The organism is Pseudomonas sp. JL27(2026) (assembly GCF_056933555.1).
This window is the reverse complement of sequence record NZ_CM167794.1, coordinates 2,852,555-2,967,897: the sequence shown is the minus strand read 5'-3', so window position 1 is coordinate 2,967,897 and position 115,343 is coordinate 2,852,555. Positions and strand designations below refer to the sequence as shown.

The window sequence follows — 115,343 nt, the reverse complement described above, 5'->3', positions numbered from 1 at the left end:
CCATGCGTCGCAGCGCTGTGACCGACAGCGGCAAACCGTCTTGCCATGCGCTTGCCGCCCGGCTTCTTGCCTGAACGTGAGCGTGCCAGTTCAGATACCGCCTGCGCTACACCTAGCGATGCATTCCAGACAAGTTGGTAGCTCTTGTTCATATGTAACTTCCTAATGGTAAAGAGTTGGTTCCATTCGTTTGCACAGATTGCGCATGCACGAAATACATAATGCCAATCCATAGCAAAGCCAGCCCCCATGCCCTTGGCGCACTCGGAAATATGCTGCTGACGTTAAACTTTGCGCCCGCACTCACAGCCTTCCTTATCATTCTTGCGATGAAAGAAAGACTGCTGTAGCGGTTGTTTTTAGAGAGAGCCTGTAGTGTTTGTGTATGCGCTCACGAAAGGTACACTTTCCTTCCGACTTTCTTATAAGCTTTCAAGTGAACTTGGCTTATCCCGATTATAAATTCCAATCAGGCTGGTGTTTTGGCAACGACACTAAAGTAAGTAACGCACTTGCACCCAGCATCAAAAAGCGTAAAGGCGATAACTATTTTGAAATGCTCACCGTTTGATCCCGCACATCACTGCATATGCACATAAGTTATCAGCCTTATGACGTATCTTTATATCGATAACTTCTAATGACAGGGATAGCCAAATGCTATTGACGTAATCAAGGAGTCTCCGAACAAATTCTCAGATATGCTGAAATGCGCGCCCACCACCGGGTCCGAGCCTCGTATGAGCCTGCTTTGCCGTGGTCTCCAACGTACAACCCAGCAGGTTATGCCAAGGCGCGGCGTCGTGGTGCTGGCCCGGTATTTCAGCAAAAGTGGGAGACGGGTGCAGTTCGAACTGTTCGATGCACAGCATAAGAGCATCCCGTTCGGCACAGCGTTTGAAGATTCGGCAGGAAAGTAATTGGTGATCTCTGACCCCGGCGGCAAAATCCTGCTCTCGTCGAAGAGGCCCCTGCCACTCTCTTGATTACATGGCAACCTGGGTTGCTATCGTATCTTTCGAGAGTTTGTGATCAGACATTCTCGCGCCAACGCCGGGCCTGAACGATCAAGGCTGGCGCAAAGTGCAACACGACCATCCGCACCAGATGATGGGACAGGATGAACACTACGTTCAGCCCGCCACTGAACGCGACGATAGCAATCGTCTCGATCGCGCCAGGCATGTATGCCATCCACAACGACAAGGGATCGTGGCCGAGGACGCGTCCGGCCACCCCGGCAAACGCTGCGGCAACCAGCAACATCAGTGATACGGACATCAGCCCGGCCCGTCCATGGCGAACAAGCTCGGAGAGGGAAATGTCCTTGAATTTCGAACCGATCAGCATGCCGAGGATGACTGCGGCGCCATCGACACTCCACTGCGGCATGTGGAACGCCTGGAGATAGCCCATCTTGATGTAAACACCGGTGGCAACGATGGCGGTGAGCATGAACGGCGCTGGAACGCCAATAGCCAACAGCAAGCGACCGAGAAAAATGCACAAGACAATCAGCGACAGCAGTGTCAGCGAGGTGCCCATGGTCAGTGGACTGCTCTGGACAAGCGCAACATCGGCAGGCCCGGGAATGCAAAAGCTGACCAGTAAAGTGATCGATAGCAGTCGGACCAGGTGCACGACAATCACCTTGCTGGACGCTCGCTCGGATTCCAGCAAATCGAACACCGCTGCAAGAGCACCCGGGTAGACCGCCAACAGGGAGTCTTTCTGGTTCCAACCCGTGACTCTGAACAGCCATGCACCAGCCACGGCAATCTGGGCTGACAGGCACAGTAGCAGGAAGCCCAGGCTGGGTAACAACGTGACCACTGTCTGGTTGTCCCACGACTCGAACATCAGGCCTGTTGCGATCCCCAATACAATTTGCACGTAACCAAGGCCAAAGCGCAGCGTGGGAGAAAAACGCACGTTACTGACAATCATCGCGGTCGCGAGTATCGAGCCAAGCAACAGGCCGTGAGGGATGCCGGCATACTGCAGCGCAGCGCCGACGCCGGTGGCGATCAGCAAACACAATAAGGTTTTCATGGTTTCGAAGGGATCTTCCTTGATTCTGGTAGTTGCCCAATGCTTCGATTTGGCTCGCACACGTTTTTCCACCTCACGGCATGAAGCGTCACGGTGGGTGTATGGATATTCGCGCCTGGTCAGCTCCAAGGCAGAAACACTCCCTTCGCCGTCCTTGAGGTCCTTCTTCAATGAGCATTTCGGTCCAGCCCCCTCTGCACACACCAGGACAAAGGTAACGTCAGCAACAGGATCGCCGCCAGCGACATCACTGCCAGAGGGATGCCTGTCGCATCCCCCATGCGACCAAACACGACCGGCGCCAGTGCCCCACTACCGATGGTGCCTGTATAGAACAGTGCGAAAGCATGCTCGCGTTTCTGCGCACTCGTTAAATCCGGTACAACGCCATACAGCACTGACGATGTCCCGTTTAACACCAGCCCCAACAGCGGCAACATCACCATCATGCCGGCCAGCGGCAAATCCACGCTCAGAACGATCAGCAACGCCGTCGTGGACTCGGTCAACCACACTGTTTTCATCATGCCGATGCGCGCGCCCAGATAGCCGCACAACAACTTGCCGAATGCACCGCCCACAAACAACAGCGCCAATGCCAGGCCGATGCCCGCCGGGCTGGCACCTTTGCTCGTCAACAAGAATGGCAAGAAGGTGAGAAACCCCATCCGTGTCGCACTGTCCAGCACGCCGGTCAGGAGTAGCGCACGCAGGCCACTGACAGAGCTGCTTCCAGTTGACACCCTGAGGGATTTCTCCAGCCTGGAGGCAGGCGCTTTAGGTGTTGGAATCAACCACCACAGCAAACCCGCTGCGACCAGGCCAAGCAAGCCCATCAGTGTGATGCTGGTGCGCCAACTGACGACTGTCAGCAACGCGCCGACCAATGCCGGTATCAGCATCTTGCCGAGGTCGCCGGCAAAGTTGTACTGCGACAACGCCTCCTTGACCCCTCCTCCCGCTTCAAAGGTATCGCTGACCATCGATGACGCCAGCGGGTGTTGGGTGCTCGCGCCCAAACCACCCAACATCAGCGCCAACAACAGCACCGACAACCCGCTGGCCTGACCGGCAAACAGATAGGCCACACCGGCCAGCCCCGTTCCGCCGACCAGCATGCGCGCTCGTCCCCAACGTTTGGCAGCGCGACTCGCCAACAGCTGGAAGCCGGCCATCATCCCGGAATAGGCGCCTCGCAACAGCCCGACCTGTGCGTAGCTCATGCCAAACTGCACCTGCCAGATCGGCAGCAACACATAGATGAGGTCAGTCAAACCATCATGCACCGCGTGCGCGCCGCAAGCGGCTACCAGAGATCGACGACGCAATGAGGCATCGGCCAGTGGAGCGGTGTGCAAAGAGGTTTCATTGTTCAGATCGGTCATCGTATTGGGCGCTGCAGTGGGTTGTTGAAGGAAGGATCGAGCGTATGCACCGGCTCAGCCAACCTCGCAAACCGGTGCTTGAGGCTTGAGCGGCTTCCAGCCGGTCAGGGCAATCAGTAACGACAACAGTTGAAAACCGATGACCAGCACCACACAACCCAGCCAGCCCCAATGGCTCCATATCATCGCCGGGACAATCGCACCGAAGCTGCCGCCCAGGTAATAGCACGCCAGGTACAGCCCCACGGCGCCGGCCTTATTGTGCCGGGTGGTGGCTGTGATAAAGGCGTTGGCGGCTGCCTGTGCGAGAAACACGCCGGTCGAACTCAACCCCAGTCCCAGAATGATCAGCCACAGCGAGGGCATCAGGGTCAGGAGCGAACCGCTGATCCCCAACAGCGCAGCGCCCATCAACAATTCGGACTGAGGGCGCAATTGACTCAAGCGCCCTGCGATGGGAATCACCACCAGCGCCAGCAGGAACACCGCGTAAATCGCCCCCAACGCCGCTGTTCCCAGTTCGAAAGGTGCCTGACTGAGATACAGCCCTGCGTAGGTGAAGGTGGCCACTTGCGAAAACAACACGCAAAAACCGACGCCGTAGGCCGCCAGCAAAGGCTTACGGCTCAGTTCGCAAGTGCCCGGCAGCGGGCTCGGCTTAACCAGGGCAATCGGTTGCGGATTGGCCGGCAACAGCCAGTGGACAGCCAGGCCGATCAGCAGACTCATGCCGGCCAGCAGTAAAAAGCCCTCGCGCCAGCCCGCATATTCAGTCATGACACCGGTCACGAAGCGCCCGGCAAAGCCGCCCAGCACAGTCCCGGCGACATAGAGGCTGGTGACTTCTGTGACAGCCCCTCCACGGAAGCGATCACCGATGTAGGCGACGCTGGTAGCAAACACCACCGGAATCAACATACCCTCGGCAAAGCGCCAAACCAGCAGCTCGGCGAAACTGCCAGCATGAGCCAACAGCAAGGCCGGTACGGCCAGCAACAGCGCACTGCCAGCAATCACCGAGCGCTGCTCGAAGCGACTGGTGAGACGACTGACAAAAGGCGCGGTGATCGCTACCGTCAGCGTGGTCACGGTGATACTCCATCCGGCCTGCCGGACGCTCACCTGAAAATCTGCGGCAAGCACTTGAAGAACGCTTTGAGTGGCATACAGATTGAGAAAAGCCGCGCAACCGCAAAGAAACAGCGCAACGCGAGCCGATTGCAGACGCGATTCCATAAGCGCTCTCGTGTTATGACCCCAAGCCTTTATAAAATGCGCTGAGGGTTGAACACCAATACCGAATTCGGACCGATCAATACCCAAGGACCAGGATGCTTGATCTACGCAGGTTACGTTACTTTTTGACAGTCGCCGAAGAGCTGCACTTTGGTCGTGCAGCGCTACGCCTGCACCTCGCCCAACCGCCCCTGACCCGACAGATTTCGGCACTGGAGGCCGAGCTGGGTTTTCGCCTCTTCGACCGCACCAGCCGTTCAGTGTCGCTCACGCCTCAGGGGCGCCAGTTCCTGCCCTACGCCCGCGCGGCCCTTGAGCAGGTCGACCTTGCAGAGGTTATCGCGGACAAATTGGCAACGGGTTTGGCTGGCCAAATGACGTTGGGTTACGCCAGTTCGATTGCCCTGTCGGATATGTTCAGTCAGGCCATTCAGGCTTTTGCCCAACGCTTTCCAGAGGTCCAACTGACGCTGGTAGAAGGCCCCTCAGGTAGCCAGTGGGCGCAGATTGTCGATGGCCGCCTCGATATCGGCATGAGCCGAATGAAGCTGCCTCACGGGCAGACCGAGGTTCAGTCGCTGTCGCTGGACGAAGAACCTTTGGTGGCCGCCCTCTCCTGCGCCCATCCACTGGCCGGCCAGAGCGAAGTAACCCTGGCGCAGCTCAGCGCGTACCCACTGATCCTGTTTCCGACCGAATACGGCTCGGGGCTCAACGAGACCATCGAGCAGCTGTTCAAACGCAACGGCCTGGACCTTCAACGCGGCCCGGTCGGGCGGCAGATCACCTCGATTATCGCCCTTGTGGCCGCCAATCAGGGCGTTGCCCTGGTGCCCCACTGTGCCCAGGCCCTGGCGAAAAACGGTGTGATCTACCGACCACTGACCAATGCCGACGCCTGCGCTCCCCTGTGGGTACTCACGCGAGCACAAGGACGTAGTGTGCTGGTTGAGGCGTTTTTAGGGGTAATCGATGAGGTTGTGCGGGGCCTACGGTCATAAGCCGTCACTCGACAGCAATGATGGCAGGATAGTAGCATTCAGCCCTGCTCACAGGCCTGGCGTGCCACTGGGCGCCCACTCAGGGCAACCGCTCAAGATGACCAGGCAGCTCTAAATACACGCGAACGCCCCCTGGAATACACAAACACTTCCTACTCACGGACGAACAGCAATGAATAAAAGTGGATACCTGTGCCTGGCCTTTATGGTCGCCGTGGGCAGCCTGAGCTTCTTTCTCCAGCCCGAAGCCGCAGCCGCTTCATTCGCTCTCATTGCGCTGTTTTCCTGCACTTACTTCGTCTTTTTCCTGCTCAGGAACAACCTGCACCACGGCCTCCTGCGCAGCCTGTTGCTATCGGTGTTGATCGTGGCGATCGGCTTCATTCCGGTACTCGGCTGGATCGTGCTTATCGGGTTTGTGATCTATAACATTTCCAAAGCCCTTGACGGACTCAAGAGCCTGATCCCGGATGTACTCGCCAGTTTGCTTATCTACAGTCTGCTGTGCGCCCGATTGGTCTTCGACATTCGCGACCCGGCCGCCATCGTTGCACTCGCCAGTGCCTACCTGCTCGTCGCGATCCTCTACTGCCGCAGCCTTAACGGGCTGAGCACCCAGGTCGCTTTGTTCAAGATGAGCGTCATGTGGTTGTCGATTCCCTTCGCTGCGCTGACCGTCATGTCGATTATCTCGGCCCTGGGCAACTTGTTCCGCACCGTCGGCTCTACCTTCACTCGCACCGTCATTACGCCACAAGTGGTCTCGGGCTATACGCGGGGCGATGTACAGGTTGATAGCTACTTGCGCAACGTCACCACGAAAATAACCATTCCTGTGACGCACCTGGCGCCGGGCACGGGTACGTTCACGGCGGCCGCCGTCGGGGAAGTCGCGCAGAAAGTGAAGAAAGAAAAAGCCTAGCGTTCTTGGCCAGGGAGGCCTTGCGTTATCGGGTCAGCAACGGGGAAGCGAAAGAAAGCCCCTCTATCGCGAGGCTCGCGACCGGTAATGAGTCACACAAGGTGCGCCCCTCAATCAGCATCCTTACCCGTTGTATTGCTCAAATGGGAAGCGCCCAGCAAGTAGAATAATCCACCTGCAACAATGAAGATGGCGAGCATGTAAAAGATGTAGTGGGGAGGCTGGGTCGCCAGTACGATTCCGCAAAGAACCGGCCCCAGTGCCGCACCGAGGTTGGACAGGTTTTGCGCTCCGTAATACATGCCACGCAGGTTGTCTGGAGCGATTTTGTCGATGAACATGTACTCGGCGGGGAACACGATGATCTCGCCGACAGTGAAAATGGCCATGGAAATCACCCAGAGCAGAACAGAGGTCGACAGGGCAAAACCCGCCAGCCCCACCATGAACATGCTCAGGCCCGCCGCCAGCCACAGATTCAGGTGCCTGTGGGAAATCTTCCGGCCTATGGAGTATTGCAAGCAGATCACCATCAGCGCATTCGTTGCCACCACGGTACTGATGATCTGGTAGGTGGATTCGGGTGTGGTCGTGACCACCAGATACTGCGAGAGGTAAGCCGTAAACTGGCCAAAGACCACGGCGCTGAGCAGCCCGCCCAGGGTAAAACACACCAACCGATAATCCTGGAGTAGCCGTTTCCCCACAGCCAGGAACGGAGCGGGCTTCTGAGCCGCATTGACGGTAGCCAAGTCTCTATCGCCCCATACGAAATAAATGAAGAAGAACCCTGCGCCCAGCCCGGCAGACAACAGGAATGGCAAGCTGATATCCAGCTTGGCCATCCCAGCCCCAAGAAACGGGCCGACGGCATACCCGATATTGGTCAGCATGTATTTGATCGAGAACACTTCGCTGCGATCAGTGACGGGAAGCACGTTGCCAAATCCTGATTTGACCGCGATATCAATGACCGCATAAGCCAGGTTGATCAACACCAGGCAGCTATAGAACAGCCAAAGATCGCGCGCAAGAAACGTCCCGAGAAACCCCAGTGTGAACACACCGCTGAAGCTCAGAATTAGCTGGTAACTGGGCATCCTGTCGACCAGAAAGCCACCGTAAAGACTCAATAGCGAGCCGATGATCAATGTGCTGCCGATGACCAGACCGATATCGGCGACGCTCAAGCTGAAACTACCGGAAAGGTAGATGACCAGATAAGGCAGGGTAATTGCTCGCGCCAGCGTCAATATCAGCGACGCCGATAGCAGCATATTTACCGTTGCCGGATAGTTTCTTAGCGTGGTCAGCATCCTTGCCTCATCGTTCAGCAGGTGATTTTTATGGAATTCGCTAGTCGCACATCGTTGATTAATGCGCTGGACCCAAGCTTACTGGGGAATAGCATTCTGATTTATGATGTTTTTTATCAAATCCGAGGAACTTAATTCATGAATGTTGAGCGTCTATGTTTTCCTCCGAACGATTAAAAGGCATTGATGTATTTGTCTGCGTCGCGGACTCCGGCAGTTTCAAGGCTGCTGCCGAGCGGATGAATCTGACGGGGTCGGCAATCAGCAAAGGCATTGCCCGACTGGAGAGCAGGCTGCAGGTACGCTTGTTTCATCGTACGACAAGACGCTTGTCACTGACGGATGCGGGGATTGCGTTCTATCGCACGTGCACAGGCGTGCTGGCCGACCTCGAAGAGGCTGAGCTGTCGCTGCATGCCGAAAACACCGAGCCTCGTGGCAGAATCCGAATTGACCTTCCAGGTGCCTTCGGCCGCTCGCAGGCACTTGCGGTCATTCTGCGGTTTGTCCAGGACCACGCGCTGTTGCTACCGCACATTTCGTTTTCCGACCGTTTCATCGACCCTATCGAGGAAGGTGTCGATATCGCCGTGCGCATCGGGGGGCCGGACGTCTGGCCCGCCGCTTTGGGTCATCGCTACCTGGGCAGTGAGTGGCATGTCTTCTGTGCATCGCCCGCGTATTTGGGCAAGCATGGCACGCCTATGACCGATCGCGATCTGGAGCATCACCAGTGCATCACCTACGGCTGGGTGGACGGAACGGTCAGCCCTTGGAATTTTTCAGGAAACCACCCAGGCGAAACTGAACGCCGGATAGTACCCGCAAGGTTCGTGGTGGGAGATGGCGAAGGTTTGGTGATTGCGGTGTTGGCCGGATGCGGTATCGCGCAGTTACCTTCATGGTTGATCAAGCGCCAACTTGAAGAAGGGACCTTGGTTGAAGTGCTCCCCCATTTGGCAACCGATGGTCTGGCAATCAATCTGGTTTGGGTAAAAAGCCGTCAGGCGCTTCCCAAGGTCAGTGCGCTATTGGAGGTACTTGCAGCCAGTTTGACACCCTCTGGTGGCAAACCGAGTAGCCCCATGAACTCGTAATGTTTTAGGTGAGCTGCTTGGGGTGTAGCCGCTTGAAGCCGAGTCACCAATGACTGCCTTGGGAAAAACGCATCATGGTTTGTTTTCGGCGTGCCTGAGCGATCTGCTGTCGTCAGTCAGGAATTTACGCAGGAGCGTGTTTTTACCTGGCCTCGGTCATCGTCGAGCCGTTGATGCTCGATCTGCCGGTGGGTACTGGAGGGAGTAGAGTCACGATTGCTGGCCGCCGCACGCATGCGGCGGTCAACACTGTCGCCCGCCCCAACGCTGTTGGGGCAAGCTTCATTTTGCAGAGCCTTACAGCGCCATATCGGCGGCTGGGTTACTCTCGTGCGGTTTTGCTGGCGCTTGAGCCGGGGCTTGCGCAGGGGTTGCCTGGTTAATCACAGGCGGCGGATCAAGTTGCAGAACCTTGCTGGTGTACGCCCACTCCTGGTAAACACGCTCAGGACTGTCGTTGAGCTTGGTGCCGTAGCTTGGAACGATCTGACGCAGTTTTTCCTGCCAGGCCGGGGTCGCTACCTTGTCCTTGAAGACCTTCTCAAGCACGCTCAGCATGATCGGTGCTGCGGTGGATGCGCCAGGCGATGCACCCAGCAGGCCGGCAATGCTGCCGTCCTGGGAAGCAACGATCTCGGTGCCGAGTTTCAGGACGCCGCCCTTCTCTTCGTCACGCTTGATGATCTGTACGCGCTGGCCAGCCTGCCACAGACGCCAGTCTTCAGCCTTGGCGTTCGGGAAGTATTCCTTCAGGGCATTCATACGGTCTTCATCCGACAGCATCAGCTGACCGGCGAGGTATTCAACCAGTGGGTACTGCTCGATGCCCACCTTGGTCATAGGCCAGAAGTTGTGCGTGGTGGTGCTGGTCAACAGATCGAAGTAAGAGCCTTCTTTCAGGAACTTCGTGGAGAAGGTCGCGAATGGGCCAAACAGAATAACGCGCTTGCCGTCGAGTACACGGGTGTCCAGGTGCGGAACCGACATCGGCGGTGCGCCAACAGACGCCTTGCCATAGGCCTTGGCCAGATGCTGCTCGGCAATCGTTGGGTTCTCGGTCACCAGGAACGAGCCGCCAACCGGGAAGCCTGCGTATTCCTGAGCTTCAGGAATGCCCGACTTTTGCAGCAGGTGCAGTGCACCGCCGCCCGCGCCGATGAACACGAACTTGGCGTCGGTCTGGGTTTCAGTACCGTCTTTCAGGTTCTTGTAGGACACACGCCAGGTGCCATCTTCATTGCGCGTGATGTCTTCCACTTCGCTCGAAAGCTTCAGGGAGAAGTTCGGCTTGGTTTGCAGGTAGCCGGCGAACTGGCGGGTGATTTCGCCGAAGTTCACGTCCGTACCGATCGGCGACCAGGTGGCGGCGATCTTTTGGTTCGGATCACGGCCTTCCATCATCAATGGAACCCATTTCTTGATCTGTACCGGGTCTTCCGAGTACTGCATGCCTGCGAACAACGGGCTCGCTTGCAGCGCTTCGTAGCGCTTCTTCAAGAACTTGATGTTGTCATCGCCCCACACGAAGCTCATGTGCGGTGTGGAGTTGATGAAGGAATGAGGGTTCTTCAGGACATCGTTCTTGACCTGCCAGGCCCAGAATTGACGCGAGATCTGGAAAGCCTCGTTGATTTCGATGGCCTTGGGGATCTCGACCTTGCCATTTTTGTCTTCTGGCGTGTAGTTCAACTCCGCCAGAGCAGAGTGACCGGTACCGGCGTTGTTCCAGCCGTTCGAGCTTTCCTCGGCAACGCCGTCAAGACGCTCGACCATTTCCATCGACAGGCCAGGTTCAAGCTCATTGAGCCAGACACCCAGGGTCGAACTCATGATGCCCCCACCGATGAGCAGGACATCCACTTTCTTCGTCTCAGCTGCATGCAAGGGCATGAGTACCATCGACATGGCCAGGCCCAGTAGCCCTGTGTTCACTTTTTTCAACATACCGTTATACCTAGGATAGAACGCCATCCCCCCGCCATGCTTGATCATGAGGTGCCCTGGCTCACTGCATGCAATGGCGCATGCCGTCGAACCCCGATCTCAGAAAGACTGACGGGTGGATATATAAGACCGATAGACACTATCGACCTCACGTTTAGGCCCCTCCTGCGCTGACTTCTTGTTAGTCATTGGCTTCAGCTACTCGGGTGACACTAATTTTATGTGTACAGCTACGCACGCCAGCCATGAGCAGGTTCGGCCTGTTCACGCACATGACGCCCGCCAATCTCATCGCGTGTCCTTCGATGCCCTGACTCCACGGATAGGCACAATCGCAAGCGTTCGGGAGCCCTTCAGGTCAACCACCGACCCCATGATCCCGAGGGCGGTGAGCATCCATGCCGCGACATTCTACCTCAGGTCCCCGGATCGACGAAGACGCATCTTGTTCGCATCCTCAGTAATCTCAGCGTACCTGACAGGCATAGTGGCCATAATGCCATCAGCCAGGGTGCGGGTGACCAAAAAAAACGCAACTATTGAGGGCGGGATCACGCCCAGGGCACGGGGCGCCGCCAGCCTCACTGAAGAGCTTATGAGCCCCAGAGACTGTCTGCCCCCTATTCCCGTCCTGGCGCCCTCTCCCATCCCCGATATAGTTGAAGTGACCAAAAGCACCGCGAGGGATGTATGCGCCAGATTGTCAGCAAGGAGCCATGGTGGGCTGCGCCGCCGAAACCCGGTCAGGATGAGTCAGAGCTGGAATGGGGATGGCTGGTCACGTACAGCGAAGGCGAGCCGCGCTTTGAATTTGTCAAAGAGCGGCCTTCGGATGCCCAGATCCGTAATCGCAAGAGTTGCCGGATCACCCTTCAAGAATGACCGCGCGGGCCTGAATCCTGATCAGGCCCGCCAGGCACTTACTAGATAACGCGCCGCGCCTCACACGTTCACGATCGTCTCGAACCCGCCGAAGATCATCCGTTGACCATCGAAAGGCATGGCGTTGCCCTCGGATTGCACCCTCGGGTCGGACATGAACTTGCCCATGCCCACGTCACGCGTTTGGCGGTCGGGCCAGATGATCCATGAAAAGATCACGGTTTCGTCTTCCTTGAGTTTCACGGCCAGCGGGAACGACGTCACCTTGCCTTCGGGCACATCGTCGCCCCAGCATTCGGTGATGCTCAGCGCGCCGTTTTCCTTGAAAATGGCCGCCATGAACTCGGCGTGTCGTTTGAACTGTTCGCGGTTGGCGGTGGGAACAGCAGCCACAAAGCCATCGACATAAGACATGGTTACTCTCCTGCTTGAGTTGTTTCAGTGGTGACGGGGGATTACCGGTTAGTCGACCTGCACGGCCTCAATTCGACAGGCCTCCAGGGTGAACCGACCAACGGTCCGGCTCGTCATGACCGGTACCCGCCGTAGGTTATTTTGGTGCCGAAAAACGCGCCTTGAAGTAATAAGCCGCACGCCAATGCGTCAATCAGCAAACACACCAGCATCAAGCCCGGCCCCGTATCGGCCAGGCTGGCGACCAGCCATTTGACCGTCATCACGCACCAGACCAGTGTCGTGCGCACCCCATGCCGGGCGGCGAGCCTGACGTCATTGCTGCCGGTTTCGGACAAGTGGATGTATTCCATCAGCCCGGTAATCAGCGCAAACACACCGGCCACTGCGCCGATGGCCGTAGCCGTCAGCGCCAGTTCCCACCAGAGGGAGGCCGGACGCCACAGCGCCAACCCGTCAAGCACCGGGACGCAGAGCCACAGCACCAGCGGAACATGCACCAGCATCGGGTGCAGAGGCAGGCCCAGGAAGTGCCGTGACCAGCGCATGGTGTCGCCCTCTATCAAAACAAGGCTCTTAGCAGGCTAGCTGAGCCACCGGCCATGCGCGTCTACACTGCAATAGGCAACTGAACGGCGACGGACTCCGCATCCAGAATCCTCCGACGCACCGGCCGACCCAGACATGCAGAACACACCGCCACCTCGGACCTTTGATTACCAGGACTTGTTCGAGCACGCGCCCATCGGCTACGTGTTGCTCGATGCCTCGGGCTGCATCTGCAAGATCAACCACACCGGCGCAGCGTTACTGGGCTGGGATGCCGCGTGGCTGACGGGGGAATCGTTTGCCCGTTGGGTGGTCAGCGCCGACAAGCATCAGTTTCATGCGCACTTGACCAAACTGGGCAGTGTCGGGAGTTGCGTCAGTCAAAAGCTGCGGGTCAAGAACCGTCACGGCCGGGTGGCAACGCTCTGGCTCAAAAGTGACAGCGACCCCACCACCTCGGCGCACACCCAGTGTTTTCGCACGGTCATGGTGGACGTCTCGGGTGAGCAGGAGTTCGCCCAAAAAATGCGCAGGATGCAATCGCAGCTCTCGCGGCTCGCCCGCCTGAACACCGCCGGCGAGTTGGCCTCAAGCCTTGCACACGAACTGAATCAACCGCTGGGCACCGTGGTGCTCAGTTGTGAAGCGGCATTGCGCTTGTTACAGCCCGACTCTGCGCCCACACCCGAGTTTATCGAGGCGGTGACTCAGGCCCGGGAAGCCGCAGAGTTCGCCAGTGATGTGGTTAGCCACCTGCGCGCTTTTTTGCAGGACGACGGCGAAATGTGCACCGAGTGCGAGTTCTTCGCCTTGCTCCAGGAAGTCTCGATGCTGATCGAGGTGGATGCCCGGGATAACGATATCGAATTACACCTGGATATCGAACCGGACATGCCCTATGTACGGGTCGACGCGGTGCAGATCGGTCAGGTATTGGTCAATCTGGCGCGTAACAGCATCGAAGCCATGCGCGAAAATGGCGGCGGCCGTAACCGGTTGCTGATCAAGGCCTGCGAACAACCCTCGGGGCAGATTCAGGTCAGCGTGGTGGACACCGGACCGGGCCTGGACCCCAAGCAGATCGAGCGCATGTTCAACCCGTTCTACACCACCAAGAGCCGAGGCATGGGCCTGGGGTTGTCCATCAGCCGCACCATTATCGAAACCCACGGCGGCAAACTGTGGGCCGATGCCCGTTCGACCCACGGGGCAACGGTGCATTTCACCCTGCCGACCCTGCAAGGTAATGGCCATGACGACTGACCAGGTCATCCATGTGGTGGACGATGACCGGCTGTTCCTCGCCGCGCTCGAACGCACGCTCAAAGCCAGCGGCCTGGGCGTGCGCACCTACACATGCGCGAACACCTTTCTCGACAGTTTTGACCCGCAGCAGCCCGGTTGCCTGATCACGGACCTGCGAATGCCAGGCACCACCGGGCTGGAACTGCAACAAAAACTCAAAACGTTGCACGCTCGCCTGCCCATCATCTTCATCAGCGGTCACGCCAACGCCCGCACCGCCGTCGCCGCGCTCAAATGCGGCGCGGTGGACTTTCTGGAAAAACCGTTCAGCGAAAAAGAACTGATGGCCAGCGTGCAGCTTGCCCTGAAGAAAGACCTCGACGACCGTCGACTGGCCCGGGAGCAGGCGTTGGTGCAGCAACGCTTTCGCAACCTGTCCCCTCGCGAGCAACAGGTTTTTGCGCTGGTGGTGTCGGACCTGCCCAACAAACGCATCGCCCGGGACCTGATGATCAGCCCGCGTACCGTCGAACACCATCGTGAGCACCTGATGCTCAAGATGCAGGCCCGCTCCACCGCCGAGCTCATTACCATGGCGGTGCTGTGCGGTATCCACCAACTGCATTTATGAACCGCGCCACCCTCCTCCTGACTCCTGATACCGGCCTGGGTAGTCACCCCTAGGTAGTCGCACGCTTGGTCACACCCTGATCGTTGGGATACAACCCTACAGGTGTAGCCCGGTCTGGTGGCGTCCCTGTCTGACACCGCGACCGACCCTGCAAGGCATGGACACATGCGATCAGGAGGCAAAGACCATGGCCGAGACGAACGCCGTTCCCTACGGACGCAAGACCCAACGCAAACCCGACCTCAAGGAAGTTCACATCATCTGGATCAATGACGGCATGAGCTGTGACGGCGACTCGATCTCGATCACCGCCGCGACCCTGCCAAGCATCGAAGATGTGGTGCTGGGCGCGATTCCGGGTTTACCGAAGGTCCACTTGCATAACCCCGACCTGTGTTACGAGGTCGGTGAAGAGTTGATGCAGTACTGGCACCAGGCTGCACGCGGCGAGATTGATTTCGTGCTGGTAATGGAAGGTTCCATTCCCAACGAAAACCTCAGCGGTGAAGGGTACTGGGCCTACATGGGCAACGATCCGCAAACCGGTGAACCGATCACCATCCCCGAATGGCTGGACCGCTTGAGTCCCAAGGCGCTGGCCGTGGTGGCCTGCGGCACCTGCGCCACTTATGGCGGGATCCACGCGATGCAGGGCAATGTCACGGGCTGCATGGGCGTCAACGACTACCTGGGCTGGAACTGGAAATCCAAGGCCGGCCTGCCAGTGGTGAACGTGCCGGGTTGCCCGGTGCAACCGGACAACTTCATGGAAACCCTGCTCTACCTGCTGCGTCAGCTGGCCGGCGTCGCGCCGATGATTTCACTGGACGATGCCGGTCGCCCGACGTGGCTGTTCGGCAAAACGGTACACGAAGGTTGCGACCGTGCGGGTTACTACGAACAGGCCAGTTTCGCCACCGAATATGGCCAGCCGCAGTGCCTGGTCAAACTCGGCTGCTGGGGCCCGGTGGTTCAGTGCAACGTGCCCAAGCGCGGCTGGATGGACGGCATCGGCGGTTGCCCGAATGTCGGGGGTATCTGCATCGGCTGCACCATGCCCGGCTTCCCCGACAAGTTCATGCCGTTCATGGATGAGCCACCCGGCGCGGTGTTCTCCTCCAACCTTGTCCGGCCATACGGCAAGTTGGTCAAGTGGTTGCGCGGGTTCACCAACGACACCCTGAACAAAGAACCGAAATGGCGTCATAACCGGCCGGAATTGACCACCAGTCCGCCTCCCGAAATTCGTCGCTAGAGCCACCCGAACCGAGCCAGGAGGAACATTCCATGGCGATCACCGAACACGACGTTGTCACGCAACCCGGGGACGCGACCGACAAGAAACCGGCAAAACTGGTCGCGATGAACTGGGACCCGATCACCCGGATCGTGGGCAGCCTGGGCATCTACACCAAAATCGACTTCGAAAATCGTGAAGTCGCCGAGTGCCACAGCACCTCGTCGATCTTTCGCGGGTACTCGGTGTTCATGAAAGGCAAGGACCCACGCGACGCGCACTTCATCACCAGCCGCATTTGCGGCATCTGCGGCGATAACCACTGCGTGTGCTCGGTCTATGCGCAAAACATGGCCTATGGCATCCGCCCGCCCGCCATTGCCGAATGGATCATCAATCTGGGTGAAGCGGCCGAGTACATGTTTGACCACAACATTTTTCAGGACAACCTGTTGATGGTCGACTTCTGCGCAAAAATGGTCCAGGAGACCAACCCCGGCGTCTGGCAGCAGGCACAACAAACCCCGGCCCCGAATGCCGACAAGCACGGCTACAAGACCATCGCCGACATCATGACCGCCCTCAATCCGTTCGAAGGCGAGTTCTACCGTGAAACCCTGATGGTTTCGCGCTACACCCGCGAAATGATCTGCCTGATGGAGGGCCGTCACGTTCACCCATCCACCATCTACCCCGGTGGCGTTGGCACCGTGCCCACCGTTCAACTGTTCACCGACTACCTGACTCGCCTGATGAAGTACTGCGAGTTCATGAAGCGCTGCCTGCCATTGCATGACGACATCTTCGACTTCTTCTACGAAGCCCTGCCCGGTTATGAGGAAGTCGGGCGGCGGCGGATTCTGCTCGGGTGCTGGGGGGCGTTCAACAACCCGGTGCATTGCGATTACCAGTACCACCACATGACGGAATGGGGCCGGGCGATGTTCGTCACCCCAGGGGTGGTGGTCGACGGCGTGTTGGTGACCACCGACCTGGTGGAAATCAACCTGCAAATGCGCATCCTCCTGGGCAGCTCCTACTACGAGAGCTGGGAAAAACGCGAAAAACTGGTGGAGAAAGACCCGTTGGGCAACGTGGTGGACATCAATCACCCCTGGAACCAGACCACCGTACCGCGCCCACAAAAACGCGACTTCGACGACAAATACTCCTGGGTCATGTCCCCGCGCTGGCTGGACAAACGCACCGGCGAACATCTGGCGCTGGACACCGGCGGCGGCGCGTTGGCACGGCTCTGGGCCACGGCATTGGCCGGGTTGGTCGACATCGGTTACATCAAGGCGACCGGTACGAGCGTCAAAATGTACCTGCCGCAAACCGCGCTCAAACCCGAAGTCGAGTTTGAATGGCACATACCGAAGTGGAGCAATGCCATCGAGCGCGACCGCGCGCGGACCTACTTCCAGGTCTACGCCGCGTGCTGCGCCCTGCATTTTGTCGAAAAAGCGCTGGCCGAATTGCAGGCTGGCCATACCAAAACCTGGACCGAGTTCACCGTGCCCAACGAGGCCATCGGCTGTGGTTTCCACGAAGCGGTTCGCGGGGTGTTGTCCCATCACCTGGTGATCAAGAACGGCAAGATCGCCAACTATCACCCCTACCCGCCAACACCCTGGAACGCCAGCCCTCGCGACGTCTATGGCACACCCGGGCCTTACGAGGACGCGGTGCAGAACACGCCGATCTTCGAAGAGAACGGCCCGGACACCTTCAAGGGCATCGACATCATGCGGGCGGTGCGCAGCTTCGACCCCTGCCTGCCGTGTGGCGTGCACATGTACCTGGGCAACGGCAAAACCCTCAAGGTGGTTCACGCCCCCAGCAACGGTGGGCTCGGCCAGCCGCTGGAGACTGACGAAGAAGGTTCGACATCGTGAGCGGGTCCCGTCAGCAGGAAATGGATGAGCAAGTCGCGCGCCTGCAAGAGCTGCTGGGTGCGCTGGATGAACTGGCGGATGACACCGCGAAAAGCGCGGCCCAGGAACTGCTGCGGGTGGTCATTCGCCTGCACAGCCTGGGGCTCACGGACCTGCTGGACATCATCAAGGACACCGGTTCCCAGCCTGCCGACACGTTGCTGCCACGCTTTATCGCCAATCCCCGGGTGCGTGGGTTGTTGCTGTTGCACGACCTGCATCCGGAAGATTTGGCCACCCGCGCCCGCAAAGCCGTCGAACGTTTGCGGCCGCACCTGGGGGTTAAAAACGTGCGCGCCGATTTTGTCGCGGTTGAAGGCACGGTGGTGCGCATCCGTGTCAGCGCCAGCGACCCGAATGGCGTACTGCCGACCCACGAAGTATTGCGTCGGGAAATTGAAGACGTGATGCAGGAAATGGTCCCTGATGCCGACGAGTTGCTGATCGACGGCCTGAACACCCTGACCGCGCAGGCCGGTTTTGTGCCGCTGGTGTGGGTGTCCCAACCGGTTGTGGCTGACAAGTAACGGGCTTGCGGGGTTGCCCGCCATCAGAGGCGTCACGAGCGCCCAGTGAGGATCGATCCATGACAGACGCCACCCTCAAACAACCGGAAGACTGGGTGGCCGCGCTCAAGGATTTTCTGGGTATCGAGCGCCAACCGGTCGAACACTGCGAGCTGTGCTACGCCGAAATCGGGCATGCACACGATCACCTGATCGAACCCGACACCCGCCGTTTGCTCTGCGCCTGCCAGGCTTGCGCCCTGCTGTTCGACAGCCCTGAAGCCCGCCGTTACCGGCGCGTGCCGCACGGCGTGACGCGTTTGAATGCGTTCCACTTAAGCGACGCACAATGGGACGACTTGCTGATCCCGATCAACCTGGCCTTTTTCGTCCACAGCTCGCCGCAATCACGGGTGCTGGCCCTGTACCCCGGCCCGGCCGGCGCAACCGAGTCGAAACTGGCGCTGCAACACTGGGCTGACCTTGCGGCTGCCAACCCGGTGCTCCATGAGTTGCAACCGGATGTCGAAGCGCTGCTGGTGAACCGCATGGGCGACGCGCGCGAGTACTACCGCATTCCCATCGACCGTTGTTATGAACTGGTCGGGCTGATCCGCAGCCACTGGCATGGACTGTCCGGTGGTCAGGAGTCGCATGCCGTGCAGTCGCGCTTCTTTGAACAACTGCGGGCCGAGACCCATGCGGGAGACCACCCCGATGCCTGAACTGAATTTCACGGTGCTGGGTGCCACGCCCGATCCATACGCTGGCGCCCCGACCCTGAACCTGGCACTCGGCATCCGCCAGCGCGGCCGCCCCGTGCCGATCCAGAGCGTTGCGTTGCAGTGCCAGATCCGCATCGAAACCACCCGGCGCCATTACGCCCCTGCCGAACAGGCACGCCTGAGCGATTTGTTCGGTGAGCCTTCGCGCTGGAGCCAGACCTTGCGCAGCCTGCTCTGGACCCATGCCACAGTCGTCGTGCCAGGGTTTTCAGGGGATTACACCGAAGTGAGCCTGCCGGTCCCGTGCAGCTTCGACTTCAACCTGGCCGCGACCAAGTATTTCCATGGCCTGGAACAGGGCATGGTGCCGCTGGTGTTGCTGTATTCCGGCAGTGTGTTCTACCGCGATGACGACGGTGCGCTGGCGATGGACCTGATCTCGTGGAACGAAGAGGCCCGTTACGCCCTGCCCGTTCAGGTCTGGAAAGACATGATGGACCTCTACTACCCCAACCAGAGCTGGTTGTGCGTGAACCGCCAGGTGTTCGACGCGCTGTACGAGTACAAGCGCCGGCACGGTCATCCGGGGTTCGATGAGGCCTTGCTCGGTTTGCTGGCCGACCTCAAGAGGGCCGCCTCATGAACATGACGCACGTGCAACCGGTGGTCGATGCCGTCCTGTACGAGGGCTACATCCTGTATCCCTACCGTTCCACCAGCGCGAAAAACCGTCAGCGCTGGACCTTCGGCGGGATTTATCCAAAGGTCTACTTCGACGCCACCGAAGGCGCCGAACCCTGGCAGATGCAGACGCAATGCCTGATCGAAGGTAACCCCGCGACACAGCTGGAAGTGCGCGTGCGTTTCCTGCACCCGCTGGCCCGTGAAGTCGGGGAGTTGAAAACACCGCTGCCGGCCTGGCCCGAAGACCTGGAAGGCCTGAGTACCGCGCACTTTACCCCTGTGCCCTCGCTGACCCTCGGCGACCGGCAGTTTCATGGCTGGCAGGAGGCCGTCGAGCGTGACGTGTGGGTGGTGGACTGTCCGTTAAGCGAATTGCTGGACGGCCAGCGCCAAGTACCCTTTACCTTCGACGCTCGCCACGAACTGGAGCCGCTGAGCAATGACGGCGCGATCCGTGGCGTGCTGCTGCGCGATCAATGCGCGATAGAGGGCCGGGTCGAACTGACGCTGGAGCTCGTGACCGAGCAGGTCTACCGACTGACCGTGCGCATCGAGAATCACACGGCCATGGACCCCTTGAGCGTGACGGACCGTGAACAGGCCAGCCTCTATTCGTTCGCGTCCACCCACACCTTGCTCGCGGTGGAACAGGGCGACTTCATCAGCCTGATGGACCCGCCCGAGTCGCTCAAGGACCTGGCCGCCCGTTGCGAGAATCTGGGCACCTACCCGGTGTTGGTCGGCTCGCCGGGGGCGCGGGACATCCTGCTGTCCTCGCCGATCATTCTCTACGACTACCCACAAGTGGCGCCCGAAAGTACCGGGGAATTCTTCGACTCGACGGAAATCGACGAAATCCTCAGCCTGCGGATTCTGGCCATGACCGACGGCGAAAAGCGCGAAATGGCCGCCCTCGACCCACGCACGGCGGCGTTGCTGAGCCGCACCGAAGCGCTGGACAGTGACAGTTTCATGCGCCTGCACGGCGTATTGCGTGACCCGCACGATCACCTGGCGCAACAACCGCCGTTGACCAGTCCGCGCCTGGTGTACGACCGCAACGGCGGCACGGCGCTGCGGGTCGGTGACCGGGTGCGCCTGCAACCCAGGATCGGTGGCGACACCCTGGACCTGGTGCTGGCCGGCAAGACTGCGGTTATCGAAGCCATCGAACGTGATTTCGAAGACCGGGTGCATGTGGCCGTGACCATCGACGACGACCCCGGCCGCGAATGGGGCCTGCAACGGATGCCCGGGCACCGCTTCTTCTTCTCGCCCGAGGAGATTCAGTCGCTGGAATCGCCCTTAACAGGAGGAACCGGGGCATGAACATTCTGGTCGCCGGGATCGGCAATATCTTCATGGGCGATGACGGCTTTGGCTGTGAGGTCGCCCGCCAACTGAGCCGCCTCAACTTGCCGGTGGGTGTGAGCGTGGTGGATTTCGGCATCCGTGGCCTGGACCTGGGCTATGCACTGATAGACGGCTTTGACGCGGTCATTCTGGTCGACACCGTGGACCGGGGCGAAGCGCCGGGCACGGTGTATGTGATCGAGCCCGAGCTGCCGGGCCCGAGTGATTGCGACCAGGGCGAAGCCTTGCTCTCGCCCCACGGCATGGACCCGGCCAGCGTCCTGCGGTTTATCGCAACGCTGGGGCCGCAGCGCCCGCGCGTATTGATGGTCTGCTGTCAGCCGGCGTACCTGGGCGGCGACCATGGCTACATGGGCTTGAGCGATGCGGTGACGCGCGCCACCGAGCAGGCCGTCAGCGAAGTACTCGGCCTGCTGAAGGAATTCCAGGTGTAAGAACGAGGAGCCTGAACGCTCCGGGAGGATCGACATGAGTGGCTGGACGATTTTTTTGTTTGTGGTGCTGGCGGTGATTGGCGCGACGCTGATGGCGAATCTGCACGACATCAAGCGCTACCTGAAAATCCGCAAAATGTGACCGCCATTGCAGGATCGGGAGGTTTCCATGACCAGGACTACAGAACGGCTTGGCCAGGTTTCGCATGATGCGCCGGGTGGTTCAGGGTCCGGTGAAACGATCCGGGTCCGTGGGCTGGTCCAGGGCGTCGGGTTCCGGCCCACCGTCTGGCGGCTGGCCCGTGATAGCGGGCTGAGCGGTGATGTCTGCAATGATGCCGAGGGCGTGCTGATCCACCTCTGGGGTGAACCCTCGGCGCGGGAGCAGTTTGTGCAGCGTCTGTACGCGCAAGCACCGCCGCTGTCGCGGATCGACGCACTGGAGCGCAGCCCGCTGAGCGGTGAACCTTCGGTCAATGACTTTCTCATCCTCAAAAGCACTGGCGGTCAGGTGCATACCGCGATTGTCGCCGACGCCGCAACCTGCTCCGCGTGCCTGAGCGAGGTGTTTGACCCCGACAACCGCCGCTACCGTTACGCCTTTACCAACTGCACCCATTGCGGGCCGCGCATGTCGATTGTCCGCGCCATTCCCTATGACCGCGCCAATACCAGCATGGGCGCGTTCGTCCAGTGCCCGGCCTGCCTCGCCGAGTATCAGGCCCCTTGCGACCGGCGCTTTCATGCGCAGCCCAACGCTTGCCCCGTGTGCGGGCCACACCTATGGCTGGAAGCTACCCCAGGTTCGGCAGTCGACTGCAGCGGTGATCCCATCGAGGCAACCCGGCGACTCCTCAACAATGGGCACATCGTCGCGATCAAAGGGATTGGCGGCATGCACCTGGCCTGCGCAGCGTCCAGTTCCCAGGCGCTGGCCCGGCTGCGCCAGCGCAAGCATCGCGCACACAAACCCTTTGCCCTGATGGTCCGCGATCTTCAGATGATCCGCCGCTTCTGCACGCTGAACCCGGCGCAGATCACCCTGCTGCAAAGCTCGGCCGCGCCGATTGTCCTGTTGCCTTGCGATGGGCCTGAGTCGCTGCCCAACGGCGTTGCGCCGGGGCAATGTTGCTACGGCTTCATGCTGCCCTACTCGCCACTGCATCACCTGTTGATGGCCGGGCTGGAAGACCCCATCGTGCTCACCAGCGGCAACCGCAGCGACGAGCCGCAGTGCACCGGCAACGACGACGCACGCAAACGCCTGGGCGATATCGCGGATGCACTGTTGTTGCACGACCGGGACATCGTCAACCGACTCGACGACTCGGTCGTCCGGCTGGTGGCCGACAGCCCCGCCCTCCTGCGACGTGCCCGAGGTTACGCGCCGACGCCCCTTCGTCTGCCGACGGGGTTTCGTCAGTCGCCAGCGGTGTTGGCCCTGGGCGGCGAGCTGAAGAACAGCTTTTGCCTGATCAAGGACGGCCAGGCGATCCTGTCCCAGCATATCGGCAACCTGGCCAACGCACGGGCCAACAAGGCTTACCGGCAGACACTGGCGCTGTACCTGCAACTGTTTGAACACCGCCCCCGCGTGCTGGCGATTGACCGGCACCCCGAATACCTGTCGAGCAAACTCGGCCATGACTGGGCCGAGGCCCAAGGGCTGCAACTGATCGAGGTTCAGCATCACCACGCACATATCGCCGCGTGCCTGGCGGACAACAACGTCGATCTGGACGCCCCGCCCGTGCTGGGCCTTGCCCTGGACGGCAGCGGTTACGGCGATGACGGCAGCCTGTGGGGCGGTGAGTTCTTGTTCGCCGACTACCGTGGCTACCAGCGACTCGCCAGTTTCGCGAGCGTCGCCATGCCCGGCGGTGAACTGGCAATTGAACACCCCTGGCGCATGGCCTACGCCCACCTGCGCCGCACTGCGGACTGGCCAATGCTGATGGGCGATTTCGCTGATCTGCAGTACTTGCGCACGCTGGCGGACAAACCGCTGGCGACGCTGGACGGCATGCTGGCAACGGGGTTCAACAGCCCGCTGAGCAGTTCCTGCGGGCGGTTGTTTGACGCGGTGTCTGCGGTGATGGGGCTGTGCCAAACGATCAGCTACGAAGGGCAAGCCGCTATCGAGCTGGAAGCCGCCGTTGATCCATCGGCGCTGGTCGACGCTGAGGGTTACCCCTTTGTAATCGACCCCGACCAGGGGCTGCCACGGCTGGAACCCCGACCCATGTGGGCAGCCCTGCTGAACGACTTGCGTACCGGTGTTTCGCCCGGGGTCATTGCCGCACGTTTCCACGTCGGCCTGGTGCAAGCGCTGGTGCGGATGGTCGAACACCTGACTGAACAGCACGGCGATCGCTGGTCCGGGCGTATCGCCCTGTCGGGTGGCGTATTTCAGAACGCGCTGCTCAGTGGCGCATTGATTCGCAGCCTTGAGTCCCGTGGCTTTCAGGTGCTGCGCCACGGGCGGGTGCCGGCCAATGACGGCGGGCTGAGCCTGGGTCAGGCGGCGGTCGCCGCCGCGCAAAGCCGCGCTGCACCAGAGGACCGGCCGCCATGTGTGTAGGCATTCCAGGGCAAATCGTCGCCATCGTCGATGCGGCGACCGACACCGCCACAGTGGAAATCGGCGGCATCCGCCGGGCAATCAATATCTCGTGCGTGGTCGGTGACGGCCGCGCCCACGCCGATTGCATCGGCGATTGGGTGTTGGTGCATGTCGGCTTTGCCATGAGCCGGATCGATGAACACGAGGCCCTGAAAACCCTCGACCTGCTACAGGCGCTCGGCGAAATGGCTGAAGAAATGCGCCTGATGCAAGACTCTGGATAGGGAGGCACTGCCATGTCCCAAGGTGATAACCCACTGCGTGGCTTGTACCCGTTTTTACACGGCGACAAGCAAGCGTCCAGCGCCGTCGAGGCCGCGCTGCTGGAATCGGTGCAGCAAAAAGCGGCCCACAGCGTGGAGGTCAAACAGCGATTCTTCGCCGAGAACGCCCAGGCCATCGTGGCCACAGCCCGAGCCATCGCCTTGGTGTATCAACGTGGCGGGCGCATGCTGTCGATGGGCAACGGTGGATCGTCCTGCGACGCTGCGCATTTTGCAGTGGAATTCCTGCACCCGATCACGGCTGGCCGCCCGGCGCTGACCGCCACCAACCTGGCGGCCGATCAGGCAATGATGACGGCCGTGGGCAATGACGTCGGCTTCGAGCATATCTTCGTCCGGCAGGTGATTGCCCTCGGTCGGGCCGAAGATGGCCTGGTGGGTTTTTCCACCAGCGGCAACTCGGCCAACCTGCTCAAGGCCTACGCGAAAGCCAAGGAAATGGGCATGACCACCCTGGGCCTGGCCGGTGGCGACGGCGGCGCAATGGCCCACTCGGCCGACCTCGATCATTGCCTTGTCGTGCCCACCGACAGCATTCACCGCATTCAGGAAGTCCACGTCGCCACCTACCACATCCTCTGGGACCTGGTGCACACCTTGCTCGCCGACGAACGCGGCGGGCTGGAGCGCCAGCCATGAAATTCGTCGACGAGTTCCGCGACCCGGTCAAGGCCCGGGTACTGGTGAAAAAGATCGAAGCGTTGGTGCTGCACATCCCGATCTGTCGCAAACGCCCGCTCCAACTGATGGAAGTCTGCGGCGGCCACACTCATTCGATCTTCAAGTACGGCATCGAGCAAATGCTCCCCGACGCCATCGAACTGGTGCACGGGCCGGGCTGCCCGGTGTGCGTGCTGCCGATGGGCCGGGTCGATGACTGCGTGGCCCTGGCGCAACACCCGAATATCATCTTCGCCACGTTCGGCGACGCGATGCGCGTGCCTGGCTCGAAAAAGAGCCTGCTGCAAGCCAAGGCCGAGGGTGCCGATGTGCGCCTGGTCTACTCCCCCATGGATGCGCTGAAAATAGCCCGAGAAAACCCGACGCGCGAGGTGGTGTTCTTTGCCCTGGGGTTTGAAACCACCATGCCGTCCACGGCCCTGACCGTCCTGCGCGCCGACGCCGAGCACCTCGAAAACTTCTCGGTGTTCTGTAACCACATCACCATTATCCCCACGATCAAGGCGATTCTCGACTCCCCGGAGCTGACCCTCGACGGCTTCCTGGGCCCGGGCCATGTGAGCATGGTGATTGGCAGCGAGCCCTATGAATTCATCGCCCGGCATTACAAAAAACCGTTGGTGATTTCCGGGTTCGAGCCGCTGGATATCCTGCAATCGCTGTGGATGGTCACCCGGCAACTGGCCGAGGGCCGGTGCGAAGTTGAAAACCAGTATCAGCGCGTGGTGCCCGAGGCCGGCAACACGGCGGCGTTGGCAGCGGTGCAAAAAGTCTTTCAGCTACGCGAGTTCTTCGAGTGGCGAGGCCTGGGTTCGATCGACCATTCCGGGGTCAGGTTGCGTGAGGCCTATGCGCGCTTCGACGCCGAACGTAAGTACCCGGTGCCGAACCTGAAGATTGCCGACCCCAAGTCATGCCAGTGCGGCGAAGTGCTCAAGGGCGTGATCAAACCCTGGCAGTGCAAGGTCTTTGGCACAGCCTGCACCCCGGAAATGCCCTTGGGTTCATTGATGGTGTCCAGTGAAGGGGCCTGCGCCGCCGTCTACAACTATGGGCGCATCGACCTGGTGGACATCCTGAAAAAACGCGAAGCCGCCGCCACGGAGCAGCACCCATGACTGTGCCCGACCCTCTGACCCTCGTGGTCGATGAACCGATCCCGCGTATCCGCCAGCGCAGTGGCAAGGTGCGCGGCGAAACCATCACCCTGGCCCACGGCAGCGGTGGCAAAGCCATGCGCGACCTGGTGGACGACGTGTTTGTCGGCACGTTCAACAACCCGCTGCTGGCACCGCTGGAAGATCAGGCGCGTGTTGCCTTGAGCGACCTGGCCCGACATGGCGACCGCTTGGCGTTCACCACCGATTCGTATGTGGTCGACCCACTGTTTTTTGCCGGGGCCAACATCGGCGACCTGGCCGTCAACGGGACGGTCAACGACCTCGCGGTTTCTGGTGCGCGGCCTCTGTTCCTGTCCTGTGCGGTGATCCTTGAGGAAGGCTTTGCGCTGGCCGACTTGCGGCGCATCGTCACGTCCATGCAGCGTGCGGCCGAGGTCGCCGGAGTGCAGATTGTCACCGGCGACACCAAAGTGGTGGAGCGCGGTGCTGTCGACAAACTGTTCATCACTACCTGCGGCATCGGCGTGATTCCCCTCGGGGTCAACATTGCTGCCACCCGTGCACAGCCGGGTGACAAGGTGCTGGTCAACGGTTACATCGGTGACCACGGCGTGGCGATTCTGGCCGCGCGCGACGACCTGGCGCTGGAGGTGCCCATCGAAAGCGATTGCCAGCCCTTGCACGGGTTGATCGCCGCGCTGCTCGACGCCTGCCCCGACGTGCATTGCCTGCGCGATGCCACACGCGGCGGGATCGCCACGGTACTGAACGAGTTCGCCCAGGCTGCCAACGTCTGCGTCAATCTCGATGAGCCGACCATCCCGGTACGGGAAGCGGTCAAGGGCGTGTCGGAAATTCTCGGGCTCGATCCGCTGTACTTCGCCAACGAAGGCAAGTTGGTCGCTGTGGTACCGGCCGAACATGCCGAGGCGGCACTGGCCGCGATGCGTGCGCACCCGGCGGGCGTCGACGCGGCGATCATTGGCGAAATCGGTGACAGCCCGCAGGGCTGCGTGATCATGCACACCGTGTTCGGTGGCGAACGCATCGTCGACATGCTGATCGGCGAGCAACTGCCGAGGATCTGCTGATGCACGAACTCTCCCTCACCCAAAGCATCGTCGAGGCCTGCTGTGAACGCGCGGGCGGTGCGCGGGTGCTGTGCGTCACGCTGGAGGTCGGCAATTTGTCGTGTGTCATGCCCCAGGCCCTGCGCTTTTGCTACGAGGTGGTCACCGAAGGCACGCCGCTGCAAGGCTCGGTGCTGGAAATCATCCGTGTTCCCGGCCTCAGCCGTTGCCGAGAGTGCGGCGCCACCGTGGAAATGGCCGACATGCTTTCAACCTGCACCTGCGGCTCGGTCAACCTGGAGCGCCCCCACGGCGGCGATCAATTGCGAATCAAATCGATGGAAATCGAGGAGGCGGCCTGATGTGTGCCACCTGTGGTTGTTCCAATGGCGCCAAGGCCAGGATCACTGACCTGTCGACCCACAAAATGCAGCGCATTGGCGAGACCGATCTGCACGGTACTTACATCCGCCTGGCAGTGCCTGATGTCCATCATTCGCACGCCCCCGCCCCGACAGTCAGCCACCGGCATGTCGACCTGGAGCAGGCGGTGCTGGCCAAGAATAATCAGTTGGCCGAACTGAACCGCCAATGGCTCAACGACCGCAACATTCTGGCCCTCAACCTGGTGAGTTCCCCCGGCGCGGGAAAAACCACGCTGCTGGAACATACCCTGCGTGACCTGGCGGGCAGCGTGCCGGTGTGCGTGGTCGAAGGCGACCAGGAAACCCTGTTCGACGCCGAGCGCATTCGGGCCACCGGGTGCAAAGCCGTACAGATAAACACCGGCACTGGCTGTCACCTGGAAGCCGGGATGCTGGCCGACGCACTCAGACAACTCGAGCCACCGCCCGACTCGCTGGTAATGGTGGAGAACGTCGGCAACCTGGTATGCCCTGCCCTGTTCGACCTGGGTGAGCGCGCCAAAGTGGTCATCCTCTCGGTCACCGAAGGCGCCGACAAACCGCTGAAGTACCCACACATGTTCAAGGCGTCGGGCCTGATGATCATCAGCAAGATCGACTTGCTGCCCTACGTGGACTTCGACGTGAACGCCTGCATTGCCTTCGCCCGTCGCATCAATCCCGAGATTGAAGTGATGCAACTGAGCGCCACCAGCGGTGAAGGGCTGGAGCACTGGTACGCGTGGTTGCGCGGGCAGATTCGCGTGCCGGGCCTGATGACGCCTTAGCGATGGCTGTGTCTTGTTGAGACTGCCAGCGGCTATTCTGCTGCCCAGCGCTGTCTTCCTGGCACAACGAGGCTCCTGCATGATCCTGATTCTGTTGCCCACCGCCGATTACGACCCCACCGAAAGCAGCGTTCCCTGGCAGGCGCTGCGCCAGGCCGGCATCGACCTGCGTTTTGCCACACCCGAGGGTTTACCGGCCTATGCCGATTCACGTCTGGTGAGTATCGGCTTTGGTCTCCTGAATCCCCTGCTGATGACGCGCAAAGCCGATCTTGAGCGTTATGCGGCCATGACGGCCGACCCTGCGTTCCAGGCACCGCTGGCCTACTGCGAGGTAAACCCCGAACAGTTCGACGGCGTGCTCATCCCCGGTGGCCACGCCAGGGGCATGCGCAGTTTGCTGGAGTCCGGGCTGGCGCAGCGGATCGCCCTGCACTTCTTCGACGCCGACAAACCGGTCGCGGCGGTGTGTCATGGCGTGTTGCTACTGGCACGGACGCGGCAACCCGGCAGTGGTGTTTCGGTGCTGCACGGGCGCAAGGTCACCGCATTGGTGGCCAATACCATGGAGCTGCCAGCCTGGCTTGTGACCGCGCCCTGGTTGGGGCGTTACTACCGAACGTACCCGCAAACAGTGCAAGCCGAAGTGACCGCAGCCCTTGCCCGGCCGACCGATTTTTTGCCCGGTCCCTTGTTCCCCGTGCGTGACACGCCTGAAAACCCGCAACACGGCTTTGTCGTGCGCGATGGCAACCTGCTGACGGCTCGCTGGCCGGGTGACTGCCACCGGTTTGCCGCGCAATGGGTTGAGTTACTGAAACAGCCTTGCGCCAGTAACCGGTGATGAGCTGACCGACCACCGCCGTAGCGCTGCTCAAGCCAGGCCAGCACGGTGTGGAAGTTGTTCAGGTAATAGAACGGGTCGTCGAATGGATTGGCTGTCACAGGTCATAGCGCCTAACGATCGAATACGGGTTATGCACACAGGCATCAGATGCACCCTGCCGCAGGGAACCAGAAAAAGATAAGTGGACGCTTGATCGTTTTTTTAAAGGCTTCACAGAACTTTCTGCCATCGAGCTACACAAACGGCGGTTAGCGCTAGAGTAAAACGTTTGCTTCGGTTGAAGCGACGGTGTTTTCCAAATGAGGGTTGTGCATGAACATCAGGATTCTGGGCGTATCACTGGCCGTCATGGCGTTGCTGGCCGTGGGCGGTTGCTCCACCCGAACGGTGGTGACCCTGCAAAACGGTACGCAGTACCTGACCAAAGACATTCCGAACACCAAGACCAAAGACGGCTTCTACGAATTCGAAGACATCTCAGGGAAAAAAGTGCGGGTCAAAGCGGACGATGTGGCCACCGTCCGCAAGGAAAAATAAGCCTGTAGCGTCAACGCAACCTGGAACCATCGCCCTGCCAGGGGAAGGTGTTATCGCAGGAGATGCTGTCCCTGGAGCCGCGCTGTGTCAGTTGTTGCTTGAATTTCAGGCAGCGTTCGTAATCTTTGGCAAAGGAGTTATCGATACTGATGTTGCCGGTCATTTCGGGTGCCTTGTTGTCCCCGATGTGCACATTGGCCCAGGGCTGTTCCGGTTGAAGCTTGAACAGACTCTCCTTGGGAGGTTCTTCCTTGGGCTTGGCCATGGCCACCGCAGGCAGTTGCAGTTGGTCCGGGGTCACGCCGTAGCGCGTCAAAATCGAGCTTTGAGGGAGCTCATGGGCTGCAACGGTCCCGGACATCAGGGCCAAAGCCACCATCATTGCGTTCCTCTTGCTGTTACTCACTGTGTTCTTTCTCCTTGGATTCTGCGGATCACATCAGCCTTTCGGTTTGCGCTGACGTTGTCCTTGTAACGGGTGGTGCGCTCGTTGTTTTAGTCACACGGCTGATAAAAAACAACCGTTGCACCTGGCTCTACGCACCGTTGTGTCTATGCTTTGCTGCACGGGTGATCACCTGCAAAAGCTTGTTCCAGAGCCTTGCGAGTGATCATGGCGCAGGTATTGGAGGCCCCCGGATGCTGGCGGGTCACCCAATGCCGGCGATTTTGATCCATCACAAGGAGTCATGACTTTGCAGCCTTATACTTTTGCGCCGAATGACCAGACGTGTGCGACTGCCCTGCGCGGCCTCAAACTCGTGGCCCTCGCCACCGCCGTGTGGGCGCTCAGCGCCTGCGCCAATGTGAGTGCACGCACCACCGAATACGTCGGCGCCGTGCATGCCGCACCGACGTCACCCGCGTCGGTGGAGGTACTGCGCACCGAGCCGACCCGGCCGCATACGCGCCTGGGTGAGGTGCTGCTGGACGCAAGTGTCGAGCCGCCGCCACCAGTCAGTGAAATCGAGCAGAAACTGCGAGAGGAAGCCGCCAGGATCGGCGGCGACGCCGTGGTCGTGGTCTACGACAAGATCCTGCCGGTGTCGGCGTATGTCAGTGGTCCGCTGTGGGATCGGGACATTCAAACCGTTGAAGGACGCAAGCTCAAAGGCATCGTCATTCACTATCAATAAGGACAACGGGGTCGACAGGACAGCGCGAAACCGGGTTCGGCTTCGCGCTGTCGCAGGGTCAGGCGATGACGACGTTGCTGCCGGACACATGGTCCAGCCCAACACCCACCAACGTCACCGAATCGCTGCCAAAGGTCAGTACCGTATCATTGCCGACGGCCTTGGCGTGATCACGCACGTCATAACTCTGACCCACGCCCTCTACGCCCATGAACACCAGTTTGTGGTTCGCCTGGAAGCCCTCCACCCGGTCCTGCCCGAAGTGACCGGTGAACAGGAAGGTGTCGATGCCACCGCCCGACGTCATCAGGTCATTACCGCTGCCACCGACAAACACATCGTTACCCTTGCCGCCGATCAGGTGGTCGTTGCCGTCCAGGCCGAACAACCAGTCACCACCGACGTGCGCCTTGAGGGTGTTGTTGCTGGCATCACCCTTCACTGACGATGCATAGTCAGTCTGGTTGTTGCCGACCTGCAGGCCGGTATTGGTCACACGATGGGTCACTTCGTCCTTGAACAGACCCCAGAGGAATCCGGGCTCCTTACTGACCAGGGTGCCAATGTCACGGGTCATGCTGATTCCGCCGTTGGCGTCGCGCAGGTACAGCGTGCCCGCGCCGTCGTTGGCAAAGACAAAGTTCTTCACCGATTGCTGCAAGTCCAGGGTGTTGCTGCCCGAGCCGCCCAACAGAATGTTGTAGCCGCCGCTGTCCCTGAAGGTGTCGTTGCCCGCGCGGCCCTCCAGGTAATCGTTGCCCGAACCGCCCTGGATCAGGTCGTTGCCGTCGCTACCGATGATGAAGGTACTGCCCTTGTGGGTTTCGGCGTTGCGGTTGAGGTCCTGGACCCAGGTGTTGGCACGCGCCGGGTCTGACAGGTTGGACACGACGATGGTCGAATCCTTGCTGGTGAGGTCGTAGAACTTCGACTCCAGCACCCGAGTCATGCCGTCACCGTAAGCGGTAGGCAAATGAGAAATCCAGGTCGCGACATTGGCGATGGAATACGGCAGCAGGTTCCAGGCGTTCGACGCGTAGTAGTCGTTGAAATTGACGATATTGTTGCTCGCCGAATCCTGATGGGCGTCGTGGACCCCCAGGGTCGAACCGTTGAACGTCGAACCGTTGAGGGCGCGGAACACCGGATCGTTTTCGTAACCCAGGTTCAGCACTTTATCGGTGCTGCTTTGGGTGGGTGACGCGTAGGCAATGTACTTGGAGTCCTTGTAGAAACCGTTCCAGTGGTCGCCGCTGAGGTCCGCCAGGCTGTTGACCCCCAGACCGCCGAGGCTGTGACCGCTGACCAGCACATCCTTGCCGCTCAGGCCGTTTTTGGCCGCGAAGGTCGCGAGGTCCTTGAACAGGTTGCCGTAGGCTTCACCGGCATAGTTCTTTGCATAATCCTTGGGGCCCAACGCCGCCATCAGGTCGTTGATGGCATCGCCAATGGTGTCGGAAACCATCGACTCCCGAGGACCGCTGGTACCGCGAAACGCCACGCCGATTTCCTTGAGGTGACCCTGCGCGTCGTACTTGCCGAGGATTTCCACCTGGGCGGTGGTATAGCCGGCTTTTTCACCGAAGAACGTGCCCCGGGCATCGACCTTGCCGCCATAGCCCAACTGGCTGGCGCTGATCGGTGTCCATCCGGCCTTCTGCACGGCGGCCAGTGCCTCTTTTTCAGAATTGGGGTTCCAGGGAATGCCGGGGATGACCCCTTGTGCGTCGGTGCCGCCGATCAGTGCCTTGACCAGTGTGGCCGGCAGACCGAGGCCGAAGCCGTTTTGCTGATAGCCGACCGCGAAGCCGTTATCGAGGTTGTGGTAGGAATACAGCGTGATTGCCATTGCATCGTAAAACAGTGCTTTGGACTCGGCTGAGTTGAGGTTTTTGTAGTCATAAACACCCATGGTATTGCCTCTCTTTTTGTTGAACTTGTCAGAGAAAGCTCACGCCGCCAGAACGCCCCGTGACGGGACGTTCCGGCGGTTTAGTGGAATGCCTTTATCTATTACGGTTTATGCAAATACGATCTCCGCGCCGGACAGGCTGGCCAGGCCCACACCCACCAGCGTCACCGAGTGGTCGCCGACCTTGAGCAGTGTGTCGTTGCCGGACTGCGAAACATGTTGGTTGTAGTCATAGCCCTGCCGTGCGCCTTCGACGCCGAGGAACACCAGTTTGTCGCTGCCCTGGTAGCCCTTGATCGAGTCGAAACCGAACGCGCCGCTGAACAGGAACGTGTTGCCCCCACCGGTGGCGAACATGGCGTCGTTGCCTTCGCCACCGACAAACGTGACCTGGGCCTTGTCACTGCGCAGTACGTCGTTGCCGCCCTGCCCGAACAACCAGTCACCCTGAGCGCTGGCCACCAGCGTGTTGCCCTGGGTGTCGCCGTTGAGGGAGTGAGCGTACGGCGTCAATTCGGTGCCGTTGAGCAGGCCCTTGGCGCTGACGGTGTGGCTGACGTCCTTGCTGAACAAGCCCCAGGCTGCCCCGGACTCCTTGCTCACCAGGGCGCCGATGTCACGCGTCAGGCTGATGCCGCCGTAGCTGTCGCGCACATACAACGTGCCGGCGCCGTCATTGGCAAAGGTGAAGCTTTTCAGCGGTTGTTGCAGGTCGAAAACGTTCTGCCCTTTGCCGCCCAGCAGGATGTTGTAGCCGCCCGCGTCCCGGAAGGTGTCGTTGCCGTCGCGGCCTTCAAGGAAGTCATTGCCTTTGCCACCCCGCAACAGGTCGTTGCTGTCGGTGCCGATGATGAAGGTGCTGCCGACATGCGTTTCACCGCTGCGGCCCAGGTCTTCGATCCACGTGCCGGCCCGAGACGACTCCACCAGCGTCGAAACGATGATGTTCGAGTCCCGCTCGGTCAGGTCGTAGAAACGCGAGTCGATCACCCGGTTCAAGCCGTCGGCATAGCCCAGGGAGCCATGGGCCGCCCAGTGTTGCGGGTTGGCAATGCTGAACGGTGTCATCTGCGTGGACGCGTAATGGTCGTTGAAGTTGACGATGTTGTCGGTGGTCGACGCCTGCGGCTTGTCGTGTTTGTACAGCGACGAACTGTTGAACGTGGTGCCGTCGAGCACACGAAACACCGGATCGTTTTCATAGCCGATGTTCAGCACGTGCGTACTCGCCGAGCTTTGGGTCGGCGATGCGAAGGACACGTAGTTGGCGTTTTTGTAGTAACCGCCCCAGTTGTCGACGCTCAACTCAGCCACGCTGTTGACCCCCAGACCGCCGAGGCTGTGGCCGCTGATCAGCACGTCCTTGGCGTTCAGGCCTTTGGCACTGGCGAACGCGGCGACGTCCTTGAGCAAAGTGTCGAACGCATTTTTCGCGTAGTTCTTCGCGTAGTCCTTCGGACCGATGGCGGCCAGCAGGTTGTTCTTCATGTCGCCATACGTGTCGCTGTAATCCAGGCCCCCGGTACCACGAAAGGCAATGCCGAGGGAGATCAGCTTGCCGCCTGCGTCGTACTTGGCCATGACCTCGGCTTCGGCACTGGTGAACCCCTCTTTCTCGCCAAAGAACGTGCCCTGGGCACCAACCTTGCCTTGATAGCCCAATTGCCCGGCCGTGACCGGCGTCCAGCCGGTTGCCATTGGCTTGCCGGTCGGCGTGTACGCGTACAGCGTCAATGCAATCGCATCGCTGTACAACGCCTTGCCGGCCTCGCTGCCGAACGTCTTGTAATCAAAAACACCCATAATCTTGCCTCTTGGTTAGTGCTGCTGCGTGTTGCGGTCGTGCTGACTGGCCAGCCATCAGAACTGCCAGTCGAGGGTTAACCCGACGCCGTGGGTCTTGTCTTTGGAGCCCAGCAGGCCGTTGTAGTCCAGGTTCAGCGTGGTATCGCGTCCCAGTGCCAGGCCTGCGCGAACGCCAACGACGGCCGCGTTGCGGTCCATGGAAACGCTTTGCACGCTGAACGGCGAACCGCCGGACGCAAAGGCCAGGTTTTCCTCGGATCGGGTGTTGCTCAGGTTGTGCTGCCAGCCCAGGGTCCCGGACAGGTCCAGTTGCTGTTGGCTGTTGAGCGCCAGGCGTTTGCTTGCGCGCAGGCCCAGGGTTGAAAGCACCGCATCGCGGTTGTCGTCGCCACCCTTGAGTGCCGCCGCGCCGCCCTTCTCGGTGAAGCCGTCGCTGTCCAGGTGCACGTAGGCCAGGTTGGCGAACGGTTCCAGTGCCAACGGTTGCAGGTCCAGGCGATAGGCCGCCTCGGTGAAGACCTGAGTGGTTTGCGCATCACGCTTGGATTTCTGCTTGGCACTCACATCGCCGAACTGCAGATCACGTTTCGTATCGATGCGGTGCCAGCTGTGGGAGCCACCGACGCTCAGGCGCAATGCGTCGATTTCATGCCCGGCGTACACGCCCAGGTGGTAGCTGTCGACCGAGGCCGAAGAGTGAGTGCCGCTGCCCATGCTCAACGAACTGTCGCTGTAGCCGGTGACGAAGCCCAAACGGGTATTTTCCGCTATCAGACCGTCCACCCCGGCCAACAAGCCGCCGATGGAGCTGGTGTAATCGGCGTTGTCGTGACCGCCGTCAGCCTTGCCCCATGCGCCCAGTGCCTTGACCCAGACGTTGTTTTGCTGGCTGTCGGGCGTTGCGGCGTTGTAGAGGTTGCTATCGCGCAGGCGATCACCGACGGCATCGCGCAGGTAACGCGAATCGTTGATCAGCAACGTGCCGATGGCCGGGTGGATTTCCCCGCTCAGTTGCTGGAACGCTTGCTGAGCCGAGGCCGCTGTTGGCGACAGCAGGACCGTTTCATACAGCGCATTCCCGGCGCCCAAACGCTCGGTGGCAGCGGCCACGGAGCGCTGATTCGGGGTTTGCCCGACGCTGGCAAACGAGTTGCCGTTGCGCTCGACCGCCAGTTGCACGCCGGTCGCCGTGTAGTCCAGGTTGCCGCCGATGAACGCATAGCTTGGCAACACCGCGCCAAACTGGCCCTGGATGCCGCCCGCTGCTTGCAGGATGTTGAACTGATGACCGAGCAGGCTCTGGACCTGGCTGGTGGTCAACAGTGTCGGGCTGTTTTCCAGCGACAGCGACACGGTCGCGCCCTGGATGACGGCTTTGCCGCTGGCAACGATGCTGTCGCTGCTGGTGGGCGACAGTTCGACGGCGTAGGTGGAGCCCGGCTCGAAGGTCACGTCACCGGCCACGTTCAGGGTGCCGATGGAGTTACCCGGCGCGACAGTACCGCCACTTTTCGCGGTCAGCCCCGCGATACGACCGGAACCACCGAGAATCCCGGAATCATTGACCGTCACCGCCGATGTCAGCGAACCATTGATCGCCAGGCGGCCCTGATTGACCAGGGTCGGACCTGCATAGGTGTTGGCGCCGGTCATCACCAGGGTACCAATCCCTTTTTTGGTCAAGCCACCATGACCGGCAATGTCGTTACGCCAGACGTCGAGGCCACAGCCCTGGTCATTGCACACCCGCTGCGTCGGTTTGCCGGCATCAATGATCGCGCCGATGCCCGGCAAGTCCGCGACGAACTGCCCCGAACCGTACGCGCCGTTGACCCGGAATTCTTGCGGGATATCGGCATCGGCCACAAACATCGCCGGGCCGTCGATGCCTTTGCGCAGGTTGATCATGCCCCAGCCATACATCGAGTCGATGCCCGCCGCGCCGATGTCGGTGGAGGTGGTTTTCAGCACGCTGGCGACCTGGGCGCCAGTCATGTACGGGAAGCGCTCCATCAGCACGGCCGTGGCGCCCGCCACATGGGGTGCCGCCATCGAGGTGCCGTTTTTGTTGGCGTAGCCGAGCGTCATGTTTTCGAGGGTGGTGCCGTCGAGCACGGCGCTGTAAATACGCGTGCCGGGGGCTGAGACACAGGACCCCGCGGTGTAGCCACACCGTGACGAGAAGGTACTGGCGATGTAGCGCTCAGCACTGTTGGTATCCGGGTTCTGTTGCAGGGCCGCGACGGTCAGCCAGTTCCCCGCGATGTCCGGTACGAAGTAACCGAGGCCGGCAATCGCATCCGGGTTGTTGAGGTTGTAGTCGTTGCCTGCGGCGAAGATGGTCACGACGCCACCGCGTGCCGCGTCAATGGCACCGCTGTAGGCGCCACCCTGTTTGGAGTTGAGCAGGGGCTGGATCTGGTTGAACTGCAATTGGGCGTCGTTGACGGTGAAGTGCGGGAACGCCGGGTCCTTGCCGCCCTTGTTGAAGCGGTCGGTGATACCGATGCCCCAGCTGTTGTTGATGATCCGTGCGCCGCTCTTGACCAGCGAGTCCCAACCCGCCCGGTAGACCGCGCCGTCGTTGCCCAGAACAATCCCGTCTTCAGGGCCCGGGTCGCCGTTGTCGGCGCTGATGATCTGCGAGGCATAGGCCACGCCATGCATCTCGTGGCCGTCGCGGCTACCGGCCGCGATCCCGCCAACGTGGGTGCCGTGGTAACCCAACCTGCCGTTGTAGCCTAACGTGGGCGTGCCGTCATACCGGAAGGGGTCCCCGGCTTTGACGTGAATGTACCCGTCGGTGTATTCACGAATGCCGCTGGTGACCAGGGTGACCACTTTGTCCTTGCCGCTGAACTCCGGGTGCTTGGCGTAGACCGGTTGGTCGAAGATCCCCAGTTTGATGCCCTTGCCCGAGTACCCGGCGGCATACGCGTCCTGCGAGTTGATCGCGCCCAGGCCCCAGTCGGCCTTGAATTCGGTGCTGCGCCAGCTGTCGGGATTACCGAGCGTGCCGTTTTCCACGTAAGGCGCGGCCTGAGCGACACCAATGGTCGCCAGGTACGCGATAAAGGCCCCATTCAGGGCCATGGCCTTACGGCTGATTCCAATGTGTGCAGGCGTATTATTGTTGTTGCGAGACTTGCCTTCCATCCAGCTACCTTCCTTAGTTGACGTGCTTGAATCACCGCGTGCTTACGTGCACGCGTTTTGTTGTTGTGTTGCGATTCTTGCGCCTGCGCAGGGGCCCTCCCGACAACGGTTTCCCGTGTCAGCCACTGCGCAGTGGTCCTTGGTGTTTTAGAACTGCCAGTTCAGGCTCAACCCCACACCGTGGCTTTTTTCCCGACTGGCCAGTTGGCCGTTGTAGTCGAGGTTCAAGCGCACATCCTTGGCCAGCGCCACCCCCGCCCGAACGCCGACCAGCGCGGCATTGCGCACCAACGGCGCACTTTCAACCGCAAAGCCCGGGCCGCCCGTTGCGAAGGCCAGACGATCCTCCGACTGGGTAGCGCTCCAGTTGTGTTGCCAGCCCAGCGTCCCGGACAGGTCCAGTTGCTGCGCGGCGGACAGGTTGACGGTTTTCATCGCCCGCAAGCCCAAGGTACTGAGCACCGCATCGCGGTTGTCGCTGCCATTTTTCAGGGCAGCGGCATCGCCCTTCTCGGTAAACCCGTCAGTGTTCAGGTGCACATAGGCCAGGTTGGCGAACGGCTCCAGCGCAACGGCTGGCAGGTCCATGCGCCACGCGGCTTCGGTGAACAGTTGCGCGCTCTGGGCGTCGATTTTGGCTTTCTGCTTGGCACTGACAGCGCCGTAATGCAGGTCGCGTTTAACATCAGCGCGGTGCCAGCTGTAGGCGCCGCCAAGGCTCAAACGCAGCGCGCCGAGTTCGCGGCCGGCATAGGCGCCCAGGTGGTAGCTGTCGATTTCGGCGCGTGAATGGGTGTCGCTGCCCATGTTCAGCGAGGTGTCGCTGTAGCCCGCGACCAGTCCCAGACGGGTGTCTTCGTCGACACTGCCATCGACCCCGGCCAGCAAGCCGCCGATCGACGTGGTGTAGCCTGCCGTGTCGTGCGTTTCATCGGTCTTGCCCCAGGCCCCGAGCGCCTTGACCCAACCGTTGCCGCGGGACTCTGACCCCGTGAACGCGTCATGCCCAAGGCGCTCGCCCACGGCATCGCGCAGGTAACGACTGTCGTTGATCAACGCGGTCGCCAGCGCCGGGTAGATTTCCCCGGACAGTTGCTGGAAGGCTTGCTGAGCCGACGCGGCCGTTGGCGACAGCAAGAGACTTTCGTAGACGGCATTGCCCGCGCCCAATTGCTCGGCTGCCGTCGCGACGGAGCGCTGGTTCGGGGTTTGCCCGACTCTGGCGAAGGAATTGCCGTTGCGCTCCACCGCCAGTTGCACGCCGGTCGCGGAGTAATCGAGTGCGCCGCCGATAAACAGGTAGTTGGGCAAGACTTCGCCGAACTGGCCCTGAATGCCACCCGCCGCTTGCAGGATGTTGTACTGATGACCGAGCAGGCTTTGGACCTGGCCGGGGCTCAGCAGCGTCGGGCTGTTTTCCAGCGCGAGGCTGACGGTGCCGCCGCCGAGGATCGCCTTGCCAGTGGCGACGATGCGGTCGCTGCTGGTGTCGGAGAGTTCCACGGCGTAAGTCGAACCCGCCCCCAGATTCACATCGCCGTTGACCTGCAACGTGCCGATGGAATTACCCGGCGCCACGGTGCCGCCGCTGTTGGCGGTCAACGCCCCTACCCGCCCGGAACCCCCGAGGGTGCCACTGGCATTGACCGTGACCGTCGACGCCACAGTGCCATTGACCGTCAGCAAGCCGCTGTTGACCGTGGTTGCACCGCGATAGGTGTTGTCGCCCGCCAGTACCAGATGCCCGGCACCGGACTTGATCAGGCTGCCTTCATACACCCGGCTCGCAGCAGCCGCATCGCGGGCCATGCCCACGGCGTAATCCGTCTTGTCCTGTTGGCTGGCACCGGCGGCAACGCCCTGCTCCCAGCCCTTGTCCTTGAGGGTTTGTTGCCAGGCGGCGCGTTCGGCGGTGTCTTCGGTCCGGCGTTGCATCAGTGCCTTGTCCGAAATCCCGTTGCTCCACACATCACGCTGCCCCGCTGCCAGGTTGGCATCAAATGAGCCGATCAATTGCCCCGGCCCTTTCATCGCACGATTGAGGTCCGGAACACCCCAGCCGACCCGGCTGGTCGGTGAGTCGGTGATCGAACCGTCGAGCTGGGTGGCGGTGGTCAGCAGTACTTGCAAGGCCTGCTGATTGTTCATGTACGGGTAACGTTCCATCACCAGCGCCAGCGCGCCGGTTGCATGGGGAGCGGCCATCGATGTGCCGTTGTAGGTTGCGTAGCCACCGCCCGCGATGGTGCTGGTGATCTGTGCGCCAGGCGTGCTGATGCACCAGTACTTGGCGATCCCGCACTGGTTGTATTTTTGCTGGTTGTTTTTATCCAGCCCGGACACGGCCAGCCAATGCCCTTCCAGGTCCGGCTGGAAGTACGGCAGGGCCGAGCGCACGCTGGCGTTGGCATAACCGCTGTTGCCGGCGCTGAACACGTTGATCACGCCCTTGCGTGAAACATCGGCCGCCGCATCAATCCAGGTGCCCTGGTTCCAGTGCTGGGCATAGGCGGCATGCAGTCCGTCGAGGGTCTGGTAACTGACATCCTTGGGCTGGCTGCCCCAACTGTTGTTGATCGCCCGCACGCCCGCATCGGCCAGGGCGTCATACACCGCTTTGAAGTAACGCGGATCGGGGCCGGGGCCAAACAGGAAACCATCGTTCTGGTTGGTGTTGCCCACGTAGACCTGCGCGTTGTACGCCACGCCATGCATGCCGTTGCCGTCACGGGCCGCGCCCATGGTGCCGGTGACGTGGGTGCCGTGGTTGTCATTCCTGGCATTCAGGTTGCCGCTGACGCTGAACGGTGTGCCATCCACGTAGCGACCGCTGGCCGTGGCGGCGTGATAACGGTCTTTGGAGGCTTCGGGGTGACTGGGATCAAACCCCGAATCCACGGCGCCGATCTTCACCCCTTTACCGGTGATACCGGCCGCGTAGGCCTGGTTCGCCTGCATGCGGTCCAGGCCCCAGTCCTTCTGGTATTCGGCAGTGCGCCAACTGGCCGGGTCGCCCACTGTTCCGGGCTCAAGGTAAGCCGCATGGACGGCGGCTGGCAGTGCGGCCAGCACCAGTAACAACGAACCACCGGTCATGGGTTTGAACAAGTTACAACTGACATCCGTGTTCATGACTTCTCGCTTTTCTGGCGTTATTAGATTTGTAGTCCCCCGTATGGGGGCGGTGCAGCGGGTGACGCGGTTATCGATTCACGCTACGCGGGCCGAAGGCTTCATCGACCTTGGCCAGGTCGTCTTCGCGCAGGGTCCCTGCGTAGTAATGCAACTTGGTCCAGGCCATCAAATAGTCGTAGCGGGCCTGGGCCAGGTCGCGGCGCGTGGTGTACAGCTGTTGCTCGGCGTTGAGCGCATCGAGGTTGACCCGCTCGCCACCGAGAATGCTTTGCTTGGTCGACACCACCAGCGCCTCGGCCGAGGTCAGTGCTTTCTGGTAAGCCCGCAACTTGCTGACCCCCGACAGGCAGGCACTGAACTGGCGGCGCAGCTCGATCAGGGTTTCACGGGTCTTGGAGTCCAGTTCGTACTCGGCCTGCTCCATCGAACGGGCGGCCTGACGCGTCGACGCCGACACCCCGCCACCGGCATACAACGGCACACTGACTTCGATGCCGATGGTGTTGGTGTCATACCGCTGGTTGTAGGTGTTGCCGCTTTCCGATTCGTTCTGCCGCAACGTGGCATAGGCATTGACCTTGGGCAGGTGCCCGGAACGGTTGCGCTCGACTTCGTAGCGCGCCACTTCCAGCGCCTGGCGCTGCGACGCCAGGTTCGGGTTGTTGGTGAGCGCCAGTTCATGCCAGGTATCGAAGTTGGCCGGTTGCAAGGTGAACGACTGGAAGGAATCGCCCAGCGGGTCGAGGTCGGCAATGTCGATCGTCGGCACGCCAATCAGCGCACCGAGTTCACGCAAGGACGCATCCTGTTCGTCGCGCGCCTCGATCTCCTCGGCAGTCGCCAGTTCGTAGCGCGATTCGGCTTCCAGAATGTCGGTACGGGTACCCTCGCCCTGGCGGAACATGTGTTCGTTTTGCTGGAACTGCTGCTCGAAGGCTTTTTTCTTGGCCTGGGCAATGTCGATCTGATCCTGGGCGAACAACGCCTGGGTGTAATAGGTCAGCACCCGGACCAACAACTCCTGGCTTTTGCCGCGAAAGTTCTCATCGGCGAACAACGCCTGCGCCACGCCCTTGCGGTACGAGGCGTAGGCTTCGTAGTCGAACAAGGGTTGTTGCAGGGTGAACGTCGAACCGTAGCTGTCGTAGTTACGGTCCTCATGGCGTCTGCGGCGCTTCTCGTCCAGGTTCGTGACCTTGGAGTTGTTGTGGCCCTTGTTGTAGTTGTAACCGAGCCGTGGCAACAGCCCGGCGCGGCCGATGGCGCGGTTTTCAAGCCCCGCATCGCGCTCCTTGATGGCCCCCAAAAACACCGGGTCATTGCGCAGTGCTTGTTCGTAGACTTGAAACGGACCCATGGCGTGAACGGTGGAACAGGCCAGTAGTGCAACAGCGGCCCCGAGAATGGAAAGCTTGCTCATACGACGGGACATCCCTATTCCTCGGTCAATGCGGAGCCTGCCCGGTCGAGCAGAGGTTTGAACAGATAGTTGAGGAGCGAACGCTCACCGGTACGCACGAACATTTCCGCCGGCATGCCCGGCTTGATCACCAGCCCGTTGAGTTTTTCCATGGCCACGTCGCTGACGCTGCTGCGCAGGACGTAGTAAGGCGCACCGGTTTTTTCGTCGATCATTTGGTCGGCGGAAATCAGGCTGACCTCGCCCGGTACCCTTGGCGTCTTGCTCTGGTTGAACGCGGTGAAGAGGATGTCCACCGGCAAATGGCTGCCAACCTTGTCGACCAGGTTCACCGGCAGGTGCCCTTCGACTTCCAGGCGCGTGCCCTGCGGGACAATTTCCAGCAGGGTTTCGCCCGCACGGACCACCGCGCCTTCGGTGTGTACGCCAAGATTGACGGCGATGCCGTCGGCCGGGGCAACGATCTCGCTGTGTTGCAGGTCGAAACCGGCCGAGGTCAATTGCTGCTCCAGGGTCAGGCTTTTCAGTTGGGCATCCGCCAATTGGCTGCGGACTTCCTTCTGGTATTCCTCGCTGTGCTGTTGCAGCTTGAGTTTCGACTCCAGGATGCCCTGCTCCACCCGGCCGCTTTCTCCGGTGTTCTGCGCCAGTTGTTGTTGCACCTGCGACAGTTGACGCTGGTAGTCCATCAACCGGTTGCGCGGGATGTAGCCGTTGTCGGCCAACGGTTGCAGGTTGGTCAGTTGCTGGCGCAGGGATTCGCCCTGGGCGGTCAGGTCGGTGCGCGCGCGGCGCATCCCGGCCAGTTGGGCGCTGGAGCCTTCGATGTTGGCGCGCAAACCGGCCTGCTCGCGGGAGAACGCTTCACGCCGGCTGCTGAACAATTGCCGCTGACCTTCAAGTACCAACGCCAGGCGCGGGTCCGGGTCGCTGCTCAGTTCAGCCGGAAAACTCACTTGTTTGAGGTTATCGCGCTCGCTCTGCCAGCGTGCCAGGCTGGCCCAGGCCATGCGGTACTGGGCTTGCAGCGATTGCACGTCGGCCGAGACCTGGGTCTGGTCGAGACGGAACAGGGGCTGGCCCTGCACCACCGCTTGTCCTTCACGAACCAGAATCCGGCTGACCACGCCGCCGCTCATCGATTGCACCGCTTTGCGCTTGCCTGAAACCACCACGGTGCCTTGCACCGGGATGCCCTGATCGAGGGGCGCGAGGCTCGCCCACAAGAAGAAGCTGCCGGCGCCGACAATGGTCAGAATCCAGCCCAGGCGGGTGAAAAACCTTGGATCGCGCTCGGAGCGCTCCGGCGCGTAGCCGTCGAGGGTTGTCTCGCTGTTGTTGCTCATACACCAGAATTCCTTGTCGGGGCCTGATACTGACGGCTCATGCTGAGCCCGGCCGGTGCCTGTGCGGTGGCTTTTTCGCGTTGCTGTTCCTGGGCGCCAGACAGCGCCTTGAGCACTTCCTGGCTTGGGCCGAAGGCTTGCAGGCGCCCTTCGTTGAGCACCAGCAACTTATCGGCCTGGGCGAGTGCCGAAGAACGGTGAGTCACCAGAACCACACTGGTGCCCTGGGCCTTCATTTGCACAATGGCGCTGGCCAGCGCGGCCTCACCGACGGTGTCCAGGTTCGAGTTCGGTTCATCGAGCACCACCAGGCTCGGGCCGCCATACAATGCACGGGCCAATGCCACGCGCTGCTTCTGACCACCGGACAACCCGCCGCCGTCCTCGCCGAGCAAGGTGTCGTAGCCGTGGGGTAAACGCAGAATCATGTCGTGGACGCCGGCCTGTTGAGCGGCTTCGACGACTTTCTGCGGATCGGCATCGCGGAACCGCGCGATGTTTTCCGCCACGGTGCCGCTGAACAGTTCGATGTCCTGTGGCAGGTAGCCGATATAAGGACCGAGGTCATCGCGGTTCCAGCGATGGATGTCCGCACCGTCGAGCCGCACCGTACCGGCCAGGGTCGGCCAGACGCCTACCAGCACCCGCGCCAATGTCGACTTGCCGGAACCTGAGGCACCGAGTACGCCCAGCACTTCGCCGGCCCCAAGGTTGAAACTGACCATGTGCAGGGTTGCACTGCGTTGCCCCGGCGGGCCGGCGCTGACCTGTTCGAAACTGACCTGGCCCTTGGGCGCGGGCAGCGCCATGGCCGTGTCGCTCGGCGGAAATTCTTGCAGCAACGCGTCCAGGCGCCGATAGGCCAGTTTTGCGCCGCTCCACTGTTTCCACACCGCGATCAACTGATCGATCGGGCTCAGGACCCGGCCCATCAGAATCGACCCGGCGATCATCATCCCGGCGGTCATGTCACCCTTGATCACCAGCAACGCACCGAGGCCCAGCACCAGCGATTGCAGGCACAGACGCAGGGTTTTACTGAGGGAACTGATAACCGCACCCGTGTCGCTGGCCTGGTTCTGCAACCCGAGAAAACGCGAATGCACCTGGAACCAGCGTTTGCGCAACGCACCGAGCATGCCCATCGCCTGAATGGTTTCGGCGTTGTGCAGGTGGCTGGTGGCCAATTGGGTGGACTTTTGCGAGTAGCCGCCGGCTTCACCCAGCGGCTTTTTGGTCATGGCTTCATTGAGGAACGCCAGGCCGATCAACATCACCGCGCCGACGGTGGCGAACACCCCCAACCAGACGTTGAACAGGTAGATCACGAACAGGTAGACCGGAAACCACGGCGCATCGAAGAACGCGAACAGTGCAGGCCCGGTGACGAACTGACGGATGTGCGTCAAGTCCCCCAGTGACTGCCCGGCGTTGCCCTCGCCCTTGAACAGGTTGCGTTCGAACGCGGCCTGATAGACCCGCAGGTTGAAGCGGCGCTCCAACTGGCTGCCGATGCGGATCACGATGAAGCTGCGCACGATTTCCAACAGGCCGATGAACGCGAAGAACCCGACCACCATCAGTGACAGCATTGCCAGGGTGGTTTCGTTCTGCGAAGAGAGCACCCGGTCATAAACCTGGAGCATGTAAATCGAGGGCACGAGCATCAATACGTTAATCAACGCGGTGAAACAGCCGACGCTGATCAGGATGCCTTTGTAATCGCCCAGCGCCTTCAATAGCGGTGCAGTGGGAGTGGTCTTCGCCATTCTCATTGATCTTCCCTGAACTGATAGCTCGCGCACGACGGCGCGACGCCAATAACCTGCTCACCCATTGAGCAGGGCATTCTTTTAACAGTGCGACTGGCTGGCAAACGAAGAACTTTATTCCATGACGAAATAAAGTTCGGGGTCAGGGCCGGGCGGCTTAAAACAATAAACGAACCTATATAACCATTGCTGATAGCGGTTCGGTGTTGCGTGAGTTGCTTAGTGTGGCGCGCGTTGCAAAGTTATTTGCGGGTCTGCTGGGCGGGTACTTTCATAGAACCCTTCTTTTTGTCGACCCAGATGAATAATTCTTGAGCCTTCCTTGCCGGTCAGGGAAATACCGTCCGGTTCCGGGTACCAGCCGATCGGTGTTTCACCCAGCCATCCGGCGAGGCAATCGAGCTGGCCACCCAAGGTGCCGTTTTGGACGAGCTCCACCACACAGGTGGCCGGTTCAGACACAAGGTGTGCCTGCCATTGGCCCGCCAGCTCCGATGGGTCCGCTAATTTCAGGCTGCTTGCCATGGTTACATCTCCAGAAAACGTCATCAGCATGGCGAAGAACCAGGCTGGTGCCCTGTAGGTAAAGGCGTTGTGGATCATAGGTAAATTCGTTCCTGACTGTAGCCTATGCAGCGTCGCTCACGAACACGTGGCTGGCAAGGGCAAAGAGTGGCGCCTGTGCGCCACTCTCCTTTTGCATTGTCCGGCGATCCCGCGGTGTTGGCACCGCGGGAGACCTGACACTTACGCCACGATATCCGTGGTTGCTGCCTGGCCAATGGTGGTGACCAGGAAGTCCGCCACGCCATGCCCAGTGAAGTCGATAGCAAGGCTGCTGCCACCCGAGACGTTGCTCAGCACCGCGTCGCCTGCCGCACCGGTGAACGCATTCACGAAGTGCAGGCCTGCGCCTTTGGTGATGGCGCTCAGGTCGATTTTGTCCAGGCCACTGGTGAAGTCCAGGATCTGGTCAGCGGCACCCGGTTTGGAATCCGAGCTTGCGGCAAACACGAAGGTGTCCGAACCCGAACCACCCCAGAGTTTGTCCGCGCCACCGGCGCCGTAGATGATGTCGTTACCGGCACCACCCTTGAGCACGTTGGCAACACTGTTACCGATCAGCAAGTCGTTGCCCGAACCACCCGTGGCGTTCTCGATGGTCACACCCTTGGCAATGGAAACGTTGCCAATCATGCCGCCAACGTCAGAGAACGAAGCCGCGTTGAGGTTGATCTTCTGGTTTTGGGTGTAGCCGGAGAAGTCCAGGGTGTCGTTGCCGCCACCGTCCCACACCGAGAAGATCAGCTTGTCCGAGGAGGACGTTGCGCTGAGGAAATCACGACCGGCGTTGGAGTTGAACCCGTAGGTGGTGTCACCGGCACGGGTGCTCATATTGGCGCCGTAGAGCTTCTGCACGGCGGCAATATCGTCCATCAGCGGGCCGGATGAGTAAGCACCTTTGAAGTCCTGTTTGGTATTACTTTCACCCCAGTAGCTCATGACGCTGTAGCCGCGCGTGTCCTGCGCATAGACCGCGCCATTGCCATAGGTCGGGTTACCCTCGCCAGCGTTGTAATCACCAGGGTGGCCGAGACCCAGGGTATGGCCGATTTCATGGGTCAGGGTCTGACGACCGTAGTTGTTCAGGCCAGGCGTCTTGTTGACGTTGTAGCCACTGCCGGTCAGGTACCAGGATTGACCATCGTAGCCAGGCTCGGTGCCCGGCAGGAAGGCAAATGCTGCGCCACCGTTGGCACCGTCGCTGTAGTTGCCGTAGGTCATATGACCGTCGCCGCCCCTTGCCGCCTCGGTGAAGGTGACATTGACCACGTCCGCCCACGATTGCATGGAGAGAACCGCCTGAGCCTTTTGCAACGAGCTGAACTGGCTGAACGTACCCACGTTCAGCGCTTTAAACCCGGCATTCGCTGCGGTCAGGAAGGTATAGGTGAGCTCAATTTTGCCGCTGCCGTCGAGATCTGTCCAGGCAGCACCTTCACGCAGAATCTGCGTAGCTGCCTGATCAACGTCATAGGAGGATTTGCCATTGACCGTGAGATTGCCGCCCCGATCATACTGATGGCTGAAACTATCGATTTGTGACCATGCGGAACTTGGAGCAGCGATGGCCGATTCAATAGCTTTCACTTTTACTTTCGACATAAACACACTTCCTTGTTTAGCAATGGAACAGTTTTTGTCAGATAGCGACAATCTCTGGCGAGATCGTCCTATCACTCGCCCAATGAAGGCGAAAGAAAGCTGACACAATTTGAAATCAGGCGTCCACTACTTTTTTAACGACAAATTGAACTGCTCCGCAAAACGACCGTAAACAATGATCCGCCCGTCAAAATTATCTTTGTAACGCAATCCTCAAAACCGGTTGTCCGACAATTATCTATTTAAATATTAAATAACAGTACAGTTGCATTTGATTACTACGTCGCAGTTTTATATGGCTTTGCGCCAGCCTGAAACCGCGAGTGCAGAGAGTAATAAGGGGGCTGTTAAAGCAGGTACTTGGCGCCCGTCCAGAGCCGTCATGTCCTCACCCGCCAATAAAGCGTTAATGATCGCTTCTTCCACCGCTTCAGCAGCGGCACTGAACAGTGGCGAGATGTGATCGTTGTTGAGCATCTGCAGCGAAGTGCTCAGGGGCAAGTCCTTGCGGCCATAATCGGCGGGCGGCAAATCCCGATTACCGGTGGCAAATGCCAGGAAAATATCGCCACTGGAATCCTCGGTGCCGCCGCCGGTGCGGGCGATGCCGATAGAGGCACGTTGAGCCAGACGCTGGCACTGATGCGGCAACAAGGGTGCATCGGTGGCGAGCACCACCACGATAGAGCCCATCCCCGGCGTGCCATGCTCTGCAAAGGGCGAAGTTGTCGCGGTGAAGTGGCGCCCCACGGGATAGCCGTCCACCCGCAGTTCGCAGCGTTTACCGTGGTTGGCCTGAACCAGTGCGCCCACCGTGTAACCGCCCTGCTCGACCGGCAACCGGCGCGACGCGGTGCCGATGCCGCCCTTGAACTCATGGCAGATCATCCCCGTACCGCCTCCGACGGCCCCTTCGGCCACCGGGCCTGATGCGGCATTGTTAATGGCCTCAAGCACCTGTTGCGGGCCGACATGCTGACCCCAGATATCGTTGAGTACCCCGTCATAGGTCTCCATCACTACCGGCATGCACCAGTACACCGCCGGGTCGGCCAGGCTGTCGCGCTCGTGAGCCACCAAGGCATCACGGACCACCCCGATGCTGTGGGTATTGGTGATCGCCACCGGCGTGGCCAGCACACCGGCTTCGCGAATCCACTCAAGGCCCGTGGCGTCGCCATTGCCATTGAGCACGTGGCAACCGGCAAAACACGGTTGCAACCGCGCAGCGTCAGGGCGCGGCTCAATCAGGGTGACCCCGGTGCGCACAGGCTTGCCGTCAATGACGGTATTAAGCGTGCTGTGACCGACCCGAACACCCGGTACATCGGTAATGGCATTCAGTGGCCCTGGTGTTCCCAATCCCAGGCTGATGCCCAGTTCTCGTGCGCGCATGGTGCTTGCTCTCAATGTGGCCGGGGTCGGGGTCGACCGGCGAAGTGGCGACTGTAGGCCGCAAGGCACGCGCCGCCAATTCCCCTTTTGGGGTATGTGGTGGGGGCTTGGACGGTTGCCGTATCACTGCGTCGTCATTACATGTCTTGCGTCATAAAAAACGGCCAATCGCCAAACGGCCTGAAAAAAGCCCCCGGTGCCGAGCCCGTCGATGCTACTTTTAAGGCCTCAACCGGTTGGGCCAGTGAAGGCTCTTCCCTCCTAACATGAGCTAATGGAAGCGCTCGATGAAGAAGGTGGGCAACACATGAACAGGGATTCAAACAGCAAAGTCACGTTTCCAAACGCTTGCCAGTTGATGCGCTGGCACTTTCATCCGATAGGGTTTGAAGCCAGCATGGATGCACCCGGCAGCATGATTGCCCGGTTGTTTGACCGCGCCAGTGGCGAAACGCTGATTGCCATCGCCGGTATCCCGTGTGCGACCGTGATGAACGCCGCAGACGTCGAGCGAATAATCGAAGCCGTGGAAGATGAGCTTGAGGCGTTTGAACCGTCGGCCACTTTGAGTCGCGTCAGTTAACGCCTCACACCATGAAAACGCCGCTGATCCCGATCAAGGACAGCGGCGTTTTTTTAAGTTGCCAAGGCGTCAATGCCCCGCCGACTGGATGCCACCCTGCCCGTTGGGCATGCCGATACTGACGTTTTGCATCATGCCCTGATCCTCGTGATCAAGGATGTGGCAGTGCAGGACGAACTCGCCAATGTACCGTTGGTAACGGGTGTTGACGTAAATCGTATAAATGCCCTTGTCATTGGTGAATGGATCGACCTTGACCGGCCCTTTGACGAACAGGGTGTCTTTCCACACGCCTTTAAGACCCGCGTATTGATTGTCGGTGGGATCATCCGGGTCGACGGCCCCCGGCAAGCTGAGGTCCGTGCCGCTGGGCCCGATGATTTTGTCGATCTGGAAGGGATTGACGTGAATGTGGAACGGATGGCTGGCATAGGCCGACTTCAGGACCCAGGTCTGCGCGTCTCCCAGTTTCAGTTGACGGTTGACCACGCCTGACTCGTAGGGCTTGGCATCCAGCGCGGTGGTACCGACCGCAAACTTCACGTTGTTACTGTCCGACGTATCGATCAGGAATACCAGTTGCTGTTGTTCTTTGATCAGCTCAGACGCGGCAATCGTTTTGTGCGCAACAAACTTCTTCAACTGTAAACCGCTCTGAAGATCGGCAACGATCCCGCTCTTGACGTCTTCGGGCATATTTTTCTTTGCCGCCTTCACCAGCTCTTTCGTCAGGTAAGTACTGATGTTGTCGACCTTGGTCCCTTCCCCGACATCAACAAACCCCAGCAACTGGGTCTGGCTGTCGAACTGGCTGACGCCGCCCTTGGCCGTCTGTTTATTGTCGATCACGCAATACCGGCCCGGCTCGGGAAAGACCATCAGCACATCGTTGCGATACCCCGGCTGCAGCGTCAGCTGGGTATGGGGCTGCGCTCGGTCCATGGTCAACCCGTCGGAGGCGATCACATGATATTGCACCGGTTCACCGGTACATTTTTCCTCGACAAAGCGCTCGGCGACCGCCGTTGCTACACCTTCGCGCTTGTCGGTTCTGGCGCGGTCGTCGAGCTTGCGAAACTGCAGGTTCACGGTGTCCCGGATACCGGCATGTACCAACCGCCAGCGCTCGATCTGTCCGGCCCGTGCTTCAAATGTCGGCTGAACCAGGCCGTTGATGCTGGTGTAACGCTTGGAATCGTTCCAGCTGTTGGGCGCAAGCTGATCGAAGGACTCGACGACACCGATTTCCCCCGGCAGGCATGACCAGTCAAATACGGTCTTGCCATCCACGACCTTGCTCTTGAACTTGCCGTCGGCACCTTTGCAGGCGTAGGGGATCTGCTGCATCACCAACAGTTTCTCGGGGAATGCCTGATCCCTGGACACTTTGAGCAGGGTGTCGATGTCGCCATTGGAGTCCCCTGTCGGCAAGCGATCACCGCGAATAACCAGGGCCCCGGCCATGCCGCTGGCAACCTGGATGGCCGTGGAGCCGTGGCGGTGCGGGTGATACCAGAACGTACCGGCAGGATGGTCGACCGGAATGTTGTACTCGTACTGGAACGTCACTTTGGGATTGATCGACAACAGCACGTTGTCACTGTTCCCCGAAGGGCTGACCCACAACCCGTGGGAATGCAGGTTGGTCGCATTGAAGCAGCGCGGCTCGTCCGAGTCCATCTGATGCGCACCGCAGTGGCTTTCCTCCGGGAGATCATTGGCCAGCGTGACGCGTACCGTATCGCCGGGTGTCACCTCAATGGTCGGAGCGACAAAAGGCGCGTCGGGATTGACGCCGGTGCCCCGGTAGCTGCGCAGGCTGACCGGCACCTTTTGGCCAGTCCCGGGATCGAAGATCGTGCTGGCGGTGTAGTCGATGTGGAGTGTGAGCTGACGCTCGCGACCTTCGTGCGCAGACGGCTGCTGATTTTTCTGGGTTTTGATTCCCGGTCCGGCTTTCATCAGCAGGGTCGTCTGCCCGGCTGCCTGTGCCGGGACCTGCTGTTCGAGTCCTGGGGGGTTGCTGAAGCGTCGGGGCTCGTCATCAGCCAAGACCTGCGGGGCGTGGCACACCAACGCAAGGCTGGCGAGTGCGAACATGCCGCCGTGGGGTTTTCCTGATCGTGTTGTCATTGCGCTCTCCTTTGCGCCACGCACGCGTTGCGCGGCATAACGACCTGATCACGCAGGCCATGAGGCCAACGTGGGCATTGAGTCGCAGGAGATAAGCCTCCAAGGTATTGAGCCGCGTAACGCCCGACTCTGGCACAGTGCTATCCCTGCTTGCCTAACGCTAGTGCGTTATGCACGGTTTGCAATGCCGAGCCTGCTTTAGCGATGTGTGGTGCTCATCGGGGCTTAGCGGGCTTGCTCCGGACGGCGAAAGCGATCAGTCACTCAACAATGATGTTGACTGATCCACCGCTTTCGCGAGCAAGCCCGCTCCCACAGGTTGTACGCCTTAACTGACCGGAACCAGGTGTTCAGGGCTGTGTTTTTTCGCCCCGTTGATCAAGGAAAAACGCCTTGTTTTGAGGGACACGGTCTGACGCCTTTGGCATGTTGGAAGCCGACACATCCTGGCCGTCCACATACCAGTAGCAGTGCTTCACCGCCCGGGTGATGCCGACATAAGCCAAGCGCAGGATTTCGTCTTTTTGCGCACTGTCATAAGCATCGGTTTCGCCGTCCTTGCCCAGACCGGCCATGCGGTACACCTGGTTTTTGTAGGGTGAACTGGTCAGGTGCTGACAGTCGCCCAGCAGGAACACCGCATCCGCCTGAAGCCCCTTGGCGCTGTGATAGGTCAGTTGCTTGAGTCGGCGAGCCTCGTACGGCAAGCTAGAATCAACATTAACTACAGATGAAATATGCTGCTCTATCAATAACTTATCGCTACTTTTTCGATACAACATCAAGATTGAATCACCCTTTCGGTAATGCTCCATCAAGCGTGTGGCCAGCCCTTCATCGTCCCGGTCATGGACATTGACCGCAAACAACTCCTTGGCGTCGCCGCACGCCTTGGCCTTCTTGCCGCTGATGGCCGGTGCCGCGCGAACGATATGTTCAGCGGCGTCGATAATGTGCTGATGGCTGCGGTAGTTATCGCTGAGCATCACCCGTGTGGTGGTGGGAGACGCAAACTCCTTGTTGAACTCCATGAAGTACTTTGGCGAACTGCCGCGCCAGCCATAAATCGATTGCCAGTCATCGCCAACGCACAGCAGCGAAGAACGCTGGGCCCCACGGCCGACGTGCATCGCCGGTCCTCGGCTGCGAATCTCCCGCAGGCTGGCACGAATCCACGAAACGATCTGTGGTGAAACGTCCTGGAACTCGTCAATCATCAAATGCGACAAGGGCCTGAGCATTCCATCGCTGAGCAGTTTGAAATTCTCCGGCGAGTGCTCGCTGAACAACGCGAACATGCGGTTGTACGTCATGATCGGCGGCGACTGATCAAGCAGGTGGTCTTCCAGCGCTCGCCAGTAGCGACTCAGGGCCTCGAAGAAGTACCGGTCCGGATCGTCCTTGGCGAAGCTCATCCGGCCCACTGCATCCGGAACATCCAGCCCAAGGTTCTCGATGAAATTGGCCGCCGCGACAAAACAGTCCAGTAACGGTGCCGAGCCCAGCTCTCCCTTGACCTTGTAGTCGAACCCAGGCCCGGCACTCGCATCCCCTGCCAGCGAAGCAATTACACGCTTTGATGATTCGTAACTATCTAGCCAAATCAATTGCTTACGACAGAAAGCTTGAAACAGGGTGCGCTTGACTGCCCACTCGGCGCGCACCGTCAACTTTGCGTTGGGCCGGCTGGCCTGCGGGTTTTCCCGGGGGTCAAAACCCAGCACCACCCAGGCGTCCAGCGTCGGGATGTAGCCATGGCAATGGAACGTCGAGCCATTGATGTCGAAGGTCTGACGGTTAGGCTCGATACCCTTGATCGGCCAGGCACCCGCCCGAAACCACAGGTCCTCCACGGCATCGCAAAGCTCTTCGTCACGTTTGGCGGCCAACTCGGTCACAGCCATGCGTTTTTGCACGTCCGGGTGATCACGCTCCAGCTCCTTGAGTTGCAAGGCGTGACGCGACAACGGGTTGATCAACTCACGAAAGCGTTCATCACGCTGGTACAACCCGTGATAGCAGGCGTTGAGTTGCTGGCGCTGCACATCATTGATCCGCAGATCAAAGGGGTTGCTGTCAGCGCCGTCATCGCCCTGCTGCGCGCGTGCGCTCAGGTTTTCGAAGGCTTGCAAGCGTTCGAACCCCGGCAGGCTGCGGACCATCGGCAGGATGCGCGAGTGGAAGGTGCGCACCAGATCGCGGGCCTCCTTGGCGCTGACGGTACGGCCCCATACCGCAAACAGCTCGATCAGTTTATTGATGAAATCCCTGCGCGACTCGCGGGTGAACGTCACCACGGTCAGCGAGTCCAACTCGAAGCCCAGGTAGTGGGTCAGCAGCAGAATCCGCATCACCAGGGTCGTTGATTTGCCGGCCCCTGCGCCGGCAATCACCGAGGTCGAGGGTGTGTCGCTGAAGATCATCTTCCATTGCGCCGCACTCGGCTGGGCATGGGCCGGCAGCAGGCGGGCGACATCGGTCTTCATGCGCTTCTTGATTTCGGCATTGAGCGGGAGGCGCCAGTCATCGAACAGCAAGTCGTCAACGCCGGGAGCTGGGTGCTCGGTGCTGCGGCTGTCGCGAATCAGCAGGACCTGCCGACCCTCTTCAATGCCCTCGAGCTTGCCTTCCTGATAGCCATAGTCCACCCCCGCGGTATGGCCACTGCGAAAACCATCGGCTTGGCCATGCAGCCAGGACGCTCGGTGTTGTGCGCGTAAACGAGTCAGGCCATGACCAAAGAAACGAGCCGCCAGGCGTTTGAGCAACGGCATTTCGGCCAAGGGGAGCAGTTCGGGAGGAAGATCGGGGGTGTGTCGCGGCACGCGGACTCCAGGGTGTGAGGCTGTTGCGGGCTATGGTGTCTGCATTTGCCGATGAGTTCTAGTGAAATGCTTTCAGGTCATTGGCTTAAGCGATGAAGTGAAGGTTGAAACCTAGCTGTACGAGCCAACACACATCGATTTTATTGATTGTATTGCAGCATTTTTTACGCTTTTTATCGATGTAAGGCTGATAGATGATGCTCCCCATCAACCACCGGTTATCGTTCTGCGGCCCACGCGTTCTGCCCATGACGAACCTTTTGCGGAGACGATCATGCTTGAACTCAGACCTTTCAACTCCCTGGGCGGCGCTCACCATGGCTGGCTGGATGCCCATCACCACTTTTCGTTTGCCGAGTATCACGACCCACAACGCATGAACTGGGGCAACCTGCGGGTCTGGAACGATGACGTGATTGCCGCCGGCACCGGTTTCCCGAAACACCCGCACCGGGACATGGAAATCATCACCTATGTTCGTGAAGGTGCGATCAGCCATGAAGACAACCTGGGCAACAAGGGCCGCACCGAGGCCGGTGATGTCCAGGTGATGAGCGCCGGCACCGGGATCGCTCACAGCGAGTACAACCTGGAGGCCACGGCGACCAAGATCTTCCAGATCTGGATCATCCCCAACGAGGCCGGTTCGGCGCCGTCCTGGGGCGCAAAACCCTTTCCAAAGGGCCAGCGCGAAGGTTTTGTGACGCTGGCCAGTGGCAAGGCTGGCGATGATCAAAGCTTGCGGATTCGTGCCGATGCTCGCTTGGTTGCCGCCAACCTGAAAGCCGGGGAAAGTGCCGAGTACTCACTGGACAGTGGTCGCCGGGCGTACCTGGTTCCGGCCACAGGCGTCATTGAAGTCAATGGCTTACGTGCGCAAGCTCGAGACGGTGTAGCGATTGCCGATGAGCAGGTGTTGCGCGTCACGGCGATTGAGGACAGTGAAATCGTGCTGGTGGATCTGGCTTGATCGCACAGGCATAAAAAATGGCGACCGCTGGGTCGCCATTTTTTGATCAATCCGAAAGCGCCTGCCTTCAGGGAACCTTCAATCACTTCGCAGAAATAGCGCCATCCACCAGGGTCTGAGCCTCAGCCACCAGTTGCTTGAGGTGCTCGTCACTGACAAAGCTTTCCGCGTAGATCTTGTAGATGTCTTCGGTGCCCGAAGGACGCGCCGCGAACCAGCCATTCTCGGTCATGACCTTCAAACCGCCAATGGCCTGATCGTTGCCCGGTGCATGGCTGAGGATGCTCTGGATCGCTTCGCCCGCCAGTTGAGTCGACGTGACTTGATCCGGCGAGAGCTTCCCGAGCAGGGCCTTCTGTTGCGGATTGGCCTTGGCATCGACGCGGACCGAGAACGGTTCGCCCAGCTCATCGGTCAAGGCCCGATACGCCTGGCTTGGATCACGCCCGGTACGGGCCGTCATTTCCGCCGCCAACAGCGCAGGAATCAGACCGTCCTTGTCGGTACTCCAGACACTGCCATCCTTGCGCAGGAACGAAGCGCCGGCGCTCTCTTCGCCACCAAACCCCAACGAACCGTCGAACAGACCGTCGGCAAACCATTTGAAACCGACCGGTACTTCGTACAAGCGACGGCCCAGGCGTTTGGCCACACGGTCAATCAAGCCGCTGCTGACCACGGTTTTGCCCACGGCAGCATCCGCACGCCATTGCGGGCGGTTCTGGAACAGGTAATCGATCGAGACCGCCAGGTAATTGTTCGGTGCCAACAAACCACCCGATGGCGTGACGATGCCGTGGCGGTCGTGGTCCGGGTCACAGGCAAACGCCACGTCAAAACGCTCCTTGAGGCCGATCAGGCCTTGCATGGCATGGCTGGAGGACGGGTCCATGCGGATTTGGCCGTCCCAGTCGACGGACATGAAGCGGAACGTTGGGTCGACTTCGGTGTTCACCACGTCCAGGTTCAAACGGTAATGGTCGGCAATCGCCGACCAGTAGCGCACCCCTGCTCCACCCAACGGATCGACGCCCAGACGCAGGTTGGCACCGCGAATCGCGTCAAAGTCGATGACGTTGACCAGATCGGCCACATAGGTGTTGAGGTAGTCGTGACGATGGGTGGTGTCGGCCTTGAGCGCTTGCTCATACGTGATGCGCTTTACACCGGCCAGGTTGCTCGCCAGCAGCTCGTTGGCCTTGGCTTCGATCCACTTGGTGATGTGAGTATCGGCCGGGCCACCGTTGGTTGGGTTGTATTTGTAGCCACCGCTTTGCGGCGGATTGTGCGACGGCGTGATGACGATCCCGTCGGCCAGGCCCGAGGTGCGGCCACGGTTGTAGCAAAGGATTGCGTGGGAAATCGCCGGGGTCGGCGTGTACTCGTCGTTCTCGGCAATCATGACCGCCACGCCGTTGGCGGCCAGCACTTCAAGCGCACTGGCGCTCGCAGGCGTGGACAGCGCGTGGGTGTCAATGCCGACAAACAGCGGGCCGGTGATGCCCTGCGCTTCGCGGTACAGGCAGATTGCCTGGCTGATGGCCAGAACGTGCCATTCGTTGAAACTCAGATCGAACGAACTGCCTCGGTGCCCTGACGTCCCGAACGCAACGCGCTGGGTGGAGATGGCGGCATCCGGTCGGCCGGTGTAATAGGCCGTCACCAGTCGCGGGATATCGACCAACAAGGCTGCTGGTGCCGGCTTGCCCGCAAAAGGACTGAGTGTCATGCAAAACCTCTGAAAAGAGTGGTTCAGGAATTGGAACGCAGTTTACTGGCAGTTTGACCGCAGTGCGATGCTATCTATCCCCTGTGCTCAAGGAAGTTTTTTGCACTCATCCATCGATCAATTCCAGCCGCAAGGCGTCAGCCAGAATTGTCAATGCACCGTCGAGATCATGCTGGCTACCGAAGCTGTGACTCAAACGCAAATGTTGTGAGTGCAGCCCCTGCAAGCTGAACAATTCTCCTGGCGCGATCAGCACCTGCCGTTTGAGCAAGCGCTGAAACACCCGGCGTACATCCACCGGCCGCGACGCGTACGCCCAAATCGTCGCCCCCCCTTGCGGCGCCAAAAATTGAAGGGATTCGCCAAACCGCGCGCGCAGCATCTGGGTCACCATCAGCATGCGCTCCTTCAGTAAACGACGCAGGATGTGCAGGTGCTGATCCAGTCGCCCACTGGCGTACAACCGGGCGATGGCTTTCTGACGGATCGGCGACAGCCGAAACGCGCGCAGCAAGAAATGCCGTTGCAACTCCATGCTCAACTGGCGTGACAGCAGGTACCCATAAGGCGCTTCCGGGCCAATGAGCTTCTCGAAGGTTGAAAAAACGATCAGCCGGTCCGGGTCAAGCAGGTCTCGAAAGCGCTCACCGTTCGACTCAAACGCCAATTCACCATAGATATCGTTTTCCAATACCCAGCAGCCGTGCTGCGCCAGCAGTTTTGCCGTGCCTTCTCTCTGCTGGAGAGACATTGAACGACCTGTGGGCAGGTTGATCGCCGATGAAACCATCATCAGGCGTATCGGCTCCAGCCTGAGCAAATCCGCCAGGGCTCCCAGATCGAAACCGCCATCGGATTGCAGCGGCAACTCGATCACGTGGACGCCGGCCGTTTGGAGCAGCCGCAAAATCGCCCAGTCACAGGGTGACTCCACTACCACTGTCGCTTCCTTGAGGTCGAGCACGGCGATCAGGATTTCCAGCACGCCCCGCAGATCAGCGCCGATGTAAACGTCATCGGCGTGCCAGCATCGCGCCGGCGACGAGGTGTAGCGCGCCGCCAGCGCGGCGCGTAATTCCAGTTCGCCGCAAGGTTGTGAATGCGGCAGAGGGTGCCGTGGGTATTGGCGCAGCAGTTCGCGTTCCAATAGCAACAACGGGCTGTCCAGCGACAACAGGAGCGCCGGCTCATCGGCGCTCAGTACCAGCATGTCCGGACGCCTTGCGCTGACATACACGGTTTCAAGCAGGTCATTGCCACTGCTGAGGGCTGCATTGAAGGCCACTGGCAGCGCGTAGTAACCCGATTTGGCGACGGAATAGACCCGGCCTTCTTTCTCCAGCAACGAGTAGGCATATTGAATCGTCGAAATCGACACATTCAGGCGTTCCGCCAAGAGCCGTAGCGACGGCAATTTTGCCTGGGTGTCGGCGTCGGCCTCGTTGATCAGATTGACCAGATATCGGTAGACAGCCTGGTAAGCAAAGTCGGTTTGTCGCACTTCTTTCATTGCACCGTACCCATCACAGCGCACGCCACTGACACCTCAGAACCCTGCCCATTCAAAAAGGAAGGCGCCAGCAAGACCCGCGCCGTGTCCTGGATGGGCTCCGTCACGCCAGGCACCGTCAACGCCTCGCGGATAAATCGCACAGTGCGGCACGTTCCGCAGGCGAACCCGGCAGCGACTGGGGGTCGCGGGGTTCATCCGCCTGATACTCCCCGACGTCCGGCACCGAGCGCATACCATACAATGTGCTGACCAGGCTGGCCGAGAGCCCGCTGACATCGACAATCCATTGCATGACCTGTTCCGGGGCCGGCTTGCCCTGCAACGCCCGGTGCAACTCCGGCATCGCCACCAGCATGCCGGGATGGCAGCGACGCAAGAAGGGCTCCAGGCCAGCGCCAGCATCCACAAACGGTGAAAACAACAGGCACACCAGTTGCACTTCATTGACCCCCAGCGCGTGCTGGGCCTCAGTGGTCGCTGTCATGCGCCATTCACCTATCCGCGATGCATCGCCATAGAGCTCTTGAGCCTGCTCACACAGGCGCTCGGGCAGATTTTTGCGACGCATCATCACCAGCATTCGCTGCATGTACTCGGTAAAACCTGCCTCGTAGGCCTCTCCCTGAACGTAGCTGGCCTGCAAACCGTGAAGGTGGGCGGACAACAACACGCTGACGTACTCGTTTTCGTTGCAGTGGCTGGCCATCTCGTCAGGTTGAAAACCGAGGAAGTCGGTGAGCAGCGGCCAGCGTTCTTCCATATTGCCCACCACCAGGTCCTGGATCCCCATGTAGGTGGTGCTACGCCTTGACGCGAAACCTGCGGCCGGTTGCCAGCCCTCCTGCTCGCGCTCGGCATAAAGCCTGCGATAGCAATCACCACCGAACTCGTCAAGCAGGGTGAACAGCCCCTCGTAACCGGTCATTCCAGGCAGGATGATCGGCAAGCCGACCTTATGCGCCACGCGAGTCACACGGCCGAGCACCTGTTTCTGCTGGCAGGACGTATCGCTGCTGACAAACGCGTCGACACCGCCCTCCCATCGCGCCAATTGCCCGAGGCATTCAGCCATGGCCAGGTCACAATCGTCGAATCCCTCAAGCGGCCCTTGTGCGGGACGCAGATGGCCGATCATCAGCATGTTCCGGCGGTTCTGGTCATGGCCCGCCACAGACTGCGGATTCGAATGATTGAAGGGTGTTATCTCGCGCCCGTCGACCATCAGCACTTCAACGCGCGGGTCGTCATAGACGAACAAGGCGACATAGCTGCGATGGATATTACCGAGGGTGACCGTCGTCGTGCCGTTCAGGCGCAGGGTGGCAACCCTCAGCTGGAAGGTCGCGGGTGCCCTGCCGGCGATACTCAGCTGCGCGGCGCGTAGAAAGGCCAGCGTGTAACAGCTGTCCCGGGTGCCGGAATAAGCCACCATGACTTTAAAGTCGGCGATACGCTCGATACCTCCGGCCGTCACGATCAATCGCTGAATAAGCAATTGCAGTGCCGTGCGCTCGGCCCGGGAGAAGAAACTCAACAAGCGATGCAGTACTTGCTGGTAGACGTAGTTCATCGCTTGGTCATGGATGGCGCTCATTATTGCTTTACCTGCGTTCATAAGTCGGTATCAAACAGGTGACCACTTCTACCGGGCCGCCCGTGATGTTTAGGAATGAAGAGTTGAGTTACGTCCGTCCGCGCTATCAAATGCTAGCATCTAAGTTATTGTCATTATTTGAAACACTTGCCCAGCGCGCATTCCCCCGCACGCATGGCAAAGGCTCAAGAAGCCCGAGATAGAGAGCCAGGATAACTAAATCGAAAATCCTAGGAATAGTCCGACACGGTCCCACATACAGCACTGACGAAAAACAAAGAGCCTGGAGTTATTAACCCGACCCTCAACTAATACTTCACAGGATATTTGTGCGCTTTGTCTTACAGGCGCCCACAAGAAACATGCCTTGCAATCGTCTTTAAATCCGCCGCCAGATGAATACCAATACTCAGGCATGACTCATTCCTTGAGATGAAAGTAATCATTCAATTATCAGGGCTTGAATATTGATTAGAAGATACAGATTCAGGCAAAAAACCAGTTCAGTTACTGAACGGGCGAACTTGGCGAGCTGGAGGGGGCGATATTTTCCGACTCACGGCCGAAAGCGACTAACCGCTGACCTGGAGTCAATGGCTGGGAACGATGGGGTGCTGAAGGCAGGAAAGAGAGGGAATGGCACAGGAACCCGCAAGACGCGGGTTCCTGGTGTCACTATCAGGCAGGTTCGACCTGAAGCGCCACGCGCTCGCGGCATGGGCATTCATCCATGTAGCGATGGGCTTCAACAAACTCGGCAAACGGGAAGACCCGAGTCTTGAGTGGCAGCAGCACACGGTCAGCCGTCAACTGGTTGATGTCGCGCAATGCGCGTTGCAGTGCAACCTGATCCTGAACGATGCCCAGCTCCGGTTTCCCGGTGAAATTGCCGATGCAGTGAACGAAGAACTGGATATTCTTCTGGAACGCGGCGCAGGCCGGGAATGGTGTCTGATTACCGCCCTGCAGACCGTAGAGCACCAAGCTGCCACGCGGTGCCAGCACGTCGCCCAACAGCGACATTTGCGGACCACCCAAACCATCGAACACCACGTCGACGCCGCGATTGTCCGTGAGCTTGTTGATCTGCATCAGCAGGTCCTGCTCCTCGGTGACAATCACCTTTTCGGCGCCCAGCGACAGCAGGTTTTCACGCTCTTCTGCGGTTTTGGTGGCCGCGATTACGCGCACACCCAACGCCTTGCCCAACTGTACAAAGGACGGCCCCGCGCAGTGGCTCGCGTCGGTCACCAGCGCGAATTGTCCTGGTTTGACCCGCGCCAGATCGACGTATGCAAAGTAGGCAATCAGCAAGGGTGTGTAATGCACACTGGCTTCGATCGGGCTGAGCACATCCGGGTAGCGGGTCAGTGCCGAACGCGGCAACACGATCTGTTCACCATACACCGGGTAATCATTGGGGCTTTGTGCCGGGAAACTCGCGACCTTGTCACCGATGTCCAGGTCATCGACACCCTCGCCAAGGGCCGTGACCACGCCGGCCATTTCATGGCCCAGGCCTGACGGCAGACGAGCATGGGAAGACGCCAGGTTCTGGCGCCAGAGTATGTCGTACCAACTGATGCCAATCGCGTCGACACGCACCTGCACTTCGCCCGGTGCTGGCAAAGCTGCCGCATGCTCTTCGCACTTGAGCACCTCGGCTGGACCAAACTTGTGAAAACGGATCGTGCGGGACATCGCAAACCTCGTCAAAGAAACCCCTAATGCCCTGAACTCTATCCGGGCTTTCCGGCCAAGACCATCAGTGGCTATTAATAGTCGACATGCCTGTCATTGATTCCACAGCTCCGGCAACCGCTCACAGAGGAAAACCGAACCAGTATTGTAGGAAAACTGAATTAGCCGGTGCAGAGTACCAGCCTTTCCCCGTAAGATTCATGCCGGCCATTGTTCCCATATGGCCGCTCTCGTCAAGTTTGCTGACTCTGCCAGGACTCCAGATGAATCGTAATGACCTGCGTCGTGTCGACCTGAACCTGTTGATCGTATTTGAAACATTGATGCACGAACGCAGTGTGACCCGCGCCGCCGAGAAGCTGTTTCTGGGTCAACCGGCCATCAGCGCGGCGTTGTCACGCCTGCGCGGGCTGTTCGATGACCCCTTGTTTGTGCGCACCGGCCGCAGCATGGAACCTTCCGCGCGAGCCGTGGAAATCTTCGCCCTGCTCTCCCCGGCTCTGGACTCGATTTCCACGGCCGTGAGCCGTGCGGCCGAGTTCGACCCGGCCACCAGCACTGCGGTTTTTCGTATCGGGCTGTCGGACGATGTGGAATTTGCCCTGCTACCGATGTTGCTCAAACGCCTGCGCGCCGAATCGCCCGGCATTGTGCTGGTGGTGCGACGGGTCAATTACATTCTGATGCCGGGGTTGCTCGCCTCGGGCGAAATTTCCATTGGTGTCAGTTACACCACCGACCTGCCCGCCAACGCCAAGCGCAAAGTGCTGCGCCGCAGCCTGCCGAAGCTGTTGCGTGCCGACACCGTGCCGGGGCCGTTGAGCCTGGACGACTTCTGCGCCCGCCCCCATGCACTGGTGTCGTTTGCCGGTGACTTGAGTGGGTTTATCGATGAAGAACTGGAAAGCCTCGGCCGCAAACGTCACGTCGTGTTGGCGGTGCCACAATTCAATGGCCTGAGTACATTGCTGGCCGGCACCGACATCATTGCCACCGTGCCGGACTACACCGCCGAAGCCTTGACCGCTGCGGGCGGTGTACGTGCCGAGGATCCGCCGCTGCCCGTGCGCAGTTTTGAACTGCACATGGCCTGGCGCGGTTCGCAGGATAATGACCCAGGGGAGCGTTGGTTGCGTTCACGAATCCAGATGTTTTTTGGCGATCCTGAGAGTCTTTAGGTTTCGTCGGGCAGGCTGTTTAGCTGATCATTTTTGCCTCTCCACAAACCATGTAGCTCCATTCACTTCCAGTGGATTGCTACATTAGGGGCACATCTAGGGGCATTCTTTGGATAGTTTGAAAAGGATGCCCCCAGGCTGAGGTTCAACAGCCATCTTCTCGAAAAAGTCATACGCTGCTGCTCCGAAACCGCCGTCGAGCGCTATCCGATCACCTCAGTTTGTAGACTTGAAGCGATCTTCTGGCGCCTCTGAAATCCTGACAATCCCGTCCAGGAGCGCCAACCACAGAGGTCGTTGGAAAAAATAACAGGAGTAACCATGGGCCTGTCCCGTGACAACGGACGCCAAGAAGCTGGTTCGTGAGTTCAAACTTCATCTTCTGGCACGTATCGCTGTTTTGATACTTAGTGAGAAGCTCTCATTTCCCTAGGATGGCGACGAGTTCTCTATAAGGAAATGACCATGCTACCCACCATTGATCAACTGCCAACATTAGGCTTCCTGCACAAAGCCGTATGCGACTGCTTAGGCCTATGGAACAGTGACAACGAAGACCTCACCTTCCACGTATCCGCCACCGAAAAAGAACGTCGCGCCGCGTTACGGCAGGCCTTTAAAGCAGTTGAAAAAGACAACGGTACCTTTGGTTCTCTCGATGACCTTGTAGTCGTCACTGCCCAGCTAGCCCCAAAGGATGCGCAGAAGGTTAAGAAGAGCAGGACGATCCAGGCCTATGTGAATTACCTGTCCAAATCAGACTTTGAATCGTTCGATGAATACTTGGAGTTGAGCCAATACATCCAGACTTTAATCACTGAACGTTACGCACGTTGGAATGTATCCGAATTCGCGATCGACTTTTATATGTCGGCGTTTGCCCACTACCGAGAGTTTGTAAGGGAATATGCTTGCAACACACACAGCCAAACATCCAGCTACCAATGGTTTATCAGCCAAGATCTGAGTGAATTGACGGTGGCGCTCGCCGGCGCAACGTCACAAGGCGATACTTGGCCAGAAGGGGATCAGGACGAACAGTGGCCATTAAGGAGCTTCGCCGACATGGCTTCCAGCATAACCGGTATTTCGCTGCACAAACTTCATCAGTATCACGAGTTTCAGAAAAACGCGCCGCTCGGGGAGCAAGCTTGGAATTGTGATTTCACCTCCCAACTCGTGAACACTCAGTCGAAACAGGTGATCGATCGACTACGTAAGCCTAATCGTGTGAAGTGGGAAATATTTTATCCAACCCTTCAACCGCTGACCTACCAGCTGCCGGAGGCGATCGATGAGAAATCATTCACAGTGCACGCCTTCGCGGCCATGATCGCCCACAACCTCAATATCCATGTGGCAGATTGCGGGCCGTTTGAACGTGAGGCGAAGAGCCGATCGAAAACAGGGCCGGTTGACCTACGTCATGCAATACCTAGCAGCGACTTGCTCGATTTGTTATTCAACGAGTACTCCATCGACGATGAAGCGTTTGCCCAGCAGGCGTCCATGCGTTACCAGGCACAGCTTGACGGTATCAGGAGTTTACCGGGCTCACTGAATAGCGCTGCAGAGATTCCAAACTGCCTGGATCTCGCATATAGGAACGAACATAGGCTGTTTGCGGAAGGCGCCTGGCACATCGCGTCAGGGAGAGTACCGAACTGGATTAACGAATGGAAATTCGCCCGGGATGCCATGTATGCCGGTGACGGCACACGGGCGCTCATGCATTTCAGCGTCGCGCTCGAACAGGCCAAACACAGGGCGGGACCGTTGTTCATCCCTTTTTACATACAGCTATGTGCGTTCAGCAAAACGCAATATCGCCTGCTTTCAGAACGAAAAGAGGAGGAGCTATTCGAGCGCTTCTACGAAAGCTTGGGTAGCAACGCCGCGCTTTACGCAGGATTGGTAGGCTACACCCCACATTTCGTACGAGATCCTCAGACGTTGCTACCCCAATGCACCCTGCCACTGAAGTCGAAGTGGATAATTGGTGAAACCGAAGCGTTGGCTAGAGTCCTGATAGATCGGTTATCTGCGGGTGAGAACCGATCATAAGGAGCCACATCGTAATCAGCCTGCCCTTTCCGCCATGGAAGCTCAGCGACCAAGGCATGATGATCGCGGACAGCTTGGTGCTGTTCACCGACATCTGGTTCTTTGGCCTCACCCTTCATGGAAAGGACTCGGCCCGTGACTCGACGAAACCGTCAGCAAGTATCGCGCGCAAGCCGGCACGGCCGAAAGCGTTAGGGATGAAAGCCCGAAGGGCCGAGCCAGGCGGATCGCCTGGCTCGGTTCACGACAGCCTGTCCGCCGCAGGCGGCACGCACCAACACATATCGCCCCCCCAATAAGAACTATCAACTACGTCAGCATTTATTGTCCTGAAAGACCGTTTCTTCATGATATTTCATATAAGCCACCAGCTCCTTCGGCACAAACCGAAGCGGTTGAGGTAACCCCAAAGCCATTCTATGTCGCTCATCAATACGTTTCGATACCTGCATCCTTCCTTTGCTATCGAAGGTAATCAGCCCCTTGTCGAACAAGGCATCTAAATTTGCCGACAGGAGGAGCCCGTTATTATGATCGAGACGTTGAGTGGAGTCAGAATCCCGCCAAGGAATCACATGAGAGGCACGAAGTATCTCGCTGCACGCCAAACCCGTAACTGAGCAAGCCCTCCCCCAAACCTCCATCAGTTCCTCACGAAACTTTCCCTGTCCACGCCGAGCGTTCGCTGTAGTCAGTACTTCTGTGACAGGCTCCCTACCATCCGATACGTCCTCATCAGTCAGTGGCTCCGACGGTGAACATTGAATCGCATCTACCAGGCGATCCCATCTTTCATTGCGCTGCGCAGCCGGAATGGCATCCATTATGCGACTGACCGTTGGCAAGTCCAGATCGGTGTAGCTGCTGTACATCCCTAGCAACTTGTTCTTCCCGGTGATGGTGCGCGGATCCAGAGTGATCGGCGTGTCAAACCACCAGAAAAACTCCTCCGGACAGATCCAGTTTGGAATCCAGTGCAGGTCTTTTTTCCAGGCTTTCAGAAATTTCTTTTGGTTGCCGTCGTACTGTTTTTGCACATTTGCAACGCACCAAGCTTCTTTCCAGAGTTCATGAAGTGAGAGTTCATCCGAAATACCTTCGCGCTGCTTCTTATGATGGTCGCCGTGCAGACTAAAGGCATTCCCAGCGATCCCGACAAGTTGCTGAACGCCATCATGCGACGCCGTCAGAAAGACAAAAGTCTGCCCGGTATTTTCGTCAGTCGGCGCAGCGCCTAGCCCCTCAGTATGAAACACTCGAAAACGGTTGTTGCCACGTGCCAGGAGCATGCTTGAAGAGTTGTTCCACTCCTCATGACCATATCCGGTCATCTTGGGGAACCCGCTTGTCGCGCGAACGCCAGAAGGTGCCAGGTATTGATTAGTGTTCCAAAAGATAGGTTTCTGAATGAATAGCGCCATGAGCTCCCTCGTCCCTAGTCAATGAAAATTACGCTCAGTTGCGTACTACGTAAACCTTCGAAGCAAGCACTTACCTTGCTGCCTAAGGACGGACCTCAAAGATACCCCCCACGCCTCTACCGCTCACTGAGCATCAAGCGCCTGATTAATTTCAACCATGCAGTCATGCACACGCGTGAGCGCTTCATCGAGATGGACATCCGTCACTCTATCCCCCTGCTCCAGCACACACCGATCTTCCCTGACCAAAAAATGAGCCGAGGCGAAGTACAGTTCTGCCCAGTCAGGTACCGCGTGCGCAGGTTGGGTGAATGCTGGCAATCGTTCAAGCAGCGCCTCGCGATCCGCACCCCGGAAGAATGGGAACACCCCAAACCAGTTGTGTTTATAGACTTTGATCCACACGCCTTCAGGCCAACTGCGTATTCGAACATCCAGATCGTACTGCTGCTTGTCCTTCCTGAGGGCCGGTCTGAGCTCAGGCCGAGAAAAAACTTAACGTCGTGTCCGGGATTAGTTGACCACTACACACACCGCCCTGGCGACTTTCCGCGTAGCGGGCTACGTGTACAGCCTGATTGAAGACCCAACCATTGAGCGCGGTTATGGACCAGCCTCTGACCAAGACAGACCAGCAGGCTACTGCAGCACATCCCTCCATCAGTCTGCTTTGTCGCTCGTTTTCTAGAGTTCTGGGGGTCCCCAACGAGGGCAGAAGCCTCTAGCATGGGATCCAGCGCTTACTGATGACCAATACGTACGGATACAGAAATGGCAAGGATTGATCTGAAGGTCCCCTTCGCAGAGAAAGAAGAAGCAAAATCACTCGGTGCCAAGTGGGACCCGAGCCTGAAGACTTGGTACACCCCCGAGGGTGTTGACATCGGCCCCTTGGCTCAATGGCTACCGGTAACAGAGCACGCGGACCTGGGGCATGGACCAGAATTTTGCGTGAGAGCGCCTTACTACTACGTCATGGAGTCGGTGTCCGACTGCTGGGGCTGCTCCAATTTGACCCGCGTGTTCTCATTCAAGCTGCCCGAGCAACACGAAGAATTCGATTACTACGAGGATGAGGACGAAGATTTCGCGCTCACAAGCAATCTCGGCGAATGGAAGTGCCATGGGTATCGCGGGACGGTCTCCAACGTCGACAGCCTCTCCCCCTTGGTCACGAAGCAGATCTATCACTTCACCACCAAGTTCAAGCAGGCCTACAGCAAAACGGCAGGCAGTCGTTACCTGATGAATCACTGCGAAAACTGCGGAGCAAAGCTCGGCGATTTCTTCATGCACAGCGAACCTGGTGGAGCTTTCTTCCCGACCTCACCACAAGAAGCTCAGCGGGTGACTCTCATCAGAATCAACGAGCGGTTCGACGCCAACTGCAGCGTCGGCTTTGCATCCGAAGATTTTTTCGACTGGATGCAGGTTCGCGAGCAACCCTAATTATCCTATCCAATCCCGGACTGCCCGAGGACCTCACGCGCCTCAGGCCCACCTGCGGTATTGAGTAAAATCAGTAGAAGGCGCTGCATCGATGGCAAGGATGATTCCTGACCACAGACCTTGCGACACTAACAGCAAGGGTGAACGAGATCTCTACACCTGCTTCAAGACGGAGCTACCGGACGACTACGTTGTCATCCATAGCCTTCCTTGGCTCTGCTCCGCTGTGAACAAGGTTGACCCTCAAGCAAAGCCGACCGGAGAGATCGATTTTTTGATCGTCCATCCGGAAAAAGGGCTGCTCGTGCTTGAAGTGAAGAGCGGCGAATACGGCGTTAGGAACAACCGGTTTGTTCACCTCCACAAGCATTACACCATCGATCCCATCGGCCAGACCCGCAACAACGCCCACGGAATCGCCAGGTGGTTGGGGGCCAATCCATCACTTCGGATCCGGATCGGCTACGGATTTATTTTTCCCGACTCCGACTTTGCAGGGAAGGCGACCACGCCAGGAATGTACGACACGACTTCCACTCCCCCACAGCCGCTCTACATCGACTATCGAGAGATGGCGAACGTTACGCAGCGTGTCGTCGAGTTGATGGACTACTGGAAAACCACCCTGGGAAATTTCGACTTAGGCGAAGCCCGCGTCGCTCGCGTCGTTGAATTTCTCACCCCAGAAATCGACGGCAGGCGTGGCTGGGCCAGTCGCATCTTTTTCGACAACAAGCTCTGGCTCCAACTGACAGCGGAACAGAGCACGGTAGTCACGAGGGTGCTAAAGAACAAGACCTCGCTTGTGACCGGATGGCCAGGGACCGGCAAAACCCTGATCGTGATCGAAACCGCTAGGAGACTGGCCGCTCAGAAAAAGAAAGTGCTGGTGGTCTCGTTTAACAACAAGCTCACGGAGTACGTCCGCGCCCAGCTTGCTGACTCGAAAAGCTGCGAAGTGGTGACCTGGCACGGCCTATGTGGGCATGCGCGCAACGCCCTGGGCCGCGCCAGTGAAGCAGGAAGGGAAGATGAGTGGTACAGGCAACAATGCGCACTCGATCTGAAAGACGCCATTGATCAAGGGCGCATGGCCGATTACAGCGCCTTGCTTGTCGACGAGTCCCAAGCGCTCACCCCCTCTTGGTGCGAAACTCTAACCAGCTGGTTCCATAACAAGCCCAAAGCGTTCTTCTGCGACGAAACGCAAGTATTCCCGTACGAACGCGGGAACATCTCCTTGAAGGGCCTTACCGAGTTGCTTGGCGTAAATCCATTTCCACTAACCATCATCCTGCGAATGCCAAAGGCGGTCACGAGCATACTCGAAGAGGTCATGCCCCCTAGCCTTCAACATTCGACCCCAAGGACATTGGAGGATGAGACCGCCGTAGAGATAATTAGCGCAAATCCATGCAAGGAAGCATCTGACATTAGACAAAAACTCATTGACAGCGGAGTTTTACCTGAAGATATCGTAATTTTGATCGCCAGGTTTATATCAAGACAATACATCGACTACTTGATAAAAGAGCGTCCACGTTGCGAAACGATTACGAAATTCCGGGGATTGGAGGCTCCTGTAATTTTGATCCTTGGCGCGGAGCTGCTCGATACAGCCGAGTTATTTAGCGCCTACTCTCGGGCAACGTCAAAATGTATAGCCATATATAATGCTGCTAGTCGTACCTGGTCAGGAAAGGAAGCATTTAGGTCGAGACTTAAGAGCCTCCCCAGCCATCAAGCGACCTTGCAGGATGAAAAAAACAAGCTGCGTATTGATAATATAGTTGCTCGTTCCACAAAAAGAACACCGTTAAATCTCGCTAGCCTTAACCTTTCCTGGGCCGAATCTTGGCGAGCCTGGCTCATAGAAGCAGACGAAGATCAGTCACTGGTGAAAATGTGGATCGCTTATCTGGCACACAAGCTACCTCAGCCCATCTTTTTTTGGCCGAAAAACTCAACTAATAGTTTCCATCTTGCCAAGATCAATCCATCATTGCCAGATTCCGCTGACTCCCCGGACTCGTACTCTCCGCAGAGATTAATGTTCTATGCGTGCAAAGAGTGTGGTGATTTAACACCACACACTGACACCGTCAAAACCATTTGTAAGTTGTGTGAAACAAAGGCAGATAGAACTCCCTATCCAGACAAATCTATCATAGATGAAGTTCTCTTGATGGATGGAGTTGTTTCCGGCGAGCTGTCTAAAGATCGTATTCGTGAGCTGCAACCGAACCTGTCATTGAACATTGCCGCGGCCGCATCGCTATTCCGTGCAGAACAAAAAAAGAAGCGTGAAAACGCGCTAAAAGTTCAACTTCCATCAGGACGAAAGCTCTACTTAATAGCTTTTGCTTTCGTTCAGGCTAGGATCGCCACCTATAAACCGGGAAGCATCATGGAGGCTAATGCCCTTGCGGATGAAATTCATGGGAGGTTCAAAGGGCTCGGTTACATATCGTCAGTAGAGTGGAGAAAGATTTTCGCTAACGCGATGGGCACATTCTATTCGAAAGGCTACATGACCAAGATCGACAAAGGCTTCTACATCCCGGCTGAGGATGACCAGGCACCTGCGCCAAAGAGATACACGTTCGATGAGGATGGCGACACCGATGAAGATACCGATGGCGGCGACCTTGAAGCGCCCCCAGAGAGCGCTCCTGAGGAGGCATAAGCATCCGGTGTTGGCTAACCGCCGCGTAGGTGTGGACTGCCAGGCGCATTCGTCGAGGAACTGCCGGGAGGGTTAAGTACCGGGAATACAAAACCGAAGGCGTATATCGGGTCTCAGAAATCGCCATTCGCAATCGCTGCACACCCGATGCGAATGGGGGCAAAACTGGGGGCATAAATTGTTTTTTTCAGGCTAAAACAATCATTCTAGAGCCAAGTCAAAATGTTCTTTGGCGACCCTGAGAGTCTTTGAAAGGGCCGAGACTCTGCCACAGTCCCATTACGGCCCACGCCGCAACCTGACCTCCTCGGTGATATAGAAATACTGAGCCGTTCGATCTTCTGTGAGACCTGCGGACAACGCTGGGTTCTGGCGGCACGTGCCGCCAGAAGTTCAGGCCCGCATATTCTTAGAAGTCCACCGTAGCGGATAGCTCAAAGGTACGTGGCGCTCCCAAGCCCAAGCTGGACAACAGCGGCGTTCCCCAATAGGCCTTGTTGGTCACGTTGGTGACGCTGCCGCGCAACGTCACCGGTCGACTGGCAAGACGGGTGGCATAGCGTGTGCCTAGATCATAGATCGTGTGCCCCGGCACCGACTGCGAGTTGTCGGCGCTGATGTACTGCTTGGACACCGACGTAGCATTGGCGGTCAGCGTCAAACCTTCGATGACCGGAGCGTCCCATTCGACACCCAGCTTGCCCTGCAGCTTGGGCAAGCCGATGGCCGTATTGCCTTCGTTGATGCCGCCTGCGGCCTTGGTGATCTTGGGGTCGACATGAGCCACGCCCCCCATCAGGCGCACGTCATCCAACGGCGAGCCAAAGAAGCCCCACTCAATACCACGGTTACGCTGCTCGCCACCAAAGGAAAAGATATTGGTGTCCGGGTCGATAACGCTGCTGGGACGCTTGATTTCATACAGGCTGAGGGTGTGGGTGAAGTTACCGAGGTCCACCTTGACGCCGACCTCCTTCTGCTTGGACTTGTAGGGTGCGAACACATCCCCTGCATTCGCTGCCGTCATCGGCGCGGTAGCCCCCTTGCTCAGGCCTTCGATGTAGTTGGCATACAGGGAAACATTGTCGGTGACCTTGACCAGCAATGCCGCTGCGGGCGTGGTTGCGCCTTCGTCATAACGGGCACTGCGCGCCCCGGTGGTGACGCTGAAGGTGTCGGTGAGCACTTGCTGGCGGCGTACACCAAGGGTCAGTTGCACCTGGTCCTCCAGGACTGACAACGTATCCGCCACGCCGTAGCTGGTCAGGCGGCTTTCGGTGTGCGCAATGTACGGAAAGCTCGTGGGCGCGGCCGGGCCCCAGACCGGGTTGTAGATATTGGTCACCCAGTCCGCACCCGGCACCGACCTGCGCCCGTAGTCCTTTTGGGTATCGCCGTAGTGCGTGGCATTCACAGACCATTGATGCTTGATGGCGGCCGTCTGAAAGTTGCCCTTCAAACCAACCTCCCCCGAGGTCTTCTCGAGTTCCATCTTCAATTGGCCCATGCGGGTCTTGAAGTCGCCCGCTTCGTTGAACACGGTGGCCAACATGGTGCCGCTATAGGCGTAGCGGGTCCTGCTGGCGCCGAAGGCCGCATAGGCCATCAGACTGTCACTCAGGTCGTACTCACCGCGCACGATCGCCCCCCGGTCCTTCGTCTCCACGTAAGCCCAGTCGGGGTTCAGCAGGGTGTCGGCCTTGGGTGGTTTGGGCACCGCCACGCCGGAGGCCAGGTTGATCCCGCGGTTCTGCCCGCGAACGCGATCTTCACTTTCATACAGATCGGCGGAGAGTCGAACGCGCTCGCCACGCCAGTCCAGGCCGAGCGACGTCAGTTCGGCTTTCTGCTTTTGATGATTGATTGCACCATCGCCATCACGGTAAACGCCGTTGAAACGGATGCCGAACTGCTGGCTCTCGCCAAAACGCCGGCCCAGGTCCAGATGCCCACCGAACTGCGCATCGGACATATAGGTCCCTGTCAGGCGCGTCAACGGCTCGTCGCCCGCACGCTTGGGCACCAGGTTGACGGTGCCGCCTACCGAGCCACCCGGAGGCATGCCATTGAGCAGAGCCGACGGACCTTTGAGTACTTCAATGCGTTCGTACATTTCTGGCGAGATCCGGTAGTAAGGTGCTACGCCATACAAGCCACCGATCGTCACGTCGCTGATGTTGCTGGCGAAACCACGGATGGAGTAGTTCTCGCTGTAGGTACCGGTCAGGCCGTTGCTGAACACCGCAGGGTCGGTAGCGGCTATGACCTGGGTGATATTTTGGGCCTGACGGTCGGCAATGTATTTTTCCGTGTAGCTGATAGTGCTGAACGGCGTTTCCATGAAGTCCTTGTTGCCCAGCAGACCGACCCGGCTGCCATAGGCCACCTGCTCGCCCGCATAGGTGGCCGGCAGCTCGGAAGGCAATGCCATTTCGCCCTCCACCATCGTTGCAGGCAGTGTCGAGACGCCCTCTTCTTCGTTCGTCATGCTCTCGGCATATGCCGGCAGCCCCGTCACGGCGAGAGTCAAGCCCAGCAGCACGCTCTGCACGGCGGCGGCAGTGCGATTCAAGGCAAATACTGCGCGTGGTGGCGCAATGCGGATGTGAAAATGGCGTTTACGCACGCTATGACTCCGTTCATCTGAGAAGGTGTTTATTGCTTTGAATCTGAATACAAAGAATGTTTTTAATGAGAATCGATAGCTAATAAATACGTGACTGGCCAAGGCCAGGCACGTATCAGTGCTGATAGCCCTTTACGACGTCGTCGATCACCAGTTTCAGGGAGGTCGGGCTGGCGCCGGTCACGTACCAGGCCTGGGCATCAACGAAGATCACCCGGCCGTTTTTCCAGGCGTTGGTCTGGCGCAGCATCGGGTTGCCCATGCTCTGGGCGTCCATCACCGGGCGGCGCTCCATCACCGCCGTGCGGTCGACCACATAGATGATGTCGGGGTTGGCCTGCTGGATGAACTCGCTGGAAATCGGCTGGCCATGCAGGCCGGCTTCGGCAGTCGGGCTGGCCGGTTTCACACCCAGGGCATTGAAGATGAATCCGTAGCGCGACTGCACGCCGAAGGAGCTGAAGGCGCCGTTGTTGTGCAGAACCACCAGGGCTTTCTCGGACCGCCCCTGGGTGATACGCCTGGCCTCCTCGACCTTCGCGTCCAGTTCCATGACTTTCTGGCGGGCGAGCGCCTGCTTGTCGAATACTTGCCCCAGGGTCAGGAGGTGATCCCTGATGACTTCGATATGGCGCGCCTCGCTATCGCGGTAGTCGACATCGAAATGAATCGTCGGAGCCATCTCGCTCAACTCTTGAAAGTGGTTGGCCTGCAGCGAGGTGATCAGTATCAGGTCAGGCCTGGCCCCATGAACTCGCTCCAGGTTCGGCTGCACAATCGAGCCCAGATCCTCGACACTCGGTGCAGCCTTGTAGCTGGCGAGAAAATGCGGGACGAAATCCTTCGGCATGCCCACCACAGGCACACCCAACTGGTCGAGAAAATCGACCTCATTCATGTCGAGTGCGACCACGCGTTGTGGCACGCGCTCGATTACGGTAGTGCCCAATTGGTGTTGCACCGTGACCGGCGCGAAAGCTGCCTGCCCTGGCTGCACTACAGGGGCAGCCTGTGATGGCCCGGCAGGTTTCTCATTGCACCCTTGCACTGCGACAGCCGCGGCGATCAGCAGGGCCAGCGACCAGGACCGGGGTTTGTGATGGGAGGTCATTTCGGTTCTCTTTATGGGTTGAAGTAGTTGCACAGGCGCCCGCGCTGACCATGGGTGATATCGAAGTCCAGCCCGTACAGTTCACCCAGCCGCGCTTCGGTAATCACCTCGGCAACGCTGCCGGCGCAATGCACCGCGCCCTCCTTCATCGCAACGATGTGGTCGGAATAGCTGGCGGCAAAGTTGATGTCATGCACAACCAGGATCACGGTGCGCCCGAGCTCGTCACATAGTCGGCGCAGCGCGCGCATGATCTGCACGGCGTGCTTGATATCGAGGTTGTTCAGCGGTTCATCCAGCAATAGATAGTCCGTCTGCTGGGCGATGGTCATCGCCAGAAAGGCCATCTGCCGCTGCCCGCCGCTGAGCTCGTCGAGGTAGGCATGGCGCAGCGGTTCCAGGGACAGGAACGAGATGGCCTCGTCGATCACCCGCTGGTCTTCGCGGGTCAACGCCCCACGGCTGTAGGGAAAGCGCCCGAAGGCGACCAACTCCTCCACCGTCAAACGCAGGTTGAAGTCTGGCGATTGGCGCAAGGTCGCGACCCGCTTGGCGTATTCACCGATATGAATATCTGCAACCGGACGGCCCTCGATGCGGACTTCACCACGGCCAGGTTCCATCAGCCGCGCGATCATCATCAGCAGCGTGGTCTTGCCCGCGCCATTTGGACCGATAAGCGAAGTCAGACTCCGGGCGGGAAAACAGGCGTCAATGCCCCTCAGGACAGTCTTGGCGCCATAGGCCTTGTGGATGTCGTGAACAGTGATCATGGGGCTCCTCGGGTACGTACCATCAACACAAGGAAATACCCGCCGCACACCAGATTGACGAGAATGCCGACGGTGGTCTTGTAGTTGAAAACATGCTCGACCAGCAGTTGAGCGGCGATAAACATACCGACGGCAATCGCGCTTCCCAGTGGCAGCGTGACCCGGTGCCTGAAGGTTCGGGCAAGCGCATAGGTGATGTTCGCCACGAAGACGCCCATAAAAACCGTGGGCCCGAGCAGGCTGGTCGACACCGCGACCAGGGCCGCGATCAGCGCGAGATGCAGGCGCACGTTGCGCCGATAGTCGACCCCCAGGGAAATGGCCTGGTCACGCCCCAGAGAGAGCACATCGAGGGTCGGCAAAGTCTTGCGGCCCACCAGGCAAACCGCGGCAACCAGCAACCCCGAATAGAGCAACTGCCGGGGTTGTGCCCGGTTGAAAGAGGTCTGGCTGAAGCCCTGCAGGACCGAGAATTCGCCAGGGCTGACCTTGAGCTGGACAAACTGGGTAAACGTACTGATCACCATGGTCAGTACCAACCCGATCAGCAGCAGGAAGTACACGTTGCTCTTGCCGTCCCGGAACAACCAACGATGGATGCCCCACGAATAGGCGAGCATCAACAGCACGGACAGCAGGAAGTTGCCGTTGATGCCGAAGAGAACCACGCTGTAGGTGCCCAGGAACAGAACCAGCATGGCCTGCAACAGCAGATAGACGGCCTCGTAGCCCATGATCGCCGGCGTCAGTATCCGGTTGCCCGTAAGGGTCTGGAACGTGATCGACGACCAGGCAATACCTACCCCACCGATCAGCATGGCAGTCAGCCGGGCGATCCGCTTGGGTATCACGTAGTCAAAGTCCAGGCCCGAGCGCAGGAACACGAAGACCAGTGCCAGCATGACAACAACGATCCACACGGCGTGTCGGGGCTGCAGGCGCATCATCTGTGCCTCCAGATGATCAGCGCGAAGAACAGCACACCACCCACGCTGCCTGCGGTCAGGCCGATCGGCACCTCGAACGGGTAAATAAGCAGGCGCCCGAGGATGTCGCAGGCCAGCAGCAAGGACGCACCGCCCAGCGCAACGATGGGCAGCGTGCGACCCAGGTTGTCGCCATATCGCAGCGCCACCAGATTGGGGATGACCAGCCCGACAAAGGGAATCGAACCGACGGTGATGACCGTGGCAGATACGGTGACCGCCACGAGCAGCAAGCCCAGCGCCACGGTTGCCGAATAGTTAAGGCCCAGGCTCGTCGCCATGCCCTCGCCCATGCCGACCAGGGTGAAACGGTGTGCATACAGGTAGGTCAACGCAACAATCGGCAGGATCAGGTAGATGATTTCGTAGCTGCCCTGCACAACCCTCGAAAAGTCCCCCAGCAGCCAGCCCTGCATGCTTTGCATGATGTTGTTGCGATAGGCGTAGAACTCGGCAATGGCGCTCAGCACACCTCCATACATCAGTCCGATGACCGGAACCAGTACCGTGCTCTTGAACTGGATGCGGCGGATCATTACCACAAAAATCAGGCCCGCAGCGAAGCAGAACACCAGCGCGAACAGCATTCGAGCCGGCGTTCCGGCGGCGGGCGCCAGTGCCAGCGATACCAGGATGCCGAGCTTGGCCGCATCCAGCCCACCGGTTGTGCCCGGCTCAACGAACTTGTTACGCACAATATGTTGAAGGATCACCCCGCACACAGACAGGCCACCCCCCGTCAGCACCAACGCCGCCAGACGCGGCAGGCGGCTGGCCGTCAGCGTCAGCCAGGCATCGCCCGACAGCAAGAACAGGTGCGACCACTCCAGCTGCCGGGCCCCTACCAGCAGCGACGCTCCGCAGAGCATGGCAAACAACACAAGCCATCGTGCACGCATCAGGCTGGCTCGCTGTTCGACGGCGCGGCGATACGCCAGCCCTTGGCAACCTGGCGTTGCTCCAGGAAATGCGCATAACGCCCGCCGCGGGCGCGCAATGCCGCAGGCGAACCTTGCTCAACGAGTTGACCCTTTTCGAGCACCACAATCTGGTCAGCCATCGACACGGTGGACAGTTGGTGCGCAATCACCACCAGCGTGTGCCGACCGCGCAGCCTGGACAGCGTTTGGGCAATGACAAGCTGATTCTCCGCATCCAGGGCGGCGGTGGCCTCGTCCACCAGCAGGATGGGCGCATTCTTGATCAGCGCACGGGCAATGGCGATGCGCTGGCGCTCGCCGCCCGACAGCCGTGCGCCACCCTCGCCGACTGGCGTGTCGATGCCCTGGGGCAAACGCTCGATTAGTTCGCTTACCCCGGCCTGCTCCGCAGCGTCGAGGATTTCGGCAGCGCTGGCGGCGGGTCTGCCGATGCGGATGTTGTCGGCAATGCTGCCCTGAAACAGATAAGTGTCCTGGAAAATCTGACTGATCTGGCCGGCCAGTTGTGAACTGGACATTTGCCGCACCTCCACTCCACCAATCAGCACGCTGCCCTGACTCGCATCGAAGAACCGCGCGATCAATCGTACCAGCGTGGTCTTGCCCGAGCCGGAAGCACCAATCAATGCGGTCATGCTGCCCGGTGCAATGCGCATGCTGACGCCACGCAGCACGTCGGGCTGATCGGGCGCATAGCGCAAGCTCACCTCGCGCAACTCGATCGAACCACCTACCGGGGCCTGCGGCTGATCCGGTTCCGACAAGGGCTCGACCGCAAAAATGCTCTGCACCTCCTCAAGCTGGCCGTACGCGCCACGCAGGATCTCGGCATAGCTGGCCACGTCCAGCAACGGATCGATATAGCGACTGGTCAATAACAGCGCGACAACAACGGCAATCACCGAGCCGGTTTCTCGTGCGATGCCCAGATGCGCGTTGAGCCACAGGGCAACGGCGATCAGCAAGGCCGCGAAGATGGCCTGCACCACCCAGGCATTGAGCACCGCCGAGAGTGTGGACTGATAGATCAGGCGCATGCCGGAGCGGCGCTGCCGGTCGATGGCCTGTTCGAGCAACTGCGTACCGCCGCCCTCGCCGTTGAAGGCGCGCAGCACCGACTGGGCCTGGGCGTACTCGACCATCCGCTGGCTGGCGTCGGCGAAATGACGCTGGAAGGTACGGTCGGCGCGTCGTCCCAGGCGAGCGGTCAGCAACAACGCCACGACGAGGATCGGCAGCCCCAGCAACGCAATCAGGCCCATCGGCCAGTGCAACACGAACAGCGCCGCCACGATCACCAACGGCGTTACGGCGCCGCTGATCACTGGCGTGAACACATGCGCCGGCAACTGAGCGACTGCCATCATGCCTTGGGTAATGACATGACCGAGGCGGCTGGTATTTTGCGCCGTGAACCAGCCCAGAGGCAGGCGCGCGACATGATCGCCGATACGCTGCCGCGCGCCCTGCAGAATAGCCACGCCTACTGCCACGCCAGCCCTGTCCACCTGGCGCCGCCACGCCCAGCAAGCGGCCACGCCGGCCAGCGTCAGGATGAGCCACAGCGCAGCATCACGCACATCGCCGGCCAGCAAGCGTTCCAGAACGAGCACTGGCGTGGTGAGGGTCAACCCGCTGAGCAGGCCATACGACACCGCCATCCAGACGTAGCGGTGCAAGACGGGCGCATCTTCGCCCAACAGTTGAACTAAGGGTTTCAGCATGACGGCACCGCCAGTTCTTCTGAGTGTGGGTAGCCACCCTGCGCCCACAAGCGCGCATAGAGCCCCTTGCGTGCGAGCAGTTCGCCATGGCGGCCCTGTTCGTGAACAGTGCCGTTGTCGAGCACGATGATGTGGTCGGCGTGCATGACGGTGTCGAGCCGATGCGCGATGACCAATAGTGTGCGGCCCTCGGCGAAGCGCGACAGCGCATCCTGGATCGCGACTTCGCTTTCGGCATCCGCTGCCGCCGTGGCTTCGTCGAGCACCAGCACGGGCGGATCGAGCAGCACGGCGCGGGCAATGCTTACACACTGCTGCTCGCCACCGGAAAACTGCGCATCCTCGCCGATCACCGAGTCATAGCCGCGCGGCAAACCGAGAATGCGCTCGTGGATGTTCGCAGTGCGCGCAGCGTCCTCGATCTGCTGCTGGCTGGCCGACGGTCTGCCTAGGGCAATGTTGTCGCGCACGCTGGCGTGGATCAGGCGCACCTCCTGCAATACGAAACCGATGTGCCGGTAAAGGCTGGAAGTCTCGATATGGCGCAGATCCACACCGCCCAGGGTGACGCGCCCCTCTGTCGGGTCGAAGAAGCGCAGCAGCAGTCGCGCCAGAGTCGACTTACCGGCACCGGAGCGCCCGACGATGGCTGTTGTCGTGCCGGGTTTGAGCGTGAAGCTGACATCCGAGAGCACCCGGCGCTCGGCGTCATAGGCGTAGCCAATACCCTCGAAGCGGATCTCGCGACCCTGGGGGGACTGCTGCATGCCAGGCGCCGGCTGCTCCAGCACGGGGGTATCCAGCAAGGCCAGCACGCGCCGGGCGGCACTGGCCGCATGGTTCAGGTCATGGGTGATGTAGTGCAGCAACAGCAACGGCCCACAAAGGCCCGGAGTCACCAGGGCGAACGGCAGTACATCCAGCGCAGCGATCCAGCCCAGCCCCACGAAGAACGTACCGAAGACCAGCACCACGCCGAGCACCGTGACCGGCGCAATCATCGCGTTGGCATTGGCCATCGGAGCCACCAGAGGCCGAGTGAACCCGATAAAAGCCTGGGCGAAGGCATCAATTGCCTCGCGGTAACTGCTGTGCGCCTTGGCGCTGGTACTGAATGACTTGACCACCGCAATGCCGTTGACGAACTCGACAACCGAGTTGTCGATGCGGCCCATCCCGGCAGCGAACGCCTGCATGTTCGCCTCACTGGCCTTCATGGCCCTGGCGAAGAACAGGAAGAACCCGGGAAACGGCAGGATCGAGACAATCGCCATGCGCCAATCCGTCGCGAACAGGTAGATCAGCGAGATCAGAATCGCGCCAACCGCACGCCCCAGTGTCGTGTAGAAATGCGCGGTCAGGCTGTGCAGCGTGTTGATGTCGTCCTGCATCGCCTGCTTGACCTCGCCCGATGCCCGGCTGGTGAACCAGCCCAACGGCACGCGACTGAGTAGCTGGACAATCGCCAGGCGCAAGTGATGGGTAATGCGGTTGTCCGCCAAATGGGCAAGCAGTTCTGCGGCGGATATCAGCAGCATGCCGGCGCACAGGCTCGTCACCCCCACAATCACCGCCCACCACGCCTCGTCCGGGGCAATGCTGGTGTCACCCAGAGCGACCCTGGCGATATGCGCGATACCGGCCAGCGGCACTAGCGTGAGCATCGCACCAACCGCGGCGAGCATGGTGGCAACGATCAGTCGCCCACGAACAGGGTTCAGTACCTGGCTGATCGGGCCGCGCACCTTTTTTTTGGCCGAGGCCTTGTCATGAGTGTCCATGGAAATCAAGCGTCCAGAAATTCAGAAGAGTGGGATGGCTCTCGCCTTCCAGTGCAGGAGATACAAGGGGCGCGGGATCACATGACATTGCCTTGGAAACAGTAATCTTAATTAGTTGCATGACTATAAACTAATTTGCGAAATGCTGACAAGACAGCTACAAGACAGTCACCACCGTTCAAGGATCAGTCATGAAAGCGCCACAACCACCCGCTACCCGAGGGCGCCCTCGCACCATCACACGGGAACGCATCGTCGAAGCAGGCATCAAGATCGGCTTACCGAGCATTACCTTTGTCGGCGTTGCTGCCGCATTGGGGGTCAGCCATATGGCGCTTTATAAGCACGTGGCGAGTCTGGAAGCGCTCAAAAGCATGATCGCCGAGGAGATCTTCACCCGATGGCAGATTCCCCAGGCAGAGGCTGATCGGCGTGGCGGGTTGAAGGCATACATGATTGTGTTTGCTACATCGGTGCGGGTGTTTGTCAAGGCGCACCCCGGACTGACGCCTTACATCATCCGCAGGCTGGTGGCGACACAACCGATGCTCGCCAAGATCGACGAACATCAGAGCCATATCGCGCAGGCCTATGGCATTTCAAAGGCGCACGCACGCTGGTTACTGGCGACAGTGGCATTCCACGGCATCGCCGTGGCCGACACGGTGTATTCGGTCACCGGCCGAGAGCCCGTCGTAGAAGCGGATCGTGCAGCGGAAGAAGCCGAGATGGAGGCTGAGCTGGCTCAGGGCATGCACGCGCTCATCGTCGGTGCGCTGGTCCTTCTGGAGGAAGACGCTCATTGATTTAGCCGGGCACAGAACTTGTGTCCACTGAAAATCCAATGTGGGAGCAACTCGGTCTGAGGCCCGACCGTTGCACTCCCCGCAACACAGCATTGTCATCAACCGCATTGATAGCCGCCTAACGCAAGCCCCATGCTAGAGGGCTTGCCTGGCCTCTATATCATTCCGAATGATAGTTATCTTCGCTTCATTCGATTCGTGAGATGTCACCTCGCCGAGCATTATCCGCCCATCTCAATACAGTGGCGGATGCATCCATGGAACATTCACTCAAACATTTGCGCTTCCCCTTGGCCGCTCTGGCCTTGCTGGTGATGAGCGCTTGCGGCAAAACCCCGGACACTGCAGCCGCCATGCCAGCGACCAAAGTCAGCGTGGCCAAGGTGCTGGAGCAACCGGTCAACGAGTGGGACGAATTCACAGGGCGCCTCGAGGCGCCGGAGACCGTCGAGATTCGTCCTCGCGTGTCGGGGCAGATCGATCAGGTGGCGTTCACCGAAGGCGCACTGGTCAAGAAAGGTGACTTGCTGTTCCAGATCGACCCTCGCCCGTTCCAGGCCGAGGTCCGCCGCCTCGAAGCCCAGGTTGCCCAGGCCCGCGCCAATGCCACCCGCAGTGAAAACGAAGCCCAACGTGGCGAGCGTCTGCGCACCAGCAATGCCATTTCCGCCGAACTCGCCGACTCGCGCACCAGCGCCGCCCAAGAGTCCCGCGCGGGCGTCGCGGCGATTCAGGCGCAACTGGATCTGGCCAAACTGAATCTGAGTTTCACCCGTGTCACATCGCCCATCAGCGGCCGTGTCAGCCGTGCCGAAATCACCGCCGGCAACCTGGTGACCGCCGACACCACGGCCCTGACCAGTGTGGTGTCCACCGACAAGGTCTACGCCTACTTCGACGCCGATGAGCGTGTGTTCCTCAAGTACACCCAACTCGCCCGCCAGGGTCAGCGCGGTCAAACCACCCCGGTTTACCTTGGCCTGTCCAATGAAGACGGCAACCCGCACCTGGGCCAGATGAACTTCGTCGACAACCAGGTCAACCCGAAAACCGGCACCATTCGTGGTCGTGCGGTGTTCGACAACAGCGACGGCAACTACACCCCAGGCCTCTATGCGCGCCTGAAACTGGTCGGCAGCGGCACCTACTCCGCCGTGCTGATCAACGACGAAGCCGTCGGCACCGACCTGGGCAAGAAGTTTGTGCTGGTGATGGACGCCGACAACAAATCGGCTTACCGCGCCGTTGAACTGGGTCCGAAAATCGAAGGCCTGCGCATCGTGCGCAGTGGCCTGAACAAGGACGACACCATCATCGTCAAGGGCTTGCAGCGGGTTCGTCCGGGCTCACCGGTCGCGCCTGAAGTGATTCCGATGGCCAGCAAGGAAACCCTTGCGGCCCTGGCGCAACAACGACAAGCGCTTGAAGCCAGCAACCTGCCTCAGATCGCACCCGCCAAGGTTGCGCCGGGTACGGCTGTGAAACTCGCCGCTGCGACTCCACGCGGTTAAGGGACGACAACTCCGATGAATTTTTCCCAATTCTTCATATCACGGCCGATCTTTGCCGCAGTGCTCTCGCTGCTGATCCTGATCGCCGGCGCCATCTCGCTGTTCCAATTGCCGATCAGTGAATACCCGGAAGTGGTTCCGCCGACCGTGGTCGTGCGCGCCAACTTCCCGGGGGCCAACCCCAAAGTCATCGGTGAAACCGTGGCCGCTCCACTGGAGCAGGCCATCACCGGCGTCGAGAACATGCTGTACATGTCCTCGCAGTCCACCGCTGACGGCAAGATCACCCTGACCATCACCTTTGCCCTGGGCACAGACCTGGACAACGCACAGGTACAGGTACAGAACCGCGTGACCCGGACCCAGCCGAAGCTGCCGGAAGAAGTGACGCGCATCGGTATTACGGTGGACAAGGCCTCGCCCGACCTGACCATGGTTGTGCACTTGACCTCGCCGGACAAACGCTACGACATGCTCTACCTGTCCAACTACGCCTTGCTCAACATCAAGGATGAGTTGGCGCGGCTGGGCGGTGTCGGCGACGTGCAACTGTTCGGTATGGGCGACTACTCGCTGCGGGTCTGGCTCGACCCGAACAAAACCGCTTCACGCAACCTGACCGCCACCGACGTGGTCAACGCCATCCGCGAGCAGAACCGCCAGGTCGCTGCCGGTGCCTTGGGTGCGCCACCGGCGCCGAATGCCACCAGTTTCCAGTTGTCGGTCAACACTCAGGGGCGCCTGGTCACTGAGGAAGAGTTCGAAAACATCATCATTCGCTCCGGCGACAACGGTGAAATCACTCGCCTCAAAGACATCGCACGGGTCGAGCTGGGTTCCAGCCAATACGCCCTGCGCTCGTTGCTGAACAACCAACCGGCCGTGGCGATTCCGATCTTCCAGCGTCCGGGCTCCAATGCTATCGAGATCTCCAACGAAGTCCGGGCGAAAATGGCCGAACTGAAACAGAGCTTCCCGGAAGGCATGGACTTCAGCATCGTCTATGACCCGACCATCTTCGTTCGCGGCTCCATCGAAGCGGTGGTTCATACGCTGTTTGAAGCGCTGATCCTCGTGGTGCTGGTGGTGATCCTGTTCCTGCAAACCTGGCGTGCCTCGATCATTCCGTTGGTGGCGGTGCCGGTGTCGCTGATCGGTACGTTCGCCGTGATGCATCTGTTCGGCTTCTCGCTCAACGCCCTGTCGCTGTTCGGCCTGGTGCTGGCCATCGGGATCGTGGTCGACGATGCGATCGTGGTGGTAGAGAACGTCGAGCGTAATATCGAGCTGGGCCTGAACCCGGTGGATGCGACCAAGCGTGCCATGCGTGAAGTGACCGGGCCGATCATCGCCACGGCACTGGTGCTCTGCGCCGTGTTCATTCCCGCAGCCTTCATCAGCGGCTTGACCGGGCAGTTCTACAAGCAGTTCGCCCTGACCATTGCGATTTCGACGGTGATTTCGGCCTTCAACTCGCTGACGTTGTCGCCAGCCCTGGCCGCCGTGTTGCTCAAGCCTCACGATGCGCCGAAGGACCGTTTCTCGAAGGTCCTCGACACGCTGTTCGGCGGCTGGTTGTTCCGTCCGTTCAACCGTTTCTTCGTCAAGGCCAGCCACGGCTACGTCGGCACCGTGAAACGCGTGATTCGCGGCAGCGGCATCGCCCTGTTCCTGTACGCCGGCCTGATGGTGCTGACTTACTTCGGCTTCGCCCACACCCCGACCGGTTTCGTACCGCCGCAGGACAAGCAGTACCTGGTGGCCTTCGCCCAGTTGCCGGATGCCGCGAGCCTGGACCGCACCGAAGACGTGATCAAGCGCATGTCCGACCTGGCCCTGAAACAGCCAGGCGTGGAAAGCGCCGTGGCCTTCCCTGGCCTGTCGATCAATGGTTTCACCAACAGCCCGAACAACGGCATCGTCTTCGTGACCTTGAAACCGTTTGACGAGCGTAAAGACCCAAGCATGTCGGCCGGTGCGATTGCCGGTGCCTTGAACGGCAAATATGCCGACATCCAGGAAGCCTACATGGCGATCTTCCCGCCGCCGCCGGTACAGGGCCTGGGCACGATTGGCGGCTTCCGCCTGCAAGTCGAGGACCGCAGTGGCCTGGGCTATGACGAGCTGTACAAAGAAGTGCAAAACGTCATCGCCAAAAGCCGCAGCGTGCCGGAGCTGGCCGGGTTGTTCACCAGTTATCAGGTCAACGTGCCTCAAGTCGATGCCGCCATCGACCGCGAGAAAGCCAAGACCCACGGCGTGGCGATCACCGACATCTTCGACACCCTGCAAATCTACCTGGGCTCGTTGTATGCCAACGACTTCAACCGCTTTGGCCGCACCTATCAGGTCAACGTTCAGGCCGAGCAACAGTTCCGCCTGGAGCCTGAGCAGATCGGTCAGTTGAAAGTGCGCAACAACAAAGGCGAGATGATCCCGCTGGCGACCTTCATCAAGGTCAGCGACACCGCAGGCCCGGACCGCGTGATGCACTACAACGGTTTCGTGACCGCTGAAATCAACGGTGCGGCAGCCCCTGGCTACAGCTCCGGCCAGGCGGAGGCGGCCATCGAGAAACTGCTCAAGGAAGAACTGCCCAACGGCATGACCTACGAATGGACCGAGCTGACGTACCAGCAGATCCTTTCCGGCAACACCGCGCTGTTCGTGTTCCCGCTCTGCGTGCTGCTGGCGTTCCTGGTGCTGGCGGCTCAATACGAAAGCTGGAGCCTGCCACTGGCGGTGATCCTGATCGTACCAATGACCTTGCTGTCGGCCATCGTCGGGGTGATTGCCTCGGGCGGTGACAACAACATCTTCACCCAGATCGGCTTGATCGTACTGGTTGGCCTAGCGTGCAAGAACGCGATCCTGATCGTCGAGTTCGCCAAGGACAAACAGGAAGAAGGCCTGGACCCGCTCGCCGCAGTGCTCGAAGCCTGCCGCCTGCGTCTGCGGCCGATCCTGATGACCTCCTTCGCCTTCATCATGGGCGTGGTGCCCCTGGTCTTCTCCAGCGGTGCCGGTGCGGAAATGCGTCATGCCATGGGTGTGGCGGTGTTCTCCGGGATGTTGGGGGTGACCTTCTTCGGTCTGTTGCTGACGCCGGTGTTCTACGTATTGATCCGCCGCTATGTGGAGCGCGGCGAAGCGCGCAAAGCGGCCAAGGCCCTGAAACTGGAGGCGCAACAATGAGTCTGAAAGCCTTCCTACCGAGCTTGCTGGCATTGGCCCTGAGTGCCTGTGCCGTCGGCCCGGACTACCAAACCCCTCTGACTGCGGCGGCCAACATCACGGCCGCCACCGATGGCGCAAACGGTCAGAAGAACTTTGACCGTGCACGCTTCGAAGGGATCTGGTGGCAGCAATTCGAGGACCCGATCCTCAACCAATTGGTGACCCAGTCCTTGCAGGGCAACCGTGAATTGCGCGTGGCATTCGCCCGGCTCAAAGCGTCGCGGGCGATCCGCGACGATGCCAGCAACGACGCCATGCCGACCATCACCAGCCGTGCCAGCAGCAATTTGGCCAAGGGCCAGATTCCGGGCCAGACCACCAAACGGGTCAACAGTGAGCGTTATGACCTGGGCCTGGACATGGCCTGGGAGCTGGACTTGTTCGGGCGCATCCAGCGCAATCTGGAAGCGAGCGATGCCGATCAGCAATCGGCCGAGGCCGATTTGTATCAGTTGCAAGTCACCCTGATTGCCGAACTGGTGGATGCCTACGGTCAATTGCGCGGCGCACAGCTGCGGGAAAAAATTGCCTTGGCCAACCTTGAGAACCAGCAAGAGTCGAGCAAGATCACCGTCAGCCTGCGCGATGCCGGCGTCGGCGATCAGCTCGACGTGGTGCGCGCCGACGCCCGCCTCGCCTCTGTCGAGGCCAGCGTGCCGCAGTTGCAGGCCGAGCAGAACCGCCAGCGCAATCGCATCGCCACGCTGCTGGGCGAACGCCCGGACAAACTGACCGTCGACCTGCGTCCCGCCAGCCTGCCGGCAATTGCCAAGGCACTGCCGATTGGTGATCCGGGTGAACTGCTGCAACGCCGTCCGGACATCCTCAGTGCCGAACGCAAACTGGCCGCCGCCACGGCGCGAATCGGCGTGGCCAAGGCCGACTTGTTCCCACGGGTCAGCCTGAGCGGTTTCCTCGGTTTCACCGCCGGGCGTGGTTCGCAGATCGGTTCATCGGCTGCCAATGCCTGGGCGCTGGGCCCGAGTATCACCTGGGCAGCCTTCGATCTGGGCAGCGTACGGGCTCGTTTGCGCGGCGCCGATGCTAACGCCGAGGGCGCACTGGCAACCTATGAGCAGCAAGTGTTGCTGGCACTGGAAGAGTCGGAAAACGCGTTCAGCGATTACGGCAAACGTCAGCAGCGGTTGATTTCGTTGATCCGCCAAAGCGAGTCGAGCCGCGCTGCGGCCGATCTTGCACAAATCCGCTACCGCGAAGGCACCGTGGACTTCCTCGTGCTGCTCGACGCACAGCGTGAACGGCTGGCGGCCGAAGATTCCCAGGCACAGGCCGAAGTCGACCTGTACCGCGGCATCGTCGCCATCTACAAAGCGTTGGGTGGTGGCTGGCAACCGGAGACCGTCGCCAGCAAGTAACCGTTTCAAGTGCTCCTTTGGTTGGCCGCAACCAACCAATTCTTTGCCCCGCGCCTCATTCGGTCGCGGGGCTTTTTTTTGCTTGTGCGTCGTGCAGACCGGCTCGGGACTGATCAGCGGTAGAAAACAGCACCTGATTGCCCAAGCGCTGGGAGTCGTCCTTGAAGACGCAATCGGCCAAGCAGCGCTCGATGATCATGCCCGTATTCATAGACAGGCTCGATCACCCCGTCAGCCATAGCGATTGGACAGCTTAGGCGGGTGCTTCTACTCTTGATCCGCCGCGAAAAGCGCCTCAGCCGTAGATCTGCCCATGATTGTCCGTCCCAAGCCGAACCTGATCGGCATTCTGTTTTCCCTCAAGGGCTCAATTGCCAAACGTATTGCGTTGCGCAGTCTGTTGGTGACATTGCTGGCGTCGGTCATCGTGCTGGTGGAAACCCTGCACCCGGCGTATTTCTCCAAGGTCAACGCCACGCCTTTCACGTTGCTGGGGCTGTCGCTGTCGATCTTCATGAGTTTTCGCAACAACGCCTGCTATGACCGTTGGTGGGAAGGTCGCAAGCAGATGGGCCAGTTGATTATCGAAGTACGGTCGTTGATCCGTGAAACCCTGATCATCAAGGATTCGGCCGAACGTGCGCCGCTGCTGCGTGAGCTCTGCGGCTTTGCCCATGGCCTGATCGCCCGCCTGCGGGTTGAAGACGAGGCCGCTGCTGCCCAACCCTGGGTGAGCGAGTTGATTGACGAGCGCCACCCGAACATCACTGACAGCGTCTTGCAGGGCATTGGTGCGCGCTGCTCCTCACTCGCTGAAAGTGGGCGCATCAGTGAATGGCGTTACACCCAACTGGAAACCCGACTGGTGAGCCTCAGCCAGGTCCAAGCGGCCTGCGAGCGCATCAAGAGTACGCCGCTGCCCTACCCTTACACCTTGCTGCTGCACCGCACGATTTACCTGTTTTGCATCTTGCTGCCGTTTGCCATGGCCGAGCCGCTGGGCTGGTTGACGCCAATCTTTACGGCCATTGTCAGTTACACGTTTTTCGGCCTCGACGAAATCGGAGACGACCTCGAAGACCCTTTCGGTTTCGATGAGAACGATTTGCCGTGCAGCGCAATAGTCCGCACCCTGGAGCGTGAAGTGCTGGCCGCGTTGGGCCAGACCGAGCTGCCGCCGCCACTGGCACCGGTGGAGTACGTGCTCAGTTGAGTCAGGGTTTGACTCACGGCCCTGGCTGACCGAAGCTGACGCCTTTGCGTAACCCGTCAGCTTCCGGATTCCTGCATGTCCAAGCCCCGCTACTATCTGCTTATCAGCCTGTTCGCCCTGTTGCTCGTGGCGATCGCCTGGTTTTTCCTGCGCAGCACCACGCCGTCGCTGCCGTCGGCCGTTCGGCACGGCTACAGCGAAGCCTTGCAACAAGCGCGCAACGGTCAGCCGGGGGCGGCGCGAATGCTTTATCAGCAGATGGCGCGCCCGGACCTGCCGGATGCCCGCCGCATCAAGCTGCATGCCGAATTACCGAATTACCCCAGCCCACAAGCACTGAAACTGGCCGACGCCGACCTGAGTCACCCCTCAGTGGCCGTGCGTCAGGCCGCGATCAAAAGTGTCTCGGGGCTGGTGCCTGGCGGGCAACGCAGCCTGCTGCTGGGACCGCTGCTGGAAGATCGCGAGCAAGCGGTCCGGTTTTCCGCCGCCGATGCGCTGCTGGGGCTGTCGCCCGATGATCTGGGGTTGTACTTCGGCCCTTTGCAGCAAGTCATCGACCAATACCAGCAAGCCCTCAAGTCACAACCCGAGACGGCCGAAACCCAGTACCAACTGGCGCGCCTGCACTTGCATAACGCCCAGTTGAAAGAGGCCCAACAGGCACTGGAACAGAGCCTGCGCCTGGACCCCGGCAACCTGCGGGCCCTGGTGATTCAAATCGAAGTGCTCGACAAGCAAGGGCAAAGCGATGCGGCCCGCCAGTTGCTGGCCAAGCAGTTGCAAGCGCAACCGGACTCGGCGTACCTGCAACACGCCCTAGGCATGTGGCTGCTGCACCATGGGCAAAGCGAATTTGCCCTGTTGGGGCTGTCCAAAGCCGTGGAGCTGGAGCCGGACAACAAGGATTACCGCTACGACCTCGCCACCACCTTGCACAGCGAGCAGGAACTTGAAGCGGCGCAAAAGCAGTTGCAGGAAATCGTTCAGCGCCACCCGGCCGACCGCAAGGCGCGCGTACTGTTGATCAGTTACTGGAAAGAGTCCGGGCAGTTGCAGAATGTGCAGATTCTACTGGCTCAACTTGAACAGATGAACCCGGATGATCCGTCGTTGCAACAAGGCTTGTAGTCGATCACTCGCCCGCAAAGGGCAAGTGGTCGGGTTGTTCATTCAGGACAACATTTTCTGCATCAGCACCTGTAATTCGTCCAGGTCAAACGGCTTGGCCAGTATCGGCGCCTTGTGTGCAATCGGGCTGCCGGACTCGCGAATTTCCGCCGGGTAGCCACTGATGAAAATCACCTTCAGCTCAGGGCGCAGTTTCACCGCAGGCTCCGCGATCTGCACACCAGAGATGCCGCCCGGCAGGCGATAGTCAGTGATCATCATGTCCAGGTGCGGTTTGCTGGCCAGAATCTCAAACGCCTGCTCGCCGTCTTCGGCCTGCAGTACGCGGTAACCCTCGCCCGACAGGTAGGCGGCCAGCACCATCAGAATCGAGGGGTCATCTTCGACGATCAATACGACGTCTTGTGCATCTTCACTCATGGGAAGCCTTTGTTCGGTCAATAGCTGCTGATACGACCCTGCGGTCACGCAGAGGTTGCCTCGATTCGAATTGTTTTCCTACAGGGGCAGGCAAACGCGAAACAAGGCCCCTTCGTTGATACGGCTTTGAACGCTGATGGAGCCTCCATGAGCAGTGACAATCTGCTCGGAGATGAACAACCCGAGGCCCAGCCCGGCCGCCGCGGTTTTGTCCGAAACACGTTCGAACTGCTGGAAAATCCGCTTCTGGTTCTCTTCACTGATGCCAATGCCATGGTCACGCACCTCGACACGCGCCTCATCGTCCTGGGTATACACGGTTACCTGAATCGATTTTTTGCCGCCATAACGCAGGGCGTTGGTCAGCAGGTTGGACACCACCTGTTCAATCCGGAATTCATCCCAGTTGCCCTCTACCGGTTGCAACGCCGTAAAGGTCATCAAAGACTCGGCGGCTTCCACCTGCGGCGCGAAATTCTGCAACACGTTGCCCACCAACTGCGCCAGATCGAAGCGGCTGGTACGAATCGACAACTTGCCGGTGCGGATCCGCGAGACATCGAGCATGTCTTCGATGAGGCGGATCAGGCTCTTGATCTGCCGCTCGTCGCGGTCGACCATCGCGTGCATTTTGTCCATCGTGAACGCCTGGGTATTGTCACGGGCCAGGTGCATCTTGCGCAGTTGGGTTTCCAGTATCAGCCCGTTCAACGGCGTGCGCACCTCATGGGCGACGATCGACATGAAGTCGTCGCGCATGCGCACGGCCTGCTCAAGTTCATTCTGGGTAGCCTGTAACTTCTCAAGCAGGAGTTCCTGCTCGCGACGGCTTTGCTCCAGGGCTTCGACCTGAAGCTTCATGGCCTTGCTCTGGCGGTACAGGTCGACGAAGACATTGACCTTGCTTTTCACCGCGTGGATATCCAGCGGTTTGTGCAGGAAGTCCACGGCACCGCTTTCGTAGCCCTTGAAGGCGTAGTTCAGCTCACGCCCGGCGGCACTGACAAAAACGATGGGAATGTTCTTGGTTTTTTCGGTACCACGCATCAGCTCGGCCAGCTCGAAACCGTTCATACCTGGCATCTGCACGTCGAGAATGGCCATGGCGAACTCATGTTGCAACAACAACGACAAGGCTTCGTCCGCCGACAGCGCTTTGAAGACCATGCGGTCTTCGCGCTTGATCAGTGCCTCGAGGGCCAGCAGATTCTCCGGCAGGTCGTCGACAATCAGCAATTTGGCCTGGACAGTACTTAGCATGCGATGTGTTCCAACTCGACGAGCAGGCGGCCTATGCCGCGCAAAGGGAGAATGTGATCGGGCCGATGCAAGGCCAGTGCGGCGTCCGGCATCGTCGAGACATGCGCTTGCATCGGGTCCTGCACCGCTCATGATTTACGGTAGATCCTTTCAGTTTTTACCAAGGGGTCGAACTGCTTGCCGTAACCGGAGAAATCCAGGGTTTCCTTACTGCCCAGCACCAGAAACCCTCGATGACACAGCGATTCGTGAAACAGTCCAAACGCACGATCCTGTAGTTTTTTATTGAAGTAAATCAGTACGTTACGGCATGAAATTAACTGAGTTTCAGAGAACACGCTATCCGTCGCCAGGCTGTGGTCGGCGAAGGTCACGTTCTCACACAGGGTCTTGTCGAAAATCGCATAGTCGTAGGCTGCCGTGTAGTAATCGGCAAACGAACGCTGCCCCCCCGCCTGCTGATAATTGTGGGTGTAGGCGCGAATGTTCTCCAGGGAGAAAATCCCCTGCTTGGCCTTTTCCAGTGAGTGCGGATTGATGTCGGTGGCATAGATGATCGTGCGCTCCAGCAACCCTTCTTCACGCAGCAGGATCGCCATGGAGTAGACCTCCTCCCCGGTGCTGCAACCGGCAATCCAGATCTTCAGCGACGGGTAGGTCTTGAGCAGCGGCACCACTTCCTGGCGGATCGCCAGAAAATGCGACGGGTCGCGGAACATCTCGCTGACCGGAATCGTCAGCAACTGCAACAGTTGCATGAACGCGGTCGGGTCATGCAGCACCCGCTCCTGAAGCGCGGAAATGGTCCTGCATTCGAACTGACGCAACGCATGATTGACCCGGCGCTTGATCGACGCGTCGGAGTAATCACGAAAATCGTAGCTGTACTTGAGATAAATGGCTTCGATCAACAACCGCAGTTCGATATCCGTATTTCGCTCCACTAAATTCTTTCCATCTTCGGCAACCACACACGAATAAGCGAAAACAGGCGATCCAGGTCGATGGGCTTGGCCAGGTAGTCGTTGGAACCTGCCTGCAAGCAGCGCTCCTGATCGTCCTTCATGGCCTTGGCGGTCACGGCGATGATCGGCAGCTTGCGCCAGCGCGGGTCCTTGCGGATCTCGAGGGTGGCTTCGAAACCGTCCATCTCCGGCATCATAACGTCCATCAGCACCAGGTCGATGTCCTCCACTTCATTGAGTTTCTCGATCGCTTCACGACCATTACGGCCGATCACCACCACCGCGCCCTTATGCTCAAGCGCACTGGTCAGGGCAAAGATGTTGCGTACATCGTCGTCCACCAACAGCACTTTGCGCCCCTCGAAGACCTTGTCGCGACTGCGGGCGGTCTTGAGCATCTTCTGCCGTTCCTGGGACAACCGGGATTCGACTTTGTGCAAAAACAGTGTCACTTCATCCAATAGCCGCTCTGGCGAGCGTGCGCCCTTGATGATGATCGAGCGTGAATACTTGCGCAGGTCCGACTCTTCGTCACGGGTCAGGTTGCGTCCGGTATAGACGATAACCGGCGGGAACGAGCAAATATCCTCGGTCGACATCCGCTTGAGCAGATCGTTGCCGAGCATGTCCGGCAGCTTCAAATCGATAATCATGCAGTCGTAAATGTGAGTGCGCAGCAGCTCCAGGGCCTCCTGGGCCAGGCCGACAGCCGTGATTTCAATGTCATCGTCGCCGATCAGCCGGGCAATGCTGTCGCGCTGCAAGTCATCGTCTTCAACCAGCAGCACCCGTTTGACCTTCTGGGTGAGTTTGGCTTCCAGGCGTGCGAACACGTCCTTGAGCTCTTCGCGAGTGGTCGGCTTGACCGCGTAACCGATGGCGCCCATGTGCATGGCGGCTTCAACACGGTCTTCAACAGAGATCACGTGAACCGGGATGTGGCGGGTCTCGGCGTGTTCTTTCAGCCGCTGGAGCACCGTGAGCCCTGAATGGTCCGGCAAGCGCATGTCCAGCAGGATTGCATCCGGAATGAATTGCCTGGCCAGGTCGTAGCCTTCGTCGGCACCGTGAGCGACCAGGCATTGGTAGCCCAGTTCATGGGCCAGGTCGAAGAGGATCCGCGCAAAACCTTCCTCGTCCTCCACCACCAGGATGCAACGGGAGGCAAACGGCGCCTTCTCACGGTCGTCAGCAAAACGCGGGATAGCCACATCGGCAATCACCGGCGCCGGGGTCTGTGCAGCGGCGACAGGCTTGGCGGCGCCCGGGGCGATTCGCAGGGGTTCTGTCGGCTCGTCACCCGGTTCAACGTACTGCTGCGGCAGTACCAACGTGAAAACACTGCCCTCACCCGTTTGGCTGGTGACACTGATGGAACCGCCAAGCAGCGCCGCCAGATCCCGCGAGATCGACAACCCCAGCCCTGTGCCGCCGTAACGTCGGTTGGTGGTGCCATCGGCCTGACGGAACGCCTCGAAAATGCTCTCTTGCTGCTCGGCTGCAATGCCGATTCCGGAATCGCGCACTTCAAAAGCAATACCCTGCCCCGGCAGGCGGGACACCGTCAGACTGACCGCGCCCTTCTCCGTGAACTTCACGGCATTGGACAACAGGTTTTTCAGGACCTGCTCCAGACGCTGGCGGTCGGTGAACAGCATCAACGGCGCATCCGCATCAAGGTGTGTTGTGAACACCAGGCGTTTGTCGGCAGCCAGGGGCTCGAACATCGTGCGCAAACCGTCAACCAGCCGCGCGACACGGGTGTTTTCCGGGCGCATGTCCAGCTTGCCGGCTTCGACCTTGGAGATATCAAGGATGTCATTGATCAGGTTGAGCAAGTCATTACCGGCCGAATAAATCGACTCGGCGAACTGGACCTGTTCGGCGCTGAGGTTGTCTTGCGGGTTTTCTGCCAGGAGCTTGGCCAGGATCAACGAACTGTTCAGTGGCGTGCGCAACTCATGGGACATGTTGGCGAGGAACTCAGACTTGTACTTGCTCGATCGCTGCAATTCATCTGCCCGTTCTTCGAGCTGCACTTGCGCCAGATTCAACTCGCCATTCTTCTCATCCATGGCATCGCGCTGCTCAGCCAGTGCTTGTGCTTGCTCGGCCAATTGCTCGTTGGTCTGCTCAAGTTCCACTTGCTGAATTTCCAAGTGCGCCTGTGACTCCTTGAGAATCCGCGACTGCTCTTCCAGTTCCTCGTTAGCGGTTTTCAGTTCTTCTTGCTGCACTTGCAACTCTTCATTGAGCTGCTGGGTCTCGGCCAGCACTTCCTGCAAACGCTGACGATAACGCGCCGCTTCGATGGAGATGCCGATGTTGCCGGCAATCAGCTCGAACAATTCGATGTCCCGTTCGGTCAGGGCCCGCAGGAAACCCAGCTCGATGACGCCGTTGACCCGGTCATCGTCGCTGGTCGGCACCACCAGCACGCTGCGCGGTGCGCCTTCACCCAGCCCTGAACTGACCTTGAAGTAGTCGGCCGGCACATCGTCCAGGCGTATCAGCCGATCCTGCTGGGCAGCCTGGCCGACAATCCCTTCGCCGCTGTAAATCGCCTGGTCCTGCGCTTCCTGCTCACGGGAAAACCCGTACGAGGCAACGCGCTTAAGACCGCCGTGCTCTTCACGCACATACATTGCAGCGACAACAGTGCCCAGATACTGCGCGCAGAACTGCAGGATATTGCGCCCCAGCAGGTTCAACGTCAGTTGCCCCAACACCTGCTCCGCCAGTTCAGTCTGGCCGTTGCGCAACCAGGCTTGTTGCTCCAGACGCTGGGCACTCTTGTGTTGTTCTGCCAGGTTGGCGCCGTAAGTTTTGGAAAGGCTGAGCAAATCCCGTCGGCCCATAAAGGCCAACAACCCACTGATGGCCACCACAAACAGGACATACAGGGTGATGCTCCAGATCGTCGTGCGGCGCGCCTCTTCGCTGCGCGTGGTGCGCAACTGCTGCTCCATGTCGATCACATCGTCGTACTGTTTACGGATTTCATCCGTCAGGCGTTTACCGCGCCCCGCCTTGACCGCAGCACGGTAATCACCGTTGTTGCGCTGCAACTCGATTATGGTTTGCGCGTAGTTGTTCCACTCGACCTGCAAAGCCTCCACACGTCGCAGGCGATCGAGCTGAGGCGGGTTATCGGCAGTCAGCTCCTGCAGGGTCTTGAGTGCAACGATGATTCTCGGCTTGGCCGTTTCGTAGGGGTCCAGAAAATGCTCGTCCCCGGCCAACAGAAACCCGCGCATACCGGTTTCCAGGTCGACACTGAGCTTCATCGCTTCATTAGCGTTATTGATCACTCGATCAGTGTGCTCGACCCACTGGATCACCGACAGCAGGTAGGTAATCAAGGACACAAAGAACACCGCGCTGAGCACCCCCATGCCCAGCGGCAGACTTATGTTGCGACTCAGTAGCTTGCGAAAACTCTGTTCATCAACCGAAGACGTAGCGGTCATTTGGAGGCCCTGACGGACTGTTGAATTCAAAGGAGTTTGCCCCAAAAGCGCAATTGGGATCCATTTTTCTGACAAGGACAGGAGCGAAATCCTACATTCCTCTGCCCCAAGACAAGCAGAGTGGGTACTCTTGTCGACTTGTACAGCTATTCTTTTTTGTACAAGCGCCGGAACTTGTCATGAGTCGCCGCTTACTCATGCAAGAGGCCGGTATTTTCGATCGACCTGCGTCCTCCACTTCTATTCTTCGAGAGCCTCCTCTATGCCTGCCACCGTCCCCACCCTCCTGGTCGTCGAAGATGATGACATCGTGCGAATGCTGATCGTCGATGTCCTGGAGGAACTGGCATTCAAGGTGCTGGAGGCCAATTGCGGTGAAGCGGCGCAGGTCATCATCAACAGTGAACACCCCATCGACCTGCTGATGACCGATTACGGCCTACCTGACATGACCGGTCGGGACCTCGCCGACCAGGCGCGTCAAGCTCGCCCAACCCTGCCGATCCTGTTTGCCAGCGGCTATGCCGACAATATCGAGGTGCCTGAAGGGATGTCGGTGATCGGCAAACCGTTCTCTATTGATCAACTGCGCGACAAGGTTCGCGGCATGCTGGGCCTCGCACAGGCCTGAATCAGCCTTTCTTGCGCACTTCATTAAGGGTACCCGCCAGCTTCAGGTGCTGATAAAGCAAGTTCGACGCCCACTCCCGGTCGCCCTGCTCCAGTGCTTCGATGATCTGCAAGTGTTCGCGACACGACGTTTTGACCCGTTCCGGATTCGACACCGTGTGAAACTCGGTCAGGCGCCGCAGGCGATTCTGTTGCTGTACCGCCTGCAAGATGAACGAATTGCCGGACGCCAGCGCCAGCAACTCATGAAATTGCGCATTGGCTTCGAAAAAACTCAAGCTGTCGGGAGCGCCTTCAAGTAATGCCTGCTGCTTTTCGCGACAACGCTGCAACTGCTCACGGGGTAGTTTGAAGGTCGGCTCCAGCAACCCGGCCGGCTCCAGCAACATGCGAAAACGATAACTCTCAAAGCGCTTTTCGGCTGAGCTCAAGGTGGGCAGGAACATCCAGCCATGCCCATGCTTGCGCTGCATCACGCCCTCATCGGACAAACGCAGCAAGCAGCGACGCAACACGGCCTTACTGGCCCCGTAACGCCTTAGCAGGTCACTTTCCATAACGTGATCAGGCCAGGCCTGCGCCAAACGATCGTCAATCAAGCGCTGATACAGTGCTTCATCTTCACCTACCGGCAGGCTGACTTTGTCCAGACCGACGCTGAGCGGCGACTCCAGCACGCAAAAGCCCTGATGGGGCAATCGGCCTACCAGTTCTTTGGTCGCCAGATAGACCAACGCCCCCCGAACCGGCGAACGGGAGACGCCGAAGCGCTCGGCCAGCTCCACCTCCTTGAGGTGACTGCCGGGCGCCAGTTCGCCGGACTGAATTGCCGCAAGAATCTGCGAAGCTACTTTTACCTGGAGGGTGGTGGGTTCAGTCATTCCATTAGTCCTTGAATCAGCGCCCAGACGCTAACGCAAGACCGCGCAAACTTCCAGCCAATAAGGCCTCCAGCCGGCAGACAGCCTCGTCTCTGTGGTTTAATTGCGCCCTTTTCGTGCGCCCGCCTCCAAGGAACCGTTTTATGAGTCAGCCTGCAACCAAAGTCCTGGTCATTGGTTACGTCTGGCCCGAGCCGTGCTCTTCTGCCGCCAGCGGGCATGTCATGCAGATTCTCGAGACCTTTTTGCAGCAAGGCTGGGACATCACGTTCAGCAGCCCGGCCGGTATCGGCGAACACAAGGCTGACCTGGTTTCCATGGGCATTCGTGAGTGCGCCATCGAACTCAACAACAGCAGTTTCGATACATTCATCAGTGAACTTGCCCCCGATATCGTGCTGTTCGATCAGTTCATGATGGAAGAGCAATTTGGCTGGCGCGTGGAGAAACACTGCCCTGATGCCCTGCGGGTACTGGAAACCTCCGACCTGCAAAGCCTGCGGCATGCCCGCCATCAGCGGCTCAAGGATCACTTGAAAACCAACGATGACCCGGATGATTTCAGCACACTCTTTGCCCCGGCATTGCGTGAAGAATTCGAGCACATGGCCGAAACGGATCTGGCCAAGCGGGAGATCGCCGCGCTCTATCGTTGCGACCTGAACCTGATGATCTCCGAGGTGGAAATAGAGTTGCTGGTTGAGCAATTCAAACTGCCACGCGCCCTGCTGCACTGGTGCCCGCTGATGCTCGATGCCGTGCCAGAGCAGTTCGTGCCGTTTGAGGCGCGTGCACACTTTCTCAGTATCGGCAACTTTCGCCATGCGCCGAACTGGGATGCCGTGCTCTGGATGAAAACCACGGTCTGGCCGCTGATTCGCCAGCAACTTCCTGGGGCGCAACTGCACATTTACGGCGCGTATACGCCGCCCAAGGCCACCGCCCTGCACAACGCGGCGCAAGGCTTTCATGTCATGAACTGGGCCGAAGACGCGCTGCAAGTGATGTCGGGCGCACGGGTCTGCCTGGCCCCCCTGCGTTTTGGCGCGGGCATCAAAGGCAAACTCTTCGACGCAATGCTCTGTGGAACACCAAACGTAACCACGCCAGTGGGGGCCGAAGGCATGCACGGCGGCCTGCCTTGGGCGGGGGCGATAGCCACGTCGGCCAGCGCCATGGCACACGCCGCTGTTGAACTTTACTCAGACAAGACCCGCTGGGAGCAGGCTCAACACGCCGGTACACAATTACTGACCACCCATTACCAGAGAAACATTCATGGTCCTGCACTGGTGGACAGAATCAATAGTTGCCGTCTGAACATGAAACAACTACGGCGCGATAATTTTACGGGAAGTATGTTGCGTCACCACCACCATAAAAGCACTCAATACATGGCACAGTGGATTGAAGCGAAAAACCGCTAACGCCGAGACACCCTTAACAGCACAAAAACAACGCACCAACTTCACGGCACCGAGAATAACTCTTTCTCGGCATGTCCACCCATTGCCCAGCTCACTGTTTCTTATTATAAATACCTGACACTCGCCGTACTGTAGGCGAGTGTTTCCACCACCCATTTATAATCTGGACTTTGATAAGCATGACTAATACTAATTATCGCGCCACCCGTAACTGGATGAGTTCTTCCCCCGGCATCAACACATTGACCATAGATCAAATCATCTGGCCAGGCGCTCATAATTCAGGGATGGACTGGGGGCTTTCCCAACCTCTCTACGACTCCGTAATTTCAAACTGGGTCTTGTGTCAGAACCAGGATTTCCTCTGGCAATTGAGAAACGGTGCCAGGGCCTTGGACCTCAGGTTTGTCAATACCCGATCAGGCTTCAGGACCTTCCATGGACACGTTCTGGGTCGCTCCCTGGATGAACTTGTCTCAGCGGTGAATACTTTTCTGAATGAAAACCCTGATGAATTCATTATTCTTGACCTCCACCAACTCGAAGGAACTGGAGACGTCAACTTCGACTACAAAGGTTTCAGCCAACAATTGCTATCAGGATTAGAGCCCAGGCTGATCCCTTGGAAAAACCAGCGATGGACCGTGCAACAACTGAAAGCCAACAAGCAACGCCGCGTGATCGCTGCCGCCTCTTATCACCCGGACCTTGATGAACGTTATTTCTGGGCCGGCATACGCCATGAGTGGGCAGGTCAGGCCATCGTTAATACCGCTGACATCAGCCAGCATATCGGGAATGTACTGAAGCGCCCTCCAGCCTATGGGCCGTGGTCGTTATCCGTCACGAGCTACACCGTGCTCAAAGGTCCAACCAAACTGACAAAAGAACTTAACGATTGGTTCTTTCCCGGCGGCGGACTTATTGAGTACGCGAGTATTATCAATGTCGATTTTTTTGATGAGAGCGAGATCGTGACGTACTGCGCGATAGCCACTGATCGCGTCGCCGAGCATCAAGCCCTGCGTTCATAAGCACCAAAGCCCCCGTACATACTTCCATGACGTTAAGAATATTCGATGCCATGTATTGGCCATCTATATGCAGATATTTCAACAACTTGATAATTCGAGGAATGCCAATACTCTTTCAGATACGTTAATCACGAAATCTTTCGACTGTCCCCGTCACGGATGACAAGGGGCGTTAAAAAACAGGGAGTCACCATGACGCAAACAACGACAGGACACATCAACAAACAGGGTTGGATGGGGGAAGTGCTCAATGTTGATGCCATGAAACTCACCGACATTATCTGGCCCAGCGCGCACAACTGTGGCATGGACAAGAAGGCCCCCAACTACGATGTGGCCACCGGTAACTGGACCACCTGCCAGAACGACTCTTTTTCCTGGCAGCTGTCCCATGGCGCACGGGTATTCGATATTCGCCTGGGCTACAAACGCGGTTGGGACCAGGACATTTTCTACTTCCATCACAATGGCCACGAATCTCACCGGGTACTGGAAGAACTGATCGACGCCACGTTGGGTTTTCTCGCTCAACACTCCACCGAGTTCATCATTCTGGACTTTCACCAGTTGGGTGACGGTGACAAGCCATTTAACTACATGGCCTTCAACGAACTCCTTGTTCGCCGGCTCGGCTCCCGAGTCATACCGCAGGCCAACACAGACAAGTCCATCGCAGAGTTGAAACGTATCAGCCCCGTGCAAAGAATAATAATGAGAGCGCCTGCCTCACGGGACCTCAACGAAGATTACTTCGGGTACAAGATCCCGCATAAATGGAGCGGCCAGACGTTCACCGATGCCGATGACCTGAAAGCTCACATATCCCGCACTCTGGACGCTGCTCACTCCGCATCGGGTCTGTGGTCTTTGTCGGCAACGAGTTTTACCTTTCTGGGCGGTCCCGTTGACATAAAAAAACACATCAACGACTGGTTCCACTCCTCCCTCAACTGGATTACGCGGTGCAGTATCATCAACACCGACTTCATCGATGAGTCCGAGATTGTTCGCTACTGCTGGATTGGGAGCAGCATAAAAGGCGCCTACATCCGAAACTGATGAACTGCTGAGCCCTTGACGCGTGAATCTCCCGAGTCTTTGTTTGACGTGTGCGCACGCTGTGTCAGCCTCGACCCGAACGCGCGGCTCAGCCCTGAAGTTTTCGTCGGTCACAACACCGAAAAGTTGTAACTCACGATCAACCGGGTCTCATCCACGTCCCGGGCGAACTTCTCGTAGTTGGTGCGGTAGGTCGCGTTGCGCAAACGCAGGCTGACGTCCTTGAAGGTGCCACTCTGCACCACGTACTTGAGTTCGCTGTCACGTTCCCATTCCCGACCTTCCTGGTCGCTGCCCGGCACTTTGATGTGATCGCCGTTCACGTATCGGGTCAGGAAGCTCAGGCCATTGAGGCCGATGGCCTTGAAATCGTAGTCGTAACGCAGTTGCCAGGAGCGTTCCTGTGCGGCGGCGAAGTCGTTGACCTGCACGTAGTTGACCAGGTACGGATTGCTGCCATCCAGGTACGGCATCGAGTTGTCGCCGGTCATGCGCTGCCAGCCGGCACTGAAAGTGTGACCGCTGATGGCGTAAGCGAGCATGCCGCTCAATGCGCGGTTGTCGATCGAGCCTGCACGCGCGGCGCCGCTGTCAGCACTTTTAAGCAGTCGCAGGTCAGCCTTCAACACGCCATCACCCAGCGGCTGGTTGCCCAGCAAGCCAATGAAATGCTGACGGTAGATGTCTTCCAGTTCCGCGTAGTGGTACTGCGCAGTCAGGCGCTCGTTGACCTTGTAATCCAGACCATACGTGTCGAAGTGTTCAGCCGTGACATTGCAGGCGTAACGCTTGTTCTTGCAGTGCACGCGGATGTCCTGGGAGTCAGTGGAATCCCGGGCGGTGTATTTGTCCAGGCGAGCGGCCGTGAACGTCAGGTCCTTGAACTCTTTGGACGTCAGCAGTGCGCCGTTGAACATAGTCGGCAGCAAACGGCCGTCGTTGTACTTGAGCAACGGCAAGTCCGGCAGCAGCGCACCGTATTTCAAGACGCTTTGCGAGACGCGGGCCTTGGCCGTCAAGCCCAACTTGGCGTACTGATCTTTCGAACCGCGCGGGTTCTGGCCGCTGGACGGCAGCAGGCCACTGTTGCTGCTGTCGGCACTGGAATCGAGTTTCAACCCGAGCATGCCCAACGCGTCAATACCAAAACCCACAGTGCCTTCGGTGTAACCCGATTGCAGGTTGAAAATAAAGCCTTGGGCCGACTCTTCACGCTTGGACGCGCCTTGATCGTTGGCGGTATGGCCGTCACGAAAATCCCGGTTGAAATACACCGTGCGCGACTCAATCCTGGCGGTGCTGTCTTCGATAAAACCGCTGGCCTGAGCCTGGCCGGCAACGCTTGTGCACAGAACAACGGCACCGATCGCCAAGGACAGGCGCGGTGTGGAGAGGGAAAACGGGGGACGCATTAACAAAAGCTCCAACAGTGAATCTTTACCGTGGGGCAAACAGCCCACACAAAAAGCACTCATCCGGCGAATACCGCTCGCCAGGATGACAGGTTCATTCAGGGGTGATCGCCAATGATGGCAGAAGGCTTTTACGTGCCACAGGCGACTTTAGTCTGAACATGACTGCCCATTCTCGGTGTCGGTACGCCGGGCAGTCCGTGAATGCGGCGCAGTGTTTGCCCCGAGCCCGCCGTTTGAAGGCCTCTCGTGCGTCTCTAGGGGTTTTCCCTATACCTGCCAAGGCCCGTGCATACGGCATTTGCGCCTTGAACCTGTCGGTTTAATCCTGCACCATCGGGCCCAGCTTTTTCAAAGGACGGAATTAAAGGCATGCTGGATGCTAACGCAACCCATATCACGCTCACCCTCGAAGGCATTTCTGCGGACCTTCAGGTTCTCAGTTTCATTGGTCGCGAAGCCCTTAATCAGCCGTTTTGCTTTGACATCGAACTGGTCAGTGCCCGCCCGGACCTGAAACTCGAAGAGCTGTTGCACAAACCGGCCTGCCTGACGTTCGGCGCGACCGGCAAAGGCGTCATCCATGGCCTGGTCTACCGCATCGCCCAAGGTGACTCGGGCAAGAGCCTGACCCGCTACAGCATCAGCCTCACGCCCCAACTCAACTACCTGCGTCATAACCATGACCAGCAGATTTTCCAGCACCTGACGGTGCCCAAGATTATCGCCCAGGTCCTTGAGGCGCGCGGCATATTGGCCAACGCGTACAGCTTCCAGCTCAATGCCGTTTACCCCGAACGCGTCTACTGCGTGCAATACGACGAGTCCGACCTGCATTTCATCCAGCGCCTGTGTGAAGAAGAAGGCATTCACTTCCACTTCCAGCACAGCAGCAGCGGCCACACTCTGGTGTTCGGCGACGACCAGACAGTGTTCCGCAAACTCGCGCCCGTGACCTACCAGCAAGACTCCGGCATGGCGGCGGAAAAACCGGTCATCAAGCGCTTCAACCTGCGCCTGGAAACCCGCACCAGTCGTGTTAGCCGCCGCGATTACGATTTCGAAAAGCCACGCATCCTTCCCGAAGGTGCGGCCAAAAGCGAGTTCCTGCCAGACCTGGAAGACTACGACTACCCCGGCCGCTTCACCGACCGCGAACGCGGTAAGCAATTGGCGACCCGCGCCCTGGAACGCCATCGCAGCGACTACCAATTGGCCGAAGGCAAAAGCGACGAGCCGACCCTGGTCAGTGGCCATTTCCTGGCCCTGAGCGAACACCCGCGCGCTGAATGGAACGACTTGTGGCTGTTGCTGGAAGTCATCCACGAAGGCAAGCAGCCGCAGGTGCTCGGCGAACTGGTCACCAGTGACGTCACCCAGAACAAGGATGACTTTCACCAGGGTTATCGCAACCGCTTCCTTGCCACGCCTTGGGACGCGCATTTCCGACCGGCCCTAGAACACCCGAAGCCCAAAGTGCTGGGCAGCCAGACCGCCGTTGTCACCGGCCCCAAGGGCGAAGAGATCCATTGCGATCAGTACGGTCGGATCAAGGTGCAGTTTCACTGGGACCGCGACGGCCAGGCCGATGACAAAACCAGTTGCTGGTTGCGCGTGGCCAGCGGTTGGGCCGGCAGTGCCTACGGCGGCATCGCTATCCCGCGCATCGGCATGGAAGTGCTGGTGACGTTCCTTGAAGGCGACCCCGACCAGCCACTGGTGACCGGTTGCCTGTTCCACAAGGAAAACGTTGTTCCTTACGAACTGCCGGCGAACAAGACCCGCAGCCTGTTCAAGACCCTCAGCTCACCGGGCGGCAAGGGCTACAACGAGTTTCGTATCGAAGACAAGAAAGGTGCAGAACAGATTTACCTGCACGCCCAGCGCGACTGGGATGAAAACATCGAGCACGATCAGAAAATCCGCGTCGGCAATGAACGTCACGACACGGTCGAGAAAAATGCCTTCAGTGAATTCAAAGCTGAAGAACACCGCATCACCCACGCCGACCGCAAGACCGAAACCCGCGCCAGCGATCACCTGAGCGTCGGTGTGACCCGGCACGTGAACATCGGCACGGCGCAGTTCGTCGAAGCGGGTCAGGAAATCCACTATCACGCTGGCGAAAAAGTCGTCGTCGAAGGCGGCATGGAGCTGACGGCCAAGGCCGGCGGCAGTTTCGTCAAGGTCGACGCTGGTGGTGTGACCATCAGCGGCGCCACGGTCAAGGTCAATTCCGGCGGCGCACCGGGTGCCGGCAGCGGCATCCAGATCCTTGATCCGCTAATCCCGTGGGCCGCCGCCAAGGACAAGCCCGGCGCCCTGCTCGCCCCCGCGGCCGTGCAAATGGCCCTGGCGAAGAAGGCCCGGGCTGCCGGCGACATTCGCTGCCCGATTTGCGAAGCCTGCCGTGAAGGCAAGTGCGACCTGGGTGCGACGGCATGAGTGACCTCCTCAACGACTGGCTCGACCAGCAAGCACACTTGAACCGCACCCTGGTGCTGGTACTCGACAGCCTCGCGGAGCCCAACCCGGTGACCAGCTTGTACAGCGCCGAGTTGATGCAGCGCTCGGTCCAGCTGTACCGACGCACCCCCTACGCCGAGTTTTCCGCCATCAGCCCCTGGCTGAGCGAACTGCATGACCCTGACGCCCATGCCTTCAGGGCCCTGCTCGATGACCCACAGCGACACTGGGGCTGGATCGCCAGCATGGACAAGGCTGATCTCGACGCCGTGACCCAGCATTGGCAAGCACGAATGGTGATCGACGAAGGTGGCAACCGCTCGCTGTTCCGCTTCCAGGACAACCGCGTTATCGCCCGATGCCTGGCCAGCCTGACGACGGCGGAAGTTCCGTTGCTGCTCGGCCCTTTCAGCAGCGTGTTGTACTGGGCCGAGCCGCAATGGAAAAGCACCGACAACCCTCGACCGGGCATCTACCCCGTATCCCATCCGGCACCTTGGTTGCGTACGCCTGAAACCGCCGAGCGCTCACGCAGCATCCTGCGTGACAACCTCAAGCGCTGGTTGCTGGTCTACCACCTCGAGGCGGTCACGCAGTTGAGCGACACCCGCAACGTCAGCGAGTGGCTGGAAGAACAGATCGACCTGCTCGACGCCTGGCAATGGAATACCCCCGAACAACGGGAGTGCATGCTCCGTCTGCGGCTCGATCCCCAGTGCGCTGCCGACATTGCATGGTTGGCGCTACCTGGCGAAACACCGCCGCAGCATTTCGAGCGCTGCCAGCGGATGTTCGAACCCGAACCAGACCAGCAAGACGCGTGAGGGTATCAGGCGTTTTTTCGCCTGCGCGGGCGCGGGTGAACTCATGGGGCCCGCGAGTGGGCTGCCTCTTACCCCCATGCCCGATGGATGTGACTGTGCCGCCGCCCCCCACTGCACCGTATAAGGACTTCACCATGCACATTCAACCTGTCCTCGCCGGCATGGTCCGAGCCCTGGTCATCGTACTGGGCACTCTGGGCGCGACCGCCTGCTCGGTTGCCCAGCCCGAGAGCTTCACGCTGGTTACCGAACTCCCACCCGGTTTCAGCTTCAAGGGTGAAGCGACTTATGCGCCACGCACCGGTGAAACCTGCACCGTCCCGCCACGCGAAGGAAAACACTTCCCAGGCCTGAAATTTTTTGAGCAACCATTCAACGCCGATGCGCAAACTGCCTCTTTCACGGTGCCGTTGACGGATGAGGCCGGAGGCTGCCCATTGGTCCTGCGCAGTTTCGAATACAACCTGCAAGGCAGCTATGGGCCTAAACCGACCAATGTCGGCGGTGATTACGCTAGCCTATCTTTCCACGATCGCCCGCCTGAACACACGACTGCCTTCCCCGCCAGTGGCACCCAAGTCATTCAGGGACAGTGCCAATGGCTGTTCCGGACGATGGGCCCCTACCGATACATCGTGAAAATCCTCAAATGCCGGGCCGCGGACGAAAGCGGGCAAATGCTTGATGCCATGGCCGGTGCCGCACTGGCGCGGGACGCGTTGCCTGGCAAAACCGTCAAAATGGTGTTCGCGCTTTCAGACAAGGAAAAGCCTTTTTACAAAGGCTGGTGGATAGAAACACCTAAAGGCTGGAAAGCGTGCACCGGGCTTTGGGGCACCCCGAATGAAGAGCTGTGCAAAGCCCCCTATCAATTCATCGAATCTTTCAAAATGCCGGATGGACGTGACTGCTCCGTCTATCCGAACTGCACTGAATAAGGACATCGCCCATGGCACTCAAGGAATCCGAAAAGCCAATGCTGTGTGAGCAATCCACGCCGTGCCCATTACGTGGCGACTGGGTCAGCTTCCAGTTGGTGGATGAGCTGGGGAGCGGAAAACCTTATGCGGGTCTTCCGTATGTCCTCATCGACAGCGTCAACCAACAACATGTCGGCGTGTTGGACGGCGACGGCTATGCAAAGGTTTATGACCACTACGAAGGGCCGGTCATCCTTCAGATCAACTCGGACTACACCGGCTCAGAGCAACTGTACTCGCGGCTTATTGCCCGGGAAAACTACCCGCTCCCCATCAAAGAGATCCAGGTCCGGGCCGAAAACACCCGTTTTGTTCGCAAGGACGGGACCCGCGTAGACAACAACCCGGCGCGCAAAAACGCCGACCAGTTCTTCCAGGTTGAAGTCAGGAACTTCGTCGAACACGGTGCGCACTTGCCCCCCCGTTCTTCCTGTAAGCATCCACCGAACTACAGCTTACTCAAAGCCATGGGGGACATCGGCTTCGACCCTGAAGCGAGCACACTCTGGGGAGTCGCGTTACAACCCAACAAACGCACGGTGATGGAGGTCCGCCCATTACGCGCGTTCCGGCCGATGCTGTCCAGAGACAACGCCTTCAGTGCTTTGAACCTCTATCAGTTGGCGCTCATGGCCACCTTCAGCTACAGCGACTTCGGCCAGCAGCCCGAGAAGCCGGAAGATGCCGTGAGTTTCCCTCTGGACCCCAGCGTCGGCTTTATGTTTGGTAACGGGCTGGCAAGCTTTCAGGAAACCTGGAAAGTCGACAAGAGTCAGACCACCCCTTATTACCCGCTCTATGAAGACGTGCCCTACTCCAAACGTTTCGAAATTCTTCCATTCGATCCGTTGCAGTACAAGCAAAACAAGATTGGCCTGGGTGAAAAGCAGGATCACCCCGCCAAGTTGCACTTCTTCGACGATGCAAAAGCCAAGGACGGAACCAATACCCAGGCTTTCATTACCCACCACGACGAGATCATTCTTATCTCGGTACGCGGTACGGCCGAAATCCCCGACTTTTTGCGAGATGCCGATGCAGAGCAAGTGCCGTTCGCGGAGGGGGTGGGCACCGCTCACAAGGGTTTCTACAACGCCTACAAAGCGATGAGTGCATTTGTGACGCGCTACCTCTCGCAATTCTACTCAGGGCAAAAAGTGGTGATCTGCGGGCACAGCCTGGGCGGTGCAATCGCCACATTGCTGGCCGAAGCCCTGCGCCGTGATGCGACTCAGAAGTACGACATTCTTCTCTACACCTTTGGCTCCCCGCGGGCCGGTGACCAGGTGTTCGTCAAAGGGGCGGCCGAGCTGGTGCATCACCGCATGGTCAACAATAATGATCCGATCCCAAGCTTGCCCGCCCCCTGGATGAACACGCGCACCAATGTCTGGCTGCCGGGGCTGGTCTTGAGCTTTGTCACGTTGCCGTATGTCGGCATGCTGATTTTTGCCGCGGGACTGGCCAAATTCGGTGATAGCGATTACGAACATCACGGCGCGCTGCAACACTTCATGCCGGTTCACTTCAAGGGGCGAGACCAATCGGCTGTGCTCTGGAGCCCTGGTTGCGACTCGATCGAAGAAGCGGCGTGCTCCATTGCCCTGAAAAAGCAGGGCGACTTGCCGGACCGGGACAATTTCATCAAGCAGCTGTTTCAGTTCAGCAATCACAAGATGGTTGACTCCTACATCCCGAACGCATGGGCCACCCTGCGACGTTGGCAGCAAACCCAGGAGACCGGCACCACGGTGATCACCAAGACTGAGTACGATCAGGTGTACAACCAGTTGAACGACATGCAGGCAAGGTTGAAGGAAAAACGCTCCGAACTGACTTACGGTTTGTCCGGCCTCGAACAGCAGGATCGCCAACGGACAATCAGCGCACTGGACCGCGAGTTCAAGAAACTGGATGAATCGCGCCAGCGCCTCAGCACCTTGTTCCACCGCACCCTGACCCTCGCAGATGTGTATGGCTCGGCCGCACAGTCACCAGAGCTTACGCCCGGCATAGAACGCTGGATGGCGAAAAAGGAAAACACCGTGGAGGTGCAACTCGCGATGATTCCTCAGCAAGGCGCGACTGAACTGAGAATGGCGTAAACCTGAACGCTTGTTGAACTTAACCCTGCCACGTTCACCACTGAGTAGCGGTATCGCGTCATGTAGTGAACGATGATCACCGAAGTTACGCTTGGCCTGGCACTCATCCAGACCAAGCGCTCATTGGTCGAATTAACTGAAACGACTGCTTAATGGGGCTTCGAGCGTGAAACCACAGGATGGCTCGCGACATTGTGTTCAAGGTCGTGACGTAACTCGGCAATCAGTTCGCTGATCTCGCGACAGCCATTGAGGCTGTTGGCGTTGATGCCTGTGACCAGCAAGTCCAGACGATCGGTTTCGCGGTCACCATAGACCTTCACGGTCATGGATAAATCAGGCGATAAGGTGCATTGGCAGCGTTTGGGTAAAAAACTGCTTTCAATAATATTGCGCAGTTCCAAGGCAGATAAAAACATGACGACCCTCTCCTTAATATGAGACTGCCAATCAATGGATGTACCGAGTCGGTCCTGTCAGTGTTCGCGAGTGCGTTCTGTCGATACGCAGGACCGCTTCGACTCAAGACCTGACTCTGTTCTGTCCCCACAAGCTGCTGACCCGCGTGCAACGCGTGCACTGTTTTCATTGCACAAGCCACTCACTCCTACGCCTGAACGCGGTGCCTTTCAAGCCTTTCCTGACGCGGTGCACTGCACCAGAACACAGCATGAAACATGCCTGGTATTTCGCCCGGTTACCTGTCGCCAAATCAATGATTTAACGCACGGGAGCCCATGCAAAATGCGACAACGACTGCTGCCTTCCCCTGCAATTTGCCTGTGTCGCTCAACCGGTTTGCATTACACCGCGCAGGACAGTAAAAATGCTCGGCAACGCGAAGCCGTCATTCGCCGACCGATCATCCGAGCAAGGAGGCCTCATGCGCTCACTTCCCTTTACGACCACCATGGCGCTGTTGGCATCGGGTCTGTCGACCCTGGTTCACGCCGCAAAACTCGAAGACGTTGCGCCGTACCCCAAAGCTGAAAGCGGCTTTACCCGTCAAGTCATCCACCTCCCGCAGCAAACAAGGGAAGACAACTACCAGGTCGAGATTCTCGCAGGCAAAACCCTGAACGTGGATTGCAACCGTCAGCGGTTGGGGGGCGTTCTTGACGAAAAAAACCTGGAAGGCTGGGGTTACCCGTTTTACCGGCTGGAAAAAGTCATCGGCCCTATGAGCACCCTGATGGCCTGCCCAGACGGCAAGAGCAAACAGGACTTCGTGCCGGTGGTCGGTAATGGCTTCATGCTGCGCTACAACAGCAAATTGCCCATCGTGGTCTATGTGCCCAAGGACGTCGAAGTCCGTTACCGGATCTGGTCAGCTTCCGACAAAATCGAAAAATCCCGCCAGGAATAAACCTGCCCCTCAGGAGCGCCGCGCTTGATTACCTGTCACGTCAAATATGTGATCGATCCCTATCAACTGAGCGAGTTTGAAACGTATGCGAAAGCCTGGCTCGGCGCTGTCGAACGCTTGGGTGGGACACACCATGGCTACTTCCTGCCATCCGAGGGGGCGAGCAATATTGCTTACTGCCTGTTCAGCTTTCCTTCACTGGCAGACTACGAAAGCTACCGCCACATCGCCATGACCGACCCGGAGTGCTCGGCGCTGGTGGCCTCGGTGGTGGAGAAAAAATTCATCCTCAGCTACGAGCGCACGTTTCTGCGCCCGTTGCTCGCCTGACACTCATGCCCAGGCGCCGCTCACTGCGGCGCGCTCGGCAAAAGGAAGGAAACCATGAAGTCTGTCGCACTCCCCTTGATCGCCCTGCTCGCCTTCACCGGCTACACCGTTTCCGTCATGTTGTCTGCCGAGCAGTCGCTGATCGACTTTGGCATCAGCCTGATGTCCCGCCCCGATACCGCCCAGGTGGTAATCGACCTTTACCTGCTGGCCACCCTGGCCGGTGTATGGATGTACAAGGATGCTCGCAGCCGCGGCCAATCAGCGCTTTCAGTGCTGCCGTACCTGCTGGTCACCGCGGTATTTGTCTCCATTGGCCCGTTGCTGTACCTGGTGGTGCGCGGGCTGCGCAGCCCAAAATCCAGCGTGGTTTCCTCGCCGCAGGTTTGATTCAGCCCCCCATCGGGTTGCCGGATGCAAGCGGCCCGGGCCTCACCAGGCCTGGCCGCGGCGCTTGAGTTCCAACCGGCGCACGAACTCTTCAAGCACCAGCGAATACAGGTCGTCCTGCAACCAGGCATCCTCGATGCCGGCGTCCATGTTCGGGTTGTCGTTGACCTCAATCACCACCACCTTGTCGCCGGATTGCTTGAGGTCGACGCCGTACAAGCCATCACCGATCAGGTTGGCGGTTTTCACGGCCAGTTCGACCACCGCCCGTGGCGCTTCATGAACAGCCAACGTGCGGCATTCGCCGTTGATGTCCTGACCTTTGGCCTTGTGGTTGTAGATCTGCCAATGGCCCTTGGACATGAAATATTGGCAGGCAAAAATCGGTTTGCGGTTCAAGACGCCAATGCGCCAGTCGTATTCGGTGTAGAAAAACTCCTGGGCCAGCAGCAACACCGAGTGTTCGAACAGTTCAGCAGTGGCCTCCAGTAGTGCTTGCTGACTTTCCACCTTGATCACGCCACGGGAGAAACAGCCGTCGGGGATTTTCAACACCAGCGGAAAGCCCAGGCGCTCGCCCACCCGCTCGAAATCCTCCGGTCGTTCCTTGTAGAGAATTTCGGTGGCGGGCATGCCCAGTTGGTGACTTTTTAGCAGGTCGGTCAGGTAGACCTTATTGGTGCAACGCAGGATGGACGTGGGATCGTCCATCACCACCAACCCTTCGCTTTCAGCCTTTTTCGCGAAACGGTAAGTATGGTTGTCGACACTGGTGGTCTCGCGGATCAGCAGCCCGTCGTATTCGGCGATGCGTGCGTAATCCTTGCGCTCGATCAAGTCGACATCAATGCCCAACCCCTTACCGACCCGGACAAAATTCTCCAGGGCCTTGGCGTTGGATGGAGGTAATGCTTCCAGTGGATCGTGAAGAATGGCCAGGTCATATCGGGCCAGACGGCGCGACCTGGGCATACGCCAGATCTTGCGACTGAAACTGTCGAGGGCATTGGCGAACTGATCTTCCTGATCGTCGCGCAATTTATGTAACGCGCCAGACTTTACGCCTTCGATATGCCAACCGTTAGTTCGACGGAAGTCCACTAACAAGATCGGGCATGGAAACACTTCAAATAACTGACGGGCCAGATCCTGCAATGGCTCGATGGTGCTTTTACCGAAATAAAGCGTCAGGGTAAAGCCGTCTGTATCACTGTAGATATGATTACCCAAGGCTTTCTCAAGGGTTTTGTCCAGGTCATCCAGTGCCAGGCCATAGAGGGACTTGCGGGTCAGCTCGCTGATGGTCCGCACCGATGGAATCACCTTGTGACCCCGGGCTTCTGCCAGCAGGGAGCAGTAGTAACCGTGCCCCAGGTACTTGTAGCTGCGGCACAGGTTGATGACCTGAACCCGCTTGCCCGTTGCATTTTCACGGGTTTGCTCAAGGTACTCCTGGGCGGTCACGATGTCTTCGCTGGGGAAGTACGATGCCCAGTCTTCCTTGCGCTCGACAATAATAACCAGCTGACTGGAAGTGCCTGATGAAGGGGATAAATAAGTTGCTGGAGTTATTGCCGTCGGCAATCTTTGCTCGGATACTTCGCGCCAATGACCTTGTACCGCTGACATAGTGATTGATCCGTTGGAGAACAAGACCTTTCCTATTAAGCACGAACTTTTTCGAAAGTCCCGTTTCGTTACGCAACTTTTACGGCGGTCATATGAATCCTGTTTTTCGTCTTTCACAACTCGATGACGTAAAAGCGCTGTTGGCGCTGGAACAGCAATGTTTCACCACCGACCGGCTCAACAGCCGCAATTTTCAGTGGATGATCAACCGTGCCAACGGCCAACTGATCGTTGCCGAAAGCGACGGCCAATTACTGGGCTATGCCGTGGTGCTGTTTCACCGTGGCACTTCGCTGGCGCGCCTGTACTCCATCGCCATCGCGGTGCAGGCCCGTGGCATCGGGCTTGGCAAGCAACTGCTTGAGCGGATCGAGGCCAGCGCACTGGAACATGACTGCGCCTACGTGCGGCTGGAAGTTCGTACCGATAACCCAGCCGCCATCGCGCTGTATGAACGCCACGGTTATAGACGTTTTGCGCTGATTCACGACTATTACCAGGATCACGCCGATGCACTGCGCCTGGAAAAACGTATCCTCCAGCACCGCGACAGTCGCAGCATCAGCGTGCCCTATTACCGGCAAACCACCGATTTCACCTGCGGCCCTGCCTGTCTGTTGATGGCCATGGGGGCACTGCAGCCAGCTCGTCCGCTGGAGCGACGCGAGGAATTACAGCTGTGGCGCGAAGCGACGACGGTGTTCATGACGTCCGGTCATGGCGGTTGCAGCCCTCAAGGGTTGGCACTGGCGGCCTGGCGCAGGGGATTTCGGGTGCGTTTGCAGGTCAGCATTGCCGGCCCGCTGTTTCTCAATGGCGTGCGCGATGCCCATAAAAAAGACGTCATGCGCCTGGTTCACGAAGAGTTCAATACACAATTGCAGCACAGCGACGTCGAGCAGATTCTCGGTGGCCCGCTGGACCTGCCGCGCCTGTTGAGCGAGGGCGGACAGCCCCTGGTGTTGATCAGCAGCTATCGCCTGACCCGTTCCAAGGCGTCTCATTGGGTAATGGTCACCGATTGCGATGAAGATTTCGTCTACTTGCACGACCCGGATGTCGACCACAGCCAGCACCGCCAGCCCATGGACTGCCAGCATGTGCCGGTCAGCCATGCAGAGTTCGACAGGATGTGCCGTTTTGGGCGTGGCAAGCTGAGGGCGGCGGTGGTGGTGTATGCAAAGGCCTGAGCGTTTTTTCTGAACCGCCTCGCGCCTGCTGGCTGAATGATCCGCAGACGCGCGACGTCAGCTACTGCAGGCCGATCTTGAACAACGCGCCATCGTCCTCGTCAGTCAGCACATACAGGTAACCGTCGGGGCCTTGGCGCACGTCCCGAATCCGCGCCTTGAGTTCTCCCAGCAAACGTTCTTCGTGAACCACTTTGCCCCCCTCAAACTGCAAACGAATCAACTCCTGGGAGGCCAGCGCGCCAATAAACAGGTTGTGCTGCCAAGCCTTGAAACGATCACCGTCGTAGAACGCCATGCCGCTGATGCCGGGGGACTTCTCCCAGACATGATGGGGGCCTACGGTGCCTTCGGCGGTTTCGCCGGTGGCTTCCGGTATTGGCTGGCCAGAGTAGTTGATGCCGTGGGTGGCGGTCGGCCAGCCGTAATTCTTGCCACGCTCGATGATGTTCACCTCGTCCCCACCCTTGGGCCCGTGTTCGTTCTCCCAGAGCGTGCCACTCCAGGGATTCAACGCTGCACCTTGGGGATTGCGATGTCCGTAGGACCAGATTTCCGGGCGTACGCCGGGTTGGCCGACAAAGGGGTTATCGTCCGGAACCTTGCCGTCAGGGTAAATCCGTACGACCTTGCCTTGCAGTTTGTCGAGGTCCTGGGCGCTGGCCCGGACATTGTTCTCGCCCAGGGTAATGAACAGATAACCCTCTCGGTCGAACACCAGTCGCGAGCCAAAATGGTTGCCGGTGGAGAGTTTCGGTTCCTGGCGGAAAATCACCGTGAAATCCTTGAGCGCGCTGAGATCTTCACTTAGGCGCCCCCGCCCGACAACGGTACCCGCCTTGTCGCCCTCAGCCCCGCCTTCGGCATAAGACAGATAAACCATGCGGTCCTGCTTGAAGTCCGGGGAAAGCACCACATCGAGCAGTCCGCCCTGCCCTTTGGCCCACACAACGGGTACACCGCTCAAGGGCCCTGAAAGTTTGCCATCTGCTGAAACCCGTCGCAGCCTGCCAGGCCGTTCGGTGACCAGCATGCCTTGTTGATCAGGCAGGAACGCCAATGCCCACGGGTGTTCCAACCCCTTGGTGATCTGCGTGGCAACCAGTGTGCCCTGCTCACTCTGCCATTGCTGGGCAGGCGCCGACCAGGCAGGCGTCACTGCGCCAAACAGCACGCCGGTACACAGGGTTGCCAAGAGAGTTTTACGCAACATTCACAATTCCTTCTGTCGTAGACAGGTGTGACAAGACGAACGTCGTTGCCGTTCAACGAT

93 protein-coding genes and 2 pseudogenes (2 of these 95 running past the window's edge) are annotated in these 115,343 nt (G+C 59.1%); 49 read left to right on the top strand and 46 right to left on the bottom strand.

The genetic code is table 11. The features are described 5' to 3' along the window. Positions 1-152: the start of an autotransporter outer membrane beta-barrel domain-containing protein gene (locus AC1Z1G_RS13420; RefSeq protein ID WP_483627644.1), read on the bottom strand. 2,800 nt of this gene lie to the left of the window's left edge; the window shows 152 of its 2,952 coding nt (coding positions 1-152); it begins with the start codon at positions 150-152; its stop codon lies off the left edge, out of view. Positions 153-773: 621 nt separating this feature from the next. Between AC1Z1G_RS13420 and AC1Z1G_RS13415 the strand changes: the two are divergent. Next, positions 774-997: pseudogene (locus AC1Z1G_RS13415) on the top strand (hypothetical protein); the annotation flags it as partial. A gap of 35 nt (positions 998-1,032) precedes the next feature. Here AC1Z1G_RS13415 and AC1Z1G_RS13410 read toward each other — a convergent pair. From AC1Z1G_RS13410 to AC1Z1G_RS13400, 3 genes are all read right to left on the bottom strand, one after another. After that, positions 1,033-2,052: an AbrB family transcriptional regulator gene (locus AC1Z1G_RS13410; protein ID WP_483627643.1), complete on the bottom strand. Its 1,020-nt coding sequence runs from the start codon at positions 2,050-2,052 to the stop codon at positions 1,033-1,035. Between the two features lie 167 nt (positions 2,053-2,219). Continuing rightward, positions 2,220-3,437: an MFS transporter gene (locus AC1Z1G_RS13405; protein ID WP_483627641.1), complete on the bottom strand. Its 1,218-nt coding sequence runs from the start codon at positions 3,435-3,437 to the stop codon at positions 2,220-2,222. A gap of 54 nt (positions 3,438-3,491) precedes the next feature. Then, a complete protein-coding gene (locus AC1Z1G_RS13400; protein ID WP_483627640.1) occupies positions 3,492-4,673 on the bottom strand; it encodes an MFS transporter in 1,182 nt (393 codons plus the stop codon). Positions 4,674-4,768: 95 nt separating this feature from the next. Between AC1Z1G_RS13400 and AC1Z1G_RS13395 the strand changes: the two genes are divergently transcribed. Both AC1Z1G_RS13395 and AC1Z1G_RS13390 read left to right on the top strand, forming a co-directional pair. Continuing rightward, entirely contained in the window at positions 4,769-5,674 is a 906-nt protein-coding gene (locus AC1Z1G_RS13395) for a LysR family transcriptional regulator (RefSeq protein WP_483627638.1), read from the top strand. Positions 5,675-5,846: 172 nt separating this feature from the next. Further along, a complete protein-coding gene (locus tag AC1Z1G_RS13390; protein ID WP_483627636.1) occupies positions 5,847-6,596 on the top strand; it encodes a hypothetical protein in 750 nt (249 codons plus the stop codon). 110 nt (positions 6,597-6,706) lie between these two features. On the opposite strand, the gene AC1Z1G_RS13385 is transcribed toward AC1Z1G_RS13390, so the two are convergent. Next, the gene (locus AC1Z1G_RS13385) at positions 6,707-7,912 is read right to left on the bottom strand and encodes an MFS transporter (RefSeq protein WP_483627635.1); all 1,206 of its coding nucleotides are present in this window, start codon (positions 7,910-7,912) and stop codon (positions 6,707-6,709) included. A gap of 155 nt (positions 7,913-8,067) precedes the next feature. On the opposite strand from AC1Z1G_RS13385, the gene AC1Z1G_RS13380 reads away from it, so the two are divergent. After that, complete coding sequence (locus AC1Z1G_RS13380) at positions 8,068-9,009, top strand: LysR family transcriptional regulator (protein WP_483627634.1); 942 nt, start codon at positions 8,068-8,070, stop codon at positions 9,007-9,009. 297 nt (positions 9,010-9,306) lie between these two features. Here the strand turns inward: AC1Z1G_RS13380 and mqo are convergent, their stop codons facing one another. Further along, entirely contained in the window at positions 9,307-10,953 is a 1,647-nt protein-coding gene (mqo, locus tag AC1Z1G_RS13375) for a malate dehydrogenase (quinone) (RefSeq protein WP_483627632.1), read from the bottom strand. A gap of 690 nt (positions 10,954-11,643) precedes the next feature. Between mqo and AC1Z1G_RS13370 the strand changes: the two genes are divergently transcribed. Then, the gene (locus AC1Z1G_RS13370; RefSeq protein ID WP_483627630.1) at positions 11,644-11,835 is read left to right on the top strand and encodes a hypothetical protein; all 192 of its coding nucleotides are present in this window, start codon (positions 11,644-11,646) and stop codon (positions 11,833-11,835) included. 60 nt (positions 11,836-11,895) lie between these two features. Here the strand turns inward: AC1Z1G_RS13370 and AC1Z1G_RS13365 are convergent, their stop codons facing one another. Next, the gene (locus AC1Z1G_RS13365) at positions 11,896-12,249 is read right to left on the bottom strand and encodes a DUF1428 domain-containing protein (RefSeq protein ID WP_483627628.1); all 354 of its coding nucleotides are present in this window, start codon (positions 12,247-12,249) and stop codon (positions 11,896-11,898) included. Between the two features lie 113 nt (positions 12,250-12,362). Continuing rightward, positions 12,363-12,797, bottom strand: coding sequence for a DUF2231 domain-containing protein (locus tag AC1Z1G_RS13360; protein ID WP_483627626.1), 435 nt, complete (start codon positions 12,795-12,797; stop codon positions 12,363-12,365). Positions 12,798-12,933: 136 nt separating this feature from the next. Here AC1Z1G_RS13360 and AC1Z1G_RS13355 point away from each other — a divergent pair, with 136 nt between their 5' ends. The 19 genes from AC1Z1G_RS13355 to AC1Z1G_RS13265 all read left to right on the top strand — a co-directional run bounded on the left by AC1Z1G_RS13355 (position 12,934) and on the right by AC1Z1G_RS13265 (position 29,926). Then, positions 12,934-14,061: an ATP-binding protein gene (locus AC1Z1G_RS13355; protein ID WP_483627624.1), complete on the top strand. Its 1,128-nt coding sequence runs from the start codon at positions 12,934-12,936 to the stop codon at positions 14,059-14,061. Next, positions 14,051-14,674, top strand: a complete 624-nt coding sequence (locus AC1Z1G_RS13350) for a response regulator transcription factor (protein ID WP_483627622.1) — start codon at positions 14,051-14,053, stop codon at positions 14,672-14,674. The genes AC1Z1G_RS13355 and AC1Z1G_RS13350 overlap by 11 nt, the downstream gene beginning before the upstream one ends. 187 nt (positions 14,675-14,861) lie before the next feature. Next, positions 14,862-15,929: an NADH-quinone oxidoreductase subunit B family protein gene (locus AC1Z1G_RS13345; RefSeq protein WP_483627621.1), complete on the top strand. Its 1,068-nt coding sequence runs from the start codon at positions 14,862-14,864 to the stop codon at positions 15,927-15,929. A gap of 32 nt (positions 15,930-15,961) precedes the next feature. After that, on the top strand, positions 15,962-17,809 hold the full coding sequence (locus AC1Z1G_RS13340) for a nickel-dependent hydrogenase large subunit (RefSeq protein WP_483627619.1): 1,848 nt from the start codon (positions 15,962-15,964) through the stop codon (positions 17,807-17,809). Continuing rightward, on the top strand, positions 17,806-18,375 hold the full coding sequence (locus AC1Z1G_RS13335; protein ID WP_483627617.1) for a hypothetical protein: 570 nt from the start codon (positions 17,806-17,808) through the stop codon (positions 18,373-18,375). The genes AC1Z1G_RS13340 and AC1Z1G_RS13335 overlap by 4 nt, the downstream gene beginning before the upstream one ends. A 59-nt stretch (positions 18,376-18,434) precedes the next feature. Next, positions 18,435-19,079, top strand: coding sequence for a DUF5947 family protein (locus tag AC1Z1G_RS13330; RefSeq protein WP_483627615.1), 645 nt, complete (start codon positions 18,435-18,437; stop codon positions 19,077-19,079). Then, on the top strand, positions 19,072-19,722 hold the full coding sequence (locus AC1Z1G_RS13325) for a DUF6084 family protein (RefSeq protein ID WP_483627613.1): 651 nt from the start codon (positions 19,072-19,074) through the stop codon (positions 19,720-19,722). Before AC1Z1G_RS13330 ends, AC1Z1G_RS13325 begins: the two co-directional genes overlap by 8 nt. Beyond that, positions 19,719-21,092, top strand: a complete 1,374-nt coding sequence (locus AC1Z1G_RS13320; protein ID WP_483627611.1) for a hypothetical protein — start codon at positions 19,719-19,721, stop codon at positions 21,090-21,092. Before AC1Z1G_RS13325 ends, AC1Z1G_RS13320 begins: the two co-directional genes overlap by 4 nt. Continuing rightward, positions 21,089-21,571, top strand: coding sequence for a hydrogenase maturation protease (locus AC1Z1G_RS13315; RefSeq protein ID WP_483627609.1), 483 nt, complete (start codon positions 21,089-21,091; stop codon positions 21,569-21,571). The genes AC1Z1G_RS13320 and AC1Z1G_RS13315 overlap by 4 nt, the downstream gene beginning before the upstream one ends. Before the next feature lie 34 nt (positions 21,572-21,605). Further along, the gene (locus AC1Z1G_RS13310; protein WP_437128155.1) at positions 21,606-21,713 is read left to right on the top strand and encodes a DUF6893 family small protein; all 108 of its coding nucleotides are present in this window, start codon (positions 21,606-21,608) and stop codon (positions 21,711-21,713) included. A gap of 27 nt (positions 21,714-21,740) precedes the next feature. Continuing rightward, positions 21,741-24,152 carry a carbamoyltransferase HypF gene (gene hypF / locus AC1Z1G_RS13305; RefSeq protein ID WP_483627607.1) on the top strand — a complete coding sequence of 804 codons (2,412 nt, stop codon included), beginning with the start codon at positions 21,741-21,743 and terminating at the stop codon, positions 24,150-24,152. Next, entirely contained in the window at positions 24,143-24,418 is a 276-nt protein-coding gene (locus AC1Z1G_RS13300) for a HypC/HybG/HupF family hydrogenase formation chaperone (protein WP_483627605.1), read from the top strand. Before hypF ends, AC1Z1G_RS13300 begins: the two co-directional genes overlap by 10 nt. 12 nt (positions 24,419-24,430) lie before the next feature. Continuing rightward, the gene (locus tag AC1Z1G_RS13295; protein ID WP_483627603.1) at positions 24,431-25,117 is read left to right on the top strand and encodes a D-sedoheptulose-7-phosphate isomerase; all 687 of its coding nucleotides are present in this window, start codon (positions 24,431-24,433) and stop codon (positions 25,115-25,117) included. Continuing rightward, positions 25,114-26,277, top strand: coding sequence for a hydrogenase formation protein HypD (hypD, locus tag AC1Z1G_RS13290; protein WP_483627602.1), 1,164 nt, complete (start codon positions 25,114-25,116; stop codon positions 26,275-26,277). Before AC1Z1G_RS13295 ends, hypD begins: the two co-directional genes overlap by 4 nt. Next, a complete protein-coding gene (gene hypE, locus AC1Z1G_RS13285) occupies positions 26,274-27,371 on the top strand; it encodes a hydrogenase expression/formation protein HypE (protein WP_483627600.1) in 1,098 nt (365 codons plus the stop codon). The genes hypD and hypE overlap by 4 nt, the downstream gene beginning before the upstream one ends. Continuing rightward, the gene (locus tag AC1Z1G_RS13280) at positions 27,371-27,712 is read left to right on the top strand and encodes a hydrogenase maturation nickel metallochaperone HypA/HybF (protein WP_483627598.1); all 342 of its coding nucleotides are present in this window, start codon (positions 27,371-27,373) and stop codon (positions 27,710-27,712) included. The genes hypE and AC1Z1G_RS13280 overlap by 1 nt, the downstream gene beginning before the upstream one ends. Further along, a complete protein-coding gene (gene hypB, locus AC1Z1G_RS13275) occupies positions 27,712-28,542 on the top strand; it encodes a hydrogenase nickel incorporation protein HypB (protein ID WP_483627596.1) in 831 nt (276 codons plus the stop codon). The genes AC1Z1G_RS13280 and hypB overlap by 1 nt, the downstream gene beginning before the upstream one ends. Positions 28,543-28,621: 79 nt before the next feature. Next, entirely contained in the window at positions 28,622-29,386 is a 765-nt protein-coding gene (locus AC1Z1G_RS13270; RefSeq protein WP_483627594.1) for a DJ-1/PfpI family protein, read from the top strand. Between the two features lie 315 nt (positions 29,387-29,701). Continuing rightward, positions 29,702-29,926, top strand: a complete 225-nt coding sequence (locus AC1Z1G_RS13265) for a YgdI/YgdR family lipoprotein (protein ID WP_483627592.1) — start codon at positions 29,702-29,704, stop codon at positions 29,924-29,926. Between the two features lie 10 nt (positions 29,927-29,936). Here the strand turns inward: AC1Z1G_RS13265 and AC1Z1G_RS13260 are convergent, their stop codons facing one another. Beyond that, complete coding sequence (locus tag AC1Z1G_RS13260) at positions 29,937-30,332, bottom strand: hypothetical protein (protein ID WP_483627590.1); 396 nt, start codon at positions 30,330-30,332, stop codon at positions 29,937-29,939. Positions 30,333-30,687: 355 nt separating this feature from the next. Between AC1Z1G_RS13260 and AC1Z1G_RS13255 the strand changes: the two genes are divergently transcribed. Beyond that, positions 30,688-31,062: a hypothetical protein gene (locus tag AC1Z1G_RS13255; RefSeq protein WP_483627841.1), complete on the top strand. Its 375-nt coding sequence runs from the start codon at positions 30,688-30,690 to the stop codon at positions 31,060-31,062. Between the two features lie 58 nt (positions 31,063-31,120). Here AC1Z1G_RS13255 and AC1Z1G_RS13250 read toward each other — a convergent pair whose 3' ends face one another. The 10 genes from AC1Z1G_RS13250 to AC1Z1G_RS13205 all read right to left on the bottom strand — a co-directional run bounded on the left by AC1Z1G_RS13250 (position 31,121) and on the right by AC1Z1G_RS13205 (position 49,170). After that, complete coding sequence (locus AC1Z1G_RS13250) at positions 31,121-32,974, bottom strand: polyurethane esterase (RefSeq protein WP_483627588.1); 1,854 nt, start codon at positions 32,972-32,974, stop codon at positions 31,121-31,123. A 108-nt stretch (positions 32,975-33,082) separates the two neighbouring features. Beyond that, positions 33,083-34,777, bottom strand: a complete 1,695-nt coding sequence (locus tag AC1Z1G_RS13245; protein WP_483627586.1) for a polyurethane esterase — start codon at positions 34,775-34,777, stop codon at positions 33,083-33,085. 57 nt (positions 34,778-34,834) lie between these two features. Next, positions 34,835-37,873 (bottom strand): autotransporter domain-containing protein, encoded by a 3,039-nt coding sequence (locus AC1Z1G_RS13240; RefSeq protein ID WP_483627839.1) that lies wholly within the window; start codon positions 37,871-37,873, stop codon positions 34,835-34,837. A 210-nt stretch (positions 37,874-38,083) separates the two neighbouring features. Then, a complete protein-coding gene (eprS, locus tag AC1Z1G_RS13235) occupies positions 38,084-41,068 on the bottom strand; it encodes an autotransporter serine peptidase EprS (RefSeq protein ID WP_483627584.1) in 2,985 nt (994 codons plus the stop codon). A gap of 70 nt (positions 41,069-41,138) precedes the next feature. Then, the gene (locus AC1Z1G_RS13230) at positions 41,139-42,503 is read right to left on the bottom strand and encodes a TolC family outer membrane protein (RefSeq protein WP_483627582.1); all 1,365 of its coding nucleotides are present in this window, start codon (positions 42,501-42,503) and stop codon (positions 41,139-41,141) included. A gap of 2 nt (positions 42,504-42,505) precedes the next feature. Continuing rightward, on the bottom strand, positions 42,506-43,837 hold the full coding sequence (locus tag AC1Z1G_RS13225) for an HlyD family type I secretion periplasmic adaptor subunit (RefSeq protein WP_483627580.1): 1,332 nt from the start codon (positions 43,835-43,837) through the stop codon (positions 42,506-42,508). Next, positions 43,834-45,612, bottom strand: a complete 1,779-nt coding sequence (locus AC1Z1G_RS13220) for a type I secretion system permease/ATPase (RefSeq protein ID WP_483627578.1) — start codon at positions 45,610-45,612, stop codon at positions 43,834-43,836. The genes AC1Z1G_RS13225 and AC1Z1G_RS13220 overlap by 4 nt, the downstream gene beginning before the upstream one ends. Before the next feature lie 216 nt (positions 45,613-45,828). Continuing rightward, positions 45,829-46,212 (bottom strand): AprI/Inh family metalloprotease inhibitor, encoded by a 384-nt coding sequence (locus AC1Z1G_RS13215; protein WP_483627576.1) that lies wholly within the window; start codon positions 46,210-46,212, stop codon positions 45,829-45,831. Between the two features lie 144 nt (positions 46,213-46,356). Next, complete coding sequence (locus AC1Z1G_RS13210) at positions 46,357-47,775, bottom strand: serralysin family metalloprotease (RefSeq protein WP_483627574.1); 1,419 nt, start codon at positions 47,773-47,775, stop codon at positions 46,357-46,359. A gap of 291 nt (positions 47,776-48,066) precedes the next feature. Beyond that, positions 48,067-49,170, bottom strand: coding sequence for a DmpA family aminopeptidase (locus AC1Z1G_RS13205; protein ID WP_483627572.1), 1,104 nt, complete (start codon positions 49,168-49,170; stop codon positions 48,067-48,069). A 307-nt stretch (positions 49,171-49,477) separates the two neighbouring features. On the opposite strand from AC1Z1G_RS13205, the gene AC1Z1G_RS13200 reads away from it, so the two are divergent. After that, positions 49,478-49,753 (top strand): DUF1652 domain-containing protein, encoded by a 276-nt coding sequence (locus AC1Z1G_RS13200; protein WP_347906058.1) that lies wholly within the window; start codon positions 49,478-49,480, stop codon positions 49,751-49,753. Positions 49,754-49,822: 69 nt separating this feature from the next. Here the strand turns inward: AC1Z1G_RS13200 and AC1Z1G_RS13195 are convergent, their stop codons facing one another. Beyond that, on the bottom strand, positions 49,823-51,886 hold the full coding sequence (locus AC1Z1G_RS13195) for a multicopper oxidase family protein (protein ID WP_483627571.1): 2,064 nt from the start codon (positions 51,884-51,886) through the stop codon (positions 49,823-49,825). 350 nt (positions 51,887-52,236) lie between these two features. Then, the gene (locus AC1Z1G_RS13190) at positions 52,237-54,711 is read right to left on the bottom strand and encodes a UvrD-helicase domain-containing protein (RefSeq protein ID WP_483627570.1); all 2,475 of its coding nucleotides are present in this window, start codon (positions 54,709-54,711) and stop codon (positions 52,237-52,239) included. A 274-nt stretch (positions 54,712-54,985) separates the two neighbouring features. On the opposite strand from AC1Z1G_RS13190, the gene AC1Z1G_RS13185 reads away from it, so the two are divergent. After that, a complete protein-coding gene (locus AC1Z1G_RS13185; protein ID WP_483627568.1) occupies positions 54,986-55,681 on the top strand; it encodes a pirin family protein in 696 nt (231 codons plus the stop codon). Positions 55,682-55,763: 82 nt separating this feature from the next. Here AC1Z1G_RS13185 and pgm read toward each other — a convergent pair whose 3' ends face one another. From pgm to AC1Z1G_RS13165, 4 genes are all read right to left on the bottom strand, one after another. Beyond that, complete coding sequence (gene pgm / locus AC1Z1G_RS13180; RefSeq protein WP_483627566.1) at positions 55,764-57,410, bottom strand: phosphoglucomutase (alpha-D-glucose-1,6-bisphosphate-dependent); 1,647 nt, start codon at positions 57,408-57,410, stop codon at positions 55,764-55,766. A gap of 106 nt (positions 57,411-57,516) precedes the next feature. After that, positions 57,517-58,920, bottom strand: coding sequence for an aminotransferase-like domain-containing protein (locus AC1Z1G_RS13175; protein WP_483627565.1), 1,404 nt, complete (start codon positions 58,918-58,920; stop codon positions 57,517-57,519). A gap of 118 nt (positions 58,921-59,038) precedes the next feature. Beyond that, positions 59,039-60,517, bottom strand: a complete 1,479-nt coding sequence (locus AC1Z1G_RS13170) for a hypothetical protein (RefSeq protein WP_483627563.1) — start codon at positions 60,515-60,517, stop codon at positions 59,039-59,041. A 678-nt stretch (positions 60,518-61,195) separates the two neighbouring features. Then, complete coding sequence (locus tag AC1Z1G_RS13165; RefSeq protein WP_483627561.1) at positions 61,196-62,218, bottom strand: zinc-dependent alcohol dehydrogenase family protein; 1,023 nt, start codon at positions 62,216-62,218, stop codon at positions 61,196-61,198. 263 nt (positions 62,219-62,481) lie between these two features. On the opposite strand from AC1Z1G_RS13165, the gene AC1Z1G_RS13160 reads away from it, so the two are divergent. After that, entirely contained in the window at positions 62,482-63,396 is a 915-nt protein-coding gene (locus AC1Z1G_RS13160; RefSeq protein ID WP_483627559.1) for a LysR family transcriptional regulator, read from the top strand. Positions 63,397-63,861: 465 nt separating this feature from the next. Next, positions 63,862-65,460 (top strand): hypothetical protein, encoded by a 1,599-nt coding sequence (locus AC1Z1G_RS13155; RefSeq protein WP_483627558.1) that lies wholly within the window; start codon positions 63,862-63,864, stop codon positions 65,458-65,460. Between the two features lie 314 nt (positions 65,461-65,774). Here AC1Z1G_RS13155 and AC1Z1G_RS13150 read toward each other — a convergent pair whose 3' ends face one another. Together AC1Z1G_RS13150 and AC1Z1G_RS13145 are read right to left on the bottom strand one after the other, a co-directional pair. Beyond that, entirely contained in the window at positions 65,775-66,881 is a 1,107-nt protein-coding gene (locus AC1Z1G_RS13150) for an HNH endonuclease (RefSeq protein WP_483627556.1), read from the bottom strand. Between the two features lie 123 nt (positions 66,882-67,004). Next, positions 67,005-67,286, bottom strand: a complete 282-nt coding sequence (locus AC1Z1G_RS13145) for a hypothetical protein (RefSeq protein WP_483627554.1) — start codon at positions 67,284-67,286, stop codon at positions 67,005-67,007. A 366-nt stretch (positions 67,287-67,652) separates the two neighbouring features. On the opposite strand from AC1Z1G_RS13145, the gene AC1Z1G_RS13140 reads away from it, so the two are divergent. Beyond that, a complete protein-coding gene (locus tag AC1Z1G_RS13140; protein ID WP_483627552.1) occupies positions 67,653-68,330 on the top strand; it encodes a DUF5710 domain-containing protein in 678 nt (225 codons plus the stop codon). 91 nt (positions 68,331-68,421) lie between these two features. After that, the gene (locus AC1Z1G_RS13135; protein WP_483627550.1) at positions 68,422-71,016 is read left to right on the top strand and encodes an AAA family ATPase; all 2,595 of its coding nucleotides are present in this window, start codon (positions 68,422-68,424) and stop codon (positions 71,014-71,016) included. A gap of 409 nt (positions 71,017-71,425) precedes the next feature. Here AC1Z1G_RS13135 and AC1Z1G_RS13130 read toward each other — a convergent pair whose 3' ends face one another. The 7 genes from AC1Z1G_RS13130 to AC1Z1G_RS13100 form a co-directional block, all read right to left on the bottom strand. Continuing rightward, positions 71,426-73,642, bottom strand: a complete 2,217-nt coding sequence (locus AC1Z1G_RS13130) for a TonB-dependent receptor (RefSeq protein WP_483627548.1) — start codon at positions 73,640-73,642, stop codon at positions 71,426-71,428. A 115-nt stretch (positions 73,643-73,757) separates the two neighbouring features. Beyond that, positions 73,758-74,753, bottom strand: coding sequence for a siderophore ABC transporter substrate-binding protein (locus AC1Z1G_RS13125; RefSeq protein WP_483627546.1), 996 nt, complete (start codon positions 74,751-74,753; stop codon positions 73,758-73,760). Positions 74,754-74,764: 11 nt separating this feature from the next. Next, positions 74,765-75,526 (bottom strand): iron ABC transporter ATP-binding protein, encoded by a 762-nt coding sequence (locus AC1Z1G_RS13120; protein WP_483627544.1) that lies wholly within the window; start codon positions 75,524-75,526, stop codon positions 74,765-74,767. Then, complete coding sequence (locus AC1Z1G_RS13115) at positions 75,523-76,470, bottom strand: iron chelate uptake ABC transporter family permease subunit (protein ID WP_483627837.1); 948 nt, start codon at positions 76,468-76,470, stop codon at positions 75,523-75,525. Before AC1Z1G_RS13115 ends, AC1Z1G_RS13120 begins: the two co-directional genes overlap by 4 nt. Further along, entirely contained in the window at positions 76,470-77,411 is a 942-nt protein-coding gene (locus AC1Z1G_RS13110) for an ABC transporter permease (protein ID WP_483627542.1), read from the bottom strand. The genes AC1Z1G_RS13115 and AC1Z1G_RS13110 overlap by 1 nt, the downstream gene beginning before the upstream one ends. Beyond that, on the bottom strand, positions 77,411-79,177 hold the full coding sequence (locus AC1Z1G_RS13105; RefSeq protein ID WP_483627540.1) for an ABC transporter ATP-binding protein: 1,767 nt from the start codon (positions 79,175-79,177) through the stop codon (positions 77,411-77,413). The genes AC1Z1G_RS13110 and AC1Z1G_RS13105 overlap by 1 nt, the downstream gene beginning before the upstream one ends. Continuing rightward, the gene (locus AC1Z1G_RS13100) at positions 79,171-80,958 is read right to left on the bottom strand and encodes an ABC transporter ATP-binding protein (protein ID WP_483627538.1); all 1,788 of its coding nucleotides are present in this window, start codon (positions 80,956-80,958) and stop codon (positions 79,171-79,173) included. Before AC1Z1G_RS13100 ends, AC1Z1G_RS13105 begins: the two co-directional genes overlap by 7 nt. A gap of 191 nt (positions 80,959-81,149) precedes the next feature. Here AC1Z1G_RS13100 and AC1Z1G_RS13095 point away from each other — a divergent pair, with 191 nt between their 5' ends. The 4 genes from AC1Z1G_RS13095 to AC1Z1G_RS13080 all read left to right on the top strand — a co-directional run bounded on the left by AC1Z1G_RS13095 (position 81,150) and on the right by AC1Z1G_RS13080 (position 87,888). Beyond that, the gene (locus AC1Z1G_RS13095) at positions 81,150-81,764 is read left to right on the top strand and encodes a TetR/AcrR family transcriptional regulator (RefSeq protein ID WP_483627536.1); all 615 of its coding nucleotides are present in this window, start codon (positions 81,150-81,152) and stop codon (positions 81,762-81,764) included. 257 nt (positions 81,765-82,021) lie between these two features. Next, positions 82,022-83,275 carry a multidrug efflux RND transporter periplasmic adaptor subunit MexE gene (gene mexE / locus AC1Z1G_RS13090; protein WP_483627534.1) on the top strand — a complete coding sequence of 418 codons (1,254 nt, stop codon included), beginning with the start codon at positions 82,022-82,024 and terminating at the stop codon, positions 83,273-83,275. 15 nt (positions 83,276-83,290) lie between these two features. Further along, entirely contained in the window at positions 83,291-86,470 is a 3,180-nt protein-coding gene (locus AC1Z1G_RS13085; RefSeq protein ID WP_483627532.1) for an efflux RND transporter permease subunit, read from the top strand. Further along, on the top strand, positions 86,467-87,888 hold the full coding sequence (locus tag AC1Z1G_RS13080) for an efflux transporter outer membrane subunit (protein WP_483627530.1): 1,422 nt from the start codon (positions 86,467-86,469) through the stop codon (positions 87,886-87,888). Before AC1Z1G_RS13085 ends, AC1Z1G_RS13080 begins: the two co-directional genes overlap by 4 nt. Positions 87,889-87,943: 55 nt before the next feature. On the opposite strand, the gene AC1Z1G_RS13075 is transcribed toward AC1Z1G_RS13080, so the two are convergent. Next, positions 87,944-88,087, bottom strand: a complete 144-nt coding sequence (locus tag AC1Z1G_RS13075) for a hypothetical protein (protein ID WP_483627528.1) — start codon at positions 88,085-88,087, stop codon at positions 87,944-87,946. Between the two features lie 114 nt (positions 88,088-88,201). Between AC1Z1G_RS13075 and AC1Z1G_RS13070 the strand changes: the two genes are divergently transcribed. Continuing rightward, positions 88,202-89,101 carry a bestrophin family protein gene (locus tag AC1Z1G_RS13070; protein WP_483627526.1) on the top strand — a complete coding sequence of 300 codons (900 nt, stop codon included), beginning with the start codon at positions 88,202-88,204 and terminating at the stop codon, positions 89,099-89,101. 75 nt (positions 89,102-89,176) lie between these two features. Next, a complete protein-coding gene (locus tag AC1Z1G_RS13065; protein ID WP_483627524.1) occupies positions 89,177-90,232 on the top strand; it encodes a tetratricopeptide repeat protein in 1,056 nt (351 codons plus the stop codon). Positions 90,233-90,274: 42 nt separating this feature from the next. Here AC1Z1G_RS13065 and AC1Z1G_RS13060 read toward each other — a convergent pair whose 3' ends face one another. The 5 genes and pseudogenes from AC1Z1G_RS13060 to AC1Z1G_RS13040 all read right to left on the bottom strand — a co-directional run bounded on the left by AC1Z1G_RS13060 (position 90,275) and on the right by AC1Z1G_RS13040 (position 96,347). Further along, positions 90,275-90,652: a response regulator gene (locus AC1Z1G_RS13060; RefSeq protein ID WP_483627522.1), complete on the bottom strand. Its 378-nt coding sequence runs from the start codon at positions 90,650-90,652 to the stop codon at positions 90,275-90,277. Between the two features lie 78 nt (positions 90,653-90,730). After that, positions 90,731-91,912 carry a hybrid sensor histidine kinase/response regulator gene (locus tag AC1Z1G_RS13055; protein ID WP_483627520.1) on the bottom strand — a complete coding sequence of 394 codons (1,182 nt, stop codon included), beginning with the start codon at positions 91,910-91,912 and terminating at the stop codon, positions 90,731-90,733. Beyond that, a pseudogene (locus AC1Z1G_RS13050) lies at positions 91,906-92,037 on the bottom strand (chemotaxis protein CheB); the annotation flags it as partial. The gene AC1Z1G_RS13055 and the pseudogene AC1Z1G_RS13050, both read right to left, overlap by 7 nt. A gap of 3 nt (positions 92,038-92,040) precedes the next feature. Then, positions 92,041-92,856, bottom strand: coding sequence for a CheR family methyltransferase (locus AC1Z1G_RS13045; RefSeq protein ID WP_483627518.1), 816 nt, complete (start codon positions 92,854-92,856; stop codon positions 92,041-92,043). Further along, positions 92,856-96,347, bottom strand: coding sequence for a response regulator (locus AC1Z1G_RS13040; RefSeq protein WP_483627516.1), 3,492 nt, complete (start codon positions 96,345-96,347; stop codon positions 92,856-92,858). The genes AC1Z1G_RS13045 and AC1Z1G_RS13040 overlap by 1 nt, the downstream gene beginning before the upstream one ends. 262 nt (positions 96,348-96,609) lie before the next feature. On the opposite strand from AC1Z1G_RS13040, the gene AC1Z1G_RS13035 reads away from it, so the two are divergent. Further along, the gene (locus AC1Z1G_RS13035; protein WP_483627514.1) at positions 96,610-96,978 is read left to right on the top strand and encodes a response regulator; all 369 of its coding nucleotides are present in this window, start codon (positions 96,610-96,612) and stop codon (positions 96,976-96,978) included. A 1-nt stretch (position 96,979) separates the two neighbouring features. Here AC1Z1G_RS13035 and AC1Z1G_RS13030 read toward each other — a convergent pair whose 3' ends face one another. Beyond that, on the bottom strand, positions 96,980-97,858 hold the full coding sequence (locus AC1Z1G_RS13030; RefSeq protein ID WP_483627512.1) for a GntR family transcriptional regulator: 879 nt from the start codon (positions 97,856-97,858) through the stop codon (positions 96,980-96,982). Between the two features lie 143 nt (positions 97,859-98,001). Here AC1Z1G_RS13030 and AC1Z1G_RS13025 point away from each other — a divergent pair, with 143 nt between their 5' ends. The 3 genes from AC1Z1G_RS13025 (at position 98,002) to AC1Z1G_RS13015 (ending at position 101,378) form a co-directional block, all read left to right on the top strand. After that, positions 98,002-99,285, top strand: a complete 1,284-nt coding sequence (locus AC1Z1G_RS13025) for a glycosyltransferase (protein ID WP_483627510.1) — start codon at positions 98,002-98,004, stop codon at positions 99,283-99,285. Between the two features lie 179 nt (positions 99,286-99,464). Then, positions 99,465-100,319: a phosphatidylinositol-specific phospholipase C domain-containing protein gene (locus tag AC1Z1G_RS13020; RefSeq protein WP_347906032.1), complete on the top strand. Its 855-nt coding sequence runs from the start codon at positions 99,465-99,467 to the stop codon at positions 100,317-100,319. A 192-nt stretch (positions 100,320-100,511) separates the two neighbouring features. After that, positions 100,512-101,378 (top strand): phosphatidylinositol-specific phospholipase C domain-containing protein, encoded by an 867-nt coding sequence (locus AC1Z1G_RS13015; RefSeq protein WP_483627508.1) that lies wholly within the window; start codon positions 100,512-100,514, stop codon positions 101,376-101,378. 110 nt (positions 101,379-101,488) lie between these two features. On the opposite strand, the gene AC1Z1G_RS13010 is transcribed toward AC1Z1G_RS13015, so the two are convergent. Beyond that, positions 101,489-102,790, bottom strand: a complete 1,302-nt coding sequence (locus AC1Z1G_RS13010) for an OprD family porin (protein ID WP_483627506.1) — start codon at positions 102,788-102,790, stop codon at positions 101,489-101,491. A 372-nt stretch (positions 102,791-103,162) separates the two neighbouring features. Between AC1Z1G_RS13010 and AC1Z1G_RS13005 the strand changes: the two genes are divergently transcribed. From AC1Z1G_RS13005 to AC1Z1G_RS12990, 4 genes are all read left to right on the top strand, one after another. Then, entirely contained in the window at positions 103,163-105,235 is a 2,073-nt protein-coding gene (locus tag AC1Z1G_RS13005; protein WP_483627504.1) for a type VI secretion system Vgr family protein, read from the top strand. After that, the gene (locus AC1Z1G_RS13000) at positions 105,232-106,080 is read left to right on the top strand and encodes a DUF4123 domain-containing protein (RefSeq protein WP_483627502.1); all 849 of its coding nucleotides are present in this window, start codon (positions 105,232-105,234) and stop codon (positions 106,078-106,080) included. Before AC1Z1G_RS13005 ends, AC1Z1G_RS13000 begins: the two co-directional genes overlap by 4 nt. A gap of 134 nt (positions 106,081-106,214) precedes the next feature. Next, complete coding sequence (locus tag AC1Z1G_RS12995; protein ID WP_483627500.1) at positions 106,215-107,018, top strand: hypothetical protein; 804 nt, start codon at positions 106,215-106,217, stop codon at positions 107,016-107,018. A gap of 11 nt (positions 107,019-107,029) precedes the next feature. After that, a complete protein-coding gene (locus AC1Z1G_RS12990; protein WP_483627498.1) occupies positions 107,030-109,165 on the top strand; it encodes a lipase family protein in 2,136 nt (711 codons plus the stop codon). A 149-nt stretch (positions 109,166-109,314) separates the two neighbouring features. On the opposite strand, the gene AC1Z1G_RS12985 is transcribed toward AC1Z1G_RS12990, so the two are convergent. Continuing rightward, entirely contained in the window at positions 109,315-109,584 is a 270-nt protein-coding gene (locus AC1Z1G_RS12985; RefSeq protein ID WP_483627496.1) for a DUF1652 domain-containing protein, read from the bottom strand. Between the two features lie 464 nt (positions 109,585-110,048). Here AC1Z1G_RS12985 and eco point away from each other — a divergent pair, with 464 nt between their 5' ends. From eco to AC1Z1G_RS12970, 3 genes are read left to right on the top strand one after another with little or no spacing between them, the layout of a single operon-like run. After that, the gene (gene eco / locus AC1Z1G_RS12980) at positions 110,049-110,531 is read left to right on the top strand and encodes a serine protease inhibitor ecotin (protein WP_483627495.1); all 483 of its coding nucleotides are present in this window, start codon (positions 110,049-110,051) and stop codon (positions 110,529-110,531) included. 24 nt (positions 110,532-110,555) lie between these two features. Then, positions 110,556-110,861: an NIPSNAP family protein gene (locus tag AC1Z1G_RS12975; RefSeq protein WP_483627493.1), complete on the top strand. Its 306-nt coding sequence runs from the start codon at positions 110,556-110,558 to the stop codon at positions 110,859-110,861. A 54-nt stretch (positions 110,862-110,915) separates the two neighbouring features. Further along, positions 110,916-111,251 (top strand): DUF2834 domain-containing protein, encoded by a 336-nt coding sequence (locus AC1Z1G_RS12970; protein ID WP_483627492.1) that lies wholly within the window; start codon positions 110,916-110,918, stop codon positions 111,249-111,251. A gap of 42 nt (positions 111,252-111,293) precedes the next feature. Here the strand turns inward: AC1Z1G_RS12970 and AC1Z1G_RS12965 are convergent, their stop codons facing one another. After that, the gene (locus AC1Z1G_RS12965) at positions 111,294-112,880 is read right to left on the bottom strand and encodes a RimK family protein (protein ID WP_483627490.1); all 1,587 of its coding nucleotides are present in this window, start codon (positions 112,878-112,880) and stop codon (positions 111,294-111,296) included. A gap of 92 nt (positions 112,881-112,972) precedes the next feature. Between AC1Z1G_RS12965 and rimI the strand changes: the two genes are divergently transcribed. Further along, a complete protein-coding gene (gene rimI, locus AC1Z1G_RS12960) occupies positions 112,973-114,070 on the top strand; it encodes a ribosomal protein S18-alanine N-acetyltransferase (protein WP_483627488.1) in 1,098 nt (365 codons plus the stop codon). A gap of 61 nt (positions 114,071-114,131) precedes the next feature. On the opposite strand, the gene AC1Z1G_RS12955 is transcribed toward rimI, so the two are convergent. Together AC1Z1G_RS12955 and AC1Z1G_RS12950 are read right to left on the bottom strand one after the other, a co-directional pair. Continuing rightward, positions 114,132-115,283 carry a PQQ-dependent sugar dehydrogenase gene (locus tag AC1Z1G_RS12955; RefSeq protein ID WP_483627486.1) on the bottom strand — a complete coding sequence of 384 codons (1,152 nt, stop codon included), beginning with the start codon at positions 115,281-115,283 and terminating at the stop codon, positions 114,132-114,134. 52 nt (positions 115,284-115,335) lie between these two features. Continuing rightward, on the bottom strand, positions 115,336-115,343 hold the 3' end of the coding sequence (locus AC1Z1G_RS12950) for a hypothetical protein (RefSeq protein ID WP_483627484.1). Its footprint extends 370 nt past the window's final position; the window shows 8 of its 378 coding nt (coding positions 371-378); the start codon falls outside the window, past its right edge; the stop codon is at positions 115,336-115,338.

Excerpts from the sequence above, each read along its gene's own strand:
- AC1Z1G_RS13165 (WP_483627561.1), bottom strand. The coding sequence starts at position 62,218 with ATGTCCCGCACGATCCGTTTTCACAAGTTTGGTCCAGCCGAGGTGCTC.
- AC1Z1G_RS13080 (WP_483627530.1), top strand. The coding sequence starts at position 86,467 with ATGAGTCTGAAAGCCTTCCTACCGAGCTTGCTGGCATTGGCCCTGAGT.
- AC1Z1G_RS13040 (WP_483627516.1), bottom strand. The coding sequence starts at position 96,347 with ATGACCGCTACGTCTTCGGTTGATGAACAGAGTTTTCGCAAGCTACTG.
- hypE (WP_483627600.1), top strand. The coding sequence starts at position 26,274 with ATGACTGTGCCCGACCCTCTGACCCTCGTGGTCGATGAACCGATCCCG.
- AC1Z1G_RS13265 (WP_483627592.1), top strand. The coding sequence starts at position 29,702 with ATGAACATCAGGATTCTGGGCGTATCACTGGCCGTCATGGCGTTGCTG.
- AC1Z1G_RS13220 (WP_483627578.1), bottom strand. The coding sequence starts at position 45,612 with ATGAGAATGGCGAAGACCACTCCCACTGCACCGCTATTGAAGGCGCTG.
- AC1Z1G_RS13225 (WP_483627580.1), bottom strand. The coding sequence starts at position 43,837 with ATGAGCAACAACAGCGAGACAACCCTCGACGGCTACGCGCCGGAGCGC.
- AC1Z1G_RS13105 (WP_483627540.1), bottom strand. The coding sequence starts at position 79,177 with ATGCTGAAACCCTTAGTTCAACTGTTGGGCGAAGATGCGCCCGTCTTG.
- AC1Z1G_RS13325 (WP_483627613.1), top strand. The coding sequence starts at position 19,072 with ATGCCTGAACTGAATTTCACGGTGCTGGGTGCCACGCCCGATCCATAC.
- pgm (WP_483627566.1), bottom strand. The coding sequence starts at position 57,410 with ATGACACTCAGTCCTTTTGCGGGCAAGCCGGCACCAGCAGCCTTGTTG.
- AC1Z1G_RS13340 (WP_483627619.1), top strand. The coding sequence starts at position 15,962 with ATGGCGATCACCGAACACGACGTTGTCACGCAACCCGGGGACGCGACC.
- AC1Z1G_RS13155 (WP_483627558.1), top strand. The coding sequence starts at position 63,862 with ATGCTACCCACCATTGATCAACTGCCAACATTAGGCTTCCTGCACAAA.
- AC1Z1G_RS12970 (WP_483627492.1), top strand. The coding sequence starts at position 110,916 with ATGAAGTCTGTCGCACTCCCCTTGATCGCCCTGCTCGCCTTCACCGGC.
- hypB (WP_483627596.1), top strand. The coding sequence starts at position 27,712 with ATGTGTGCCACCTGTGGTTGTTCCAATGGCGCCAAGGCCAGGATCACT.
- AC1Z1G_RS13300 (WP_483627605.1), top strand. The coding sequence starts at position 24,143 with ATGTGTGTAGGCATTCCAGGGCAAATCGTCGCCATCGTCGATGCGGCG.
- AC1Z1G_RS13170 (WP_483627563.1), bottom strand. The coding sequence starts at position 60,517 with ATGAGCGCCATCCATGACCAAGCGATGAACTACGTCTACCAGCAAGTA.
- AC1Z1G_RS13200 (WP_347906058.1), top strand. The coding sequence starts at position 49,478 with ATGAACAGGGATTCAAACAGCAAAGTCACGTTTCCAAACGCTTGCCAG.
- hypF (WP_483627607.1), top strand. The coding sequence starts at position 21,741 with ATGACCAGGACTACAGAACGGCTTGGCCAGGTTTCGCATGATGCGCCG.
- AC1Z1G_RS13205 (WP_483627572.1), bottom strand. The coding sequence starts at position 49,170 with ATGCGCGCACGAGAACTGGGCATCAGCCTGGGATTGGGAACACCAGGG.
- AC1Z1G_RS13065 (WP_483627524.1), top strand. The coding sequence starts at position 89,177 with ATGTCCAAGCCCCGCTACTATCTGCTTATCAGCCTGTTCGCCCTGTTG.
- AC1Z1G_RS13005 (WP_483627504.1), top strand. The coding sequence starts at position 103,163 with ATGCTGGATGCTAACGCAACCCATATCACGCTCACCCTCGAAGGCATT.
- AC1Z1G_RS13310 (WP_437128155.1), top strand. The coding sequence starts at position 21,606 with ATGAGTGGCTGGACGATTTTTTTGTTTGTGGTGCTGGCGGTGATTGGC.
- AC1Z1G_RS13015 (WP_483627508.1), top strand. The coding sequence starts at position 100,512 with ATGACGCAAACAACGACAGGACACATCAACAAACAGGGTTGGATGGGG.
- AC1Z1G_RS13055 (WP_483627520.1), bottom strand. The coding sequence starts at position 91,912 with ATGCTAAGTACTGTCCAGGCCAAATTGCTGATTGTCGACGACCTGCCG.
- AC1Z1G_RS13405 (WP_483627641.1), bottom strand. The coding sequence starts at position 3,437 with ATGACCGATCTGAACAATGAAACCTCTTTGCACACCGCTCCACTGGCC.
- AC1Z1G_RS13020 (WP_347906032.1), top strand. The coding sequence starts at position 99,465 with ATGACTAATACTAATTATCGCGCCACCCGTAACTGGATGAGTTCTTCC.
- AC1Z1G_RS13085 (WP_483627532.1), top strand. The coding sequence starts at position 83,291 with ATGAATTTTTCCCAATTCTTCATATCACGGCCGATCTTTGCCGCAGTG.
- AC1Z1G_RS13250 (WP_483627588.1), bottom strand. The coding sequence starts at position 32,974 with ATGGGTGTTTATGACTACAAAAACCTCAACTCAGCCGAGTCCAAAGCA.
- AC1Z1G_RS13035 (WP_483627514.1), top strand. The coding sequence starts at position 96,610 with ATGCCTGCCACCGTCCCCACCCTCCTGGTCGTCGAAGATGATGACATC.
- AC1Z1G_RS13370 (WP_483627630.1), top strand. The coding sequence starts at position 11,644 with ATGCGCCAGATTGTCAGCAAGGAGCCATGGTGGGCTGCGCCGCCGAAA.
- AC1Z1G_RS13175 (WP_483627565.1), bottom strand. The coding sequence starts at position 58,920 with ATGAAAGAAGTGCGACAAACCGACTTTGCTTACCAGGCTGTCTACCGA.
- AC1Z1G_RS13350 (WP_483627622.1), top strand. The coding sequence starts at position 14,051 with ATGACGACTGACCAGGTCATCCATGTGGTGGACGATGACCGGCTGTTC.
- AC1Z1G_RS13160 (WP_483627559.1), top strand. The coding sequence starts at position 62,482 with ATGAATCGTAATGACCTGCGTCGTGTCGACCTGAACCTGTTGATCGTA.
- AC1Z1G_RS13390 (WP_483627636.1), top strand. The coding sequence starts at position 5,847 with ATGAATAAAAGTGGATACCTGTGCCTGGCCTTTATGGTCGCCGTGGGC.
- AC1Z1G_RS13355 (WP_483627624.1), top strand. The coding sequence starts at position 12,934 with ATGCAGAACACACCGCCACCTCGGACCTTTGATTACCAGGACTTGTTC.
- AC1Z1G_RS13150 (WP_483627556.1), bottom strand. The coding sequence starts at position 66,881 with ATGGCGCTATTCATTCAGAAACCTATCTTTTGGAACACTAATCAATAC.
- AC1Z1G_RS13070 (WP_483627526.1), top strand. The coding sequence starts at position 88,202 with ATGATTGTCCGTCCCAAGCCGAACCTGATCGGCATTCTGTTTTCCCTC.
- AC1Z1G_RS13215 (WP_483627576.1), bottom strand. The coding sequence starts at position 46,212 with ATGATCCACAACGCCTTTACCTACAGGGCACCAGCCTGGTTCTTCGCC.
- AC1Z1G_RS12995 (WP_483627500.1), top strand. The coding sequence starts at position 106,215 with ATGCACATTCAACCTGTCCTCGCCGGCATGGTCCGAGCCCTGGTCATC.
- AC1Z1G_RS13360 (WP_483627626.1), bottom strand. The coding sequence starts at position 12,797 with ATGCGCTGGTCACGGCACTTCCTGGGCCTGCCTCTGCACCCGATGCTG.
- AC1Z1G_RS13000 (WP_483627502.1), top strand. The coding sequence starts at position 105,232 with ATGAGTGACCTCCTCAACGACTGGCTCGACCAGCAAGCACACTTGAAC.
- AC1Z1G_RS13315 (WP_483627609.1), top strand. The coding sequence starts at position 21,089 with ATGAACATTCTGGTCGCCGGGATCGGCAATATCTTCATGGGCGATGAC.
- AC1Z1G_RS12990 (WP_483627498.1), top strand. The coding sequence starts at position 107,030 with ATGGCACTCAAGGAATCCGAAAAGCCAATGCTGTGTGAGCAATCCACG.
- AC1Z1G_RS13140 (WP_483627552.1), top strand. The coding sequence starts at position 67,653 with ATGGCAAGGATTGATCTGAAGGTCCCCTTCGCAGAGAAAGAAGAAGCA.
- AC1Z1G_RS13120 (WP_483627544.1), bottom strand. The coding sequence starts at position 75,526 with ATGATCACTGTTCACGACATCCACAAGGCCTATGGCGCCAAGACTGTC.
- rimI (WP_483627488.1), top strand. The coding sequence starts at position 112,973 with ATGAATCCTGTTTTTCGTCTTTCACAACTCGATGACGTAAAAGCGCTG.
- AC1Z1G_RS13270 (WP_483627594.1), top strand. The coding sequence starts at position 28,622 with ATGATCCTGATTCTGTTGCCCACCGCCGATTACGACCCCACCGAAAGC.
- AC1Z1G_RS13030 (WP_483627512.1), bottom strand. The coding sequence starts at position 97,858 with ATGACTGAACCCACCACCCTCCAGGTAAAAGTAGCTTCGCAGATTCTT.
- AC1Z1G_RS12985 (WP_483627496.1), bottom strand. The coding sequence starts at position 109,584 with ATGTTTTTATCTGCCTTGGAACTGCGCAATATTATTGAAAGCAGTTTT.
- AC1Z1G_RS13395 (WP_483627638.1), top strand. The coding sequence starts at position 4,769 with ATGCTTGATCTACGCAGGTTACGTTACTTTTTGACAGTCGCCGAAGAG.
- AC1Z1G_RS13075 (WP_483627528.1), bottom strand. The coding sequence starts at position 88,087 with ATGATCATCGAGCGCTGCTTGGCCGATTGCGTCTTCAAGGACGACTCC.
- AC1Z1G_RS13115 (WP_483627837.1), bottom strand. The coding sequence starts at position 76,470 with ATGCGCCTGCAGCCCCGACACGCCGTGTGGATCGTTGTTGTCATGCTG.
- AC1Z1G_RS13380 (WP_483627634.1), top strand. The coding sequence starts at position 8,068 with ATGTTTTCCTCCGAACGATTAAAAGGCATTGATGTATTTGTCTGCGTC.
- eprS (WP_483627584.1), bottom strand. The coding sequence starts at position 41,068 with ATGAACACGGATGTCAGTTGTAACTTGTTCAAACCCATGACCGGTGGT.
- AC1Z1G_RS13110 (WP_483627542.1), bottom strand. The coding sequence starts at position 77,411 with ATGCGTGCACGATGGCTTGTGTTGTTTGCCATGCTCTGCGGAGCGTCG.
- AC1Z1G_RS13345 (WP_483627621.1), top strand. The coding sequence starts at position 14,862 with ATGGCCGAGACGAACGCCGTTCCCTACGGACGCAAGACCCAACGCAAA.
- AC1Z1G_RS13230 (WP_483627582.1), bottom strand. The coding sequence starts at position 42,503 with ATGTCCCGTCGTATGAGCAAGCTTTCCATTCTCGGGGCCGCTGTTGCA.
- AC1Z1G_RS13320 (WP_483627611.1), top strand. The coding sequence starts at position 19,719 with ATGAACATGACGCACGTGCAACCGGTGGTCGATGCCGTCCTGTACGAG.
- AC1Z1G_RS13365 (WP_483627628.1), bottom strand. The coding sequence starts at position 12,249 with ATGTCTTATGTCGATGGCTTTGTGGCTGCTGTTCCCACCGCCAACCGC.
- AC1Z1G_RS13185 (WP_483627568.1), top strand. The coding sequence starts at position 54,986 with ATGCTTGAACTCAGACCTTTCAACTCCCTGGGCGGCGCTCACCATGGC.
- AC1Z1G_RS13025 (WP_483627510.1), top strand. The coding sequence starts at position 98,002 with ATGAGTCAGCCTGCAACCAAAGTCCTGGTCATTGGTTACGTCTGGCCC.
- AC1Z1G_RS13100 (WP_483627538.1), bottom strand. The coding sequence starts at position 80,958 with ATGGACACTCATGACAAGGCCTCGGCCAAAAAAAAGGTGCGCGGCCCG.
- AC1Z1G_RS13295 (WP_483627603.1), top strand. The coding sequence starts at position 24,431 with ATGTCCCAAGGTGATAACCCACTGCGTGGCTTGTACCCGTTTTTACAC.
- AC1Z1G_RS13400 (WP_483627640.1), bottom strand. The coding sequence starts at position 4,673 with ATGGAATCGCGTCTGCAATCGGCTCGCGTTGCGCTGTTTCTTTGCGGT.
- AC1Z1G_RS12955 (WP_483627486.1), bottom strand. The coding sequence starts at position 115,283 with ATGTTGCGTAAAACTCTCTTGGCAACCCTGTGTACCGGCGTGCTGTTT.
- AC1Z1G_RS13210 (WP_483627574.1), bottom strand. The coding sequence starts at position 47,775 with ATGTCGAAAGTAAAAGTGAAAGCTATTGAATCGGCCATCGCTGCTCCA.
- AC1Z1G_RS13095 (WP_483627536.1), top strand. The coding sequence starts at position 81,150 with ATGAAAGCGCCACAACCACCCGCTACCCGAGGGCGCCCTCGCACCATC.
- AC1Z1G_RS13010 (WP_483627506.1), bottom strand. The coding sequence starts at position 102,790 with ATGCGTCCCCCGTTTTCCCTCTCCACACCGCGCCTGTCCTTGGCGATC.
- AC1Z1G_RS13135 (WP_483627550.1), top strand. The coding sequence starts at position 68,422 with ATGGCAAGGATGATTCCTGACCACAGACCTTGCGACACTAACAGCAAG.
- AC1Z1G_RS12965 (WP_483627490.1), bottom strand. The coding sequence starts at position 112,880 with ATGTCAGCGGTACAAGGTCATTGGCGCGAAGTATCCGAGCAAAGATTG.
- AC1Z1G_RS13410 (WP_483627643.1), bottom strand. The coding sequence starts at position 2,052 with ATGAAAACCTTATTGTGTTTGCTGATCGCCACCGGCGTCGGCGCTGCG.
- AC1Z1G_RS13125 (WP_483627546.1), bottom strand. The coding sequence starts at position 74,753 with ATGACCTCCCATCACAAACCCCGGTCCTGGTCGCTGGCCCTGCTGATC.
- eco (WP_483627495.1), top strand. The coding sequence starts at position 110,049 with ATGCGCTCACTTCCCTTTACGACCACCATGGCGCTGTTGGCATCGGGT.
- AC1Z1G_RS13280 (WP_483627598.1), top strand. The coding sequence starts at position 27,371 with ATGCACGAACTCTCCCTCACCCAAAGCATCGTCGAGGCCTGCTGTGAA.
- hypD (WP_483627602.1), top strand. The coding sequence starts at position 25,114 with ATGAAATTCGTCGACGAGTTCCGCGACCCGGTCAAGGCCCGGGTACTG.
- AC1Z1G_RS13330 (WP_483627615.1), top strand. The coding sequence starts at position 18,435 with ATGACAGACGCCACCCTCAAACAACCGGAAGACTGGGTGGCCGCGCTC.
- mqo (WP_483627632.1), bottom strand. The coding sequence starts at position 10,953 with ATGTTGAAAAAAGTGAACACAGGGCTACTGGGCCTGGCCATGTCGATG.
- AC1Z1G_RS13385 (WP_483627635.1), bottom strand. The coding sequence starts at position 7,912 with ATGCTGACCACGCTAAGAAACTATCCGGCAACGGTAAATATGCTGCTA.
- mexE (WP_483627534.1), top strand. The coding sequence starts at position 82,022 with ATGGAACATTCACTCAAACATTTGCGCTTCCCCTTGGCCGCTCTGGCC.
- AC1Z1G_RS13060 (WP_483627522.1), bottom strand. The coding sequence starts at position 90,652 with ATGAGTGAAGATGCACAAGACGTCGTATTGATCGTCGAAGATGACCCC.
- AC1Z1G_RS13240 (WP_483627839.1), bottom strand. The coding sequence starts at position 37,873 with ATGGCCCTGAATGGGGCCTTTATCGCGTACCTGGCGACCATTGGTGTC.
- AC1Z1G_RS13245 (WP_483627586.1), bottom strand. The coding sequence starts at position 34,777 with ATGGGTGTTTTTGATTACAAGACGTTCGGCAGCGAGGCCGGCAAGGCG.
- AC1Z1G_RS13195 (WP_483627571.1), bottom strand. The coding sequence starts at position 51,886 with ATGACAACACGATCAGGAAAACCCCACGGCGGCATGTTCGCACTCGCC.